This window comes from Paenibacillus oceani, assembly GCF_014705615.1.
In the GTDB taxonomy this organism is placed as follows: Bacteria; Bacillota; Bacilli; order Paenibacillales; family NBRC-103111; genus Paenibacillus_AB; species Paenibacillus_AB oceani.
Window position 1 is genome coordinate 57,672 of the sequence record NZ_JACXJA010000019.1, and the last position, 115,343, is coordinate 173,014.

Consider the following 115,343-nt stretch of genomic DNA (forward strand, 5'->3'; position numbering starts at 1 on the left):
CTGTTTTTGGCGCTCGATCTAGAGCCGGGGGAGCGGGGACGGAAGCTGTTGGCCGAGCTGACCTCGAAGCTGGAGGCGATCGGGCTGCTGCAGACGAACCGGAAGTATTCCCCTTCCACGGACGATTACATGTACGAATACGTGCTCGTACAGCCGCTGACGCCGCAGGAATTTTTCAAAAATCAGCATCTGGTTATGCTGCTGCACGATAAGGTCGGCAAATACGCCGTATTGTCGCTGCGCGAGCAGTATTATTCGCCGGAGCCCGAGGAGCTTCAGCATCCGGAGCTGGTATCGGAGGATTTGTCGGTTCCGTTCTACGATTTGTTCCGGCTCAACACCCAGGCGATTGATTACGAGCTCGAGCAGGCGCTGCAGGAGGCGGCCCCGTCGCGGGAGACCGAGCGCAAGCTTGACGTTACGACGAAGGCGTTCCATTACAGCGAGATTCTTCAGCGTTTCCCGCGCGGTACGTCCAGGAACCGCCCGTTCGTAGAAAATCTGCGCAACAAACCGGATCAGATGTTCGAGATTAACAAAGTCGCCCGCAAGTACGACTTGTCGCTTCGAGAAACGTGCAGGCTGCTGGACGAGGACGGGATGTTTACCGAGGACGGCGAGCTGCAGAACGATATGCTGCAGTACAAAGCGAATTTGTATTTCCGTCAGGACAAGGAACGCGAGCAGGAGCGGGAGCGGCTGTTCCACAAAATAGCCGGCGTAGCGAAGCCCGAATCAGTCAGCGCACTCGAGGAGAAGCCGGTGGAGATGCAATATTATTTGGAAGTGCCGCCGCTGTTCGTCGGACAGTGCAACCAGCATCAGTACAACCTGATTATGCGCAACGAGCCGCACACGAGAGTGCTAGAGCGGTTTTTCCAGAAAGGCGCCGTGCCGAAGCCCGTATCCGACATTTTTGAGAAGATCGATGTGATCTACAAAATGCCGGACGAAGTGATCAACGTGATGATTCATCATCTGCACGTATACAAGGAATCGTCTTGGACAAAAAGTTATATCGACTCCGTCGCCTCCAATATGATGGCCAAAGGGGTCAGTACTTACGAGCAAGCGGTAGCTTACATACGCGAGCAAACGATCAAGCGCACCAAGCGGTCGTCCAAGGCCGACGGCGGCTCGCTCGCCCCGTTTCCCGGGAAAGGGCGGAGAGGGCACCAGCAGAAGCCGAAAATCGCGATCATTACCGACATCCCGGCGCAAAAGCCGGTCAGCGACGAAAAGCTTGCGGAAATTCGCAAAAAAGCAATGAAGCTCGACGGCAAAATTACGTAACCGGCGCAGCAGTCTGACTTTTCAGGAGAGGAGGCGGATCGGCCGCATGGAACCTTTATCGGACATATTAGGCGACTTCCGGAATATGTCGTTCGCCAGAAAAGCGGAAGAAAAAACGAAGCTGCTGCTCAGTGATCCGCTCGTGGCGAAGCTTCGCGCCAAATATCCGGAAATCGACGACCGTACGCTCAAAATCAATATGAACCGGATCTACCAGTATGTGAAGGAATACAAGCAATGCACGAACTGTCCCGGACTCGACCGGTGCCCGAACGACTTCGAAGGGTACTACACGAAGCTGACCGTCGAGACGATCAATGAGCAAACCTATATTCATGATCAGAAGGTAGCATGCAAAAAGCTGATCGCCAAACAGTCGCAGGACGCCGTCCGCAACCGGATTCGCAGCTTTTACATCGACGACCGCGCGCTCCAGCAAGGATACTCGACCGCGGAGATCGTCGATATCGATCCGGAGCGGGTGCTGGCTGTCGAGCGTATCGTCGATTACATCCACAAGACGAACGAGGAAGGGCTGCAAAAGGAAGGGCTGTATCTGGTCGGCCCTTTCGGAACGGGCAAAACGTTTTTGATGTGCTACATGCTGAATCAGCTCGCCAAGAAGGGCCATTCCGGTGTGATTGTGTATATGCCGGATTTCGTCGAGGATTTGAAGTCGATGATCACTGAGCCGCAGCGGCTGAAAGAGACGGTTGAGCTGCTGAAGGAGACCGATCTGCTCGTCTTCGACGATATCGGGGCGGAGAATCTGAATCCGTGGGCGCGCGATCACGTGATGGGGACGATTCTGAACTACCGGATGAACCGGAAGCCGACCTTTTTCACGTCCAACCATGAGCCGGACGAGTTGGAGAAACATTTCAGCTTTACGAGCAAGGACGGGGACGAGGAGTACAAAGGGCAGCGGATTATGGACCGGATTACCCCTTTTGTCGAGGTGGTTGTCGTGAACGGTACGAATAAGCGAGGAAAAGCGGGGGCGTAAAGCCTTCGCTTAACAATAAAGCAGATCGAAAAAAGCCCGGCTCCGAAGCAGAAGGAGCGGGCTTTTCTTTGGTTGCGCGGACGCGCTTGTGTGATCCGCAAATTAGAACAGCGTAATGATGGTGGCCACGATCGCGATCAGAAAGAAAGCGCCGAATGTGACGCCGAATCCGATGGCAACATCGAGAAAGTCGTTTCTCGGCTCCTCGTTGGCATGCACTCTTGGGTCAGTCATAATTGGATTCCTCCCGAGTAAATCGTTCCCATAGCAAAATTGGCTATGTCTAGTATAACGAAACGTTCGGCGGCTTGTAAAGCGGAAGAAGTGACAATTCTTCAACAAAATTCAGCCGTTCTTTCGCTGCGGCAGCTTGTCCATGCATAGGTTAGGCAGAGCGGCGAAACAATTAGAGAAGACCGCTTGGTCCAAAGATCCGGGCCCTGCACCCGGAATGCCCGGGCTGGCCGGAGCGGCGTCGCCCCTAGTATACGCCAAAAGTGGACGGAACATGTTTTCAGTTATGAAATTGGTACGAGTTGTGGTATACTTTACATGTCGTAGGAAAATCATTAAAATGTATAGGTACACACTTTTTGTTAGTATAAGGAGGAAATCCTGTGGCTATCGTAAACGTATCCGACCAATCGTTCAAAAGCGAAGTCGAAGGAGGAGGCACGGTTCTTGTCGACTTCTGGGCTCCATGGTGCGGACCTTGCAAGATGATCGCGCCTGTGCTTGAAGACTTGGATAAAGAAATGGGCGAGCAAGTTAAAATTGCCAAAGTGAACGTGGATGACAATCCGGAGTCCGCTTCCCGTTTCGGCGTAATGAGCATTCCAACTCTGATCGTATTCAAAGACGGCCAGCCTGTCGATAAAGTGGTCGGCTTCCAGCCTAAAGACGCTCTGAAAAGCGTCGTTGGACGTCACCTGTAAGTTGCCCCAGATCCAATATGCGGCGGCGGGTTGTGCAAACGGCCCGACCGTCGTATGATATTTATAGGGAACGGCAGAAGAGTTCTTTTTCGCGTATGCGAAACGGGACTTTTTTTGGTTCCGGGCCATGGAGGCATGAGGGAAGCTGATTTCAAGGAGGAACGAAGCATGTCCGAACAGCGTGCCGGGGGAAGGCGCGATCACCTATCGGATTCGATCAAAAGCAAGCTGGCGCTGCTGCCGGACAAGCCGGGCTGTTATTTGATGAAAAACGCGGAAGGCACGATCATTTACGTCGGTAAAGCGAAAGTGCTCAAAAACCGCGTCCGTTCGTATTTCTCGGGCAGTCATGACGGCAAGACGCAGCGTCTTGTTACGGAAATAAGCGACTTCGAATATATCGTCACGGCGAGCAATATGGAAGCGCTCATTCTGGAATGCAATCTGATCAAGCAATACCATCCAAGATATAACGTTTTGCTGAAGGACGACAAGACGTTTCCCTATATCAAAATTACGCAAGAAGCGCATCCGCGGCTCGAAGTGACCCGCAAAGTGTATAAGGACAAAGCGAAATATTTCGGCCCTTATCCGAATGCGTTCGCGGCGCAGCAGACGAAGAAGCTGCTGGACCGTCTGTACCCGCTCCGCAAATGCAAGACGATCCCGGACCGGGTATGCCTGTACTACCATTTGGGACAATGCATCGCTCCTTGTGAATATGAGGTGCCGGCCGGCGAGTACGAGCGGATGGTGCAAGAGATCAGCAAGTTTCTGAACGGCGGCCATGTTGCGATTAAGGAAGAGCTGACCCGGAAAATGCACCAGGCCGCCGAGGATTTGAACTTCGAGCGGGCCAAGGAGCTGCGCGATCAGATCGTCAGCATCGATGCGGTTATGGAGAAGCAGACGATCACGATGACCGATGCGGTCGATCGCGACGTGTTCGGTTACGCCGTTGACAAAGGGTGGATGTGCGTCCAAATCCTGTATATGCGCCAAGGCAAAATGATCGAGCGGCATGTGACGCTGTTCCCGTATTACGGCGATGCGTACGAGGATTTCATTTCGTTCGTGACGCAGTATTACAGCGACAACCCGGCGCTGCCGAAAGAAATCTTTTTGCCCTCGGCGGAGGAGAAGGAAGAACACGAAGCAGAACCAGCATCGGCCTCATCCGATACGAGCGAGCAGCACAGCGAGCGCGAAGTGGCCGAATTGCTGGAGTCGTGGCTGCGGGTCAAAGTGCATCAGCCGCAGCGCGGACAGAAAAAGAAGCTGCTCGGAATGGCCGCCGACAACGCCCGTGTCGCGCTGGAGGAGAAGTTCCGGCTGATCGAACGCGACGAGGAGCGGACGGTCAAAGCGGTAGAGAGTCTGGGCGAATGGATCGGGACCGGAACGATCCGCCGGATCGAGGCGTTCGACAACTCGAACATTCAAGGGACCGACCCGGTATCGGCGATGGTCGTGTTCGTGGACGGCAAGCCGGACCGCAAAGAATACCGCAAGTATAAAATTCGGACCGTGCAAGGACCGGACGACTACGAGACGATGCGCGAAGTAATCCGCCGCCGGTACGAGCGGGTGCTGAAAGAGCAGCTGCCGATGCCGGATCTGGTCGTTGTCGACGGAGGCAAAGGACAAATATCGGCGGCTATAGACGTGCTGGAGAATGAGCTGGGCTTGTACATTCCGGTGTGCGGTCTCGTCAAGGATGCGAAGCATAAGACTGCGCAGCTGATGATGGGCGATCCGCCGGACATCGTGCCGATTCGGCGCGACAGCCAGGAGTTTTACTTGCTCCAGCGCATCCAGGAGGAAGTGCACCGGTTTGCGATCACGTTCCACCGGGAGACCCGGGCCAAGTCGATGGTCGCCTCCCAGCTGGATTCGATTCCCGGGATCGGGGAGAAGCGGCGCAAGGCGCTGCTGAAACATTTCGGCTCACTTAAGAAGATTAAAGAAGCGGCTGTCGACGATTTTCGCCCGCTCGGCATCGGCGACAAGCTGGCGCGCGACATCCTCGCCGCCCTGCACGGACCTGGGGAGACCGCCGATTCGGACGCTTAATGCGCACGGCTGAACAGCAATAGCTCTATTAACATTCTTACTTCTGCAAAACAAACCAACCTCCGAATGCCGCTGCAGTGCAGCTTCTCGAAGGTTGGTTTTTTGTTCCTAGGGCAGCAGTCTAGACGAGGTCCGGTTTCGACGTCCGGAAGCCGCCTCCGGAATCCGGCGGCGGATCGTCCGCTCGCGGCCCGGGACGCCGTGCGACCGTTTTGCCGTGCAGCCACTTGATCACGATGGCGACGAGGGCAGGCAGCGCGATATAAAACGCGCCGAGACCGACATACCCGGCTCCTCCCATGCCCATCAGCGAAAAGCTCATCAGGATGCTGTCCACGATGGCGTGGGCGAACAACGCCGTCGCAAACCCGTACTTCAGGAATGCGTAGCCGAACAAGATGCCGAGAATCGTCACTTCCACGAACCGGGTGTACACCGGGTAGATCGGATACTGCGTATGGCTGAACGCCCAGATGACGCTTGGTATAACGACGGCCAGAAACGTATTGCGAAGCAGTTTCTTAAACAGGGCGATGCCGAAAAAACGGTAAATCGCTTCCTCGGAAATCGCCGCCGTCCAGGCCATAAGCGGAAAGATCCCCGGAAGCAGCATGTTAAGCGGCGATCCGGACGGGTCGTTCACCGCCCACATATCGAACCGGTGTTCAGCGGTGAAAAACAGCAGCGACTGCACTCCTAGCAAACCGAAGGCGAGCAGGTAGCCCCGTTTCATGCTGGACAGCGTATGAGCCCCGAAGCCCGGCTCTCTCCATCGCGGCCACAGCCGTCTTCCTTGTTCCCGCCACAGCGGATCGCCGGCGGCGAACGAGAAGTAACAGATGATCGCCATGATCGTAACGACGACCGTCATCAGAATCATGGTGACGACGGCGGCTTCGGTTGAGAAGAAGGGGTCCATGCCTTCGGCTTCAAGTGTTTTGAAGGCGGGAATCATATTGATATTGTTGATCCAGTACAACACCAGAAAGGTGGCCGTTAAGCCGATCCCTCGGACGAACGAGATCTGTTTCCGGTAAGCGATCGCAATGGCGATGGCGGCCAGCCCCATGACCGATGACAGGATCAAATTCCACTGCGTCATCGCCGAGGCCGCCTGGTCCTGCCGTTTGACCCAGTCGAGATGGCTTTGCGGAATTCGGAACTCGTTATAATAGGCGGTTGCCTGCCCGCCCCGGACCTCCACTACCTTCAGCAGCTTGGCGCCGCCGATCGTACCTGCGCGATGCTCGAATACGAACCTGTGGGGCGTAGCGGCGTTCGGCCGGAGCGAGCTGTAGTCAGAGAGGGAGAGTCCGTCCTTCCGCAGCACCTCTTCGGCAATCCGGCGGCCTACTTCGACCGACGGGGCGTTCTCCCGGCTGCTCTTCCTCCACCCGATGACGGCGCCGCTTGTCATATGTACATCGACGACATATTCGGCTCCGCGCCCGTCCGTCAGATCGACGCGATAATAATCGATCGGAGCTCGTTCCTGAAACCGGGCTTTGTAATCCGCGACCCGCTTCTCCTTCTGGATATAGCCGCTCAGCAGCTTGTCGGACTGATAGACGACGAACGTGCTGGAAGCCGGATAACCGGTCAACTCTGCGATATGCGCCTTTGCGGCGTCCGCTGCCGCTTGCTTGGATACGGTCGGCATCGTCTCGGTTAGGATGTCGGGCTCTTTGTTTCCCGTAAAAAAAGACCACCAGTTGGTGATGACGAATAAGAGGATGCCGATAACAGCAAAAGTTCCCAGCATGGATGAAAACGGGCGTTTCATGGATCCCTCCCGAACTTTTTTTCTAACGTAACATACTTTTTTTCGAAATGCCACTTAAACGGAAGCAACGGAGGTAGGGACAATGAAAAGTGGCAGGCACGCTTGTTATTCGGCGGGAAGCCGCCGATTCCTCCATGTTTTTAAGCGAATGCCGGCTTTGTGCAAGCGGGTGCGGCGGGATTATAATCGAGTTCGTCAAGTGTTATTCGCTTCTGCTTCAGAGCCGCTACTGCCAGCGCACCATTATGCGAAGACCGGGCTCTAATCTGAAAAGCGGAATAAGAAACTCTACAATACGAGCCGTTTAAGGTGCGCGCATCGCAGCGGACTCTCATATCAAGCCGAATTTCTTAATGAAAACGGGGGAACCATTCAAGTAGAAGCAGCTTTGCGGTGTCCGAGAAAACCGCAAGTTTTGCTCATGGGGTGAATTTCGCAGCACCGTTCCCAGCAGCGGCAAGCGAATAGGGTGCCTTACAACCCGAATCCGTCAGCTAACCTCGTAGGCTTCAGTTTGGAAACCACACCGGACAAACGGCATTGGGATTCCAATGTCTTTTTTTGTTGTTCCTGCAAACTACGAACATGCGTAACCGGGCTGGTTGTCGTGGACACGGGAACTTATTTTTCCGTATTCGGCCAAGTCGTCATTATGCGGATCTCGCTAAGGGAACGGCTGATTCTGCAGGAAGCGATGAATCAGGTTTCGATGGAAGGGATCGTGCAGCTGACCCGCAAAGTGTTGCTGTATTCCTTAACGATTGAGCTTGCGGCCGCTGTTCGGACCGATCACGCTTGCTTATGCATTGCAGCCTAAAACGGAGAGAGAATTATATAGACATCCGGAAGGTAAAATTATTATCGGATAGGAGTAGTTTTTATAATGAAAATGAAACAATTTGGAGTGATCGGTCTGGGGAGATTCGGCTCCAGTCTCGCCCGGGAGCTGACCAACAACGGATTTGAGGTGCTCGGCGTCGACAGGGACGAAGAGGCTGTCAGCGAAATGTCTGAGGTGCTGACCCACGCGATCGTCGCGGACTCGACGGACGAAGAGACGCTGCGTTCGATCGGAATCCGCAACTTCGATTGCGTCATCGTTGCGATCGGAGACGATATTCAGGCAAGCATCATGACGGCGATTTTGCTGAAGGATCTCGGTGTCGAGATGGTCGTGGCGAAGGCGCTGTCCGTGCTGCACGGCAAAGTGCTGGAGCGGCTGGGCGTGGACCGGATCATCTATCCCGAGCGCGATATGGGCATCCGGGTTGCGCACCAGCTCGTGAACCCAAATCTGCTCGACTACATCGAGCTGTCCAAAGACTACACGATCGCCGAGATATCGGCGCCCAAATGTTTGAACGGCAAGACGCTCGAGGAGCTGAACCCGCGGGCCAAATACGGCTGCAGTGTGGTGGCGATCAACAAGAAGGACGGCGTCATTATAGCGCCGACTGCCACCGACGTTATTAATGAACGGGATGTCATGGTTATAATCGGGACGAACAAGCAGATCGAGTCGTTCGAGGAGGAGCTGGTTGGCTCATAAGGCCGGGCCGGTTCGGTTCGATTGGGACCGCCGGATCGGCCGCGGGGATGCTGCGGTTGCTGCGGGACGCTGCCTCGCGAGCGGCTTCAGCCGAGCTCGCCTTTGACTGCGGCGTAATATTCCTTCGCCTTTTCGACCCAGCGGAGCGTGGAAGCGCTCTGCATCGATTCCCGGCCGAACAGCAGCGAGGTCGTTCGGGTCGTCTCCTCCAGCTCGGGGATGCTGCGGAGTACGAGGTCGTTGTTGTTCAGCACGGTCTGGCGCAAATACGATTTCGGCAGAAGCGTAGCCGCATTGCATGTGGAGACGAGCCGCAGGATCGCTTCGAACGAATCGATCTCCATTTTAACGTCGGGATAGACGGTATACCGGTGAAATAATTCATCCATTAATATGCGGTACCACGTTCCTTTGGAAAATAAGATCATCGGCAGCTTCTGCAGCTCGTTAATATCTATGGAAGGTTTGTCCGTCCACTTATGACTCGACGGCAGGACGAGACAGAGATGGTCGTCGAACAGCGGAACGCAGGTCAGCTCCGGATTGTCGATTTTGGAGGCTACGAGCCCGAGATCGACTTTTTTCTCTTTGACGAGCGTGACGATTTCATGCGTTTTGCCGGTGATCGCTTTAATGTCCGTTTCCGGAAAATCGCGCGTGTACAGGCCGATCAGATCAGGCAGCGTGGATTGCAGTGTAGTCAGGCTTGCTCCGATCGTGATGCTTTTGCCGGACGAACGGTATTCGGCGAAGCGCTGCAGCAGCTTGCGCTCCATCTCGGCGACTTCCAGGGCGTATTCGTAACAAATCTGCCCGAGCCTCGTCAGCTCGAGCTTTTTGCCTTTCCGGTCGAACAGAAGCACGCCGAGCTCTTCCTCCAGCTGGGCGATTTTGCGCGATAGCGCGGGCTGGGAGATGTTTAGGGTCTGGGCGGCCCGGTTCAGGCTTTTATGTTCGACGACAGCGGCGAAAGCGTCCAGATTCGGCAGCATGTGGCAGTCCGCTCCTTTCATAATCAGGGGACATCGTCATTCCCGAGGAAATAGATGTGCAGAAGTGGGCAGGTACGACTCGATGTCTGGCTTCGATATAACTAAAACGCATAACGTTTAATAAAAAAACGGCACTTCCATTATAAGCTCTTTGGGAGTAACATGAAAGTTGTCAAACATTGTTCAAATTTTTAGGAGTCCCATTGTGATTTTAATCGTAGATCAGACTCTTGAAAAATCGCGGAACACGTTCGAGGCGACACGATTATTCCGCGAACCCGGGTTTAAACGGGCCTTACATTGGCAAAATAGCCATATGTAAGGTGTGCGCCCAAGCCGTTTCGGCGTACGTGACGGGGCAATGAACCGTTGTGCGGAGCGATTGGCGAAAAGGTGACATTTTGTTGACGCTTGTCGAACTCGGGAGTACAATGAGAGATGGTTTGTTTTGCACACGTTGTCATATTTCAGTAAGGGGGAACTCGTTTCCATGACCGGTAATTCGTATTACTACCGCAAGCTTCACTCGTTGCTGGGTGTCATACCCGTCGGCTTCTTTCTGGTCGAGCATCTGATAACGAACTATGAAGCGTTTAACGGCGGGCATCAGGCGTTTATCGATTCCGTGATGTGGTTGAACAACTTGCCGCTCATCTTCTTCCTGGAGCTGTTCGGCATCTGGATCCCGATCCTGTACCATGGCGTCTACGGCTTGTACGTGGCGTTCCAGTCGCGCAACAACGCATCCCGTTACGGATATTTCCGCAACCTGATGTTTACGCTGCAGCGGGTAACCGGCGTCGTGACGCTGATTTTCATCGGGTGGCACTTTTTCCAGACGCGCTTCCAGGTTACGCTCGGCAATGAAACGCACGAAGGTTTGGGCGTAGTTATGCATGAAATTTTCACGAACCCCGTTTTCTTCACGTTGTACCTGATCGGCGTTCTGGCCGCGACGTTCCACTTCAGCAACGGCATGTGGTCGTTCCTGGTCAGCTGGGGCATTACCGTCGGACCTCGTGCGCAGCGCGTATCGAGCGTCATTTGGCTGGGCGTATTCGTGATCATGTCCATCATGTTCGTTCTGACGATGGTGGCGTTCACCGACGCTTCGTTCCAGGATACTTCCGTGTTGGATTTGACGAGCAAACATTAAGGGGGAGTGAACTGACATGGCGAAATCGAAAGTTATCGTAGTGGGCGGAGGACTTGCCGGTCTCATGGCTACTGTAAAAGCCGCCGAAGCCGGTGTTCACGTCGACCTATTCTCATTAGTACCCGTTAAACGTTCCCACTCCGTATGCGCGCAAGGCGGCATTAACGGAGCGGTTAATACGAAGGGCGAAGGCGACTCCCCTTGGGAGCACTTCGACGATACGGTATACGGCGGGGACTTCCTTGCCAACCAGCCGCCGATCAAAGCGATGTGCGAAGCGGCGCCGGGTATTATTCACCTGATGGACCGGATGGGCGTTATGTTCAACCGGACGCCGGAAGGTTTGCTCGATTTCCGCCGGTTCGGCGGAACGAAGCATCACCGTACCGCGTTCGCGGGCGCCACGACCGGCCAGCAGCTGCTGTATGCGCTGGACGAGCAAGTACGTCGCTGGGAAGCGGCGGGTCTCGTTACGAAGTATGAGCATTCGGAGTTTTTGTCTGCCGTCATCGACGAGGAGGGCGTTTGCCGCGGAGTTTGCGCGCAAAACCTGCGCTCGATGGAAGTGGAGACGTTCCGTGCCGATGCCGTTATTTTGGCTACCGGCGGTCCTGGCATCATTTTCGGCAAAACGACCAACTCGGTCATCAACACCGGTACGGCTGCCAGTGCGGTTTATCAGCAAGGCGTTACTTACGCGAACGGCGAGTTCATCCAAATTCACCCGACGGCGATTCCGGGAGACGACAAGCTGCGGCTCATGTCCGAATCGGCGCGCGGAGAAGGCGGACGGATCTGGACGTACAAAGACGGGAAGCCTTGGTACTTCCTCGAAGAAAAATACCCGGCATACGGCAACCTGGTTCCGCGCGATATCGCGACCCGGGAAATTTTCCACGTCTGCGTAGACATGAAGCTCGGCGTCAACGGCGAGAACATGGTTTATCTCGATCTCTCGCATAAAGATCCGAAGGAGCTGGATGTCAAGCTCGGCGGTATTATCGAGATTTACGAGAAGTTCATGGGCGACGACCCGCGGAAAATTCCGATGAAGATTTTCCCTGCGGTTCACTATTCGATGGGCGGCATGTGGGTCGACTACAACCAGATGACGAACATTCCGGGCTTGTTTGCAGCCGGTGAGTGCGAATACCAGTATCACGGCGCGAACCGTCTGGGCGCCAACTCGCTCCTGTCCGCGATCTTCGGCGGTATGGTAGCCGGACCGAAAGCGATCGAATATATCAAAGGCCTGAGCAAGTCTTCCGAAGACGTTTCGAGCGGCGCTTTCGACCGCGAGAAGCAGAAAAACGTCGACAAGTATGAAGGTCTGCTCAAAATGGACGGAACCGAGAACGCGTATGTGCTGCACAAGGAACTCGGCGAAATCATGATCGACAACATGACGGTCGTCCGCTACAATGACAGACTTGAAGCTACGATCAGCAAAATCAAAGAGCTGAAGCAGCGTTACAAGAAAATCAACATGACGGATACGGCCCGCTGGAACAACCAGGGCGTCGCGTTTACCCGCCAGTTGTGGAATATGTTCGAGCTTGCCGAAGCGATGACGAAGGGCGCCCTGATGCGCGACGAAAGCCGCGGAGCGCACTACAAGCCGGATTTCCCGGATCGCGACGACGACAAATTCATGAAGACGACGCTGGCGAAATGGACGCCGGACGGCCCGCAAATTTCGTACGAAGACATCGACGTTTCGCTCATCGCTCCGCGTAAACGCGACTATACGACGGACAAGAAGGGTGGTCACTGATCATGGCTGAGACGAAGACGATTAGACTGCAAGTCACCCGTCAGGACGGCCCGGATTCGAAGCCGTATACGGAAGAATTCGAAATTCCATACCGTCCGAACATGAACGTCATCAGCGCGCTCATGGAAATTCAGCGGAATCCGAAAAATGCCGGCGGTTCCAAAACGACGCCGGTATGCTGGGAGTCCAACTGTCTGGAGGAAGTATGCGGCGCCTGCTCGATGGTCATTAACGGCAAGCCCCGCCAGGCTTGCTCGGCGCTGATCGACAAGCTGGAGCAGCCGGTTCGCGTCGCTCCGATGAGCACGTTCCCGGTCGTGCGCGACCTCGTCATCGACCGCCAGCGGATGTTTAATGCGCTCAAGCGCGTAAAAGCGTGGATTCCGATCGACGGCACGTACGATCTCGGACCAGGTCCGCGGATGGCGGAATCGAAGCGCCAATGGGCTTACGAGCTGTCCAAATGTATGACCTGCGGCGTCTGCCTCGAAGCGTGCCCGAACGTCAACGACCGTTCTGACTTTATCGGACCGGCGCCGTTGTCCCAGGTACGCCTGTTCAACGCTCATCCGACAGGAGAGATGAACAAGGAAGAACGTCTCGACACGCTGATGGAATCCGGCGGCATCGAAGGCTGCGGCAACTCGCAAAACTGCGTCCGCTCCTGCCCGAAAGGCATCCCGCTTACGACTTCGATCGCGGCGCTTAACGGTGACACGACGAAACAGCTGTTCAAAAAATGGCTCGGCATGTAAGACGGATGCTCCGTCTGGCCCGGCCTTCATAGATTGGCATGGCAGAGAACCTCTGATCACCGGCAGTTGCGGTGGTTGGAGGTTTTTTTGCTTATCGTGCTGGTATGTGTCGTGCGACGCAGGCCGTTTATCGCGGCATCTCAAATGTCCCCCGATTTGGGGCAGGAGGGAACCGTATAAGAGCGGTTTGTAACCTCAATTTTGCCCGAAAACTTGCTTGGGCACGAATTAAGAGCGGTTTGGAGCCGCTAATATCCTCGAAAAGGAAGGGTGCAGACGCTGCCCGTGGCTGAAATAAGCGGTACAAACCGCTTCTATTCATCTCTGTCCTCCTCATATGCCGAATATAGAGGGCGCCAGAGACTCTTATTGTACTGAAGCCCGCACGTATGAGCGGCGCGATCAACGAAGTAAAAGTGAAGGGGCTTGCAGGAGCGATGCTTTCACAGAAAACCATCCTCTTGCGGTTTTTTTCATTCAATTGACAGGTCACGCGGAGGCTGTGAAGCCTGCCGGATATCGACTCCCGCCCGATGTCCGGATGGTCTCAAAAAAGAATTGCGTTGTCATTATATATAATGTATTGTGTATATTATATGGAACATAGCCTTCGGGAGGGGTTTCCTTTGAGCGAGAAACAGTACGAGTTCCGCAGAAGACTGGAAGAGGTACATAAGCCCAACCGGCGCGATCCGGAAGCGTTGCCCGGTGAGGACGAGCTGGAGATTGACGGGAGCTGGCAGATCGTCATCCCTTCGTTCGCAAGTCCGCAGTTGCTGCATGTGGCGAAAGATTTGCAGGATTATTTTTTTACCAGCATGGGCGTATCGGTATTGCTTCGGCGCGTGGAGCGGATCGAAGAGGTTGCGTCCACCGGCAAGCAAGTGATCGTCCTGGCCGCGAAGGCGGAGCTTCCCGGAGTCGGTCATGCGCTGACGAAGACTCGGAGTTATCGTATCGTAGCGGAACGCGAGCGGATCGTCGTCTGCGGCAACGAGGACCGGGGAACCGGTCAAGGAAGCTACTTTCTGGAAGATGTGATGAATCTGCGCGAGGCGCCGTTCGTCCGTCTCCAGGATCTGACCCGCGAGCCGTTGTTTTCCCCGCGGATGATCCATTCGGGATGGGGACTCGATCATTTCCCGGATGCTCACCTGAACGCGATGGCGCATGCCGGCATCGACGCGATCCTCGTGTTCGTGAAAGGGATCGACGAGACGCCGTTCGGCTATCAGGACTTCAATCATACGATCGATCGTGCGGAACTGTTTGGACTCGACGTGTATATGTACAGCTATGTGGCCAGCCGCAAACACCCGGAGGACGAGGACGCGCTCGACTATTACGAAAGCACCTACGGCCGGATACTGGAGAAATATTCCCGGTTCAAAGGCATTATTTTCGTCGGCGAATCGTGCGAGTTTCCGAGCAAGGACCCGAACACGACCGGCATGCTCCGGCTGGAATGGCCGAAAGACAAGCCGCGGACGAAGCCGAGCCCGGGCTGGTGGCCGTGTTACGACTATCCGCAATGGCTGGAGATGATCAAGAAAGTTACCCGCAAGCACAATCCCGAGCTTGACATCGTGTTCTGGACGTACAATTGGGGCTACGTCGGCGAGGAGCAGCGGTTGAAGCTGATCGAATCGCTGCCGACGGATATTACGCTGATGGCTACGTTTGAGATGTTCGAAGTGTATGAAAAAGATGGAGTGACGTTCCGCTGTGCGGATTATACGGCTTCCTTCGAAGGGCCGGGCAAATATTTTGCCAGCGAAGCCAAAGCGGCGCATGACCGGGGAATCCGTCTGTATACGATGGCGAATACCGGAGGGCTTACCTGGGATATCGGAGTTATTCCGTATGAGCCGATCCCGTACCAATGGGCGCGCCGACATGCGGGCTTGCTGCGGTCGAGACGGGACTGGGGACTAGCGGGACTTATGGAGTCGCATCATTTCGGCTGGTGGCCTTCTTTCGTCAGCGATCTGACCAAATGGGCGTACTGGAGCCCGTCCCCTTTGCAGGAGGAGACGTTTGCGGCCGTGGCCCGGCGCGACTTCAGCGAACAGGCGGTGCCGCTTGTGCTGGAAGCCTGGAGGCACTGGAGCGAGGGAATTCGGCATATTATTCCGAGCAATTACGACCAGTACGGTCCGTTTCGGATCGGTCCGTCCTATCCGCTTGTTTTTCGCGAAAAGGTAGAAATTCCGGCGGCCTGGTACGCCCATTTCGGCAATCAGATTATCGCTCCGAATTATGGGCAGGGAAACGAGCTCGAGTCCTATAAACGGGTCGATACGGAGATCCGAAGCTTGCAGCAGATGGCCTCGCTGTGGGAGCAAGGCAACGCGAGCATCGAACGGGCGCTGGAGCAAACTCCGCCGCGGAAGCGGGAGGAAGGCATGCTGCTGCTGAACTTGAACCGGTTTATTCACCGCACCGTCTTGACCGGCATTCACACGAAGGTGTGGTGGAAGCTGCGGCATCAGCTGCTGAACAACACGGATCAGGCGCAAACGGCGGTGTTGCTGGAACAGCTGGAGCAAGTAGCGCTGCAGGAGATTGCCAACGCGGAGGCGACGATCCCGCTCGTGGAAGCCGATTCGCGTCTCGGCTGGGAGCCGAGCATGGAGTATATGACCGATCCGGAACATCTGCGCTGGAAGATCGCCCAGGTGCGGAGGGTGCTTGAGCATGAACTGCCTAATTATCGTGAGGGGTTAGGGAACAGTAGTATGTTCGCTAGTTCTTGAGTCATTGATTAATGGTTGAATGAATGCGGGCCGCTATGTCTCTTTACGGGGATTTAGCGGCTTGTTTGTGATATTGGAGGTACACATCGATTTTGGAATGGGATGTTATGATTCAGCGAATTATTAGGGATTGTCGGATTATGCCGAAAATGAGAAAATAAAATGAGTATAGAAATAAGGGAGAAGATTTAATGAAAGGATCAGAATGAGAACTACCGGAACAAGGTATAGATATAAGCGATTGTTGCTGCCTGCCCTTATTTTACTTTTTACGATTACGGCTTTAGCCGCAATCGTGTATCCGTCGACCAAACTGAAACCGTCCGGGCCAATACCGAAAATCTCGGAGGGTGTGCTGGATTTGACTGACTGGGACGAAGATCGGGACGGGACGGTGAAACTGTCGGGAGACTGGGCTTTTTATTGGAATCGATTACTTTACGATCGCGATGTGGCGGATGGCGGTTCTTCAGCGAAGCCGGACGGTTATTTTGCCGTTCCGAATGTGTGGAACAACTACAAAATAAACGAAAAATCGCTCCCCGGCTACGGATACGCCACTTATCGGCTTCAGGTCAAACTGAGAGAGGCGCCGAAAGAGATGGCACTGAATATTCCCACCTTATCGACGGCATATCGGGTCATGATCGACGGAGAAACGGTTGCCGTTGGCGGTCAAGTCGCCGAAACAAGCCTTTGGGCTGAAGCGGATTATGCGCCGCAAACCGTCGTCTTTCAACCATCTGCCGCTGAGTTTGACATCATCGTTCAAATTTCCAACTTTTTGTACGCCCGCGGCGGGATGTGGTACGAGCTGGAACTCGGTACGGATCGGCAGATCGCCATTTTGAACCGGGGAGAATACGGAATGGACATGATCGTTTTAGGCAGCGCATTTATGATCGGCATCTACCATTTCGTTATCTATCTGTTCCGGCGGACGAACCGCTCGGCTCTCTATTTCAGCATTTGCTGTCTCTTTGTTGTGCTTCGGATGCTGGTGGTAGACGAGCTTTATATCACGTTTCCGTTCCCGGATATTCCGGTCCGTCTCCTTATTTCGCTTGAGTATCTGACCTATTATGGCGGGGTCCTGTTAACAGCTCTATTTATTCGCGAGTTATACCCTCTGGAGTTTCGGTGGCGATATGTTAATGCGGTTATCGGGATTGCTGGCGCTTTTCTGCTTGGCGCCTTCGTTTTTCCGGCAGAGGTCTATACGCAATGGATCGTCTTCTTCCATTATTTCGCTTTCCTCTGCTGCTTATATTTCATTTCCGGCATCGTCCTGGCGGTCGGACGGAAGCGCGAAGGGGCCCTGCTGCAACTGGTTGGCGTGTTGTTGTTTATACTGACGATGATCCACGATATTTTGTACAACGCAAACCTGATTCAATGGATCGACAATCAGATGGTTCCGTTTGGCATGTTTTTGCTCATTTTTATTGAAGCCGCGGAATTGGCCCGGCGATTTTCAAACGCTTACCGGACCATTGAAACGATGTCGGCCAAACTCGTATCCGTGGACAAGCTCAAGGATGAATTTCTGGCTAATACTTCCCATGAGCTGAAAACGCCAATCCACGGTGTAATGAATTTATCGCAATCGGTTCTGGACAAAGCTTCGGATCGGCTAACGTTGGCGGAAGCGGAAAATTTGAAAACAGTCGTATCGGTTTCGCGGAGGTTGTCCCATCTCATTAACGATATTCTCGATTGGTCCAAACTGAAAAACAAAGAAATAGCTCTAAGGCGAAAAGCGGTCGGATTGCAGCCTCTCGTAAGCGTTGTACTGGACATGTTTCGTCACCTTGCCGGAGGGAAGCCAGTCGTATTTGTCGATCAATTACCGAAAGATCTGCCAGACGCGGATGCCGATGAAGATAGACTGACGCAGATTTTGTATAATTTGATCGGCAATGCGGTCAAGTTTACTTCGGAAGGCGAGATCGGAGTTAGCGCCCGGGAGCAGGACGGCTGGATTGAAATTTCCGTCCGCGATACCGGCATCGGAATCCCCCAGAACATGAGGGGCATTATTTTTGAATCGTTCGAGCAAACAGGCAAAGCAATTGCAGCGGAATATGGAGGTACGGGCCTAGGACTCAGTATTACCAAAAGGCTTGTCGAGCTGCATGGCGGGAAGCTTGGCGTGGAATCGGTCGAGGGCATCGGATCGGTCTTTACTTTCACCGTTCCGGCAATGGCCGGGACGCGTCCTCGCCTGAACTCCCCTCTTCCACCCCTTGCCGGTGATCGGCTAAGGGCCATGTCGGAGCTGTCCGTCAGCTCCGACATGGCTGCAGAACCCGCAAACTCTAAACGTGATTCGATACCGCTGGAAAGGGAGAGCGAATACACGATACTTGTTGCGGATGACGACCCTGTCAACCGGCAGGTGCTGATTAGCCTCCTTTCGGACGGCAATTGTTCGGTCGTCGCCGCAAGCGACGGGATCGAAGCGATTGATGCACTGCAGCGCCGACGATTTGATCTCGCGGTTATTGACTTGATGATGCCCGGCAAGTCCGGATACGAAGTTTGCCGAAGCATCCGCGAACGTTTTTCGTTATCCGAATTGCCTGTACTGCTGCTAACGGCACGAAATCAGTCGGAGGATATTTTGACCGCTTTTCAAGCCGGGGTCAACGATTTTGTAAGCAAGCCGGTGGAATCCGGCGAACTGAAAGCGCGCATCCGGACGCTGCTGGAACTCAAAACATCCGCGGCCGAAATGGTCCATTCCGAAATGGCCTTTCTGCAGGCCCAGATCAAGCCGCACTTTTTGTTCAACGCCCTTACGACGATCATGTCCGTCAGTTATACGGATGTCGATAAAGCTCAAGAACTGCTCGGCAGTCTGAGCGAATATTTGCGGAACAGCTTTGACTTTCATAATCGCGAGAAACTTGTCCCACTTCGCAAGGAGCTTCAGCTAATAGAATCCTACTTAAAAATCGAGCATGCCCGATTCGGCAACCGCCTCGAAACGGTGCTGAATATGGAAGCAGATACTGGTACTCTCGTCCCCCCGCTCGTAATTCAGCCTATCGTGGAGAATGCCGTCAGGCACGGGGCCATGGGTCAGGCGAGGGGCGGTACCGTCAAGGTTTCGATCAAGAGCTGCCCGGATCATATCGAAGTTATCGTGACCGACGATGGTCCGGGCATGCCGCAGGAAAAGTTGGCTATGCTGAAGGAGCAAAGAATCGATCTTGGCGGAGTAGGTCTCCTCAACATTGAAAGACGCTTGCTGAATATGTACGGTCAAGGCCTGGAAATCGCAAGTCGCGCGGGGCAAGGAACCTCGGTCACCTTGCGCATCCCGGAAAGGAGCAACTGACATCTATGTTGCGAGTTGTATTGGTTGACGACGAGGAACCGGCTATCCGTTTATTGGAAATACGGCTTGGGACTTATAAGGGGGTGATAGTCGCGGGAACGTTTATGGACGCCGAAGAAGCCATGGAGGCGATTCGCAAGGGAGGCATCGATGCCGTATTTCTGGATATTCATATGCCGGGAATCAATGGTATGGTTGCGTCGGAGATCATTACTGGGGCTTTCCCGGACATTGATATCATTTTTGTCACGGCTTTTGAACAGTATGCGATCGAAGCATTCGAAAGGAATGCGGTTGATTATGTGCTCAAGCCCCCCGTGCCGGGAAGGCTGGATATGACGATCGAACGATTGCTGTGGCGGCAAAAGGCCCGCCGAAACGAAGTCGCGGTTATAGGAAATGCTGTGGCCCTGCCCTTTAAGGAGCAAGCCGGCGAATCGGCATTATATTGTTTCGGGCGGTTTAGGTGGGTTGTTGACGGGCGAGAGGGAGAACCTGTCAAATGGAGAAGAACGAAAGATCGCGAGCTAATGGCCTATTTAACTCATAACCGAAACTCCTTTGTACCGAAGGAAACGTTGCTTGAAGCATTATGGCCCGGTGCCGATCCGGAGCAAAGCACAGCCTACTTATATACTTGCTTCCATCATATAAGAAAGTTGATGAAGAGGTTCGGCTGCCGCGAAACTTTGGAATCCGGCACCGACGGCTACCAGCTCTTGCCGAATCAAGCGATTTCTTGCTTGCAGCGTGCGCTGCAAGTGAATCCGTTCCCGGACGATCTTAATGAGACTTTGTTGACGGCTTATGCCCAAGCGGGCGACAGGTACGCCATGATCCGCCATTATACACAATTTGTTAACTTGCTTCATGTCGAATTGGACATTCGGCCGATGGAATCCACTGTGCGACTTTATCAGCATTACAGTGAAGGCAGTGCGTTCTTCGAAGCTTCCACATAAACCGGTTCTTCATGTGGTTAGAAATTAATTAGTTTGTCCTGTTATGATGAAACATGTCGGTTGGTCCCGAAGTATCTGTAGGAAGGAAGACTTATACTTCCATGAAATCGAGATCTCATGGTTGGCAGACGAAGTGCTAACTCGCTCGATTTGTTTAAAAAACCGTTGCTGCGATGATCCGGAGGTGATTTGCCATCCTACAATCCGTCGTTCGGATTTGGCTGATTTCGGCGGCCAAAAGGCAGATTCGCATCCGAGAGGAGGCCGGAAAAATCGCAAACGGATAAATGACTTTTGCAAACTATCATCATGTAGGAGGTTCCAAACGATAATGAAAGAAAAAGCCAAATTTAACAGTCGGATTAAGGGTTCCATGTTCAAAAAGCTGTCCGTCCTTTCACTCAGTTTTGCTATCGTAACGGGTGGCGCGGGAACTGCACAGGCCTACGGATCATTCTCCGATGTGTCGGCAGATTCATGGGCATACAAGTACATAACCAAAATTGCCGCACTCGGGATTGCGGAAGGCGACGATGCGGGGAATTTCAATGCGGAAGCCCCTATCTCCCATCAGGAGGCCGTCATTATGGCGCTCCGATTCATGGGGTATGATCAGGTTCCGGACGCGAACGGCAATGACTCGTTCCCTCATAAGGCGGATGAGTGGGCTGACGATTGGGCGGAATTTGCCGCTTCCGCCGGGCTTCTTGTGGCTTCGGAAGAGAATGAAACCGGTTATTGGGGACGCGAACAGGCTTCACGCGAATGGATTGTCAAGCTGGTTATTCGCGTCTTGGGCGAGCAGCAAACAGCCGATACGCTGGCCGCATCCCCGACCCGTTTCGCTGACGACAACGAAATCTCGGCACAGTCCAGAGGGTATATCAATGCCGCTTATCAAATGGATATCATAGGCGGATTTCCGGACGGAACGTTTCAGCCGCAGGCAATGGTAACGCGTGCGCAGATGGCGGCGATCCTCGGCAATGCGGAGAAACTAATGGCACAACCGGCCAATCGGGCAATACGCGGCAAAGTGATCGGCTATTCTCCGAAAGAGATCGAAGTGATTTCGAGCGGTGGAGCGGCCGAAGCGTATACACTGAGCCCGAATGCCGTCATCTACGGCTCCGAAGGTTTAGGAAGCGAGCCTCACATCGGCGAGAACGTGCTCGTTATTCACAATAATGGGTTAGCTTATTTCGTGGAAGCCTCCGCCGTATCCGAAGAGGCTTTGCCGCGCTTGCCAGGTCCTCAAGGCCCGAAGGGGTCTCAAGGCGACAAGGGAGATAAAGGCGAGCAAGGCGAAAAGGGGGACAAGGGCGAGCGAGGAGATAAGGGAGACACGGGGGATCAGGGATCTACAGGGCCACAGGGGATTCAGGGTGCCAAAGGTGACAAAGGCGACAAAGGCGATCCAGGCACCGGCTTGATCGGCACTGCAATTTATAATGCGGCAAATGCCAGTGGTTACGCTGTGAATCAAGTGATCACTTATCAAGGCGCCACTTATATGGTCACCAACTCTCCGCCGGCCTGGAATCCGGATGTTTCCTCCGACTACATCGTATTGGCCGCCAAGGGTGATCAGGGAGCTCAAGGAATTCAGGGGATTCAAGGAGTTCAGGGACCTCAAGGAATTCAGGGAGTTCCTGGAGTCAAGGGCGATCCAGGTGCCGGTTTGAGCGGCACTGCAATTTATAATGCGGCAAATGCCAGTAGTTATGCCGTGAATCAAGTGGTCACTTATCAAGGCGCCACTTATATGGTCACCAACTCTCCGCCGGCCGGGAATCCGGATGTTTCCTCCGACTACATCATGTTGGCCGCCAAGGGTGATCAGGGAGCTCAAGGAATTCAGGGGATTCAAGGAGTTCAGGGACCTCAAGGAATTCAGGGAGTTCCTGGAGTCAAGGGCGATCCAGGTGCCGGTTTGAGCGGCACTGCAATTTATAATTCGGCAAATGCCAGTAGTTATGCCGTAAATCAAGTGGTCACCTATCAAGGAGCCACTTATATGGTCATCAACTCTCCGCCGGCCGGGAATCCGGATGTTTCTTCCGACTACATGGTGTTGGCCGCGAAGGGCGATGCGGGCAGCGGAAGTACGGCGGCCGAAGGCTTCTCGGCCAAACTTACAAATATGAACACGTCAGCATCAGGCCAATTAACCGGATGGAGCGTAGCGACTCCCAATTATGATGCATCAGGATTTAATGAAGCGACTGGTGACTATATCGTTCCCGCAACAGGAAAATATGCGATCAAGGCCACTCTAAATTACCAAACGGTGACAGCTGTTACCACAAGTTTGGGAGCAGGCATAGATCCCCGATTCACAATCAAGCAAAACGGTACAGACTTGCTATCCGGATATTTGCCGGTCTTGAATGTCAACATTGCGTTGGTCCTAACTCTGAGGAGTGTACTTGGCAGCGGAACGGTTACGTTGGAAGGCGAAGCCTTGCTGATGGCAGGCGATATGATCAACCTGAACTATGATGCGGACGGAATGAACATTGCTCTTAATGTCGGACCTGTAAACTGGTCCATTCGCCAGCTTTCGTCGGAATAACGAGATTATCCGGATCGGAAGGGCCGATATGCTTGAGCGGGCTCATTGGTCAGGCCCGGTCCCAAAGACCGCACACTTTTTTAACATAATGTGTTATGACCTATATCCATTCGTTTAAGGGAGGCTGACAACGGTGAATCTATTGAAGCACAGAAGGAAGCTTTCCATGGTCCTGAGTGTCGGCTTGCTTGCACTATTATTCATTCCGTTTCAAGTCTCGAGGGAGATTGCGGCCATAGGGCCCGATCTGGCCGTCGTCGCTTCCACACCGGAAATGCAAGCAGGCGGTGTTTCGACCGAATCTCATATGACCCTTGTGTTTAATCAAGCGCTCCATAACGAACCTGTGCTCGAGTTTCTGACATTGGAGGAAGTGAACGGCAGCCGGGTCAGTGTCACGGCGTCGGTGTACGCGAATGTGATGGATATCTTTCCCATAACGGCACTAAAATCAGGCACGTCCTATAGGTTATCGGTCGCCCCGGGGAGTATAACAAGCCTTGCGGGCGAAACGCTGCCGCACGCTTTCGGGCTGGAGTTCGTTACGGAACCGAACCATGCGCCGATGCTGCTCCATTCGAACCCCGTTCAGGATCAGAAGAACGTTGCGCCGAACCAGACGATCGAGCTTGTCTTTAATCAAGACGTTGTTGCGGGCGGTCAATATGCGAATATCCGGCTAAGCCGTGACGATCAATCAATACCGTATGCCGCCCATTTGTCGGGGGCCGCACTTTATATCGATCCGGCAACCGACCTGGAGCCTTCGGTAACATATTCGGTCTACTTGCCCCCAGGCAGCGTCATGGGGGTGCTTGGAAGCAAACTTGAACAAGGAACCGGGTTAACCTTTACCGTCTGTTCCTGCAGGCAGAAACAGGACAAGCCGGCTAAAATCTCTGCAAATACTTTTCACAATGTGCTGCTCGATTCGGACGGAACGCTGCTGGCGTGGGGGCTGAATTCGTTTGGCCAACTCGGAAATGGGACTACCGCTTCCAGCCGCACGCCCGTCCGCGTTTTGGACAGCGTCTCGCATCAGCCGTTAAACGACATTAGCGAAGTCGGAGCCGGCTATTACTACAGTTTGGCTTTGAAAAAAGACGGGACAGTATGGAGCTGGGGGAACAACGACTACGGACAGTTGGGTGATGGAACAAAGACTTCTCGGTCAGCCCCCGTTCAAGTTAAAACGGGGCCGTATTCCGGTTTGAGCCATATCGTTGCCATATCGGCGGGAGATTATCATGCCGTCGCGCTGAAGTCGGACGGAACGGTCTGGGCTTGGGGCTACAACAGCCAGGGTCAGCTAGGAGTCGGAACAACGGAGGACGAATATTATGCCGTTCAGGTTCACGGACCGGGAAATACTGGCGGCTTGGGTCAGATCGCGGCCGTAGCGGCCGGAGCCTATCATACGGCAGCCTTAAAATCAGACGGAACGGTATGGACTTGGGGTTATAACGAGGTAGGTTCGCTGGGGAACGGGACCACGGAAAACCAAGCCAGTCCGGTTCAAGTTGTCGGGGCTGACGGACAAGGGGGATTAGGTGGTATCGCAGCCATATCGGCCGGCTATCATACAGTAGCGTTAAGCGGCGACGGAACCGTTTGGAGCTGGGGCTATAACAAAGACGGACAGCTTGGCGACGGCACGAGCCGAAATCAGGCGACGCCGGTACGCGTCCGCAGCGAAACGGGTTCGGGCGAGCTTGGCGATATTGCAATTATATCGGCTGGAGCCTTCCATACGACCGTTCAAAAAAACGACGGCACTCTCTGGAACTGGGGAAGCAACCAATACGGCCAGTTGGGTGACGGCACCGCCTCAAACCGCAATTTGCCGGCACAGGTGACCGGTATAGGGGCCGCAGAAGGCGGAAGCGAAGTTGTAGCTTTTGCAAGTGGAGGCTACCATACGATCGGGTTAGTATCGGGCGGAAGAGTGCAAGCTTTGGGAAATAACAGCTACGGGCAATGGGGGGACGGCTCCTTGTGGGACTGATCGACTTTCGCCCCAAACGCGGCTCATAATTGGTTCGATCCCTATTGGACATTTGGACAGAAAAACCCTTGGATATCAAGGGTTTTTCTGTATCATTCGACAAGCACGAAACCAGACGGGCATGAGAGGAATGGGCAGGGTCATGCATCGTGGCAAAGGCTTCGTTTAGGAGCCTTTCTTAATATATGCCATACTATACACGGGTAATCCGCACACCAGTACTTCCTTGTTTAAAGTAAATCCAAATCGCTCATACAAGGTTACATTGTCCGTGTTTTCGGTATCCAGCGCAACGCCTTGCGACCGGGAGTCGGCCTGTACCTCGGCTAAGAGATGCAGCAGCAAGGCTTTGCCGATTCCTCTGCCCCGAGCCTCCGGCTCTACCCCAATCAGGATCAGATAACGGTGGGGGAAGGAAGGGGCGATGGAACGGGTGACTCGCATATAAGAATTAAGGAATCCGAATGTTTTGCCGGGCAATCGGAAGAGCAGAGGGATTGTCCTCCAAGCCAACTGAACCATCTGTCGGATCGGAAGCTTTCCTTCCTGCGGGTTTTCGGCGATATAAAGGCCCAGCAGGCGATCACCGTCAAAATACCCCCACACGTCTTCATCGAGCAAAAAGCTTTTTTCAAAAAGAAAGGAGACAAAAACGTTCACCCGGCTTCGCGCTTTGCGATCGACGGACGTATCGCCAAATGCATGGAGGAATAAAGGATCCCGGGCGAACGCTTTGCTCACGAGGGCGACGAATAAAGGTTTGTCGGCGTACGTCAGCTTCGAGATCCGGAAAGAGGCGCTCATGCTTTTTTACCGCGGTTCGTTGCGGCTGCTCCATAATGATCGACGGCGAAGCTGAATAACACTTTGAGCATGAAGAGGCTGCAAGCAATCAGCATATACGGGGGCAATCCGGGCAATAAGGGCATACAGCCCAAGCCGACTGACAAGAGCAAGCCCGCTGCGAAAGGCTGAGACGGTTTGCCGATCATGGCGTTAACCAGAATCGTTCCAGCGATCGTATAAGCCCACACCGCCGCCGACTGCCAGATGCTGGTCTGGAGCAATAACGCGACAGCCACGATATGAAAGTGGATCGAGATGAATACGATCCGATTCGTTCGGCGGGCGGCGTAATAATTGCTGGTGGAAGCCGTAAAATTAGCCAGGCAGCCGGCAAATATATCGAACATCAGCAGTAAAGCCACAATGCAACGCCACAGCGGGAGACGATCCGTCATCTCCGGGAACATCCCATACAAGACGACCGTCAGCAAGCCGCCGAACAGCAGAATAGCGGTAATGGAGCCGAGCGGCTGTCTCTCCCCAAAAACATCATGCAAAAACGAAGGAATCCGTACGGTTTTCATGTCTTTCCACTCCCTGTTCCATAAAGTTTTATAGTTTATATACCAAATGACTACAAAGTGATTATAACTTTAAAAACCTCAAATGACAAATGTTTTATACTTATTATGTTGAAATACTCTAAAACTTCGGATACACTTCAAGAGAGGTGGAGTTGATGAACGGTTACGAACGAAGGAAACAGAAAAAAATCGATCAGATCTACAACGTCTCCCAGCAGCTTTTCTTTAAGCATGGATTTTCGAAGGTCAGTGTGAATGAAATTGCCCAGATGGCAAACGTTTCTCCGGCTACGATCTACAACTACTTTGGAACCAAAGAGCGGCTTTACGCCGATATGCTGATGGATTGGATGGACAAGCAGTTGGAATTGTATGAGGATATTCTCCAATCCGGGCTTTCCTTTCCCGACAAAACGAAAAAGCTGATGCTGCTGGAGGCCAAAAATTTAAAGATGTTATCCGAGGAGTTTCTGAACGTCCCGTCTTCCGAACTCGGCGGACTGTCGGAAATGATGGAAAGCTACAGCGGGAATCAGGTGATGCGGTTTTTTATAAAATTTGTCGCCATGGGCAAGCAGGAAGGCTTCATTCATCAGGATCAGACCGAGGAGACGACCCTCCTGTATTTTACAATGTTCAAAAAGGAACTGGGACGGCAATGGGAGGCGGGCAATCAGGAGCTCGTACACCGCAGCATGGATGTTCTTATGGAGTTGTTTTTTTTCGGGCTGGTCGGGCAGGGGCGGGGTTCATAAAATCCACTCCTGGAAGCGACATCCTCTTTCTTGACACGGCTAAGGACGATATTTATACTTTGGTTTTAAACGTTTAAACGAATCGCAAAGGGAGTGGACCGTGTGACGGAGCATCGGCAAGCTACCGTGTTTGATGTCGCCAAAGAAGCGGGCGTATCGACGGCGACCGTCTCCAATGTGCTGAACCGCCGCAACGTTCCGCTTTCGAAAGAGACGATCCGGAAAGTCGAGGAAGCAGCAGCCAGGCTCGGCTACCGGCGCAACGGGATGGCGGCCTCGCTCAGCCAGCGCAAAACGTACGAGCTCGGCCTGCTGCTGCCGAGCCTCTTCGGCTATTACGGCTTGTTTGCGGAGCAGATGGAACGGACGGCTTATGCTTACGGCTACCATCTGTCGGTATTTTCAACCGACATGGATTCGAAGATTGAGCGAAGGCTGCTGGAGAAGCTGCTGGAGCGGCGCGTGGACGGGGTGTTCAGCCATGGGCTGGCGATGTCATCGGATTCGGTACGCAAAATTGTTAACGACGGGACGCCGATCCTTTTTTTCAATTGCTGGAACGAGGCGAAGGATATGGCGATCGGCACCGTCAATCTGAACGTTTATCAGGCGACTCTCGATGCGGTCGTTCATTTGCGATCCCAAGGATGCCGGTCGATTTATTATTACGGCTACCGCAAGGCGTTTGCGACGAACGAGCAGCGGAAGATGGGGTTCTGCGATGGGCTGCGGCTAGTCGGGGAAGGGCTGCGAAGCGGGATGATCGATGCGGACGATCTGCCGCCCGAATCGCTCCCCGGCTGGCTGGCGGAACAAAGCGCCGGTGCGGAGCCTGCGGGCGTCGTCTGCTTTGACGACTGGAAGGCTTTCGTTTGTTTGAACCGGCTGATGGAGCACGGTTATGCGGTGCCCGGGCGGTTTAAGGTGGTAGGCATCAATAACGAGTTTATTGCCGAGCATTCGTACCCCGGCTTGTCTTCCTTCAGCATCCCGTACGAGTTGCATGCGGACATTTCATTCCGCTGGATGCTGACGCATCTGGGGGAACAGGCGAAGCTGGCGGCGGACGGTGAGGCGGATTTTCCGCCGCCGCAATCGGGCGGCGTGCTGAAGATTCCACTAACGCTGGTCGAGCGGCTGTCGTCGGCAAGGTCGGATTCAGGTGCAATCGTCGCCGTGCAAGGATAGTGGGGATCGGGCGTGACTCGGATGTTAGAGGAAGCCTGACTTCCTTTATTGGGGTTTTGCAGCCGCTCGTGGGGGGTTAGCGGAACGATTATTTCCTTTATTTTCATGAAAATGGGTAAATCGGCTCCCAATTGCTTCAGTAACGGAACAAAAACTTCCTCTAGTGCTCTTTGAAGGCCATATCTCCAAAAATAAAGGAAGTAAAACTTCCGCAAGTCAGCCCAAGGATGCGAGGAGCTTTCTGCGGCAGGCAACAGTGTTACTCTAACGCCAGCCGTGCTCGTTCTGCTGGCGGTAAACGCCTGCAGGCTATGGATTTGGTTCGCAGCATCGCCAGTTATTTAGCAGCCGGCTCCCCTTTTCCAAGCGTCACGACGACCAACTCCGGCCGATTCCAGATTCTTACCGGAATGATGCTGTTCCCGAGCCCACGGCTTACGATCATCGAAGTGTGGCCCTCTGTGTGAAGGCCGCTCGTATACCGGGGAAACAGCCCTTGATCGGGAGCGATCAGGCCGCCGACGTACGGAATCCGGAATTGACCGCCGTGGGCATGTCCGGCGAATACCAGATCGATGCCGGCGTTTGCGTACAGCTGGAGCTTCTCCGGCCGGTGGGACAGCAGCAGCGTGAGAGAGTCCGATTGGTTCGGGCGAAGCGCCGCCAGCTTCCGCTCCAGCTCGCGATCGCTGACGGACGGTGTGAAGGCAGGATCTTTCAGGCCGAGTAAATCGATCGTACCGCCGTCCTTCGCCAGCTCGATACGACGATCGTCCATGAGGACAACGCCGGCCCCGAGCAGTCTTTCGGACAGCTCCGCGTACATGCCGGACCATTTCTCGTGGTTGCCTGTGACGTAATACGTCGGCGCCAAAGCTGCCGCTTGCTTGATGTAATTCATGGCGGCATCGATATCCGTCCGTTTGCTGTCGATCAAGTCTCCTGTAATAACGATCAGATCCGGGCTTGCTCGCTCGGTGGCCCGTACCAGCCGTTTCTGATTGGCGCCGAACGATTTGTTATGCAGATCCGAGACGTGCACGATGGTAAAGTCATCAAAGGAATCCGGCAGCCCGGGGTGGACATAGCGGATCGCAGTCGTCACGAGGTGGTTGTTCTGCCAATAAATAAAGCCGGATAAGCAGACGGCCGCTACCGCGATCGCCAGAACGAGCCGCTTCCCGTTTCTTTTTCTTCCCGAAGTCATAACCAGCCCCGCTTTCAAGAGAAGGATCGGTAACCTTGCATGTTTCTTCCAGTATACCATGGGCTGTACTCTCTTATTGCCGCTAGAGCGGCTATTCAACAGCAACGCCCCCCCTGCTAATAACGATATAGATACGAAACAAGTTACGGAAATTACTGGTCAAATCCCGGTTGACACCGCATAATGTAGATCATTAACAGGCAATCCATTCCATGCAGCGGGGAAGGGTTAGAGTTTATGGCGGTCAAACAACGAACCACGTATTATACGTCCCGGAAAGTCGAGGCAATGCGCCGGAATGCAAACGTTTACGAATGGGCAAAGCGGGAGAAGGAACGGGCAGTGGCGCTCGGCGACGTCTATGTGCGGCTCGGCTGGGAATGGCTGTGGAACGTGCCGACGCCCCAGTCGGTGCCGCGCAGCTATGCGGTGAACCAGCAGGCGGGCTGTCCCGTGTGCGGCGAGAGGCATCATGCGTACGGCCGCTGGCCGTGGCTGGCCGATCCGCTCGTGAGCCCGTGGAAGCTGGAATGCCCGAGCTGCCGCTCGGTGTTCCCTTCCAACGATTTTGCCGCTTATTACGAGAGCGGTAAAGACGAGAATGGACTGTTCCGCCGCGAGCTTGCGGACGACCGGTATTTGCGCAATGAGCTGTACCCGGATCGGGGAGAGAAGTGGGGCGTAGACGACAGTCTCGGCTGGATCGCTGATGACGGGACCCGGTATACGTTCGTCGCTTTTTATAACCATTGGAAAGTATGGATCGGGATGATCGATCCGCTCGGCAACCGGTTTCCGAAGACGGATGCTCCGTGGGGGCACGGCGGGATCGTCGACAATGCGCTGGCCCAGCTTCGCGACGCTTATCTGTATACGGGGGAGCCGAAGTACGCCCGTGCCGGGATCGTACTGCTGGACCGGGTGGCCGACCTGTATCCGGACATGGATGCGGCCGTCTATCTGTGGGAGGATGGCTTCCTCAATTCGCACGGCTTAACCGGGCAGGGCAAAATCGTAGGCAGCATCTGGGAGACGGCGATCGTCAGGACGTTTATATCCGCCTACGATGCCTTTTACACGGAGATGACAGCCGAGGATCAGGAGCTGGCCGCTTTTTTGCTGGACAAGGCGGCACGGGGATATCCGCCTGATGGGAAAAGCAGGATGGTACAGATCCGGACCCATATAGAGGACGGCATCCTTCGGCCGGTCTACGGCGCGGTCCGCAAGGCGCAGATTAAAGGCAACAACGGCATGCACCAAAGCGCGCTGGCCCTCGCCGCCGTCGTGCTAGACGAACCGGGGACGACAGAGGAGTGGCTCGATTTCGTTTTTCAGGACGGCGGGGTCGAGCGGACGGAGCAGGGCGGGTGGAGGGTGACCGGCGGCAACATCACGCGCTCGCTTCTTCGCGATGTAGACCGTGACGGCTTCGGGGACGAGGCGGCGCCGGATTACAATTATTTGTGGGTGGAGGCGTTCCGGCAGCTTGCGGACATGCTGCACGGTTACGACCGCTACCCGCAAGGGGACTTTTACTGCAACCCGAAGTTTCTGCAAATGCTTCGGGCCAATTCCCGCCTGTACATGCTGGACCGGTTCGTACCGTCGATCGGAGACAGCGCCTCGGCAGGCAATCCCGGCCTGACCGGCAGGCTCGAGACGTTCGTGGAAGCGTTTGAGAAGACGGGCGAGCCGTTGTTCGCACAGATGGCGTATACGCTGAACGGCTGCACTTTCGAAGGGCTGCGCGGGGGCATTTATTCCCCGGACCCGGAAGGCTTGCGGTCCGGCATCGAGAACGCGGTAGCTGAACACGGTCCGCTACCGCATCGAAGCGTCAATCTGGGCGAATACGGCTTCAGCGCTTTAAGGGACGGTGCCGGCGACGCCCGGCGCGGCTTATGGATGTATTACGGCCGCAACTTCGGGCACGGTCATAAAGATACGCTCACGATCGGGTTGTTCGCCTTCGGTCTTGATCTGCTGCCCGATCTGGGGTACCCGGAGAAATGCGACAATTCGCATCAAAAAACGCATCATTGGGACCGGAATACAGTTTGTCATAACACGGTTGTGGTGGACAGCGGGAAGCAGCGAAATTCGATTGTAGGCGCGACCCGGCTGTTTGTCGGGGAAGGTCCGGTCCAGTTGATCGAGGCGGAAGCCAAGCAGGTGTATCCGCAAACGGACGTATACCGACGCTGTACGGCGCTTGTGAAGGTGGACGAGGCGAACAGTTACGCGATCGACGTGTTTCGCGTAAGAGGCGGCGGCGAGCACCATTACATGTTTCACGGCCCGGAAGGGAGCGTATCGGCCGAAGGACTGCGGCTGATCGATCAGCCGACCGGCACGTATGCGGGACCGGATATCGCCTACGCGGAGCCGTATGACGCCGATCCGTCCGAACCGCTTCCAGCCTACTGCGGCAGCGGGTTCCATTACTTGACGGACGTGGAACGGGACAGCGCGCCTCCCGGACAGTTCGCCGTGGAATGGGCCGTTCGCGATACATGGGGCGTGCTGGAGCGGCCGGATGACAATATCCGGCTCCGGCTCACGATGCTGGGGCAGGCGGACGAGGCGGCGCTCGCCGACGGCCGTCCGTCGCAAAACCGGCCGGGCAATCCGCAGCGGCTCCGCCAACTGATCGTGAAACGCCGGGCTGAGGGAGAGGCCAGCCGCTTTGTATCGCTGATCGAGCCTTACCGGAACGAGCGCCTGATCCGCTCGGTATCGGAGGTCGAGCTGGATGGGGAGGGCAGTCCCGACGCGGTCGTTTTGAAGATCGAGCGGTCGGACGACCGCACCGATTATTACATCCATTCGACGGATGCCGAGGTGAGGCTGCGCTTCGTCACCGGCTCCGGGAGCCGAATCGTGTTCCAGGGCAAGGCGGGGTTGTACGCGGAAAGCGGCGGCACCTCCGTCTATGCATTTGTAGCCGGCGGGAGCTGTATCGGTCCGGAGGAAGCGCCGTGCATCCATGAGGCGGTGGGTTCCCTGGCGGGAACTGTGACCGGATTTACGCGGGAGCCGTCCGAGAGCAACAAGATTCGCATACGGTTGAGGCCCCATCCAGGCGCTGCCGATCTGCTGGCCGGCAAGCACATCCATGTCGGAGGAAGCGGGCGCAACCCGGTATACCGGATCGAGCGGTGCGTATCCGGCGGCCCGGACGAGTATGAGCTGGATATCGGGTACACGACGCTGATCGAGGACATGGAGGAACCGGCTAGTACCGGGACAGGAACATCCGGCGAAGCCGTTTCCTACCGGTATGCGATCGCGGAGGGTGACCCGTTTACGATTCCTTTGTATACGGAATGGCACGGCTAAGTGAAGCGGAAGGTTGTCCTCAGGCACATTTGGGATGTGAGGGAGCGGGGGCGGCCTTGTAGTTTAAGTTGCCGGAACGTTTAAGTTTTTCACCGTGCTAAGTGGAGGGGATTTCCTACTTGTCGAGCCAGTAAATGCCGCAATTGTGCATGTGTCGAACGTGCAAGTCTCGCAAGTTCGAAAGTAAGTAGATGTCGAAGGTCGCTTTTCGTGGGCGGCCGTTTATAGCTGGGAGGGGCGCGGAAACTGGAAAGCGTAAACCGGAGAGCGTAAACCGGAGAGCGTAAACCGGAGAGCGTAAACCGGAGAGCGTAAACCGGAGAGCGTAAACCGGAGAGCGTAAACCATAAACCATAAACCGGATAGGAGCGGTTTATACCCTCTATTTTGTGCTAACTCCGCATGGATGGGGAAATAAGAGCGGTTTGGGACCGTTAATATTCGCGAAAAGGGTGCGGACCCTACCAGATGGCAGAAATAAGGGGTACAAATCGCCTCTATTCGTCTCTCTCATCCCTTTATGAGGAAAATAAAGGGTACCAAAGGCTCTTATTGGTGCTAGAGCCTGCACACATGGGCGGCGTGATCAACGCAGCCGAGTAGCCGAGTACAAGTTGCTCGCAAGAATGAGGTTCACGGTTTTACGGGCTCGCGGGCTTACGGTTCTACAGACTCCCGGACTTCACCTGAAGTCGAGCGGGTATCCCAAAATCGATCAACGAAACACCCCGATCGATTTCCAAACGAAAGGAACGCAACTTCCACGGTAAAGTGGAAGTTGCGTTCCTTTTCTCGAGGAAAACCGTTTCTAAGCGGGCGCGCCAAATCGCTAAATGTCCTTGGACAGCCCCTTACTTACTAACTTAGTTACTTACTTGGCCGGCGGAGGAGTACCTCCTGCCCAAGCTTGATCGAGCAGCTTTTGGCCTTCGGTCTGAATCGTGTAGATCGCTTCCTCGATCGTTTTGCGGCCGTTCACCGCTTCATCGATTTCGCGGATGTACAACAGCTGGAACGGAGTGCTGAACACCGGATAAAACGTATCCGGCACGGTGATGGTAAGATCCAGCTCCTCTTTCTTTCGCTTCAGCATATAAAAGGGCTCCAGGCTTTGCCCGTCTTTCGTCGTGGCGAAGGCGGTCCGGCTGGAGAACACGTCGTCCATTTTCATCTTGACCTTAGCCGCTTCCTCGCTGTTGAAATATTGGACGATACTCCATGCCGTATCCGGGTTATCCGCGTTAGCCGGTATGACGAAAATCGTATCAACGTCAAAGTTGTTCGTGTACTCCGGATTCGCCGGATCGACGGGAACCGTAACGACGTCCCAATTAAAATCTTGGGTGCCCCACTGTTTCATCCGAAACAGCTGTTCGACACCGCTAACCGTCATCGCCGCTTTGCCCCGGCTGAACAGATCCATCTCTTTCGTCTCGTCCGGGCCGTAACGAACCGGTTTACCGTCCTTATAGTAGTAATACAGATTTTTGCTGCGAAAGCCTTCGATAATATGCTTAAACGATTTCTTCCATATGTCGGATTCGAATGTCAAACGTTTCATGTCGGGGCTTATATAAGAGGCGTTCTCTGTAGCCGCCAACGTTTGAATGAAATCGAAAGTCGTCCAATATTTAAGATGAATGCCGTAGATCCGTTTTTCCGGATCGGGATCGACCGGAAAACGCCGGGACAACTCCATCGTCTCCTCCCACGACATCTGGTTTTTCGGATACGGGACGCCATACTTGTCGAACAGATCTTTGTTGTAATACAGCCCCGAGCTTGTAAGCTCGGGCGCCAGCCCGAACAGCTTGCCTTCGTCGTTCTCCTTCAGGCGCGCGATCGCGGCGGGGACGAACTGGCTCAGATCGAAGCCGCTATTGCGGACGAACGGTTCGAGATCGAGCAGCATTCCTTTGTTTGCCCAGCGGAAATAAAACGATGGGTGCGTAATGACCAGATCCGGCTTTTGTTCGCGTACTAATTTTTCAAATTCATCAAAGTAATTATTTCCCGTTTTGTGCAAATCTTCGGTTGAAATAATCTCTACCTCTACGTCGGGAAATTTGAAGGCGAAGTAGTCTCCATAGGTCGAATAAAACGATTCCTCGCTGCCGAACGGTATCCGGACTACTTTCCGGGTCTGCTCGTCGGCAGGTTTTGCCGTGCAGCCGGCCAGCAGCAGAGAGACGGCCAGCACCGAGGCCAGCGCTCCGCGAGCCAACTGCCGGCCCGGCGCCGGATGGCGGCTTTTCTTTCCAACGTTATTCCACTTCATCGGTTTTCTTGCCTCCATCCCCATCACGGTTTTTTCTCCACTTTCGCCTGCTCGATCGCCGTTTGTCCGCGCTGCTGTATGGCGCCGATCGCGTCGTCCAGACTTTTGGTCCCGGCTGCCGCGGATTTCATTTCCTCGTTAACGATCGCCGACAGCGAGGTGTACAAAGGCCGATCCATAATGGCCAGGCTGCTCGCCTGATCATCGGGCCTTAGCATCGTGAAAGCTTCCAGTCTGTACGTAATCGGAGTCCGCGATTCGAACTTGCGGGAGTACAACCCGAAATTGCCGGTATAGGAGGAGGAAACCTTCCTTGTCATCGCTTCGCTGTGGATCGACTTGATCAGCTCCCAGCCGTCCCTTGCATTTTCTGAATTTGCAGGAATTGCATAAATTTCGTCAATCCGAAACGTGGACGAGACATTCGGTTTCGCCGGGTCGACCGGCTCCGTCACAATATCCCAGGCGAAATCGGCGAGATTATACCGCTGCTTGGCCTGGATCAGGTCGTTTGCCGTACTGTTCGTTGAAACCATCATCGCCGCGTTGCCGGTCAGGAACGGGTTGCGTTTGTAAAAATCGGCTCCGGATATGCTGCCCGTCAAAGGCTTCGATTCATAGAGCCAGCCTTTCTTCACGCCGTCGGCGACGAACTGGAAGATGGAGCGCCAGGCGTCCGTATTCGCCGTCATCTTGCTGACGTCGGCATCGGTCAGGCCGATTCCCTTCGTACGTCCTATACTCTCGGCCGTGCCGTAAGGGGACGCCGAATACGGGATCAATCCGTATACGCGATCTTCTCCCTGCCCGTTTGCCGGAAACCTTTGGGCCAGAGCGAGTACATCCTCCCAGCTCATCTGGTCAGTCGGATACGGGACGCCGTATTTATCGAATAGCGACTTGTTGTAATAAAGAGCCTGGGTCGAGAAGTTGGGAGCCATTCCGTATAACTTGCCCCCGCCGGAATCCCGGATTGTTTCGACTACACTTTCCTGGAAAACGCCGAGATCGTATTTTTCCTTTTGGATGAACGGGTCGAGCGGCAGCAGCAGTCCTTTGTCCGCTAACTTCTTATAGACCTCCATCGGGACGTACACGACATCCGGTTTTTCTTTCTCGATCAATTCCTCGAACTGGACCGCCCGGTCCTTCTGCGGGTCGTAAGGCGGGGAGTTGATGGCGTCCACGTCCATATTCGGATATTGGATGATGAAGGCATTGCCATAACGGCTCATAAAGGACATGCCATCGACCCATTGTACTTTGATCGACCTTTCCGTCTTGACGTCGAACTGGGGCGTCTTGACCTCTTGCTTGAACAAGCCCAGTATCGGCTCCCGCTGGGTAAAAAGGATGGCAGAAGCAAGCAGCAGCGCGGCGGCGGCAACCCACACTTTACCGCGGGATCGTTTCGTTGTCGCTTCCATGGCGATTCGTTCCTCCACGCTATTCATTAATTTGGGCGGTACGCCCTTCGGATTTAAAGGGAAATGTTTAAGCTCTTTTTCCCAATCTGGGAATCGTTTCGGTCTCACTTCGTCGCCTCCTTGCTCTCCGGTTAGTATGAATCGGACAACTGTTCCTTCAGCAATAACGGCACCTTCGCCCGCGCCCGGTGAAGCCGGGACTTGACGGTGCCTTGGGAGATATTCAGCATGGAGGCGATCTCGGGTACGGTCAACTGGTGGTGGGCGTATAAGAGCAGCACTTCCCGCAGCTTCTCAGGCAGGTCCATAACCGCCTTCCAGACATCGCCGCTGACCATCCGGCTCAGCACTTCCTTTTCCGTGGAGGAAGCCGTTTCCGACCTGCGGATCGTAGCCATCAGAAGCACCCGGCGGGCCCATGCCGATTTGCGGTGATCTTTGGCGACGTTTCGCGTAATCGCGAGCAGCCATGTCTTGACGCTCGATTCCCCGCGGAACGAGAACATGCTGCGGTACACCTTGATAAAGACGTCCTGGAAGATGTCGTCCGCCTGATCGAAACGGCTCGTCAGGAAAAACGCGTAGTTCCACACATCATTGCCGTAACGTTCCATCAAGTCGCGCAGAATGACGTTTTTGTCCGTACTGTCGGACAGCGTGCTCAAATAGTCCAAACCCACTTTTCGTTCACCTCGATTATTGGACGACGCGCTGAATAAAAGGGTTCCGTTGAAGTTGAACCTATGGTAATCTTTCTCATGGATATAGTGGTAGCGCATTAAAAACCCCCTCCAACGGTTGTTGGAAGGGGTCGGTGCCTGCGAGCGTTCCGATTAGCGGCGGACAAACGTCAGTTGCCCTTGCCTTTCTCCGTTACGATGTGCTGCCGGATCTGCTCTTCTGCGTCGCGAAGCGCCGTATTGACATCCTTGACATTTTTGACGGCATTCGTATATTCGGCGGTCAGGAGGCTGTAAGCTTTCGAATAATAATTCGAGTTAGGCGGTGCGGCGGCGGATTTGCTCTTGAATACGCCTTCGATATGTTTGCCTTTCAGCTCGGGCAGGTCTTGGCCGAACGCTTGCCTGAATTTCGGATCTTTCATGACCGACAGTTTGGCCGATTTTCTGGACATGACGGTCTGCACTTCCTCGGAGAACAACACCTCGAGCACCCGCATCTGATCATCCCGGTTTTTGCTCATTGCCATCGGAATCATGCAATGCAGGTCGTACATGCCGTATGTATCCGGTTTCTCCTTGTAGCTGGGGAATTGGGCCACGTCCCAGTTCAGATCCGGGGTTTGTCTAAGCCGCAGAAACAGATTGATCGTCGGGATCATCGCAACGGTTTTATCTTTCAGGAACCGGTCGATCGGAGAGCCGCCGATAAACTCGTTGCCTGGGATGGAATAGATTTGTTTGCCGATGTCAAACGCCCTTTTGTACGGGTCGCTGTTCACCAGCACTTTATCGGTTTTCTGATCGATGATGTTGAGAGACAGGGGGAAAAGGAGGCGGTTGAGGTCGTCAACTTCGATGCCGCGGTATTGAATGTCATTGTCCTTGCGGGTTACTTTCTTGGCAAGCTCGATAGCGTCTTCCCATAGCATGCCGTCCTTCGGGTAGGGGACGCCGAATTTATCGAATATGTCTTTATTGTAGTAGAGGGCGTTTAAGTTGTTGGCGTAAGGGAGGGCGTACAGTTCGCCTTTCTCCGAGTTCGCAATGATCGTATCCAGAGCGCCCTGGTCGAACCGGCCGAGATCGAAATTGTACTGCTTGGCGAGCGGAAGCAAATCGAGATACACGCCTAAATCCTTATAAGCGGTCAGGCGGCCGTGGTAAGTAACGAGGAAGTCGATCGATTCGCCCTTGGAGAGCAGCTCCGGCAAGTCTTCCGTCGTTTTGTCCATCTCCACGGTCAGGTGGGGATACTTCTTCTTGACCGGTTCGGCAATCAGCTCGTTGAAATCCTGATCCGTAAAATATCCCCCCAGCTGATGGACCCGGATTTTGACGGGATCGAGCGGCTTTTCCGCCGGTTTGACCGAGACGTCAGTTGGTTGTTGACTGTTAGAGCACCCAGCGAAAACGATTACAAAGGCGGAAAGAAAAAATACGAACCTTTTTCTTCTCACTACATCATACCTCCGTTCGTTCGAATGGTTGTTCCGCTTTAGAACCGGACGCAGGCGCAAAAAAGCGAGCAATGCGGAGAAAGGCGGCCGGCAATAAATTACCTTATTATATAGCGGTAAAGCAAACGGAAACAAGGTTCGTTTGGTTGCGTTTTTCCTCTTTTTATGCAAAATATCTAGTGAATCGTTGTGGAATCTCTTTTTATCTTTTGTTTTGCTGTTTCTTGTGTAAAAATATGTAATTTATTCGGTCCATATGTCGGATATACCCGCACGATTGTCGAGCGATATCCGTCGGTTGCATGCTTTGCGACGTTTCCTTTTTCTCTGCAAAGGAATATTGAGATATCTCGAGATATCTCGAGATATCCTAAGGGAAAGCGATGAAAATACCGATAACCATGAAAAAAGTTTGAAATATCGCTTTTTTCTATGATAAAATGAGGATATGCTATCCGGAAAGGAGGTAAGGACAACTTGATTAAACGCGAGAAATCCCGGGTAACGATTAAGCTGCTCGTTATGTTCGCCCTTGTATGGTCGTTTCTTATGCCGACCGCCGAGCTTGTTGTTACTCCCGTATCCAAAACCATTCCCGCCGTATCGGCATCCGCAACGATTCATTCGCCTTTAAGCTCTCCTGCGCATATGCTGACCAAGCTGCGCATGTTTTTGCCGGCTCTCGTCGTGACATTGTTTGTCGGCTGCATCGTATCTCTTGAAAATCGTATCCGCAATCGGCTGGACCGTTTTGCGCCCCCCATACCGCTTCTTCGCAAGCAGTTGCTTTTGCGTCCCCTGAAATTCACATCCCATTATGTAATTTGACATTTTCGGTCATACTAATCACTCCAAGCCAATTGTTATTTTTTTACGTTCGGCACAGAGTGTTGTTTGGCATGTCCGAAAATCGTGTTCATTTCTATGTAAGTTGTCTGACGTATGGGCGGAACCCATCTTTTCCTTTTGGAAAAGGCCGTTTATGCAGGATGTTGATAGGTGGCAGCAGGCTGCCGTTCCGCAGTAGTGGGCCCCGCTTGTCAAACTTATATAGCAAGGGCATGCCGCATCCGGAAAGTGCCGATCGAATATAGAGATCGGAGGCGGATGGATGAAACCAGTAAGAGAATCAGATTTGCCGGGAATCGGCCGCAAGTATGAAATGGAGACGCGCTCCAGAGACAAATTGGTGATTGTCGTCCATGATGACGGCAGAAGAGAAATGTATCATTTCGATAACGAGGATCTGGACGACAGCGTCTCGATGGTTACGCTGGAGGACGACGAGGCGCGAGCCGCCGCAGCGATCCTGGGCGGGATGAACTATAAGCCGAAAGCGCTCGAAACGATCGAGATGGCGCTGAACGATCTGGTTATCGAGTGGTACCGGATCGAGCCGAATGCGAGCTGCATCGGGCGGACGATCGGAGAGCTCGACATACGTCAGAAGACAGGGGCGAGCATCATTGCCGCGATTGAGCGGAGTAACGCCCATCATATCAGTCCGGGACCGGAGTATGCCTTGATGGCCGACAGCACGCTGATTGTGGCGGGCGAGCGGGTTCATCTGAAGGCATTGAAACAACTTCTTCTGCACGGGAGTGATTAATTATGGATCACATCGTGCTAGAGATCGGTCTCGCTGTCGTGCTTATTGCCGTGGCCGGAATACTGTCGGCCAAACTGAAATTTTCAGTCATTCCGTTTTATATTTTGATCGGAATGGCGGTTGGCCCGCACGCTCCCAAAATCGGCGTATTCGACTTCCGTTTCATAGAAAGCGCCCCGTTCATCGAATTTTTGGGCAGACTTGGCGTCTTGTTTCTACTGTTTTATCTCGGACTGGAATTTTCGGTCGGGCGTCTGATCAAGTCGGGCAAATCGATTGCCGTCGGCGGCACGATTTATATCGCCATCAACTTTACGCTCGGCCTGCTGTTTGCTTACTTCGCCGGCCTGCCCTTTAAAGAAATCCTTGTCGTTGCGGGCATTACGACGATATCTTCAAGCGCTATCGTGGCGAAGGTGCTCGTAGATCTCAAACGAACGGCCAACTCCGAGACGGAGATGATTCTTGGCATCATCATGTTTGAGGACGTGTTTTTGGCCGTATATATATCCATTTTGTCGGGTCTTGTGCTCAGCGGTTCGACTTCGCTGGCAGGCGTAGCCCTATCGGCGCTTATCGCACTAGGTTTTATGCTCGCCGTACTTATTATCGGACGCAAAGCGGTCCCGCTGCTGAATAAGGTGCTCGACATCCGGTCCAACGAGCTGTTTCTGCTCGTCATCTTCGGCGGCCTGATGGTCGTAGCGGGTTTCTCCGAAACGATCCACGTAGCCGAGGCGATCGGCGCGCTGCTGGTCGGTCTCGTATTGGCCGAAACCGAGCATATGAAGCGGATCGAGCATCTGATCCTGCCGTTTCGCGACTTCTTCGGGGCGATGTTTTTCTTCAGCTTCGGTCTTACGATCGATCCGACTACGCTCGGAGGCGCGGTCTGGCTGTCGCTCGGCGCCGTCGTGGTGACGCTGATCGGCAACTTTGCAGCAGGGATGCTCGCAGGCAAAAGCGCGGGACTGTCCAAGAAGGCGTCGGTTAATATCGGTCTGACGATCGTTTCACGCGGTGAATTTTCGATCGTAATGGCGAATTTGGGCAAAGCGGGCTCGCTGCTGCCGCTGTTGCAGCCTTTTGCGGCGCTGTACGTACTCATCCTTGCCATTTTGGGCCCGCTGCTTACCAAGGAGTCGAAAACGATCTACAAGCTGATTTACGGACGGAAGGAGCGTTTGCAGCCCAAAGATAACGCTCAGCCGGCCGATCGTGTCCAGTCTGCCGAACGGGAGGGCTGAGACCGATGCGGGGCGCCATGAAAGGACCTCGTCCGAACCGGTTTCACCGTCAGCCGATTAGGATCGATTGGCTCGCCGTCTTGTCCTTTTGTGCCGGAGCCGTGCTGATCGCAGTCGGGCTCGAGCTGTTTCTGAAGCCGAACCGGCTTGTGACGGGCGGCGCCCAAGGCATTTCCATTATGCTGTCGCACATGACCGAGATGCAGCTGGGACTGTTTTTGTTTCTGATCAACGTCCCGTTCCTGTTTCTGGCCGTTCCCCGGCGCGGGCAAAACTCCGCCGTTGTGCGGCTGGCCGCCCTCGGCGTCACGGCGGCCGTAACGCTGCTGCTGGACCCGATCCCGCCGCTGACCGAGCATCCGCTGGCCGCTTCGGTACTGGGAGGGCTGGCGCTTGGCGGAGGAGCTGGCCTGATCCTTCGCATCGGCGGTTATACGGACGGCGTGAATGAAGCCGCCCATTGGGTGAAGCGGAAAGTTCCGCTGTCGGTGGCCGAACTGATCATGCTGTTTAATCTGCTCGTGCTCGCGGTCGCCGGTTTTCTGTTTGGCTGGGAGCAGGCGCTGTACTCGGTTATCGCTTATTACTTGGCGTACCGCTCGCTGCGGTATATGATAAGAGGCTACCACAAGTACACACTGGTGCGGATTCACAGTCTCCAATCGGCTGCTGCACTTTGTGCCGATATGAAGGAACAGCTGGGTCCGGCTGTTTCGTTCCTCCAGGCCAAGTCCGCCCCCTCGGCTTCCAGAGAGGCGAGAGGCGATCTGCTGGCGGTCATCGCCAAAAAGGACGAAGGCCGTTTCCGGGAAGCGCTGCATGCTATCGATCCTGCCGCAGTAGTGAATATGATGCCGTTCGACAGTCCGGAGCAGTCCGAATATAAATATTTGCACTAATTCTGTCCATTCCTTATTTAAAATGATTCCTCAAACCGGCCTTTGCAGTCAGCCGCCCAAAAAAGTGCAAAACATCGGACCGGAAAGACAAAGATCGCTTGCCCCGATCCCGTTATGATGGAGCTAGGAAAGAGAACAGACCTAAGGCGCGATCAAAAAAACGGCTAACCTATGTTGGCCGATCTTACGGTTCACTATGCTTTTTTGATCGCGCCTAATAGCGCCGCAAAGCGGGGGAAGGGAAGATCATCATGAGCAAAGTTCGTCTTGGAGTTATCGGCTGCGGAGGAATGGCCGGATCGCACTCGGGAGGTTTTCAGTATTTGGGAGAACGGGTCGAGATTACAGCTACGTGCGATATCGAGCTGGAGCGCGCACAGAAAGCGGCCGAGTTGACAGGAGCGAAGCATGCCGTCAGCGATTACCGCGATCTGCTGGAGCATGTCGACGCCGTACTGGTCGTACTGCCGCATGACCTTCACTATGAAGTCGGCAAAACTTGCCTGGAAGCGGGCAAGCACGTGCTGATGGAGAAGCCGATGTGCAATACCGAGGAGGAATGCCTCGATCTGATCGAGACGTCGGAGAGGGTCGGCAAAGTGCTGATGACCGCCTATCCGGTGCGCTTCTGGCCGATCATCCTGAAGCTGAAAGAGCTGATCGACTCCAAAGAATACGGCGAATGCTTCCAGATGTCAGTCTGGACCGAACAATATACGCGTTACCAGCCGGGACACTGGGCGCTGTCCGCGAAGCGGCTGGGCGGAGGGCAATTTTTCAGTCATGGCTGCCACTACGTGGATTTGCTGCTCTGGTTTCTGGGACGCCCTGTCCGCGGAACGCATCTGGGTACGAATTTCGGAACCCCGTGGATGGAGAAGGAAGGAACGAGCAACGTTACGATCGAGTTTGAAAGCGGTGCGCTAGGTTATCACTTCGGAACGTGGGGAGCCCGCGGGACGAGGCTCGGCTGGAGTCTCCACGCGCACTGTACCAACGGAATGCTGGAAATCAACCTTGCCGAGAACAAGCTGTACGCCCATACGGCGATCAAGGAAGAGAAGGCGAATCTGGATTCGGAGTCGCGGAAGAAAGTATTGTACGAAGCCGGAGCTTCGGGCAAAATGACCAACCATGAACTCGAACATTTTCTCGATTGCATACGTGACGGCACGCGTCCGATTACGGACGGGCCGACCAGCCTCCAAGGACTGCGCGTCATCTGGAAGCTGTACGAGGCGGAACGCAACCATACGGTCGCGGATCTGCGCGGATTGGGTCTTGACCAGGAATGGAGAACGTTGAAGGCGTAAATGTAAAGGGGATCGGAAAACCCGGTATTTATCCGGCGGGGAAGTTGCTCTCGTGCGGATCATGCCGGGTTTTGTCGTCCTTTAAAAGAGGATTGCAATAAAGCGGTATAATGGCGAAGCAGCACATGGATAAAGGAAAAAGAAGCGGTTCATTTCATTAATGCGATATCGGAAGAAAAACGGAGGGAAAGGGGGGAAATGGCAATACCAGGGTAAAAAATTTTGAAATTTGCGTGAATTTGTGATATTCTGCCTATAGAGAGATAGTTAGAAAGGGGGAGAAACGATGACTTTGGACAGAGGCGCGCGGATTTTTGTTAAGCTGATTTCCGCATTCCTTTTAATCTGGTCGTTTCTCATGCCCACGATCGAAACGGTCGTCACTCCTGTCTCCAGCGCGATCCCCGCCGTATCTTCGGGAGCTCCAGGCTGCACCAGCGCAGCCGTTCTCGGACAAAACTACGATAAGCCGGAATCAGACGTCCCCTATGCGGCCTTTTCCGTAACGCTGCTCGCATTAGGATTGGCCCTACCGGTCCGGATGCCCCACTTTTCCTTTATAATCCCTCTCCTGATGAAGAGTCTGCTGCTTCGTCCGATCAAATTCACATCCAATTACGTATCCGTCTAGACGTTTTTGTTAAGGCTCTTATTGAAGTGCGTTTATTTGGCCTGATTACAATTTAGGGCGGTTATTTGTTGTGACCATTTGTTCGGGACGCACGGGAACCCGGCGTTCTTGCAAGCCATGATACAGGGAGGTTCTCGATGAAAACAGACACAGTAGAGCTGCATGCAACGCAGCCCAAAACCAAATCGCATACCCATATTACGCGGATGAAGCTGCTCCAGCGAATATGCTTCCTGACGTTCGGGGCCGCGTTATTCTCGGTCGGCCTGGAGATTTTTCTTGTACCCAACAGTATAATTGACGGCGGTATCGTAGGCATCTCGATCATTACGTCCGCATTGACTCATGTTCCGCTTGGCGTCTTTTTATTGTTGTTTAATTTACCCTTCTTGTATTTGGGATATAAGCAGATCGGCAAGACGTTTGCCTTGTCCACGTTATATGCGGTATCAATCATGTCCCTCGGCACCTGGCTCCTTCACCCGGTGAGTCCGCTAACGGACGATCCGCTGCTTGCTTCGGTGTTCGGCGGCATTATTCTCGGCGTCGGCGTGGGCATGGTCATCCGCTTCGGCGGCTCGCTCGACGGAACGGAGATCGTTGCGATTTTATTTACAAAGAAGTCTCCGTTTTCGGTTGGCGAGATCGTCATGTTTTTCAATATTTTCATCTTGGCCGGAGCGGGTTTCGTATTCGGCTGGGACCGCGCGATGTATTCGCTGATCGCTTACTTTATCGCCTACAAGATGATCGATGTAACGGTGGAAGGGTTCGACGAATCGAAATCGGTCTGGATCATAAGTGAGAAGCACGAAGAGATCGGGCAGGCGATTATTCAGCGTCTGGGACGGGGGGTTACGTACCTGCACGGGGAAGGAGCCTTTACGGGCGGAGAGAAACGGGTCATTTTCTGCGTTATTACCCGGCTGGAAGAAGCGAAGATGAAGTCGATTGTGGAAGAGCTGGACAGCTCCGCATTCCTCGCGGTAGGCAACATTCACGACGTGAAGGGCGGACGGTTCAAGAAGAAGGACATCCATTAATTCGAAAATAACCGGGCGCAGATCAGCCACCATTGCTGCTGCCGCCTATCCGGACATCCTGAACCGATTAATGAGCGGTCGGGATGTTTGTTTTTTACAGGCGCTGACCGCTCCGCATCCGGCAAACCTCAGCTTTTGGAGGGAAATGAAGGATTTTGTCGAATTAGTTTTCATAACTAAGAGGTTGCGAGGAGCCGATCCATTGCTCAGAAGAATTGTACTTGTGTGCTTTGTCGCATTGTTGGCCAGTTCGTTAATACCGTTATCCATCCTAATGAATCGTGACGACCAGCCGGGGGAGCTGAGGGTTCGCAGCGGTATCATGGACCTCTCCGGTTGGGATTACCAGCGTAATGAGCGAATCAGGCTGGACGGCGAATGGGAGTTTTATTGGAATCGATTGCTGACCCCGGAGGAATTCCGGCGGGCGGGAGCGGACACACCGTCGCTTCCCGATCTAATCAAGGTGCCCTCCATATGGAACGGCAAAACGGTCAACGGAGAACAGCTACCCGCTCACGGATACGCGACGTACCGGATGGTGCTGAAAAACGTGCCGTTCGACGGGGGAGTCGCGTTGAAGAAGACGAACATCCGGTTTTCGAGCGACGTCTATGCGAACGGGCACAAGCTGTTCGAGGACGGCAATCCCTCCGACGCGGCGGCAGACTACAGAGCCGGCAACGTCCCGCAGATCGGCTTTTTCTCCGCCCGGAAAGGGAGCGATATCGAGATCGTCGTTCACGTGGCTAATTTCGATTACGCCAATTCGGGCATTCCGGCTTCCCTTTATTTCGGCGAGCAGGCCGCGATGCTGGCGACCCAGCAGAAGAGCAAGGCGCACGAGCTGGGGACGTTTGCGATCCTTGCTACGCTTGCGTTCATTTTCGCGATTTGCTTCGTAACGGCGGCCTGGTACCGGAGCCAAGACTACTCGCTGCTGCTGTACGCTTTGCTTTGCCTGTTTTATGCGATATACAACGGCTTGGTCGGGGAACGGGTTCTCCTCATGTATGCTCCGGACTTGCCGTTTGAGCTTATGTTCAAGATCAAAGACTTTTGCTCGCTGGCCTGCTTCATCGTATTGGCTGCCTTATTTTATCGGTTAAAGCGGAATATCATCTCGCTTACGTTCGCCCGGTTGTTCATCCTTGTGCTTGGCGTTTATACGGCGCTGGTGGTCGTACTGCCGATCCCTGTTTATTCGAAGGTCGAACCGTTTATTATTTTAGTATATGAATCGTTGACGATCTGGCTCGTACTGAGGACGGCCGTCCTGTATGTCCGAAGCGGCAAGGGCGACCGCTTGAAGTCTTTGCTGCTCTTTTCGGCCATCCTGTGCGCGCTGCTGTATTCGGTCGACATGATCCTGTTTTCGTTTTCCTTGAAGGAGCATGCATGGCTGGGGCAGTTTTATATCGTCTGGTTCAATCTGATGATGCTCGTTCTGGTTGTGCTCCGCTTCTTCGAAGCGTACCATACGATCGACGGGATGAGAAGCCGGCTTCTCGAGCTGGACAAGATCAAGGACGACTTCCTGTCCAATACGTCCCACGAGCTGAAAACGCCGCTAAGCGCCATCGTGAGCATAACCGATACGCTTCTCCGGGGGGTGGAAGGACCGGTAACCGCCAAGCAGGCGCGCCATCTGGCCATCGTATACGAAAGCGGCAAACGTTTGTCTCATCTGGTCAACGAATTGCTCGATTATTCAAAAATGAAACATGGAGACATCTCGCTTCATCGGAGCGGTGTCGATCTGAAGGCGGTCGTCGATTCGGTCGTTCAGATTCATGCGTTCCTGCTGGAAGGAAAAGAAATCGAGATCGTGAACGACGTATCCGGGGATTTGCCCGTCGTTTATGCGGACAGCAACCGTTTGATTCAGATTCTGCATAACCTGATCGGCAACGCAGTCAAATTCACCGACACGGGCCGGGTGCGAATCAGCGCCAAAGCGGGCGGAGATCAGGTCGAGGTACTCGTGGAGGATACGGGGATCGGCATCGAGGCGTCCATGCGCGAGCGCATCTTTCAACCGTTCGAGCAGGCGGACAGCTCGGAGACGAAAGCTTACGGCGGTACGGGACTCGGACTGAGCATTACGAAAAAGTTGGTGGAGCTGCAAGGGGGAGCGATCCGGGTTGAATCGAGCCCGGGACAAGGGTCGGCGTTTTCGTTTACGATTCCGGTGTCGCCGGAGCCGGCTTCGGGCGACAGCCGGGAATGGGAAGGGAACCGGCCGTACGCGCAGACGTCTCTAATGCCGGGAGAGTACCCGGTCTACATCGCGGGGGAACAAGAAGAGCGCATTCTCGTCGTGGACGACGATCACGCCAATCTGCAGTCGATGATCAATTTGCTGCGGCTGGAGGGGTATTCCGTCATCGCGGTTCATCGCGGCCGGCTGGCGCTGGACGAGCTGTCCCGTGCCGCGGACATTGCGCTCGTCGTACTCGATATGATGATGCCCGATATGTCCGGGTACGAGGTGCTGAACCAAATCCGGGAACGGTACTCCGCATTCGAGATGCCGGTTCTGATGCTAACGGCCAAAAACCGGGCGGCCGAGACGAAACGGTCGATGGACAGCGGAGCGAATGATTTTGTCGGGAAGCCGTATGAACCGGAGGAGCTTATGGCGCGCGTCCGGAGCTTGACCCGGCTGAAGGCATCCGTGAAGACAGCCAAGGAGGCGGAGATTGCGTTTTTGCGTTCCCAGATCAAGCCTCATTTTTTGTACAACGCGCTGAATTCCATCGCTACGCTGTGTATGGTCGATCCCCGGAAGGCGGAGGAGCTGACGCTGCAGCTTTCGCAATATTTAAGGGGCAGCTTCGATTTTAAACAATTGGAGTCGGTTACGACGCTGGACCGGGAAATGGAGCTGGTGAAGGCGTATATCCATATCGAGCGGGCGCGCTTCGGCGCCAGACTGCAAGTGGAATACGACGTGGACGAGTTCCCGGCGGCTATGCGGATGCCGCCTCTGCTCCTGCAGCCGCTTGTGGAGAACGCGATCCGGCACGGTGTCATGTCGAGATCGTCGGGAGGGACCGTGCGCCTCTCCGTCAAGAAGGAAGGGAATGCAGCAGTCCGCTGCACCGTGGAGGACAACGGACGCGGAATGAGCGAACAAACGCTGGAGGCCGTGCAAAGCATGGATACGGACAAGAGGGGAGTTGGGCTGTGGAATATCGACCGCCGCCTCAGGCTGATGTATGGAGAGGGCATACGGATCGAAAGCGCGGAGGAGAGCGGGACGAAGGTTTCCTTCGTTATTCCGGTGCAGCCGAACGGACGAAAGGAGGAGATCAGATATGCTGCGGGCGATGATCGTGGATGACGAGGAGCTGTCGGTGCAGCGGCTGGGCATTTTGCTGTCGGAGAGCGGAGAGCTCGGATTGTGCGCGGCTTTCTTGAACCCGGCCGAGGCGTATGAATTCGCCAAGACGAATCCGGTAGACGTAGCGTTTCTCGATATTTCCATGCCGGATATTGACGGTATGCTCCTTTCCACCCTGCTGCACGACTTGGACGACTCGATCGATATCGTATTCGTAACCGGCCATGACGAATATGCGGTTCAGGCGTTCGATCGAAACGCGCTGGATTATTTGCTGAAGCCCGTAACCGCCGAGCGGCTGTCCCGGACACTGGATAAAATCCGGAAGCGGCATCGGTTCGCGGCTGCAGCCGGCTCCTCCGCTCAGGTCCTTCTGTTTAACGGGTTGAAACTATACCGGCGAGAGCGGGACCAGGTGCAGGTGAAGCTGAGAAGTCCCAAAACCGAGGAGCTGTTCGCTTTTCTCGTATGCAAAGGAACGGTCAGCCGGGAAGAAATCGTCGATACGTTATGGAGCGGTCTGGACAAGAACAAAGCGCTGAAAAATTTGAACTCGACCTTGTATTACATTCGCAAAGCGTTCGACAACGGCGAGTCCGATTCGTTCCTCGCGGCCGGCAAACACGAAATCAGCATCAGGGAGGGCGCCCTTCGCTGCGATCTGTACGAGTTCGAGCGATTGCTCAAGCAAGTCCGGCAGGCTCCGGAGAAACAGGCCGATCTGTTCAGACGGGCGGAGGCGCTGTATACGGGACGATTGCTGCAGGGAAAGGACTACGAATGGGCGGCGGAGCTGGCGCGTTCGCTCGAACGGCAGTATATCGAGCTGCTGGAAGCGGGCGCGAGATTCCATATCGGGATCAACAAACCGCAGCAGGCGCTGCATTACTTTAGCGAAATATTAAAGCTGGACGCGATGAGGGAAGATATCCATCATGAGGCGATCCGCCTTTACGCGGAGCTGGGAAGAAAAAACGAGGCGTTCCGGCAATACCGGATGATGGAGGAGATGCTGGAGAAGGAGCTTGGGGCGAAGCCTGATCTGCGGATGAAACATTTTATAACGAAAATGGGGCCATAAGCAAGGACTGTCGAGAGCCGTTGGAGTCGATCCGATTCCAATGGCTTTTTGTTGTTTATTTTCCGTTTATCGCAGGCTTGTATAATGAACCCGAATGCCGTCGAATGAGTTCGAAATCCGGCGAATATCGCCGGTAGGCTACTATTCATGCGGGAGGATGCCAACGATGTGGTCAAGAAAGGCAAAATATGAGATGGGGAAGATGTGCGCGGCTAGTCTGGTCTTGTTTATCGTATGGACAATCGCGCTTGGCATTCCGGCGCATGCGGCGGAGACGTGGAGTCAATACGGCCGGATCGGGCCGAAGGCAGGCTCCGATGCGGGGGCGTTTAATTCCCCGATCGGGATGACGACGGACAGCCACGGGAATATATATGTGGCCGATAGCGGCAACCAGCGTGTTCAAAAGCTGGATAAGGCGACCGGCAACTGGCAGACGGTCAGCAGCAATCTGGGCTTTAACGGACCTGTCGGGGTGACGGTGGACGTTGCGGGGAACCTGTATGTGTCGGAATTTTACGGCAATCGCGTTCAGAAGCTGGACGCCTCGACGAATACATGGAGTTCGTGGACCGGTTTCAATAAACCGTACGGGATCGCGGTAGACAGCGTCGGTACGGTTTATGTGGCCGATAGCGGGAACAATCGGATCCAAGTGCTGGCGGCCGGGGGCAACGTCTGGAACGAGCTGGCCGGATCGGGGAGCACCTCCGGTAAAGTCAAGGAACCGCGAGGGCTGGCGGTAGACAGCCACGACAATCTGTATGTGGCCGACAGCGGCAACAACCGGATCCAGAAAATGTCGGGCGGCACATGGAGCCAGTGGGGGAACGGCACTTCGGTGGGAGACCTGATCGGTCATTTCAGCGCTCCGTTCGGGGTGATGGTGGATCAGTATGGGAACGTCTACGTCGCGGATACCGGCAACAATCGCATCCAGAAACTGGCGGCCGGGGGCGGATGGAGCGAGTGGAAAAAAACCGGCGGAGCAGTAGGGACCGGCCTCGGCGAGTTTAACTCGCCGATGGGCGTTACGGTGGACCAGGAAGGCACGATGTATGTCGCCGATTCGAACAGCCACCGCGTGCAGAAGCTCGCTGGTACGACATGGAGCGAATGGGTTGCGACAGGTTCGTCAGCGGGCACCGGGTTGGGCGAATTCAATAAACCGTACAGCTTGGCGGTCAACGGCGGCGGAGATCTGTTCGTGGCCGATCTTCTGAACAAACGTATCCAGAAGCTGACGGCTTCCGGCACATGGAGCAGCTTTGGAACGGGCGTCACATTTACTAACCCGGCCGGAGTGGCTATAGACAAAAACGGGAATCTGTATGTCGCCGATATGGGCAACAATTACGGCGGTCATAAAGTGTACAAGCTGTCGGCAGCAGGAGCTCTGCTCACCTCGTGGGGAAAAAGCGATACCCAATCCGGAACCGCGCCGGGCCAGTTTAAAGGCGCGGAAGGCGTGGCGGTCGACAAGGACGGGAATGTGTATGTGGCCGATACGGGTAACCACCGGATTCAGAAATTGCAGGTGTCCAACAACACATGGAGCGCTTGGGGAAAAAGCGGCAATGTATCCGGCACCGGCCTTGGCGAATTTAATCAGCCGACCGGAGTAGCGGTAGACAGCGAAGGAAACGTGTACGTCGGGGATACGAATAACAACCGGATTCAGAAGTTTACGGTATCTACAGGCGAATGGAGCGAATGGAAAAATGGCGGCAGCGCCCTGGGAACCTTCAGCTTTCCGCGCCAAGTAACGGTAGACGGCAGCGGCAACTTGTACGTAGCCGATGTCGGCAAAAGTCGGATTTTAAAGCTGACGGCGGCCACGAACACGTGGAAGGCGTGGGGCAAGAGCGGCGGCGGGCAGGGAAGCGGCTTGGGCGAGTTTTTTAATCCGTATGGCGTGGCGGTGGCGGACACAAGCGGCGTGCTTTATGTGGCGGATATGAACAATCATCGCGTGCAGAAGCTTGTCATTACCATAGAGAAGCCGGGAGCGCCGACCGGGGCGGCAGCAGCTGCCGGCAACGGAAAAGCGACGATCAGCTTCACTCCGCCGGCGGATGACGGCGGAAGTCCGATTACCGGCTACACGGTAACGTCCAGTCCGGGCGGGCTGGTGGAGACGGGAAGTGCCAGTCCGATCACGGTAACGGGGTTAACGAATTTGACGGAATATACGTTCACGGTCGTAGCTACGAACGCGAAAGGGGATTCGGTGCCATCCGCGCCAACGGCAAGCGTAACGCCCGCCGCCGAGCCTGACGCCCCGACAGGGGGGACGGCCACGGCGGGCAACGCCCAGGCGGCAGTGACCTTCACGCCGCCGGCGAGCGACGGAGGAAGCCCGATCACGGGGTATAAGGTAATATCCAGTCCGGGCGGCAAGATTGGAACCGGATTGACCAGTACGATCTCGGTATACGGGCTGACGAACGGCACGGCGTACACGTTCACGGTGGTCGCGATGAACGCTATCGGCTCTTCGGAGGCATCCGCGCCATCGGAGAGCGTGACGCCGATCGGGGAGCCGGGTGCGCCGACCGGTGTAACAGCAGTGGTTCTATACGGCACCGCTCTTGTCAGCTTCACGCCGCCGGTGAACGACGGGGGCAGTCCGATCACGGAGTATACGGTAACGTCCAGTCCGGACGGGAAGACGGGAACCGGAGCGACAAGCCCGATCGCCGTAACCGGCTTGACGGTCGGCACAGTGTACACGTTCACGGTGGTGGCGACGAATGCGGAAGGCGACTCCTTACCGTCGGCTCCGTCAGGGAGCGTAACGCCGACGATCCCGCCGGCGCCGGCACCGCTATTGCAGTCGGCGGCGTCCGGCGACGGGCAAGTCACGCTGGCCTGGATTCCTGCTCCGGGTGCGACCGGGTACAAAATATTCCAAAGCTTGGCGTTCGGAACGGAAGGCAATGAAGTAACGACTGTCGGCGCGGCCGTGTACGGTTATACGGCAACCGGATTGACCAACGGCGTAACGTACTATTACGTCGTGAAGTCTGTTAATGCCGGCGGAGACAGCCTGGCTTCCAATCAAGTTAGCGCCGTGCCGCAGGTCCCCGCACCGGGGGCGCCGGTGCTGCAAGCGACCGAAGCCGGTAACGGACAAGTCACGCTGGCTTGGAGTCCCGTGCCGGGCTCGACCGGGTACAAAGTATTCCAAAGCGTCACTTCCGGCACGTATGGAAGCGAAGTCGCAACCGTAAGCGGTGCGGTGTACGGTTACACGGCTACGGGCTTGACCAACGGCACCGCGTATTATTTTGTCGTGAAGGCCGCAGGTCCGGGCGGAGATAGTCCGGCGTCCAATCAGGTCAGCGCGATCCCGGTGACGGTGCCTGCAGCGCCGACGGACGTCATAGCTACGGAAGGTGACGGAGAAGCGACAGTGGCGTTCACACCGCCCGCAGATAACGGCGGCAGCTCGGTAACCGGCTACGAAGTGACGGCCTCGCCGGGGAACATGACGGCGACAGGGGCCGCCAGTCCGATCCGGGTAACGGGCTTGCAGAACGGGACGACATATACGTTTACCGTAAAGGCGATTAACTCGGTAGGCGGCAGCCTGCCGTCCGCGCCTTCCAATGCGGTCCAGCCGACCCCGTCACCGTCTGATGACGATGGAGGCGCCGGAAACGGCAGCGGAACGCCTTCGGTGCCGACCGTTCCGGGTTCTCCGGATAAGTCAGGCACGGGAGTCGATGTCTGGATTAACGGCAAGGCAGAGCATATAGGCGCGGCGACAACCGCTATCGTAAATGAACGGACGGTTACGACGGTTACGGTCGATCCGGGCAAGCTGGAGGAGAAGCTCGCGGCGCAAGGTGAGCATGCGGTCATTGTTATTCCGGTCTTGGCGGATACGGATGTGGCGATCGGCGAATTGAACGGCCAAATGGTACAAAGCATGGAGCGGAAGCAAGCGGTTGTGGAGATCAAAACCGACCATGCGGTCTATACGCTGCCCGCCCGGCAAATCAACATCCGGTCGATCTCGGAGCAGCTAGGGAAAAATGTGGCGCTATCGGATATCAAAGTGCGCATCGAAATCGGCGCACCGCCGGCAGACGCCGTGAAGGCGATGCAGAACGCTGCGGGAGAAGAATCGTATACGATTGTCGTTCCGCCGCTCGACTTTGCGGTTAAGGCGATCTATGGCAATGCGACAGTCGAGGTAACCCGATTTGACGCATATGTGGAAAGAATGATCGCGATCCCGGATGGAGTCGACCCGGGCAAAATCACTACAGGCGTCGTAGCGGATGCGGATGGAACGGTCCGCCACGTGCCGACCAAGATTGTGAAGGTGGACGGCAAATACTATGCCAAAATCAACAGCCTGACGAACAGCGCTTACTCCGTCATCTGGAATCCGCTGGAGTTCAGGGATGTCGCCGGACATTGGGCCAAGGACACGGTGAACGACATGGGCTCGCGTCTGATTGTCGGCGGGATCGGCGATAGCCTGTTCAACCCGGACATGGATATTACCCGCGCGGAATTTGCCGCGATCCTGGTCAAAGGGCTCGGGTTGAAGCCCGAGAAAGGAACTGTGCCGTTCCCGGACGTGCACGCTGCGGATTGGTACAGCGAAGCGATCCTGACGGCGTACGCGAATAAACTGATCAGCGGGTTCGATGACGGAACCTTCCGTCCGACAGACAAGATTACACGCGAACAAGCTATGGTGATCATCGCAAATGCGATGAAGATAACCGGTCTGAAGGCGAAGCAGACGTCTCAAGCAGACGGAGTGCTGCCGGGTTCGTTTGCGGATGCCCATCGTGTGGCGGAATGGGCGGCAAGCGGCGTAACCGATAGTCTGCAGGCGGGCATCGTCACCGGACGGAACGATTCTCTGCTTGCACCGGAAGCCTTCATTACGAGGGCCGAGGTTGTCGTTATGATTCGGAAGCTGTTGCAGCGCTCGGATCTGATTTAACCGACAGGAACGTCTAAAGGTCCCTCCCGATTCGTTGAAGTAACGATTCGGGGGGACCTTTTTTTGTGGAGTTTGCGGGCCTTGGGCCTGCTCTTTATTTTTGCGGATTGACGATCCGGTCTCTCCGGTACTCGCCGGGCGTCAGTCCGGTCAGGCGCCGGAACATCCGGGTAAACGAATTGGCGTTCTGATAGCCGACTCTGGCGGCGATATCCTGAATTTTCTCCTCGGTTTCCTCGAGCATTTCCTTTGCTTTTCCGATCCGGATCTCGTTTAAGTAGTCGCTTAAGTTTTGACCGGTCTTCTCCTTGAAATAGTTGCGCAAATAACCGGTCGAGATGTTCAGCTTGCCTGCGATCAGATCCTGGTAGATGTCGTCCCCGTAATGCTTCTCGATAAACCCGACGACGAAGTCGACGATCGGGTCGCGGGCGTCCCGCTTCTGGCGGATCAGCAGCGCCGCCTGCCCGAGCAGCCGCTCGAACAGCTCGATGTACTGCGCCTCCGAGACGAACCGCTCCATCTCGTCATAGGGCGAATATTCCGCATACAGCGAATTCGTATCGATCTGGTGCGCCATCAGCGTCATCAGCAGCTTGGAGAGCAGATCGCCGGCATACTGGCGGTAATGCCAGGCGGTCGCCTGACGCCGCGTCAGCCGCTGCATCGAGCTATGGACGAGCGCGGTCAGCTGCGGCTCGTTGCCCGCCTCCAGATGGGCGGCGAAGCTTCGCTCTTCCTCGGGCGTCCAGAATATGACCGGTTCGAGCGGACCGGGAGTATCGATGATTTGCGTTTCGCCGCTCAGCATGCGCCGCCGCAGCATCTCGCCGGCCGTCTCATAGGCGGATGTGAACCCGGAAGGCTCCCACAGCTTCGGACAGCAGGCGATGGTGAGCTGGTAGTAGGCGCTGTCGCGGTCGAAAATCTGCTTCAGGTAGCGCAGCATTTCCGTAAGCGCTTCGGACTCGTCGCGGTCGGTGAACACGATGGACAAGATCCGGTCCTTTTCGACCTGCATCGTAACGGAATCGGCGAACGTCTGGGTCATGTTCAGGTTGATGAATTCGAGAAAATAAGTCGCTTTTAGCGGACGGTCACGGCCCAGCAGCTCGTATTCCCGCGTGTAATGAATGTGAAACATGATGAAGTGGAACGTCCGCTTCGTATCGGCCAGCGCCTGCACCTCGGTATCGAGCGCCTGGATGCTTTTGATTTTGTCCAGGTAGCCGTATTTTTGCAGCAGCGAGTTTTTCCGGTGAACCGATTGGATCATATGCTGCAAGCTTTCGCTGATCACGTTGAACTCGTGGATCGTGCTCGTCTGCCGGATGACCGGATTCATCTGGCGAAGCGCCTCCAGGATGCGCTGGACCGGGTTTTTGAAGCGGACGCTCAGCAGAACGGAGATCGCGATGCTGATCAGCACCGACAGGGCGAACAATGTAAGCAGCAGCACATTCATCTTGGTCATCTGGCTCGCGATCGTCTCGTACGGAATGACGCTGACGTAAGTTTGTCCGGACAGCTCGCCGGTTTTGTAGAAGTAATAGTCGCTTCCGTGCAGCACGAACGATTTGCCGGCATCCGCAGGAGCGGCCGGCATCGCAGCCGGAACGGCTCCGGCGCTGTAGAACAGCTGTCCCGCGCTTCCCGTCATATAGAACGGATTGTCTTCACGCTGCACTTGAGCGGAGAACATCCGGTCCGCATCGATCAGCGCGCCTACATAAAATTGGCTGCCGATCTGGCTTTTGACGATGACGGGGACGAAGCGGGACGACCCTGGATTCATCAGCTCAATCCGGTGGCGGTCAAACTCGGCGGACGGAAACGTGCGGAAGTGAAAATCTTCGGCAAATTGTTCGGCCCAAAACTCCGGCCCGTAATCGCGGCTGACGTAATATTTGCCGAACATTTCTTCGACCCGCGTATACCCGTTTTTGTCAATGACGAAACCTTGCTCCTTAAAATAGATGAACACGTTCTCCAGATCGAGATTGTAATTGCTGACAATCGTACGGAACTCGTCGGCCAGCTCGTTGACGATCGGGAAGTCGGAGCCGATATTCCCTTTCTTGAGTGCCGCGACCGAATTGTCGAAATAGTACCGGGTAAGCAAATCGTCCAGCTGGAGCAGCTGCGTCTCGTAACCATCGACCGTATTGGCGAGGGCGGTCGTATTGGAGCGGATCAGTTCGTCGCGCATCTGATTGTAAAAAAAGTTATAGGCGAATAAATTGAATGCAAACGAAATGAGAATGACGACCATAAATCCGAGAAGCAGTTTGGCGAATAGCGAGTTTCCGTTGAATCGGATGCGTCGTCGTTCCACAGGTTCTCCCTCCGAATCGTCTTGGCGATCGTTTCCGGTACAACCGGATCACACCTTTCAGTATAATCGATGTAATCGGTTTCAACTATAGATGCGGATTATTCATTTCCGCCACTCTTATTCCGCACGGTATAAATCGGCCATTTTCGGAGGGAAAGCTTCGATTCGGAATAGGAAATTCGAAACGGTTTCTTGTTCCAGGCAGCGGCGCCGGGATAAGATGGGCATACGAAAGGCGAACGGTGCGAACGGCCGGCCGTTTGCGATTCGCCATATTCATCGATCACGAGATGACGAAAGGGGCCAAAGTTCAGTATGACAAAAAACAAAATGGTAAAGATGCTGGTCAGCCTAAGTTTGGTAGCGGTTCCACTGCTAGCTGCCTGCGGCAAAACGGAGCCGGCGGGGGATGCGTCCGGGAAAACGCCTGCAGAGACGGGGCAGCAGACGAGCGGGCCGAAGACGGTGCCGGAGAAGTACGATCCTCCGATCGAGCTGACGACGGTGAATTACAGCTTCCCGACGACCAAGTTTTTTAACGGCGAAGATATTAACAATAATATATGGACGCGGACGCTGGAGGAGAAATACGGCATTAAAGTGAAAACCCAGTGGTACGTCCCCTCGACCGAATACGATAAAAAGTCGAACCTGATGATCGCGTCCGGCGAGATTCCCGATTTTTTCGCGGCGACGCCACAGCAGTTCAAGCAGCTGCAGGAAGCCGGCATGCTTGAGGATTTGACGAAGGTATATAACGATCACGCCCCGGAATCGCTCAAGAAAGTGATGCAGGGCGCCGGGGATACGGTGCTGAAGTCGGCGACGTTCGACGGCAAGCTGATGGCGATTCCGTGGTCAGGTGTTGCCAAGGAAGGACCTGCGATATTGTGGATTCGCAAAGACTGGAAAGAGAAGCTGAGCCTGCCCGATCCGAAAACGATCGACGATCTGTTCGCGATTGCGGATGCGTTCACCAAAAAAGATCCGGACGGCAACGGGAAGGACGATACGTTCGGGCTGGCGATGGAGAAGGAGCTCAGCATGGCCGCCGGTCTGATGAACGGCTATGGGGCTTATACCGACGCGAGCACCGGATTTTGGGTGAAGGACAGTTCGGGAAGCCTGGTGAACGGCGATATTCAGCCGCAGATGAAGCAGGCGCTGACGAAGCTGAGCGAGATGTACAAGGCCGGACACTTCGATCCGGAGTTTATCGTCAAGGACGCCAATAAAGTATACGAGACGATCGGCGCGAACAAAATCGGGATGATGATCGGCGGCCGGGGCTCGGCCAACTTCCCGCTCGTCACGCTGACGCCGAATCAGGAATGGCAGGCATATCCGATGCCGACGGTGGACGGTAAGCCGTTTCAGGCGCAGCTTCCGCTCAACATTTTCAGCTATTACTGGGTCGTAAAGAAAGGGACGAAACACCCGGAAGCGATATTCAAGTTGATGGACTTCTGGCTGCAGACGTATTATTACAACAAATCCGAAGAAGTGTACTACAAGTACATCGTTCCGAGCAAGGAGGACCCTTCGGCGGTATGGACGTATTCGCCGGTCAAAATTTATTTGCCGGACAACAATATCGAGAACTACCGCCAGGCTACCGCTGTGCTGGACGGGAAAATAAAACCGGAGGAACTCTCGCCGGAGCGCAAGAAAGTGTATGACCGGATCATGCTGTACAAGGGCGGACAGAAAAACTTGTGGGGCGAATTCGCCCAGAATGGCCCCGGCGGCTCGGCAGGCATCATCGATCAGATTATTAAGGAAGACCGGTTCGTCTCGAACGAATATTATACGACCCCGACGGCGACGATGGCGGAGCGGAACGAGCAGCTCAAGAAGCTGAAAAACGAAACGTTCGTCAAAATCGTCACAGGCAACCTGCCGATCGACGCGTTCGACAAGTTCGTAGCCGATTGGAAGAAGCAAGGCGGAGACCTGATCACCAAAGAAGTGAACGACTGGTACGCCAAGCAGAAGAAGTAACGGGAGAGGGGCGGCTTACCGCCCCTTTGCTTCCGCCGCAGGGCGGGGCCCGTCAAGACGTAAGCGGATAGGAAGGAGGAGCTGCGGTGTTTAATAAACTGCTGACAGGAAAAAGGCTTAGGGAGCTGCCGCTCCACTTGATGTTACTGCCGGGCGCCATTATTGTGTTTATTTATCATTACATCCCGATGGGCGGCCTGACGATGGCGTTTCAGAAGTTCATCCCGATCAAAGGCATCTGGGGTTCGGAATGGGTCGGCTTGCGCAATTTTACGTACGTATTCAGCCTTCCGAGCACGATGGAGGTATTCTGGAACACCATCTACATCGCCTTGATGAAAATCGTCGCAGGACTCATCGTCCCGATCGTAACCGCACTGTTGCTGAACGAAATACGCAAGGCGGTGTTCAAGCGGACGGTGCAGACGCTGATATACTTGCCGCACTTTTTATCGTGGACGATTCTCGCCGGCATTCTGATCGATATTTTGTCGCCAGGGCAGGGGATCGTTAATAAAGTTCTCGCTTCGATCGGGATCGATCCGATCTTTTTCCTCGGTGACAATACCTGGTTCCCTTATACGGTTGTCGTCTCCAACGAATGGAAGGAGTTCGGCTTCAGCACGATCGTGTACTTGGCCGCGCTCTCCAGCGTCGACCCGGCGCTTTACGAATCGGCCGTCATCGACGGGGCGAACCGGTGGCGCCAGACGTGGCATATTACGCTGCCCGGCATCCGGCCGGTGATCATACTGCTTATGACGCTTAGCCTCGGACAAGTGTTAAATGCCGGATTCGAGCAAATTTTTAACCTGTACAGCCCTTACGTGTACGAAAGCGGCGATATTATCGACACGATGGTATACCGGATGGGTCTGGAGGATGCGCAGTACAGCCTCGCCACCGCAGTCGGCCTGCTGAAGTCGATCGTGTCGCTCGTATTGATCTCGGTGTCGTACCTGCTCGCCTACCGGCTGGCGAATTACCGGATTTTCTAATGCCAACTTAGACAGGAGGAGGGATCAACGTGGTTGAGAATCCATCGTTCGGCCGTAAATTATTCGTTGCCGGGAACTATACGTTTATGATTTTTCTAGCGTTCGTGTGCCTGTTTCCGCTCATCCACGTGCTGGCGGTATCGTTCAGCTCGAGCGGCGCCGCGGCGGCGGGCAAGGTGGGGCTGTGGCCGGTCGAATTTACGACGAAAGCGTACCAATACGTCATGAACAAAGAGGAGTTCGTCCGCTCGTTCGGCATCTCGCTGCAGCGGCTCGGGCTGGGCACCGTGATCAACATGGTCATGTGCGTGCTGATCGCATATCCGCTGTCCAAGGAGACGCGCGATTTCAAGCTTCGCACCGTGTATGTCTGGTATTTCTTCGTCACGATCCTGTTCGGCGGCGGACTCATTCCGACCTATATGACGGTCAAAAATACCGGGCTGATGGACACGATCTGGGCACTCGTGCTGCCGAATGCGGTGCCAGTGTTTAACGTGATATTGCTGCTCAACTTTTTCCGGGCGTTGCCGAAAGAGCTGGAGGAGGCCGCCTTTATCGACGGAGCGGGGCATATGCGGACGCTGTGGAGCGTATTTATTCCGCTGTCCAAGCCGGTGCTGGCGACGGTGCTGCTGTTTACGATGGTTGGGCACTGGAACGCCTGGTTCGACGGGCTAATCTACATGAACGACCCGGCACATTATCCGCTGCAAAGCTATTTGCAGACCGTCATCATCCAGCAGGACATGAGCGCGATGTCCGACAACGAAGTCGAGATGATGAAGGAGCTGTCCAACCAGACCGTCAAGGCGGCGCAAATTTTCCTCGGCGCTCTGCCGATCATCGCGGTATATCCGTTTCTGCAAAAGTTTTTTGTCAAAGGGATCGTGCTGGGTAGTGTGAAGGGCTGAGTGGGTCTGCGTTTAGCGGCGAGTTCTGGAGCTGGGCGCATCTTCTGATGCGGAGAGGGGTGGCAGCGGGCGGCCGCCAGCTGCAGGCAGCCCGATGGGGCGCTAACAAAACATAGCACATCGTATCCCGTACCGCGCGGCTTCACACCTTACCGCACTATACCGCACTATACCGTACTATACCGTACCTATCGCATCGAACCGCACCTCTTCGCACCATGCCGCTCGGACGGTTTGGTTTCTCTATGTGCCGTTCGGTGTGCGTGTGGGGCGGCGGAGTTCCCACTCCGTATGGGAGCCGAGGCGATAAGGGTGGTATGTACCTCTTGTTTTGTCCAAATCCGGGTTTGAAGCGAAAATAGGAGCGGTTTGTAGCTGCTATTTCGCTTGGAAGGTACGTTTTCCCGGCCGATTGGCTGAAATAAGAGGTTCAAACCGCTTCTATATCCCAACAAGTGGGCGAAGATTGTTTTTTAAGAGCTGCAAATCGCTCTTATTTGGTCGGGATAACGCCACGACGATTCTACTCTGTTCCTGTTATTTTAACAGGTCCTGATAGTTTGGAGGGAAATCCTTTTTGTCCGGTCCTTTTAAATGTTCAAATTTTATAAGCTTTACACCGGACGCGTTTATTTCAAAAGTAAAGAGGTCTTTACCAGCAGGAATGTGCGGGCCGACTGTCGGAGTAGCCTCAAGTTTGATCAGAAAATGGAATCCTCGAAATCCGTTCAAAAGTTCCGCTTGAACAACATCAACGAAGTAAGGGTATAGATCCGGTGTGCCATGCAGGACATTGGAATAAGCCTCAGCAAGTTTGTCATCCATATATGGCAATAAAAATAGAACCAACATATCTTGAAATTGCAGTTCTCTGGAATCTACTTGAGGCTTATTATTTGCATTTGTAACACAATAACATGGCCATGTAACAAGTAAAATAAGGACTAACACAGAAATAATAAGTTTAACTCGCATCGTATCCCCTCCGGTATATAGATAAGGTTTCCAAAGGTAGGAGATTCATGCATTAATCCATTCAATGATACGGAAATACAGAGAGGTAACCGGATCTATACCAATCATACAGCGCCTAAGAAAGCTTAAAGCTGGTTCATATGGCCTTTATCATGAAAAACTAATAGTGGCCAGCCGAGAAAAGATTGCCGGCCCCGTCGACATGTTTGTTTAGATATTCGACTTCGGGAATCAGATTCAGGTGACGGAGCAGTTCGCTATGCAAGCTTTCCATAACCCTAAGAAAGGAGCCGCCCGAAAGCAAGCTCCTCATCGTTCTCCGTCTGGTTTCATGTAGGCCGGAACTTTCAGGCTCAACGCACAGCGAGCCCCAACCCCCTCAAATCAGCGATCGTACCGGCGCGTTCCGCTTCGTACAGTTTCCAGATGACGCGAAGCCCTTGCAGGCTGTCGTAGCCGTCGGTATCGGGTTGCTGACCCGCATCGATGCAGTCGAGGAAATGCTCCAGCTCATATTGCGTCTTTTTGCCAGGAGCGTTGTCTTCCATCAATACTCTCGTTCTCGACGCCGTATCCAGATTGGCCCGTTCCTCGACGATATGCGAATGAAGGTACAGCTTGCCTTCGGCGCGATTGAATTCCAGCATCCCTTCCGTGCAATGGATATGGATGGCGTAGCCGATCCGCGTCCCGCGCGCTCCCCAAGTACCGAAATGGTAACCGACCGCGCCGCTCTCGAACTCGATCGCCAGATCGCTTGTGCCCTCCCGCTCCATCCAAGGCGTACCCAGCCGCGTGCCGAGATGAAATCCTTTGACCGGACGGCCCAAAAACCAGAGCAGCAGGTCGATGTAATGACAGCCGTGGCTGAACAGCTGCCCGCCCCCGAGCTTGTCCGCCGATTCGGTCCAGTGCCCCGCCGGGAAGCGGGTGAACTGTTCGGTATAGATCGACATATGGAACGGTTCGCCGTAGGTTCGGTTGTCGATCAGTTCTTTCATTTTCCGGACGATCGGCCAGAACCGGACCGGATAGGCGGTCATCAGCACGTTGCCGTTCCGCTCTGCGGCCTCGATCAGTCCGATGCATTGCTCCTCCGTATTGCACATCGGTTTCTCCATCAGCACATGCTTGCCGGCTTCCAGACAGGCAAGGCCCACTTCGTAGTGAAGATGATGGGGAAGAGCGATCAGCACCGCGTCGACATCGTCCAGCAGATCGCGGTAATCGGTCACCGCAGAGGCGGCCCCCATCGATTGCGCAGCCCGGTCGGCACGCTCCGGCTCGATATCGCATACCGCCGTCACCTTCAGCCGCCCGGAAAGCGACGCTGCGCCAAGCACGTGTCCGCCCCCCATGCCGCCGCAGCCTATTAATCCCATTCGGATTGGATTCATGGTATCCCCGTCCCTCTTCTAAAGGTAAGTTGTGGTCTTGTACTCCATAATAGGGGGCGACGGGGACGAAGTCTTTGCGGGATCGGGCCGGAAATGTGCGAATTTGGCCGGGGCTTGGTAAGGAACGTTTCCATCGGTTACGGTTCGGTTCATATACTCAGGCAAGAGGCCGATCGGCCCTCGCCTCTTCGTCTTGGCCGGACCCCGGACGCAACCGGCGAAGCTCGGACAGAAGCGTCTGCCGGTCAATCATCTCCGACCAGTACAGCTTGAGCGGATGGTGCAAAGCGCCGAGCAGGCGGATCGGTACGCCGAGATCCGTATGCCACCGGTAGGACGGCATAATCTCGCGAAAAATCTGGTCATGTTGCGGGCGATTCAGCCCCGTATCCTCCTGCGGCGGCGCTTCGGCGACTGGCTTGCATGCGGGAACCGTCAGCGTACGGCTGCGTATCCACTGCTGGGCTTGGACGGAAGCGGTGTAGTCGACGAACAGCTTGACCGCCTCTTTGGCTTTGGAGCGCCGGCTCGCCATCAGTCCGATCGCGATAAGAAGCGTCGCCGGCACGTCCATATAGGGAACAGGGGCAATGTCGTACCGGACGGCGGAATGCTTCAAATCGTTCAAACTGTTATACGTGGCGAGCTGCATCGAGATTTTGCCGGAAATAAACAGCTGGCTCGCCTCGGGTTCGCTTTCGGACAAATAGGGCGGGAAGGCATGGCGGTTCTGAATGATCGACCCGCACAAATCGATGCCGTCCATCATCCGCTCCCAGTCCGGCTCGTCCGGGCGCGCTCTGCGTTTTCCGCCCTGCAGCAGGAATAGCGGCCAGCGGTTTTCCGATACTTGGTAAAAGTGAAAGCCGTGACGGCTTCCCGGAACCGTCAGTTTCTCGGCGGCGTCAATCAGGCGCTCCCACGTCCAGCCGGAATCCGGCTCGGGCAATCCCGCCTCGGCGAAATGGTCTTTGTTGTAGCAAAGCACGACGGGGGAGAAGACGACCGGTTGGGCATACAGGTTCCCGTCTGCGGAGAAAGCGTCGGTCAGAAACCGATACGTGCCCTCCGCGTAATCAAGCGGTTCCAACAAATCGGCGCAGCCGTTCTCGATTAATTGGATGAAATGGTTGTGATTGATCGTAATCAGATCGGCCGTTCCGTCCTCGAGGTAAGTGCGAATCGTATCGAGCGGTGAAGAACGCAGCGAAGAATCCAGCATGCTCCAGGCTACGGGCTTGACGTGAATGGACGGATGCAGCTTGTGGAAGTCTTCCAGCAGCCGGGAAAATTCGAGATCCCGTTCGATGGAAGGCATGCAGATGATCGTAATCGTCGTTTTCGGCCTGACGGCCGGGGCGGTTACTCTGCTTCCCACTTTGTCCAGCTTGACGATCAGCCCTTCCGCGGCCAGAGTGTCCAGCCCTTTGCGCACCGAATTGTTGCTCAGCTCAAACTGCTTGGCAAGCGAGCTTTCCGAGGGCAGAAAGTCGCCTTCGGCGTAAGTGCCGTCCATAATCCGTCTGCGCAGCTCGTCCGTAAGGCGTTCCAGCCGGGCCGCAAACGATTTACGGCTTATTCGTTTCGTCATAACCAATCTCTCCCGTTAGATGTCCTAATGGATATCTTAGTTGATTTGGTTGATGTTATCAACTACAACTTTAAACAAACAACTTCTATTTATCGTCATGCATTAGATTGGGCAAAATTAATAATAGTTATGAACTAATAAACCCGAAAAATACGTTGACTTTGCCGTATTATGAACTATAAAATGAATTAAGGTTAAAAGTTAAAATATGAAACTACAGGCGTGTCGCAGCAAGGCGAGACACCGCCATAGCGGAGGAGAGCGACCATGAGAGCGGCAAGAAGCGTTGGAGGGTTATTGGAGATTACCGACATACCGGTGCCGGCTGTTACAGATACGTCGGTGCTGGTGGAAACATCCTATTCTGCGGTGAGCACAGGTACCGAGCTGATGGTGCTGCGCAACGGGGGCACCGCTTTTCTCGGATACAGCGCGACAGGGATCGTCAGGGAAGCGGGCAAGGACGTCGATCATGTGAAGGCGGGAGACCGGATCGTATGTTACGGAGCGCATACGCATGCCGATTATTTTCTGGCCGGCCGCAACCACGTCGCTCCGATTCCGGACCATGTAGATCCGCAGGAGGCGGCCTTTGCAGGAATCGCCACGATCGCGCTGCAAGGTCTCCGGCAAGCCGATCTGCGTTTCGGAGAAACGGTCGTCGTGCTCGGGCTCGGCATCGTCGGCCAACTTGCTGCGCAAATCGCTCATGCGGCGGCATACCGCGTCATTGCGATGGATTTGATGGAGACGCGTTGTCAGATGCTGGAGCAAGCCGGTCTGCAAAACGTATGCCGTTCGCCGGAGCAGGTGCAGGAGCGGGTCCGTGAAGCAACCCGCGGACACGGGGCCGATTGCGTGCTCATTTGCGCCAATACGAAGGAGCACCGGCTGATCGACCAGGCTTTGGATTGGATTCGCGACAAAGGCAAAATCGTAATCGTCGGCGATACGAATACGGAATTTACCCGCAACAAGCTGTTCGCGAAGGAAGCGCAAATTACGATTTCCCGCGCCGGCGGGCCGGGACGTTACGATAAAGAGTACGAGCAGGAAGGCCGCGACTATCCGTACGGCTATATCCGCTGGTCGCTGCAGCGCAACCTGGATGAGTTTGCCCGGTTGCTCGCGTCGGGCCGGATGAACTTGAAGCCGCTCGTAACCGGCGTCTACAAGCTCGAACAGCTGGAGGCGGCTTACGAGCGCGCCAAGCAAGCCCCGTCGGAAACGATGGGAACGCTGATCCGCTTCGGCGAATGAGCGGACGACGCCGGATCGTTTGATCCGGGAGCGGTACTTCCAGCTCCAGCAGTGCCGGCAGACCGTTTCCAATCGATTATGAGACGCCGCTTTACCCGTTTAAGATGCGGGAACGGCGTCTTTTTGCGTGCAAGCGCAAGTGGCGTAGTTCCGGACGATTTCCGGATCGGGATAACGTTGGGGGAGAAGGCAAGCGACTCGGTCTGAACGGTTTTCTTGCACCGTCATACTCGCATACTGTGTAAAACCCGATGGGATAAAATATCATTTTTTCCCAGACAAGTCATATCCGCGCCCATGGAAAGTTGGTATAATGAGGACATGTTGGAATTTATCCCAGGGGGAACTTATATATGAAGCAAAGTACAAAGCGGGAGGCGGCGGCCGGGAGAGGAGCAGCCGATATCGCAAGATCCGGTCAGACGGGGACGGCGGCGATGAACCCGTTTCACCGCTCCGGGACTGCTGAGCTGCATAATGCCCATCGGACGGTCGGCAATCGCGCCGTGCAGCGGATGGTGGCGAAGACGATGAGCCCGGATACGGATACGGAGGCTCGAAGCGGGACCGGCAGGGCCGTCGTACAGCGGATGCCGGATGTAAGCAGCTTTAAAAAAAGCACGGCTGTCACGTTCATGAGACGGAGCAAAATTAAACAAGTCGACCAGGCGCTTGCCGCCTATAACGCGCTCGGCGAGCGGGAATTTGCGAATCGGAGCGCCGGACTGGGCGCGATTATTCAAGAGTGCGATACGTATCTCGCTCATCCGAAAGCCCATCCGGGGCGGGTTTCCGGCGTAACCGACTTGAAGGAGCACGCCTGTAAAGAGCTTGTCATTATGGACATCTTGACCGAGGCGGATACTCTGGAAGGGGCCGACAAGTTTTTGAAACTGTATGAAGCCCACGACGCCTGGCTCCTCGTCAAAGATGCCGTGCCCAGATTGGATAAATACGATATCAATCAAATTTTATTCAGTAGTTTGCAGGAGCTGCGGAGTGCGCCCGGCGAAACCGAGAAAGTGCTGGAGCATGAGCTCGCTCAGCTCCAAGAAATTATGAACGACGGCGACACCCCGGAAATTACAAGGAAGGCGCTCCAGGAAATACTCGACAATGTGAACAAGATTCATATGAACGCGATGCTGCCGGGGGCCCGGTTCACGAACGAGAAAGAGAAGCAATCGGGCATTGCGGAGAAGTATGTCGTCAATCATAACTTGAATGCGCCGGGAGGATCGGCGGAAAGGCTCGGATCGCTTGCGCACGAATTGACGCATGTCTCGATATCCGAGCAATTCGGCAATACCGCGCTTTTCTTTGCTTTTGACCCCGGGACGAGCGACGACGACGTTATGGCCTTGGTGGAGAAGCGCCACCGGGCCTTGGACGCATTGATTGCCGCTATGGATGTGGGCGGATTTAGCAAGGAGCAGGCCGACTTGCTGCGGATGAAGCTCGAATATCCGCGCAAAGGCGGCAGCGGCGGCGTGTTGAAGTACGTTTCTTCGTTTTTCCAAAGCAATAAAATTACGCGGGAAGAGAAGGAGAAGGCCGAGGCGCTTGTAGCCAAAGGAATGGATAATACGGTCATCGAATTCGACACGGTTATCAACCAGATGCTGATTTATATGCATCAATGGAAAATTCCGCAGGACAACCCGTTTTATGTGCTCCTGCAAACGGTCGCTCAAGACGCCTACGATCATCGTATGGGGTAGAGGCGGGACAGTTGTTCATCTCCGTCTTACAGCCCGTTCCTATCAAGCGAGAGCAGCCTCCCTTCATTTGCCGGGAGGCTTTACTTTTGATTTTGCAGGGGATTCCGAATGTCCGGTCATGCATAAATTAACATAAAAACATATATTTACATCCCGGAGGATCATTGCTACTATTTGGATAACCGCATCAGGATCGTGTGTGGAAGGCGCGACGAAAACCAATATTTCAGGGAATTTGAAATCAGGGAGGGGAGTACAATGAGCCGCACAATAGGAAAAGTAATATTGGCAGCGCTTGCAATCGCTTTGCCGGCCGCCGCTTGCAGCAAAGCAGCCGAACCTGCGGAGACGAAGCCTCAGACCGCCGCTCCGGCTGCCGCGGAGCCCTTGGTGCTCGGAATGCTGGGCAAGCCGGATGCCGGCATCGTCAAAATGCTGGAAACGAAATTTCCGGACGCTCCGATCAAAGCCGTCTCGATCGATCCGAAGGCGATAGAGCAATGGGTGAGCGGTGGCGGCATGCCCGATCTGCTGCTTGATGTGGAGCGTATATCCATCCCCCCGTATCTCCTGGACCGGATTCAGCTGGACTTAAGCCCGTATATCAAAAAATCGAACCTTCCGCTCGACCGGTTCGAGCCGGGGCTGATCGACCATATCCGGGCGTACGGGGACAAAAATCAAATGTACGCGCTGCCTGTAACCCGGTATTTATACGCCTTATACTATAACAAAGACGTGTTCGATAAGCTGAACGTCCCGTATCCGACGGACGGCATGAGCTGGGAACAAATATTGAAATTGGCGGAATCGGCGACACGTTCGGTCGACGGGATCGCTTACCGGGGACTCGACCCGATGATGAGCGAATTCGGCCTGGTCAGTCTGATCGACCAGTTTTCCCTGAATGCGGTTGATCCGGCTACGAATCAAGCTTCCGTCTCGACGGACCGATGGCAGGGCATGGTGAGCTTGCTCCGCAGCATTTACGATATTCCCGGCAACCGGCCGGAGACGAAGTCGCTGCGCAAGCCGGACGATTTTCTGGTCACCGGGAAAGTGGCGATGGCGCTCGGCATCGATCCGTCCGCCTTGTCCGGCATGAAGGGCAGTATCGATATCGTCACCTACCCGACCTTGCCGGACAAACCGGGCGTCGGTCCCGGCACCCGTACGTTAAACGCGATGATTACCGCCGGGTCCAAGCAGAAGGATAAAGCGTTCGAGCTGATCACGTATCTCGTCTCTCCGGAGGCGCAGTTGATGATGTCCGCCAGAGGGTTCGGAACGGTTTTAACCGATCCCACAATCATGAAAGCTTACGCTTCGGACGTATCGGCGCTAAAAGGTAAAAACGTTCAAGCTTTCTTTAAAAACAAACTGCCGCAAATTGGAGCGATCAGCCCGTACGAAGTACTGGCGCTGCCTGTCCTGTACAGCGCCGTTCCGGAGCTGGTGACGGCTCCCGATCCGAAGCCGGTGCTGCAGCAGATCGACACGGCCATGAACGGGCTGATCCGGGCGGAGGCGGCCAAGCAGGTCAAAAAATAGACGATAGCGAACAGGAAGTGATCAAGATGATCGTACGTTGCACAGAACACCAGCTCGTATTGACCACGCAGCACGATCATGCCCGGTTGTCGGGGGACATCGCCAGAGCATTCAGCCCTTTTTTGGAAGGCGACCCTTATCTCGAGGATGCGCTGGTTGCCGTGTATCAGCACGATATCGGCTGGGTGCGGCTGGATGAGACGCCCGTATGGAACGATCGCTTCTCGCTTCCGTTTTCCTTTACGGATTATCCGCTGCTGCCGAAGCTCACTCACTATACGTTCGGACTGGACCAGGTAGAGAGCATGAATCCGTATGCCGCTCTGCTGTGCAGCATGCACTATTGTTCCTTCAGCGTATTCCAGGACAGCGTGGTAGAGGCTTGTATCGACTTCACGCGGCACGAACTCGAAAGGCAGCGGCGGATTAGTGCCGGGCTTGGACTAACGAATCGGGAGGAGCTCTTGAAGCAGCTCCAACTGCTTCAATTATGCGACCGCATCTCCTTGTACGTATGCATGAACGAGCCGGGGGCGGCCAAAGAAAAGGAACATCCGTGGTATAAAGCGGGCTTTAGCGATTCCGAGCGGTTTAGTCCCAAGGGGGACACCCGTCTGACGGCCGGGTGGATGAGCGATACGGAAATTGAGCTGACTCCCAATCCGTTCGAGCACACGTTCCGCACCGAAATCATCCAGAGAACCATCGATAGACGTCACATCGAACAGGTCGGGATCGCGGAAGCGTACGCTCATTCGGAGTCGGTCGTCCGGGAGATTGTATTTGCGGGGAGGAACGGATAAAAAAGAAATTGAAGCCTGTCTGGACCGCTCCCTCCCGCCAATCGTTGCGGATCTGTGAAAATGGACGGTGCAAAAAGAACGGGAATGGCGGGTGCTGGAAAACATCGCCTTGAAGCGGGCGGGCCGACGCGCACGAGAATATAAAACCGAACAAGATCACCCTTTTCCGGTGCATATGGGGCCTTCGCGGAATTCCGATGCGGGAAAAGGGTGTTTTTGGCGCTACCAGAGATCGGCTGCAGTTCGAAGTCAGCCTCTAGGCGCCCACAGCATGATGGATACCCCGGCGACACAAACCGCAGTCCCGATCCAGTCGTACATATCGGGCGTTTTTTTATCGACAAACCATCCCCACAAGACAGCGAGAACGACAAACACACCGCCATATGCCGCGTATACCCTCCCGAACGACGGAAAGCTTTGCAGCGTCGGAATGATGCCGTACAGGATAAGGATCAGGCTTCCGGCCACGCCATACCAGTACGACTTGGACTCCCGCAGCCAAAGCCAAACCAAATAACCCCCGCCAATCTCGGCAAGCCCCGCGATCACGAAAATCAATATTGCAGTCAACACGATTGTGTCCCCTCTTCCGTTATGGAATCTCCTTGAATGAGCCGAACTTATTTTCAAAAAAGTATAGAAGAAATGAGGGGACAGGGCAAGCGAAGCATCGGTCTCCGTTGCTGCAACGGGTGTGCACGGATGATCGATGGGCTGTCGGGCTCGTTTGCCGGCTTTTGGATCATCCCCTGTTTTGGATCATTTGTTTCGATTCGTTGAACATGGCCTGTACGGGGACGCCTTCAGCGGCTGGTGACGGGAATCACAATCTCGGGCTAAAGTGAGATAGGATTCCAAGTCGACAGGAGTTGAAAACATTGAAACTACCCAAAGCGATTCGTAGCGCCGGCGCCTTCATGATGTTCGCGCTGCTGTTGCTCGCGGCCACCGGCTGCACCGAAAACATCATCGTGCTCGATCCGAAAGGACCGATAGCCGCTCAGCAGCGGGATCTGATGGTTTTCTCGACGATCTTGTGCAGCATCGTGATCGTTCCCGTTCTGATCATGACGGCGGTTATTATTTGGCGGTACCGCGACAAGAAGGGACGAGCGGCGAAATATACGCCGAACTGGGAGCACAGCACCAAGCTTGAGGTCACGTGGTGGAGCATTCCGATCGCGATCATTCTAACGCTGGGAATTGTGACAGCGAAGGCTACGTATGCCCTGGAGCCGTCCAAGCCGCTGGCGTCGGATCGGGAAACGCTGGTCGTCCAAGTGACCTCGCTCGACTGGAAATGGCTGTTCCAATATCCGGAGCAGGGCATCGCGACGATCAATGAGTTGAAAATTCCCGAGGACGTGCCGATCCGCTTCGAGATTACGGCCGACTCCCCGATGAATTCCTTCTGGATTCCGCAGCTTGGCGGACAAATGTATGCAATGTCCGGGATGGCGATGAAGCTCCACCTGCAAGCCGACGAGCGGGGGACCTACTGGGGATCGGGCGCCAATTTCACCGGCAAGGATTTTGCCAAAATGGTTTTTGACGTAGAAGCGACCACACAGGAGGAGTTTGACGAATGGGTGCGCCACGTGAAGGCAGCCTCGCCCGCCCTTACGATGGACGGCTATGAGCAGCTCGTGAAGCCGGCCGCATCGGAGGCCAAGACGTTTTCTTCATTTCCGGAAGGATTGTTCGAGATGACGGTCACCAAGTACGCCTCGTCGCACCATCACGGCTTGTCCGCGAAAGAGCAGCAGCCGGCGGAAGGGAATCGATCGAAAGGCCATCATCATTAGAAAAGACTCGGTCACGGGGAACGACAACACTCGTGCGGAGTCTATCGTAAGGAGTGAGAGCTGAATATGTGGGAGAAAGTGAAAGGCTTTACCGCGGATTTCTTCGTTACCGGGGATCCGTTAATATACGGTGCGGATGTCAGCATCGTACTAACGGTAGCAGCCATCGTATTCGTCTTAACGTATTTCAAAAAATGGGGCTGGCTGTGGCGCGAATGGCTCACAACGGTCGATCATAAAAAAATCGGCATTATGTACATTTTGTCCGCATTCCTGATGCTGTTCCGCGGAGGGGTGGATGCGCTCCTGATGCGGGCGCAGCTGGCCGCTCCGGAGATGAGCTTCCTGACGCCGGAGCATTACAACCAGATCTTTACGACGCATGGCGTCATTATGATTTTGTTTATGGCCATGCCGTTTATGTTCGGATTGTTTAACGTCATCGTGCCGCTGCAGATCGGGGCGAGAGACGTCGCCTATCCATTTCTGAACGCGCTGAGCTTCTGGCTTTTTTTCTGGGGGGCGATGCTGTTTAATCTGTCCTTCGTCATCGGCGGGCCGCCGGATGCGGGCTGGCTTGCCTATCCGCCTTATTCGGAGAAGATGTTTAATCCGGGCGTCGGGCAAGACTTCTATATTTGGGGCATCCAGATTTCCGGGATCGGCAGCCTGATCACCGGGATCAACTTTATCGTGACGATCCTGAAAATGCGCGCTCCCGGCATGAAGCTGATGAAGATGCCGATGTTCTCCTGGTCGGTATTGTCGAGCTGTATCGCGATCATTTTTTCTTTCCCGATCTTGACAGGGACGCTGGCGCTGCTGTTCCTCGACCGGTATGCCGGGGCGCACTTCTTCACGCTGGACGGCGGCGGCAATCCGATGATGTATATCAATCTCATCTGGATGTGGGGACATCCGGAAGTGTATATTATCGTCCTGCCGGCTTTCGGGATTTTCTCGGAAATCGTAGCCACGTTTTCGAAAAAAAAGCTGTTCGGCTACAAATCGATGGTGTATGCGATGATGATCATCAGCGTCTTGTCGTTTCTCGTATGGGCGCATCACTTCTTCACGATGGGTTCGGGAGCGGACGTTAACGCCTTCTTCGCTCTAACTACGATGCTGATTGCGATTCCGACGGGCGTCAAAGTGTTCAACTGGCTGTTCACGATGTTCCGCGGCAAAATTACGTTCCAAACGCCGATGCTTTGGACCGTCGGCTTCATTCCCTGCTTCGTAATCGGCGGGATGACGGGCGTGCTCTTATCGGTAGTGCCGGCGGATTTTCAGTTCCACAACAGCTATTTCCTGATCGCTCACTTCCATCAGGTCATTATCGGCGGAGTCGTATTCGGCTATTTTGCCGGCTTGTATTACTGGTGGCCGAAGATGTTCGGCTTTAAGCTGAACGAGCGAATCGGCAAATGGGCGTTCTGGTTTTGGAATATCGGCTTCTACCTATGCTTTATGCCGCAATATGTCGTCGGGCTGATGGGCATGACGCGCCGGGTCGCCTCCTACGGATGGGACAAGGGCTGGTGGGAGATGAACCTTGTCTCCACGATCGGCGCAGGCTTGATGGGGATCGCTTTCCTGTTTCAGGTGTGGCAGATTATGCATAGCGCCAAAAGGTACAAAGCAAATCTGGATACGACGGGAGATCCGTGGAACGGACGGACGTTGGAATGGTCGATCCCGTCGCCGGCACCCCATTATAATTTCGCCGTGCTCCCGCAAGTGTCCGAGCAGGACGACTGGTGGGAGCGGAAGCAACGCCGCGAACGGGGAGAAACGGTCCGGAGCGATTCGCACGATTCGCCGAAGCAGGAGCCGATCCATATGCCGCGCAACTCGGGGACCCCCTTTGTAATGTCGCTCTGCTGGTTCGTCGCCGGATTCGGGTTCGTATTCGACTGGACCTGGTTTGTCGTTGCAGGTTTGGCCGGCGTTGCGCTGTGTATGATCGCTCATTCGTTTAACTACAATACCGATTATTATATCCAGGTCGATGAAATCGAGCGCACGGAAGCTAGCGCAAGGAGGGGACAAGCAGATGGCTAAAGGGTTGGATACCTTCCAATCTGCCGGATTGCCGGAGAAGGTTCACGAGCAGCATCCGGATCTGGAAGGAATGCGCACGTTCGGATTTTGGATTTACCTGATGACGGACGTCATCTTGTTCGGAACGTTTTTCGCCACGTATATCGTCCTACAGGGCAATACGAACGGCGGTCCGGGTCCCGCCGATTTATTCCGGATTGGAGACGTCATCGTCAGCACGTTCATCCTGCTGACCAGCAGCTATACGTGCGGTCTGGCGCTGCTCGCGATGAACAAAGGAAACAAGCGGGCGCTGCTCGGCTGGCTCGGCGTCACGGCTTTGCTCGGCATCGCGTTTCTGGGGCTCGAGATCGGCGAATTCGCTCATATGGTGTGTGAAGGCGCGACGATGGGGACGAGCGCCTTCTTATCGGCTTTTTATACGCTGGTCGGGACGCACGGCATTCACGTAACGATCGGAATCGTCTGGATGGCCGGTGTTATGCTCCAAATCTCGAGGCGCGGCATTACGCCGGTGACGAAGCGCAAAGTGAATATCATCAGCTTATTTTGGCACTTTCTGGATGTCATCTGGATCTTCGTATTTACGGTCGTGTATTTAATGGGGGTGAGCTAAGATGGCGCAGACGAATCAGGCCGCACATGCGGATCATACGGAAACGCACGGTACGTTCCGGTCGTACACGCTCGGCTTCCTGTTCTCGCTCCTCTTGACCGTTATTCCGATTGCCATCGTGCTGAACGGCTGGCTGGACGGGACGGCAAACGCGCTCGCGCTGATGGCGGCCGCGATTCTGCAATTTATCGTGCAGCTGTTGTTTTTTATGCATTTGGGGGAAGAGAGGAAGCCGCGTTACAATCTGATCACGCTGCTTCTCGGTCTGGTCATTCTGCTCGTGATCGTGGCCGGGTCGATGTGGATTATGATGTATAATACGGTCGCCGTGTAAAAAGTTAAAAGGTTAGCGTCGGGAAACCGGCGCTAACCTTTTTCGATCGCTTGGAGGGAGGAACCGATTAAGAGTGGATAAGACGGATAAGAGCGGTTTGTACCCTCTATTTTGTCCGAAAACCGGCTTGGACACGGAATAAGAGCGATCTGAAGCCGCTAAACTCCGCGAAATGGGTGCACCCCCCATCAGTTGGCTGAAATAAGAGGTGTTAACCGCCCCTATCCGTCTTAGATTGGCCAAAAGGCCAAAAATAGAGGGTGCAAAAGACTCCTATTTGTCATACCAGGTCTGTCAAGCGGGCGAAACGGGCCGCAGCCCAGTCCTTATCCGAGAACCGCCCGAAGCGCTGCGGCAAACTTCATAATCCCCGGTCTTATTTGCTGTTCTCCCGCTCTCGCATACGTAAACCGCACATAACCGGAATCCGAGCCGTAGACGCTGCCCGGCACGAAGATGACGCCCCGGCGTATCGCTTCCTCCAGCAGCTTGCCGTCATTGACCTCCGGCTTCACTTTGCACCATAGATGCAAGCCTCCCTGCGGAACCGTAAACTTCACCAGATCTCCCAGTTCCGCGCGAATCGCTTCGATCAGCAAATCCCGCTTATACAAAAGCCGCAAACGCAGCCGCTCCAGATGAGGCGCAAAATAGTCCGAGTTTAAAAACTGCGAAGCGAGCTTCTGCGGGACGACGCTGAGCCCGAAATCCATCTGCTGTCTGGCGTCGGCCAGCCGCTCGACAACGGAATGAGGCGCGACCAGCCAGCCGACGCGCAAGCCGGACGCCGCCATTTTCGAGAACGATCCGATATACAGCACAGAGCCAAGGGTATCGATCGACTTGATCGGCGGGGGAGGCGTCTCCTCGTAGGCGGTCAGGCTGAACGGATCATCTTCGACGATCGGAAGGCCTAGCTCGCTTACGAGATCCAGCAGCCGCGCACGGCGTTCGGGGTCGAGAACCGCGCCGGTCGGGTTTTGAAAATTCGGGTTAAGAAACACCATTTTGATCCGGTGTTTTTTGTACAGCGCGCGAATGTCCTCCGGCTTGATTCCTTTGGAATCGACAGGCAGCCGGAACAACCGGAGGCCGGCCGACTGGAACATCGGGAGCGAATAACAGTAGGAAGGGTCTTCGATCGCAACGGCATCGCCGGGAGACAGCAGGCACTGGGTGATCAGGTACAAGGACTGCTGGGAGCCCGACGTGACGAGGATCGAAGATTCCGTCGTCTGGATCTGTCTGTATTTGTGCAGATACGATACTAACGATTGCCTCAGCGGGGTATAGCCATGCGGGTTGTCGTAACCCAGGTAAGAATTAAAGTGATTTCCGCTCAACAGCGAATTGATCTCCTCTACAGGCGACAAGTCCCCTTCAAGCTCGCCGCTGGCGAAGTCGATCAGGGACGGGTTATGTCCGAGCGCTTCCCGGATCCGGCGCAGAAAAGGCACATTGGGCAAAAAGCTCCCGCCTACGGCATACCGGCTCCAGTTCGGCGTATGTTTGGGAGTCGCTCCCCATTTATATTTGCTTACTCTCGTTCCGCTTCCAGACCGGCTCTCGATAATGCCAAGCGACCGGAGCTCGGCATAGGCCAATATGACGGTGCTGCGGTTCACTCCCAATTGCTCCGCCAATTTCCGTTCCGAAGGAAGAAGGCTGCCAGGCGGGAATTCCCCGTAAGAGATTCTCCGTTCGAGATCGTCGGCAATTTGCTGGTAGATCGGCTGGCCGTTCGAACGATCCGGTGTCCACATGCTCTGCACCTCCTGGGCTTATGATTAGAATGAAACTATATGGTGATTTTTATCATACCATTTGCGCCCCGTTTTTTTATAATAAACCTGACAAAATCTCTATCAATCTGTTGAACATGGAGGGTCTGTTTCGGATGAAGCGGATGGTACGATTCCCGCCGGTTTGGATGGTTCGTTTTTAGGCTCTGTCATATATCATAGTAAATAGATAGGAATTTAAAACGAAACCGGAAGCCTATCCGGAGCTCAAGGGGATGATCGAATGAAGGAACGTACCGCCCGTGTTGCTGTAGTCCAAGCCGCTCCTGTCCTTTTTGACAAGAAATCCGCCATGGACCAAATCGTAAGCAGATCGAAGGAAGCGGCGGCGCAAGGAGCGAATCTCATCGTATTTCCCGAAGTATTTCTGTCGGGGTATCCGAGAGGATTATATTTCGGGACGCGGGTCGGCAGCCGGGAGGCGAGCGGCAGGCAGGACTGGCAGCGGTACTGGAGCAGCGCGATCGAAGTGCCGGGGGAGGAGACGGATCTTCTCGGCGAACTGGCCGAAGAGCTGGGCGTTTATCTGATAATCGGCGTCGTGGAGCGGGATCGGGAGTATAGCGGAGGAACGTTGTACAACTCGATCCTCTACATCGGGCCGGACGGCAACGTTCAGGGCAAACACCGCAAGCTGGTGCCGACAGGCTCCGAGCGTCTGTTATGGGGACAGGGGGACGGCAGTACGCTGACGGTGATCGACACCCCTTACGGCCGGATCGGAGGGCTGATCTGCTGGGAAAATTATATGCCGCTCGCCCGGACGGCGTTGTACGCCCAAGGCATCGATATTTATATCACCCCGACGGCGGACGCCCGGGATACGTGGCAAGCGACCTTGCGCCACATCGCGTGCGAAGGCCGGTGCTTCGTCGTTTCCAGCAATCAATATGCGACCAAAGCTTCATATCCCGCCGATCTGGCCTGCTATGACGACATCCGGGACGCCCCCGACGTGTTGAGCAGAGGCGGCAGTGCGATCGTCGGCCCGCTCGGGGACTATATCGTGGAGCCTTTATACAACGAGGAAGGCCTATTGTATGCAACGCTTGATCTTTCCCTGGTTACGCAGAGCCGGTATGACTTCGATGTCGTCGGCCATTACAGCCGCCCCGACGTCTTTCAATTAACCGTGAACACGAAAAAACAGCGTATCGTCCGTCAGGAGGAAAAGTCCCCTTCGTGCAGCGACTCGTAACCGGTTCGGCCCCTTGCTCTGGAGCAGGGGGCTTTTTGCCGGCTGCATGCAGGGAGGAAGCAGGCTGAAAAGTGGTGAGGATTTATATGTCCGAATCGATTATAATGGATATAATTTTAGTGGGAATATATACCAGACCTAAGTTGATGAAGATCGCTCCTATCGGCCTTTGTATCAAAAGGGAGGACGTTATGAAACGTATGATCATTTGCATCGTATTGGCGGCCGTCGTACTGTCGGGCTGCACAGGCGATCCGGGGTTTCCGTCGCCGGAGGAAGCTATGGCCGGAGCGGGGATTCAAAGCAAAGGAATATTAAAACAAATTGAACTTCAGGACGCCGTGCTGATCTTTTACCGGAAGAAGGAACCCGTTAAGGATGTTCAGGTCGGAGCAGGTTTGGTGCGTAAAAAGAACGGCAGCTGGACCTGGATGAACGGTTCGGACGTACAGCGACTGACAGAGGCTCCGGTCACTTACAGATGGACCAATCTGGACAAAATGAATCAAGCGGGCAGCGGCTACCATATGTACTGGGGAATCGTCAATCAGGACAATATCGCCAAGCTGCATATCAAGCAGAGACAAGGCTGGGGGACGGATGCCGATGCCGAGCTGCTGGACACAGGGCTTGGCTACCGGATCTGGTATCTGGTCCTGGATGAGTATTACGGTACCGTGCCGGGTGTGGAGATGATCGGTTATTCGGCTGGCGGAGAGGTTGTATACAAGTACGAATAAGGCAAAACGAACGAAGCTTCTTACGGGGCGGGACCGAATGGGCGCGAATATACGATAGCCGGAGGGAAATAACATACGACAAAAAAAGAAAGAAGCCGGCTCGGGGACCGAGAGGCTTCCGGTAGATTTTTTATCATGAAACGCGCGTTAGGCTGGAGGCGCCAGAGGAGCCAATTCGTCGCTGTAGATCGTAATGATCCGGTTCAGATTGTCCCAATACGTCTTGTAGCCGAACAGATCGCTGATCTCCCGCAAGTTGACGAGAATGCGGTTGTTCAAAATATGAATCGGCGCGGCGATCGTCCTCAGCCGTTCCGGGTCGGTTGCCAGCTTGTATTGAATCTCGTTTTTGTCGAGATCGATCCGGATCTGCCGGGCGCCGAAGGCGTGCATCAGTTCTTCGACGGGCGTCCATGTCTTGCCGTCAACGATGACGGGCTTGTGGGCGGTAAATTTAATCTCGTTGTTGTTGAAATAAACGGTGATGAACGGCAGCGTACGGGCCTGGTTATTGCCTAGCAGCGTAATATGGCCTTTGTTCAGCTCGGCGATGTCCGATTCGGACAACCCGGTAATTTTGCTGTTGCCGCGGCCGGGCTGGAGCTCGATCCCGTAGGTGTCCTTCATCTCCTGCTGGAACGAGGCCATGAGGTTCTGCGTTACTGCCTTCAGGCCGATGTCCGTCCCTTCAAGCCGGGCGAGCAGGATGCCGATGCTTTCCGCAGCCAGCGCGCCGTTCGGCTGAATCCGGGCGCTTCCGTAAGCGACGGGAGTCGCTCCGACCAGCTTGCCGGTCAGGATGACGTTGTCCGCCTCCTTCAGCAAATAGCTGCGAAGCGGGATGCCATACTTGTCCGGCCGTCCGATCGCGAATCCTTCCCGGTTGGAACGCGACCCTTGGATATCGATGAAATAACCTCCGACGCTGACATTGTCCCAGTACATCTCGCCGCTCAGCAGATCGGAAGCCTCAAGTGTATATTCAGTCGGATAATGGTTGTATTCGCGAATATACAAATAACCGGGCTCGCCGTTCAGCTCGATATTTTGAAAGCCGGTGATATACTGCTTCAGATGGTCGCGGATACGCGGCATCTCTTCCTTAGCATAGTCCATCGCCCGCTTGACCGTTTGCGGATCGCTGGGGTCGACATCGTATACTTGAAGCGCGTTAATGATAATATCTCCGTCTTTTTGGTTGAGGATATTCAATCCGCGCAAGTTCACCTTGTCCGGATTTTTCGGTTCGTATCGGGCTACGATCGGCGGGAAGCCGTAGGCGATATTGGCGTCTACGTACGTCTCCGGTCCGTACATCGTCATCCGCTCCGCCTTGTTCATTTTCCAAAACTGGCTGTAAAACTTCTCCCAGTCGACGCCCTTGAACTTCATCATGTACGTGGCGCTCATATATTCCTTCTGAGGGCTCTGGTACAAAGCTTCCAGCCCCGGCAGCCGCTGCGTGCCGAGCAGGTCGACGAGCGCTCCGTTGTCCGTATTATCGACGAAATAATCAGCCTCTACCGTCTTCTCGCGGCCGCCGGACGTAACGTACTTAAGCGCCTTCACTGTTCCGTTCTCGGTGCGGACTTCGCGCAACATGGCGTCCTTGGTAAGCGGAATTCCGCGGATCAGCCCGTTGAAGTACGTCTCGAAGTCGGCCTTTTTCCGGATATTCCCGGCGTAATAATCTTGAAACAGCTGCTTGATCGAGCCTTGCACGATCGAATTGCCTTTATCGTCAAACGTTTCGTCCAAGTATAACATTTCCCCTTGGAGCAATTGTCCTCCGACTCCTGCGGTCGGTTCCAGGATCGTGACGCGCAGCCCAAGCTCATGAGCCCGCTTGGCCATATACATGCCTTCCAGCTCGGTTCCGATAATGACGAGATCTGCTTTGCCGCCCGTCTTGTACCGGTATCCCAGATAGGAGAGTGCCGCCACCAGCACAACCAGCGTTCCAATCCAAATCGTTTTTTTCACTCCATGCACTCCTTGCCGACGTTAGCGACGATTGCTGGTTTACAGCCTTATTGTACGAAAAAAAGCCTTCCCCGGCAACGGGTCCGCAAAATGGCGGATATGCTGCGGGGAAAGCTTCCAGCCAACGCTTGCCGGACGAAGGGACCGGTCAGGGAGCTGTCGGCATCGCAGGCTGCGGCACGCCCGGGGAGTCGCTCGGAGACGAGCCGGGAACGGCGCCTTCATAGTAAGGGTATAAGGCATGGCGCAAACCGTATTCGAACAAGTCGAGATCGGGCATCGAGAGCTCTTTGGCGATGGAGACGGCCCTGTCGATGTCATACGAAACCCTCCGTAGTTGAACGGCAATATCGTTTCCCGACAGGTCGATTACGGCGTAGCTTGCTCTGTTGTCGCGGTCGAACGGGATTCCGACGCTGCCGCCGTTTACGACCGTGCGCCCCATCGCCTGTCTTACGAAGGCATGATGTGTATGGGCGGTCAATACGAGCTTCGTCTCTTCGTATTGATGCAGACTGTCCAATTGCTCCAAGGTCGCCCATGGGTAGGTGATCTGAACGAAAGAGGACGCAGAAGCGTGATACAGCTCCGTCTGAATGCCGCCGAAGCTCAGAGCTTGTCCCATCGGCCAATTGGCGATCCAGTGCTGTTGCTCGGCCGTTAACCGGGCACGGTCGTATTGAAAGGCGCGGTACTGCATATTTTCTTTAAAGGTCTCGGGTTTCCAGTCCGGGCTTTTGGGATACCGGGTAAACATATGATCGTAATTGCCGCGTACGGTTGCAAGCGGTTCAAGGGAACGCAGCAGTTCCACGCATTCGGAAGGTTGGGGACCGCGCATGACGATATCGCCGAGAAATACGACTGTATCCGGGGCCATCCGTTTCATATCGTCGATAACCGCCTGAAAAGCAACCGCATTGCCATGGACGTCGGATAAGACGGCTAATCTCATGGTTTCACTCATTTCTTATGTAGGGTAGGGGAGACTCTTATTTTGGGATAAAGCCTATTTTCAGAAATTAATTATATCATCCAAATCAGATCTTGCGAGCAATGGCCGAATCGCAAAAAAAGGACCCCTTGTCAACGGGACAGGGGCCTTACCAAAAGGTTTATATTAAAAAGGGGGTCTTGCTACTTATTATAACCCGTCTACATGATGAGAACGTGACAGAAATATTTCATTTGTGTAACAAAAACATAAAACAAGAGAACCCGGATTGCAGCGTCGTGTGCCCGGACCATGTGCGTCCAGACCACGTACGCCCGGACCACTCTCGCCGGGAGTTTAACCAGGGCCGATAAATTATCGGTTACAGCTTGACGGCAACCGGGGCTTTTTGCCGGAAGTACACCCATTCCTTGAAGCCGATCTCTTTCAGGCGCTGCTTCACTAGCTCGAATTCGTCACCGACCCGGCTAGGTATATGGGCGTCGGAACCAAATGTGACGGATACGCCGTTGAAGAGGGCGCGCTCCAGAATTTCGTCGGACGGGTACCAGCCGCCGCAATGTTTCGTCTTGCCGGACGTATTGATCTCGATGGCAAGGCCGTTCTCGCCGATGATGCGCAGCGTATTCTCGACGGCTTCGGTTTGGATCGCGGAAAACTCCGGATAATATCCTTTCATCGCGTCGATATGGCCGAGAATTTGAAACATTCCGCTTTCGGCGGATTGGCGGATCAGATCGTAATACAGCTCCTTTTGCCGGACTTTCTCGGCTTTGGCGAGACCTTCCCACCGTTTCTTGTTGAAGATGCTGACCCCGTCGGAGCGGTGCACGGAGCCGATGATGTAGTCGAACGGATACCGCTCGTAGATTTGCCGGTAGATGTCCGTATGCTCGGGGAAAAAGTCCGATTCCACGCCAAGCAGCACCTCGATCCGATCCCTGTATTCTTCCTTTAGTGTCAGCACTTCAGTTACATATCGGGCGAATTCGCTCTTCGCCATTGCGATGCCGGGCCACGGCTGCTCCTCTTCTTCGGCGAAGTAGGGGGAGTGATCGGATATACCGATGACTTGCAGCCCTTCGGCGATCGCTGCCTCGATATAGCTGCGGATGACGCCTTCCGCATGTCCGCATCGGTCGTGGTGGGTATGCAGGTCGAATTTCATGATAGCGTCCTCCTAAGAGTTTTGCGTGAGCAAAACTGCATCGTAAGCATAAGCTAAGCTTTGCGTAAGCAAAACTGCATCGTAAGCATAAGCTAAGCTTTGCGTAAGCAAAGCTGGCATCGTAAACATTAGCTGAAACGTTCCGTCTCATTGTGTCCAAACTAGCTGCCGTTCACTCCGGTGCGACCCGTCTATTCCGAGCCGACGAAGTTCGTCTCCGGCATTCCTTTCAAATCCAGCAAAAACTGGTGCATCGCGGAGTTTTTATATTTGCCCGCCTTCGTCATGACGGCGATCGGATGGGTCAGCTCAAGCTCGTTCACCTGGATCATCTTGAGCGTACCGAGCCGCAGCTCGTTGGCGATCGACAGCTTCGAGATGATAGCGGCGCCGAGGTTCAGCTCCACCATCCGTTTCACTTCCTCGCTGCTTGACAGTTCCATCACGATAGGGGGCTCGATCTTATACATCTGGAATACGTGATCGACAAACCGCCTGCCCGCCGTCTCCGGCGAAAGCATAATAAACGGAATGTCTTTCAGCGCATCCACTGTCGTATGGGAGAGCTTCGACAAAGGATGGCTCGGGGATACGACAAGTTCGAACGTATCGTAATAAAGCACCGACGTTTCCAGAGAGGACGGTTTGTCGAACAAATACCCGATACCGATATCGATCGTTCCGTTCTCGACGCTGGTCATAATTTGCGAGGAGGTCATCGAGTGGATCGTCGTTTTAATAAGCGGATACTGGTTCTGAAAGTACGAAAGCACCCGGGGCAATATTTGCATAGCTAACGATGTGGTCGTACCCAGATGTATATGGCCTTGCGGCGTATGGTTCAAATCTTCAAGCCGCTGCTTCAGATCGCCGACCGTCTGCAGGATGCGCTCCGCATGTTCGAGAAAGATGAGGCCGCTGTCCGTGAGCGTCACCGGCTGATTGCGATCGACCAGAACCGTCCGGAATTCCTCTTCCAGACTTTTGATCTGCGCCGATACGGCCGGCTGCGTCAAATTCAGCAGCTCGCCCGCTTTCCGGAAGCTCATCGTCTTGGATATGGCGACCAGCGTCTCCAACTGGTTAATGTTCACGACTCACCTTCCTTTCCCGTTATCGTGATCCGTTAGGTCGCCGGCTGAAACAGCTCAAGCCACTCGCCGTCCGGACCGTAGAAAAACCGGTAGCGCGCTCCGTTCGGGAGCGTCGTAATGTCCGGGTCGATAAAGGTGACGCCGAGCTTCTCGATCCGGCTGATCTCCGCCTCCAGATCGTCGACGGTAAAGGCGATATGGTGCACCTTGCCTTCGGCCGGCAAGTTCCCGTTGTAACCTTCGACCAGCTCCAGCTCCGTTTCCTTGGCGCCCGGGGTTGCCAGAAAAGCCAGCTTCACCGTGCCGTTGCCGTGATCCAGCGTGCCCAGCAGCTCGAAGCCGACAATGTCTCTGTAAAATGCGATCGATTTCTCCATACTGGATACCATAATCCCGACATGCTCGATTTTCCTTACTGCCATCTTTTATTTCCTCCTGTCCGACGGGGACCGATAATGATAAATGCCGTAATTTTCGTCCTTTCCATTGTACCTTTTACATGGCGGCAGGAAAAGTCCCGCTTGAAAACATTTCCGCGGCGGCGCCCGCAATAAGCAGGAAACAAACAGCGGCTTCCCGCAGGAGAGCCGCCGCTTTGAAACTTCCGTCCTAACCGGACGATATAACATTGCTGCATTTTCTTCCGAAGTCCGGCGTTAACCCGCCAGCTTCAGCTTGACCCAGAAACGGATCTCGTCGCCTTCGCTCTCCGCCCAGATATCGCCGCCGTGATAATCGATAATGCTTTTGGCGATAGCCAGTCCGAGTCCGGAGCCGCCCGTCTCCGACGAGCGCGAAGCGTCGACGCGGTAGAACCGGTCGAACAGCCGGTCCAGATCTTCCTGAGCGAGCGGTGTTCCGTTGTTGCTGATCCGTACCAGAACGTGATCCGCCTCGCGGAACAGCAGCACTTTGACGGTGCCGGGCTTGCGGCTGTACTTGACCGCGTTCGTGAGCAAATTATCGAACACCCGGATCATTTTATCGGCGTCTACGTTCACTTTCAGCTTCTCCGGAGGGAAGGCGCGCACCAGATTGAGCTCGTTGTCCTCGGCGTAGCTGACCATCTCCTCCAGCAGCTGCTCCAGCAGCTCGTTCATGTAGACGGCATCCAGCTTCAGCGTATCGCCCTTGCTGGACAGCTTCGTATATTCGAACAGGTCGTCGATCAGGCTTTTGAGCTTTTCTGATTTGCTGTAAGCGATGTTAAGGTACGTGTCCGCTTGCGCTTCGGATTCGTAATTTTTGTCCTTTAACAGCCGCAGATACCCCATAATGAGCGTTAAAGGCGTTCGCAGGTCATGCGAGACGTTCGTGATCAGCTCGGTTTTGGTTTGCTCCGCTCTCCGTTCCTCCTCGAGAGTCAGCTGAAGTTCGGCCGTCATCAGGTTGATGCTCGTCGCCAGCGATCCGAGCTCGTCCCTGCTTCGCGCTGCGACCCGGTAATTCAGGTTGCCTTTCGAGATTTCGCGCAATCCCCTTGCCAGCTCCTCGATATATTTCATTTTATGCTTCGTGATCCAGAAAAACAGGAAGATAAACACGACAACCGCCAGCAAGTTCGGCATCGGGCTGCTTCCGCCCTTCATATAGACGATATTGGGGGAGGGCATCCCGGAGACGACCAGATACGCTTTTCTTTCATTCAGATCGATCGGATAAAAGCTGGAATATTCCTGATTCTGGTACCGCCGGTCATTGATTCGGACATCCATCGCATTGCGGATAATACCGTGCAGATCGACCCGGTTTTCGGTAGCGCTCGGCGATTTGAACAGGACGAGGCCGTCCAGGTCGAGTACGAGTATTTTCAGGTTCGGGTAGGACTGGCTGTAATCGTTAATGATGGTGGTAACCTTCTTCTCGGGAGCAGCCGCCGTGGGGACGGCAGAAGAACCGGCACTGCGGCTGGCTGCTTGCCGGGCCTCCTCGTATTCGTGGCCGATCTGGTCCAGAATCGACCGCGCCCGGTTGTCGATCTCATGAACGCCGTTCGTATAGTCGATTACCGGGTACTGGTTGGCGTTGGCAAACAGCGGCACGGTCAGGCTGCGTACGAGCAGGGCGGCCAGCAGGCAGAAAACGAAGGTTAGAATAAGCTGCAGCCGGATGCTGGATTCAAAGTGCCGCCGGACGAACAGGTAGATGTCGCGGACAAAGCCGAGCAGTACCGAAAACCAGTGTATGGGATTAAACAGCGACCTATTTTTCAATTTTGTAGCCGACCCCCCATACCGTCTTGATATACTTCGGCTGGCGCGGCGTCGCCTCCAGCTTCTCCCGTATTTTACGGATATGCACCATGACGGTATTGTCGGATTCGTAGAACATCTCGTTCCAGACCGACTCGTAAATTTTCTGGATGCTGAACACGATGCCGCGATTGCGGGCGAGCAGCTCGAGGATGGCGAATTCGCGGGGAGTCAGCTTCACCTCGCGGCCTTCCACCTTCACTTCGTGCGTAGCCGTATTAATGATCAGATCGTCGATCTCGATCTCCTCCTCCAGCCTCGGGACGGCGACATTAAGCCGTTTGTAGCGGCGGAGCTGGGATTTGACCCGGGCTACGAGCTCCAGCGGGTTGAACGGCTTCGTCATATAATCGTCGGCCCCGGTGCTCAGACCCATGATTTTGTCCATGTCCTGGCTTTTGGCGGACAGCATGATGATCGGCATATGTTTCTCTTCGCGGATCTTCATGCAGGCTTGAATGCCGTCCATCCGAGGCATCATGATATCCAGGATGATCAGATCGACTTCCTTCTGCTTCAGCACCTCCAGCGCTTCTTCCCCGTTGGATGCCCTTACCAGCACGAAGCCTTCGTTTTTCAAATAAATTTCGAGCAGGTCCAATATCTCTTGCTCGTCGTCCACGAGCAGTATCGTCTCTTGCGCCATAACCAATCGACTCCCATTCCATATCGTCGCGCGCGGCGCGCTTGTATACGGCCTCAGACGGGCTTGTTCCTTAAGCAGTCCGAAATCCGGCCCGGTCCTTGCGATACAAGAATACCACAACTGGCGGAAAACGCTGAATTCCGTCATGAAGCTCATTATAAATCCCATTTCTTAAGAAAGATCGCCCCCAGTTCTTAATTAATTCTTAACCCCATACATTAGAGGAGGACAGGATGTTCAGGATGTAGGAAGGAGGAACACGCGTGCAGCCGCTGCTTAGAATCGCCGCCGTTCTGATTGGCAGCGCCACTTTGGCGTTTGGAGTGAATGCCTTTTTGGCACCGTATCGGCTCATCGACGGGGGGATGATCGGGATCGGGCTTCTTTTGAACTACCATTTTGGCCTGCTTCCCGGCATGACCGTTCTTCTTGTTAGCGCGCCTGTATTTGTCGGCGTGTTTTTTTATGATCGTGCTTTATTTATGAGCAGTGTGCACGGGCTGCTGGTGTCCTCGTTTTTTATCGATTTGTTCTCGCCAGCCAGCAACTGGTTTCGGCTGGGCATGCCGGTGCATGCCGTTCTCGGAGGGTGGCTGATCGGAGCGGGGGTCGGGACGATGCTGGCGTACCGGACGAATTCGGGAGGAACCGACCTGCTGGGGCAAATCGCATCGGACCGTACCGAAATACCTGCGGCTTTATTCATTTTCATCCTCGACGCGGTTATTTTACTGGCGGGAATAGGCGTTATCGGGTTAACCCGTACGCTGTTTTCGTTTGCGACTATCGTCATAGTGTTCGCAGCGACCCACCGGTACTCCGGACGTAAGCCTTTAGGACGAAGTATCCATTTGTTTTACAAATGAGCGGCTGCGGAATAGTAGGGTTTGCCGGCGGAAACGGCGGACGCCACTTTTCGAGCTTTTTCTACAAAAACCTTTGCCGGACAAGGGATTTGAGCGATCTGTCTCCAGCTATATACAGGCCCGAAAAACTGGAGTATAATGGGGAAAAAGTCCTTTTAAGTTGTTTCCGGGACGAGCCGCCGTTCGTTGGGACGGTTTTGTAAGCGCAGCCGGCGGATGAGAAAATCCGAGAATTTTGTCGAAAAGGGGACTCCGTGTAATGAAGGCCGAGTATATTAATCCGTTTTTGGAATCAGCGAGAATCGTGTTGGAGCAACTGATTAACGTGCGTCCGACGACCGGACAACTCGGGATTAAGGATGTCAAATTCGTTGAGAACCATATTTGGATCCAAATCGGCATGAGCGGGCAGATGGAAGGCGATATCGTATTCGGCCTGCACGAGGAAGTTGCCTTGAAGCTCGTATCGGCGATGATGGGCGGTTATCTGGTCACGCAGATGGACGAGATGTCGCAAAGCGCGATTTCCGAACTCGGCAATATGATCAGCGGCAACGCAAGCACGATTTTGTACAACCAGGGAGTGCGCGTCGATATTACTCCGCCAAAGCTGATTACCGAGGCCGGGCTTGATTTTACGCCGACCAAGGCGTTGACGATTCCGCTGATGATGGATCAGATCGGACAGCTGGATATCAAGGTGTTTATTTCTTAACGGACTTATAGGTATACATAAGTAATGGAGGGTGCCGCGAGCTGGCATCCTTTTTTTTATCGTTATAGAGCAGCTTTTCTAAATCTGCGAGAAAGTTTAAATTCTTTACTGTGCTAAAGTGAAGGGGGTTCCTTACTTGGCGTCAGATGAGAGAACGTATATTCAGGTTCAATGACTAACGAATCGTATCGTACTTATGGCTGAAAAACGACGTTATTCCAGTCGTAACGAATCCGGGGATCGTTATCGAACCGAAAGTGGTAAAAAAACGATCCGATTTGCGGGAATAACCATACATGAGTTCGCTACACATTCAAACGTCCGCATTCGGCTCTGATAACGAGTGCTGGGTTCGTTAGCCATACCATCGCATGACAACACGACTATGGGCGAGCGGCTGGAGCGAGCGAAGGTACCTATTCCCTTCCGACGTACAAACGTTTTGGGTTTGCACGTCAAAGGACCGTCCGGAACGCCTGAACCGGACGGTTTTCTTATTCATTTTTTTTCATCGGCAGGTCACATTCTCGTCTCTTCGATTGTTTAGATAGATTGTAAGTCGGGCAAGCCGCTCCGACATCGGATGACGGGTTGCCTGAAAGTGAGGGAGAGTGGCAGCACCATGAGGAAACTGGTCGTTATACCGGCTCATAACGAAGAACAGAACATCCGGACCGTCATCCATTCGGTTAAAAGCTTGCATCCCGACATCAAGATCGTCGTCGTTAATGACGGTTCTACGGATGGTACAAGCATGGCAGCCAAGCAGACAGGGCAAGCGCTGGTGATCGATCTGCCTTTTAATCTCGGAATCGGAGGGGCGGTCCAGACGGGTTATTTGTTTGCCTACCGCAGTGGCTACGATATCGCCATTCAAGTGGATGCGGACGGGCAGCACGACCCGGCCGAGCTGTACAAGCTTATCGCGTGCATGGAGAAGGGAGAGGCTGATTGCTGCATTGGATCTCGCTTCGCCCGGAATACGGATTATCGGCAGACACGGTTCCGAATGCTGGGCATCCGAATCCTATCGTCGATCATTCGCTGGACCTCGGGCAAACGGTTTACGGATCCGACATCGGGCTTCCGGGCAGTAAACCGGAGCGTCATCGGGGTGTTCGCAGACGATTATCCGGACGATTATCCGGAAGCCGAAGCGATTGTAATCCTGGAACGGATGGGCTATAGAGTGCGGGAGACGGCGGTCCGTATGAACTACCGGATGAGCGGACGATCGTCCATTACGCCGTTCAAATCGGTTTACTATATGATCAAAGTTCCTCTGGCCGTCCTTATGACCCGAATACGGAATGTAGGTTGAGCCTATGTACTTTTATGTATGTTCAGTAATTTTCTGCACCGCGTTCATCGGGGTAACGATCGAATTAATCCGAAGGCGGCTCGTATTGGAACGATATGCGATTTTATGGCTCTGCCTTGGGGCGGTTATGCTCGCGTTCGGCACATTCCCGAAGCTACTCGACATCGTTTCGGAAGCCGCCGGCATCTTTTATGCCCCGTCCTTCATGTTTTTGGCAGGCATGCTGTTTTCTCTGCTGTTTATCATGCATACGAGTGTTGTGTTGACCAAGCTTCGTCGGCATGTAACCCGGTTAAGCCAGGAAATCGCGCTGCTGAAAGTGGAGACGGCCAAGAAGGAGGAGGGACGAAATAGGTATTCTGCTGATCGTTCTGGTTAACGTGCTTCTGCTGGTGTCGGGCCAGCTATTCTGGAAAGTCGCGCTTAACCGGCATCCGTTTCGCTCGGCTCCGGATATTGTGCCTGTGCTTGTGCAGCCACCCATGCTGCTTGGATGCGTTCTGTTCGCCGTTGCAACGATCGTCTGGTTTTACGCTTTAAGCAGATACGATCTGAGCCGGGTGTATCCGCTTCAATCGCTCGCTTATGTGATGGGAGCTATCGCCGGTATGATCTTTTTCAAAGAAACGATCTCGACTTGGCAGTGGCTCGGCATGCTGTTCATTATCGGCGGCGCCGTTCTCGTCGCCAAACCGTAGTAACCGGAGGAGGTAAGCAGATGCTGGCCCGCTGCAAATGGCATACGTACGCCATAATGGCCGTTCTGGCGCTCGCTCTGATCCTTCGGTTGGATTATGTGCTTAAGTTCGAGCATGTGCCGATCGAATACGATCAGCTTAATTACACGAAGACGGCGATTCAACTGCTGGAGAAGGGCGTCTACGCTTATCTGGATACGGAGCCCAATTCGCTCGTGACACCGGGATTCCCGGTCTTGCTGACGGCGTTTTACTGGATGTTCGGCTATTCCCCACTGGAGCCAACCCTCCAGATTTATCGGGTGTTCCAATGTGTTCTGGCGCTTGTCGCCATCTGGTTCATTTACAAAATCGGGGTCCGGTTGTTTCGACCCGTTATCGGCGTAATCGCTGCCATGTTCGCCGCCGTCCATCCGATGTTTGTCTGGTCGACGTCGCTTATTTTGACGGAAGTGCCGTTTCTGTCCGTGTTTATGGCGCTCATATACACACAAGTCCGTATCATGCAGGATAACCGTCTACGGGATCACATCGCAATGGGGGTGCTGCTCGGGATCGCCACGCTGATTCGGCCGAATGTGCTGCCGGTTGCGGTTGTGCCTTACGTTTTTCTCTGGATGACAAACCGGAAAGCTTACATTCCATTTATTGCGGCTAGCTTCGGGGCGTTTGTTCTCGTAATGATGCCCTGGTGGATTCGCAATCTGATCACGTTTCACCAGTTTATTCCAATAGCGAAAGGAGAGGCGGGCAATCCGTTTCTCGGCGGTACGGACCCTTATATGCGCGGTACGATCGAATGGACAACGATCGACAAGAATGACCAGTTCGGCGAGGGGGTGAGCCGGATCCGGCAAGGGTTGAAGGAGGAGCCGGGGTTATGGATTCACTGGTTTACGTTAGGCAAATGGAAATATTTCTTTTTCCGCCACTGGGTCGGACCCTATCCGTTTCATGTAGCGAACTGGTACTATGTTTTATTGGACAAGCTTCACTTCGCGATCATTTATATCGGCTGGGTGATGCTGCCAGTGATGAGCTTGTTTAAAAACCGGGCTGCCCTGTATTTATTCGTATGTCTCGCGGTGTTTTACTCGGTTCATGCGCTGTTCATACCCGAACCCCGCTATATATACTCGATGCTGCCTTTTCTCATGTTAGGCACCGCTCAGCTTGTTGTCGGCGTCTTTCGGACTAAACATATCGCTAATGCTTCTCTAGATAAAATCAAGAACATCAAGAACAGGAATGTGCAGGAAGGAGGGAGAGACAGTGGAAATCAATAAGCTTCTGGAAGATGTTCGCAGGGGAAATGTCGATTCGTTCGAACCAGTCATTCGGATGTACGAGAAAAACATATACCGGTTTTGTTTCTTCATGCTGGGGAATCGGCAGGAGGCGGAGGATGCGGCCCAAGACGTCTTCTTCAAAGCGTACCGGCACCTGGGGGGGTACGACGAACGTCAGACATTTAAGGCTTGGCTCTATAAAATTGCGGAAAATCATTGCCGCAACGTGCTGAAGCGGCGATGGAAGTGGCTTCGGCTGCTGCCGCTGTTCCGCTCGGACAGCCGGACCGAAAGCGCGGAGCAAGCATACTCGGAACAGATGGGGACCGAGATGGCCTTTTGGTTCAAAGACTTGTCGCTTCCAGAGAAAAAGCTGCTTTTTTTGCGGGCCGTCGAAGAATGTTCGTTTGACGAAATCGCGCAAATGATGGGGGAAAGCGCGCCGACGCTGCGCAAACGGTTCGAACGGCTGAAACGGAAGCTTCGGGCAAAAAAAATGCAGGAGGAGGAGATGTGCGATGAACGACGACTCGAATTACGATAAGCTGGTCCGGACGATGAAGGAGATTCCGGTACGGGAAACGGAAACGGCGGCTCCCCAAGTTATGGAAAGGATACGCGCCTATGAGTGCGCGAAAAGGACGCCGGTCCGGAAATCGCTCCGCATCCGGGTATGGGCGGCTGCGATGCTGCTGTTGGTAATTACCGCAATTTCGGCTCAAGGGACGCCCCGTTATCTGTTTCATTGGAACGGCATGGATATTACGACCTACAAGCCTGAGCCGCAAACGAATCCGTCACCGGATGTGTATCCGCCCTATATGGAAAGAATCGAGAACCAGTTGGCAGCCCGCCGGGCGGAGTACCGGACGCTGACATTGGAGGAGGCGCAGAAGGAATCGCCGTTCCCTCTTATGCGGCCGGCGAACCTCGATATGAAGCCTTCCCGGACGTTCGGAGTAGCCGCGACTCCGCTCAAGAAGCCGGCGACCAAGGACGAGCTGTACATCGAGGGTTTTTACGATTTCTACGAGCAGGGGGAGACTTGGCTTGTCGTCCGGCAAATCTTCGATCCGAAAAGGGAGACCGATGGCGGTGTGCTGATGCATTACCCTGATGATTGGGAAGTGGTGAGAGTAAGCGACCGGATCATGAGCGTATACCACAGCGACAATAACTTCGCCATTTACAGCCTGTATATCGTGACCGACGAGAAGGATACGATATGGCTAAGTTTAACGGGAAACGTATCCAAGAAAAAGTTGGAAGCCGTTGCGGAAGCCTATATCAGCCGAAAGCAGATGGGCAATCACTAGGAGCAGATTGGAGTGCAGGTGGATTATGAAGCGTTTGTTGGCAGTGTCATTATCGGCTTTCTTGCTCATACCCGGCATGATCGGATGCGAAGCGGGCGGAGGAACCGAAGATCACAAGCAAGCTTCGATCAAAATTTTATATTACGACGAAGCCTCCTACTATTCGAATTACGGTGCTTTATTCGCCGCGTTGTACCCAGATATCGAAGTGAAGGTCGTACCTACTGGAGGAATCCGGATGGAAGATATGGAGAAGTGGATCGAGGAGCAAAAACCCGATGTGCTAATCTTGGATGATGGCCGTTATGAAACCTATGCAAGAGACGGACGTCTCTACGACCTCGAGCCGTTGATCAAGAAGGATAAGTTCGATCTGCAAAACATGGCGCCGTCCATCACCGATGCGGTCCGGACGATTGGCGGAGGGAAGCTGTACGGGCTTGCTCCGAGTTTCTCCAGTCAGGCGCTCTATTACAATAAAAGCTTGTTTGATCAAATGGGCATTCCTTATCCGACTGACAAGATGAGTTGGGAAGAAGTGCTGCAGCTCGCTCGCCGATTCCCTTCCGGAAGCGGGGGGCCGGGGCAGCGGGTCGCCGGATTGATGCTGAATCCGTATGAGGTGCACCCGTATAATTCGGGCCTGACGATCGGATATGGACAAGGGTTGTCCTACCTCGATCCCGATACGATGAAGATGACCCTCGATACGAGCGAATGGAAGCGGACGTTCCAGTTGGCCTTTGACGCGATCCGATCAGGGGCCATCTATCAGCCTGCCGGAACGCAGTCGTTTACGCCGGGGACGGGGAGTCAGCAAGTTCTGGAGCAAAACCCTTTCCTGGGAGGGAAAGCCGCGATGACGATTGGCGGCAGCGATTTTGTCCAGGAACTGAAAAGGGCCGCCGCCGTTCTGAAAGACCGGATGCCGCTCTGGGATCTCGTTACGGTGCCTGTCGATGCGAAGCGTCCCGATACCGGAAACGCGTTATGGCTGCAAGACATTACCGCAATAAACTCCGGATCCGCCCAAGTCGAAGCCGCTTGGACGTTCGTCCGTTATATGAATGGCGATTCGTTCGCCCGTGCCATGGCGAAAGCTGCGGCAGGCGGCAAGCTGACGAGCCGTACGGCGTATTTGATAGATGAAGAGGGCCGGAATTTGAATGTGTTCCACGCGTTGAAGCTTGATCCGAACGTTTCCAGAGGATCGGGGAAAGTGCCGCAAACTTTTTATTTTTCATTCGAGGCGCTTGCCAAGCAGGAGATTGCGGCCGCTTATGAAGGGCGCAAGACGATTGACGAGGCGCTGAAGGTTTTGCAGGAAAAAGGGCAGGAGCTGCTGGGAATTCAATAAAAGCTGTGCAGGCGAGTTCCGGGAATTAGTAAGGAAAACATGCAGGGCCTCCGCTTATTATGCCTTTGATTTAGTGTATAATATTAGGAAAAAGGCACGGAGGTATAGAATCGAATGTATGATTGGAAAGGGAAAGTGGTCGCCATAACGGGCGCCTCAAGCGGGATCGGGGCGTTAACGGGCGAACTCGTCGCAAGTCGCGGCGCAGTGCCGCTCCTTATGGCGCGAAGCCGTACGAAGCTGGACGAGCTGGCGGCGAGAATCGGGGAGAGCTGTGAGACGTACGAGCTGGATGTGTCTTCGCCCGACTCGGTGCAAACTGTATTCCGTACTGTATTCGAAAAGCACGGCCGCGTAGACGTACTGATCAATAATGCCGGCTTCGGGCGGTTCGAACGGTTCGAGCAGGCTCCGCTCGCCGATTTCGAACATATGATGAACGTTAATTATATGGGCATTGTCCGCTGTACGAAGGCTGTGCTTCCTTATATGCTCTCCTCGGGCTCCGGCCATATTGTTAATGTCGCTTCGATTGCCGGCAAGATCGGAACGGCCAAATCGACCGGCTATGCCGCGTCGAAACATGCCGTGCTCGGGCTAACGAACAGCTTGCGGCAGGAGTTGGCCGGCACGGGCGTTACGGTGACGGCGATCAACCCGGGACCGGTCGACACCCCGTTTTTCGATTTGGCCGACCCGTCCGGCGGTTATGTGGCTAACGTGAAGAAGCTAATGCTGCCGCCGCGCCGCGTAGCGGAAGCGATCGCCAAAGCGGTGGAACGCAGCCGAGCGGAGGTCGATTTGCCGGGAATCGCGGGCTTTGGCGCCAAGCTGTTTCATTTGTTCCCCCGTACGTTCGAGCGGGTCAGCCGCCGCTTTCTTAATCTGAAGTAAGAAACTGGACCCACCCGATCAGCGACAGCCACAGCGGAATACTGAACAGCGTCCCCCATAACAAGCCTAGCAGCAGATTGCCTTCTTTCTCGCGCATGATTCGTCACTCTCCTCGTCCGAAGGTTGAATACTTCTCAGTATGCTCGGATGAAGGAGAGTTCAACCCTGGGGCGGCGCTGAGCGGGGAATGTCCGTTTCTTTCTGCTCATTAGCTGCTGTATGGGAGTACGCCAAAGAAAAGAAGGGACAGGGAGTTGGCTGAGAGTCATTATGCGATTTTTATAGTCCCGCTTCGGACCGGTTGCCCTTGAGAAAAAGGACCTCGCCTCCACTTCTACCGTGGAATTGGAGGTCCTTTCGTTTGGGATTTGAGGTGTTCCCATGTCATGCGGACTTCTGGGACAGCCTATGGGTAACCCCCGCTCATGGGAAGGATGGGGGCGCATAAGAGCGGTTTGTACCCCTTAATCTGCCCGAAACCAGCTTGCATGAGGAAATAGGAGCGGTTTGAAGCTGTTATAATCCGCGAAAATGGTGCTGACCCGTTTATTTGGTTGAATTAAGAGATACAAACCGCCTCTATTCGCCACTGTCTTTCGAATAGGCTGGAAATATAGGGTGCAAAAGACCCTTATGCTTTTACAGCCAGCACGCATACGGTTCCCAGTGATACCGAGCACTCTCGGCTCGCCGAAAAACTGCTGCACACACAAAAGGCATACATTGCGGAGCAGGTTTTGAGCCGTGTTTAGATCCTATTCATCGGCGGCGCGTCATGGCTTCAAATAAATGCTTTTCTTAACCGGATTATTCTCCGGCGGGAGGAGGAGTGGCGGTGTCGGCACTGCGCTGGGCTCTCCATGCTTCGTTTAAGCTGCGGATCTCCTCGAACAGCAGGCGCACTTCCCGCTTCGCTTCGGGATGGTTCTGGTTCCAATGGTTGGTCAGTGCAGGCATCGATTTATGGATATGATTGTAAACCGCCCATTTTCTAACCTTCTCTACAGTTTCCGGATTGGAACAGCCGGTCAGCAGCTCGGCAAATTTCTCGACAAGCGCTTCAAATTCTTGATCAAATACGGGATTCATAAGAGGAACAGCCCTTCCTTCGGCTCGTTTTACTTCAGTCTACCGAAACCTCCAAAAGCTGTCAAAGCCGAACTTGGCTTTGCGCATACGGGCTGCGAATTTGAAATGGTCGGTTTGTTTCGGTATGATGGGGAGCATCATACACACCGGAAGAGGTTGCGGCGATGGAGTCGAGAGAGGTGCCGGATGGGACCGTGCTGGAGTGGGAAAGGCTGGCCGACCCCGAACCGGGCGTTCATTTGTGGAAGATTACATACGTAAGTCAAGGTTTGAAAGTAAAAGGATACTGGGCCGTACCGGAGTCCCGTGAGGCCCTGCCCCCGCTTGTCTACTGCAGGGGAGGCATCCGCAGCGTGGGGATGGTGCGGATTGCCCGGATCGTGACGCTGGCCCGGCGTGGATATTCCGTATTTGCTCCTTTCTATAGAGGAAACGACGGGGGGGAGGGGCGTGAAGACTTCGCGGGAGAAGACCGGTTCGATTTGTATAACGCCATACGTCTCTTAAAAGGTTTGCCGCAAACGCGGAACGACTTGCCTGCTTTGCTGATTGGTTTCTCCCGGGGGGCGATGATGGCGCTGCTGGCGGCCAAAGAGTGTGAAGGCGTCGGCCCCGTCGTCGTCTGGGGAGGCGTCAGCGATCTGCTGCTTACGTATGAGGAGCGGGTGGATCTGAGGCGTATGCTGAAAAGGGTCGTGGGGCACCCCCGCAAAGACGAAGAGGCGTACAGGCAGCGGTCGCCGGTATGCTGGGCGGAATGCATCAAGTCGCCGGTCTTGATCGTTCACGGTTCGGAGGACGAGCATGTCGGCGTGGAGCACGCTCACCGGTTGGCGGCGGCCTTGGAAGCGGCAGGCAAGCCGCATGCGCTGCACGTCTACCAGGGGCGGGGGCACGTATTCCCACGGGAAGAGGACGAGCAGGTGCTGGATTCGATTTTTGAATGGGCGGGTCGGGTGTGGCAGTCGCCGGTTGAGTAGTACAACGGCACGAACGCGGGCCTGGAATGGACACGTTTTGAGGCAGATGAAACAGCGGTGTGTGATCCCAAAAAACGTAGCTTGTCCCGGCTCGCGATGATCCTTCCGAACCCGTTTGCGCCCACAGACGGACCCATGAACCGAATAGCAAATTAGGGTTGATAGGAATTGATAATTTTGGTATGATAGGAGCAGGAAGAAAGCTTTTCACGATAACGGCAAACTTGTCGAAAGGCAAGGACGCAAAGCTACAGGGCCTTCCTGACCCCGCGGTCAGATGGCAGCCAGTTACCGAACGATTACGCTTTTTTTTGTGCTTTTTTTGCCGGACAACCTCCCGTTCCCATTCTATCAAACTCAAATACGATAATAGCAAACTTGCCGAAAGGCAAGGACGCAAAGCTATAGGGCCTTATTGACACCGTCAAATGGCAGCCTGGCCGCCGAAAGGAGTTTGCAACATGCGTAACCTGTTGCTTGCCATCACGATGTTGATCGCGTTTTTGATCCCTGCGCCGGCCGCGTTTGCCGCGACTGCCGAGGATTGGCTAAACCTGGACCATGTGGACAGAGGGACGATCGGGGTTCGATACGATGTCAGAGATGACGTCAAGACGAAAGTTATGGTAACGAAAGGCCCGGACAAGTACACCTACCTGCTCACTCCGGGCAAGTGGGAAGAGACGTTCCCGCTGCAAATGGGCAACGGCGACTATACGGTCACCCTGCTGGAGCAAGTGAGCGGCAGCAAATATAAAGTGGTGCGGGAAGCCGCAGTCACGCTGGATTTGGACAATGACGCGAACGTCTACTTGAATCCGGTGCAAAACGTCAACTGGAGCGAGGCAAGCCAGGCGGCAGCCATTGCGAAGGAATTGACAAAAATGGCAGCAACCGATATGGAGAAAGTTCAAGCGATTTACGAATATGTGACCGGTACGATCCGTTACGACGAAACGCTGGCCGCCAATGTGCCTGCAGATTATATACCGGATATCGACCGTACGGTCGCGCTGGAAAAGGATATATGTTACGGCTATGCGGCGCTGTTTGCCGCCATGCTGCGGAGCGTCGATATTCCCGCCAAACTGGTGATGGGGACGACGGAATACGTTGATGTGTATCATGCTTGGAATGAAGTTTATTACGACGGGGCATGGACAACCATAGACACGACCGTCGACGCGGGCTGGAAAGAGAATGGCAAAACGTTCGAGATGACCAAGGACGCTACCCGGTATGCGGCAGCCAAATATTATTAAAAAATAAAATCAATCGGAAACCGGCTTTGGACGACATGTCCAAGGCTTTTTCCAGTTTGTTCAGAAATTGTATAGCCGGCAGCGGTATAATGCAGGAAACCTAGGCCGGATCGTGCGCCAATCGAGACAAGCGGAGGTGGTTGGGCCGAAGGCTCCTTGTCGGCACGTATTATCACGTGCCGTCCTGCGCGCGAGAGACAGGTTCAGAACAGTCAAAATTCATAATCAGGGTGTAGGGAGACCGAAGGAATTTATGAAAAAGAAAAGAATGAGTGGACTCGTACTTGTATGGTTACTGCTGTTTCAAACGATGTTTGGAGGCACGGTCGCCTGGATGAGCGCCGGTACTTCAGGGAACGTTCAAAATTCCGTGTACGGGCAAGTGACGAACGCGGTGTATGCGCCTCCGGTCGTTAATGCCGGGAGTATCTTGACGAAGGTCGTTATGACCGACCAGAACGGTACGGTGATCGACACCGTCTACAATCCGGGCAGCAGTCTGGACGTAGGGGCAGCCGTAAATCTGGCTTACGAGTGGGAGCTTCCGAACGGCCACGGCTATACGAAGGACAGTACCTTTACGTTCGACCTGCCGTCACAGTTTGAAATTTTCACGGATATCAACGAACCGCTCGTCTCCGGACAAGGGACTGTGGGGCATTTTACAGTGAGCCGGGACGGAAAAGTTGTGATGACGTTTAACGATTATGTGGAGTCTCACTCCAATGTGAGCGGCAAGCTGGAGATCCGCACCGAATTTAAGAAAGAAGTCATTAATGGAAGCACGGAAGTTATTATTGCGATTCCGGTAAAAGGCGGCGTGCAAACGGTCATCGTTCATCTGAAGCCGAAAGGCGGCAAGCTGATCGATAAGCAGGGGCAAGCGGCCGGCAAAAACCAGATCGACTGGAAAATTCAAATTAACAAGTCGCTGGATACAGTGAAGAAGGCGGTCGTAAGCGATACGCTTCCTGGCGGACTCGAGTTAATCGCCGATTCGGTTAAGGTGTACCACCTTCAAGTGAACGGCGACGGCTCGGCCGTGACCGGCGCTCTGGTGGACAGCAGCGAATATACGGTGGAGACGAACGGAACCGGCGCGTTTAAGGTGCTGTTCCGCGACGAGACGATCAGCAAAGCTTATGAAGTGCATGCCTCGACGCGAATTACGGGAGACCAGACGAAATTCCCCAACACCGCCGTGTTGTCCGGCGAAGGGATCGCTGATGTGAAGGCTACGGCGGAAGTTACCGTACAGAGGGGCAAGTTTTTGGAGAAGTCGTATAAGGTGGAAGCCGCTACCGGAATCGTAACCTGGACCGTCAAGTACAATTTCAGCGAGAGCAAGATTACCCAGGATAAAGCAATCATCGAGGATCAGTTCTCCGCTAATCATGTATGGGTCTCCGATTCGTTGAAGGTATACAAAGAAGCGACGACGGAGCCGATACCCGCTTCCGCTTACGAGGTAACTCCGACTGCGAACGGGTTCAAGCTGCAGTTCAAGTCCGATATTGATTCGGCGTATACGATCGTGTATCAGACGAAACCGGTCGATCGTCTCACTTCCGAAACGGAAAAGGTGACGAACAAGGTTGTCTCGAACGGAATCGACGTTGGAGTAACCGTTCCGGTCCAAAAAAGTCGCGTTTTGATCAAAGATAACAGAGGTACGGATTACACGGACTACAAAAACAAAACGACGACATGGCTCGTCAGGATCAACGCCGACAAAAAGCCGGAGGGCGGCTACTACAGCATGGATAACGTCGTCCTGACGGATACGTTTCCGAACGCGGGGCTTGAGTTTCTTCCGGATTCGCTGAGCGTGAAAGCGGGCGGGATCGAGTTGCCGAAGAGCGACTACACGGTCGAATCTCCGGATCCACGCAGCGGATTTGTGATCAAGTTCAACAAGACGATCGACAAAACGGTAGCCGTGGAATACAAAACGAAATTTAACCTCGGCTGGAAAATCGATAAATCCAAAAACTTGATTAATAAAGCGTCCGTAAGCTGGACCGAAAACGGCAAAACGCTAGGGCCGATCAGCAGGGAAGCGACCTTCTACCCCGACGACTATACGAACAATAACGGCAGCAAAGACGGCGCATACGATCCCGTTAACAAGGAGATTACGTGGAACGTCAAGCTGAACTACAATCTGGACCCGATCGCAGAGGCTAAAGTGACCGACGTACTGGGGCAAAGCCAAACGTATGTGCCGGATTCGGTGCGGGTTTACGAGATGACGCTGACCGGTAAGAAAAACGGAGTCGAGAAAGGCGCCGAGCTGCCCGAGGATCGGTACGAAGTGACCGTTCCGTCTGAAACCAACGGCCATATGCTGACGGTTCGTTTCAAGGACGATCCGCTCGAGAAGCCGTATTGGATTACGTTCAAAACGACGCTGAAGGGCGCGCTGATCGAGCCGGAAATTCACAACACCGCCAAGTTGATGAGCGGAACGGCAGAGGTTGCCAAATGGAACGCTTATGTCAAAGTTCCGAACGGCGGTACGTATGTATCGAAAACCGGTACGCAAAACAATAACAAAATCGATTGGACGATTCGGATCAACGAAGGACAGTCGCACATATCCAACGCCAAGATCATCGATAATCCGAGCCCTAACCAAATTTTGATCGAGGACTCGTTCCGCCTGTACGCAACGAAGGTTAACGCGAGCGGCTATGCGGAGAAGGCCGGATTGCTGATGAGAGACACGGATTACACCTTGGCGATCTCGACGATTTCGGGAAATCGGGAAACGTTCGTGCTGAGCTTTACAACCGATATTTCCACGGCGTATATTTTGGAATACCAATCGTTCATTAACGCTGCGGACAAAGACAAGGTGGAAAACACCGTTTCGCTTGAAGGGGATCGGTTGACGGTAGAAGTCCGCGAAACGAGCAAGGAAATTATCGTTCGCACGTCTTCCGGCTCGGGTTCGGGCGGCGGAGTGACCGGCAGTCTGGAAGTGACGAAGGTCGACAAGGACGATCCGGTCAAACCGCTGGCGGGAGCGAAGTTCGCGCTGTACGACAAGGCGGAGAAACGTGCGCCGCTCGTCCAGACTACCAATGCGTCAGGGAAGCTGCTGTTCACCGGCTTGTTGTATGACGATTATATTTTGGAAGAGCTGGCCGCTCCGGAAGGCTATACGATCGACGAGAAGAAACGGAACGTAACGATCGACTCGAGCATAACCGGCCAGGGAAATACGAAGAAAATCACGGTCACGAACAGCAAGAAAGCTCCACCGGTCGAGCCGACAGGCAGCCTGGAAGTGACGAAGGTGGACCAAGACGATCCGGCCAAGCCGCTGGCGGGAGCGAAGTTCTCGTTGTCCGACAAAGAGGGCAAGCGTGCATCGCTCGTGCAGACGACGGATGCGGACGGCAAGCTGCTGTTCACCAAGCTGCCATACGGCGACTATGTCCTGGAGGAGCTGGAAGCTCCGGCGGGTTATGTGACAGACGATACGAAACGCACGATTACGATCGATGCCGAGACAGTGAAAGTCGATAATACGCATAAAGTTGTCGTAACGAACCAGAAAAAACCGGATACAGGGAATCCCGAAAATCCGGGTAATGGCGGAAATCCGGGCGGTGGTGGAGATCCGGGGGATAATGGCGAAGAGCCGGAGAAACCGGTGACTCCGCCGACTCCGGTTAATCCGCCGACTACCGGAGAACCGAAAACGCCGGTAACGCCGACGAATCCTCCGCTCACGGAAGTTCCGGACGAAGAGGTGCCAAGAGGCGGACCTACGCCAAGTCAGCCGCCGAAGGAGGAATCGACGGTGGAAGTGGAGGAGGAAGACGTTCCGCGAGGCGGACCGGTTCCGGCGCCTACGCCGAATCCGTCCCCGACTCCGGAAGTTCCGGTCTCGACGCTTCCGAAAACGGGCGAGGCGAGCCGTAATCCGTTTTACTTGACGGGTCTTGCCCTGGTAGCGCTCGGTATATGGCTGGGACGCCGGCAGTTGAAATCGAAATAATAGCCGTTGGCTCTCGCGGTTCCCCTTGTCCTGAAGCTCCGTCGGGGGAAGGGGGCCGTTTTGTTGGCCGGCCGGCGGGAAGGAGCCGTCTCATGCGGTTGCTATCGTACGGAATTATTCTGCTTGGAATTGTAGTGATGGCCGCTCCCAAACTGATGGAATGGAAGGCGGACCGGGAGGTAAACCGGTTGCTGAAGGAGGCGGAACAGATGGAAGCGTCAATTGCTCCTGACGCCGATCCGCAGCTTAGGGATGGATATAGGCGGCTGTCCAGCTTGTTTGAGATGGAGACTCACCGGCTGGAGGAAGAAGGCGGGGGAGCTTCTCCTGCAGAGGCACACGATGCTTCCGCGCCAAGGGTTGCGACCGAATCCGCAGATGCACCCCCAGTGCCCGCCGCAGCCGACAAACCGAAGCCGCAGCCAATCGCTACGATCGAAATCGCCTCGATCGGGGTGAAGCTGCCGGTGCTGGCCGGCGCGACAGAGTCGAATATGGCGCATGCGGCCGCACATATGACGGAGACGACGCAGCTCGGCCAAGCCGGCAATGCGGCGATAGCCGCACACCGGGCACGGACGAAAGGCCGGTTGTTCAACCGTCTCGACGAAGTGGCGGAAGGCGATGAGATCGTGGTTCGGAAGGCCGGGCAGGAATATGTCTATACCGTCTTCCGGCACGTCATCGTCGAGCCCAGCGATGTGTCGGTGCTGAGTACGAACGGTGACGATAAAATGATTACATTGATCACCTGCGACCCGGTAGATACCGGAACGCACCGGCTGATCGTCCAAGCGAGGATGGAATAACCGGCTTCAACGCAACTATGTTGAGGCGAGGCCCATCCTCGCTTTTCCTTTGGTCCCAGCCCCCTTACACAATTGGGGTTCATCAAGATGGAGCAGTCTCGACCGCAGCCAAATCGTCCAAAGTATTCCGCTCATCCGTACCGTATTAAGCTCCCCCGTTATTTCGCTTTCCCTCATTCGTCGAAACTTCTACATTTGCTAGCAGAGTTTGGCTCCATAAGTGAATTTACAATTGTGGTTTCCCTTTTATTAATAATGGGAACCAGATATTCTTCCTTAATAGTTCGAATCAGGGCCATTTTGATGCGTCGATCAGCCCGATTACGAAATATTATTTCGTAAAAATAGGTCGAATTAGTCGGAGTAATGCGATCGTTTTTAGTGCGGGCTGAGATTTGGTTGTTTGATCGGAAAAGTACTGATGTACATAGGTTTTTCGCGTTTTCTTGTTTGTGATGTACATATTAAATTGGAGATTGACTGACGATTTTTTTTGAAGTATAGTCATTTTAAGCGGACTGGAAAACGCTTTCAGTAAGAGGTGTTTTTTCTGATAGACATGTATCAAGCAGGGATATAAATTAGTCCGTAGATGGGAACCAGAATACGCTAAAATAGCAGCGTGAACGGGCACGTTTTCCTAAAAAACGTGGGAGCGCTCCCGTATGTTGGAAGATAAACACCAGAACTGTGAAAAACTTTTTATTAGGCAGGAAGAAACCAAGTAAGAGCGGTTTGTAGCCCTTATGTTGTCCAAAACCAGCTTGTATGGGGAAATAAGAGCGGTTTGAAGCTTCTAATATCCGGGAAAAGGGTGCAGAGTCCGCCAGTTGGTTGAAATAAGGGGTGCAAACGGCTTCTATTCACCTCGATTTTTCGAAAAAGCCGAAAATAGAGGGTGCGAAAGACTCCTAATGTGTTTTCTAGCCGATACGTGTTTTGTTTCAGCCAAGCTGTCGCCAAGCTGACTTCTTTCCGCTCGCAAGAATAGCTTCCGTTTACGCGTTCAGGAGCCACTCCACGTGGCTTAGCCTTCGTTCAAAAGCTTCTTATATACCTTAGCTGGAGGTGATCAGGGTTCGGCAATAATCGTGACAGAGGCGGCTTCAGCGAAGCTGCGGCTGGATATCGCAACAGGCAAGTGCAAGGATGCAAATTAAAGAGGGAGGCCGGGATATGAGAGCAACTTCGTTCAAAATGAAAGGAACTGCTTTATTTCTGTGTTCGGCATTATTGGCTGCAGGCTGCGGCGGTCAGCAGGGCGGCAATCAGGGGGGCGATCCGGCTGCGCCGGCTCCGGTGAAGAAGAAAGACCCTTATGAGATGTCGATCTACGCGCCGGGAGTGAGCGCCAAAGAATTCGACGACAGATGGAGAAAAACGCTTGAAGCGAAGTTTCCGCACATCACGTTTAAATATACGACCAGCGGAAAAGGGAACAGTATCGCGGAGCTGGTGTCGCGCGGGGAAATCCCCGATCTGTACAGGCTGGATATTCCGACGATCCGGACCAATTATCTGGATATGGGACTCGCCTACGACTTGCGCGATTTGATCAAGCAGTACAAATACGACATGAACCGTTTCAATAAAGTGTTTACGCAAGAAATTATCGACGTAATCGGATCGGGTGAAGTGTATGGCCTCCCGGTACCGCCGTATTTTCCGCAAGTGCTGTATTATAACAAAGATCTGTTCGACAAGTTCGGAGTTCCGTATCCGAAGGACGGCATGACGCTGGACGAAGTTTACGAGCTCGCCAAGAAAATGAGCCGATCGGACGGCGGTACGATATATCGCGGATTAAGCGCCAATACGATGGCCTTTATGCGCGACAATCCGATGTCGCTCCCGATTCTGGACCCGAAGGTGGACGGATTGTCCGGTATGGACAAATGGAAAGGGCTGTTCGAGACATTAAAACGGTTCTACGATATTCCGAACAACCAGATCGCCAAGACGGTCGCGGACGAGAACAACGCGTTCAGCAAAGGGAATGTGGCGATGCAGATCAATCAGCACAACATCTACCTCATCATACCGCCGGAAGTAAACTGGGATATCGTCTCAGCTCCGCTGATCAATGGCGCTCCGAAAATGATGGGGCAGCGCGGGCCGGCTTACTGGGCGATTACGAATCAGAGCAAGCATAAGGAAGATGCGTTCGAGGTGATGATGGAGATGCTGTCCGACGAAATCCAGATGCAGGATTCCAAAAATGGCATTCCAACGACTCTCGTGAAAAAGGAAATTATCGACGCGCTCGGCAAGGATCATCCGGTTTATGGCAAGAAAAACATGAAAGCGCTCACGACGCTTCCGCCGATTCCGGCAACGCCGAAACGGGACCCGGGGCTGGTGGACATTGCCCTCGGAACCCAGCAAAATACGATGTCTGGCCAGTTCCAGAAAGTGGCGACCAATCAGATGGACATTAATTCCGCTTTGCGGGAAGCCGACGAACTGCTGAAGAAGGCAATTGCGGCAGAGAAGGAAAAGCAGGGGAAAAAGTAGGGTTAGACGATACTCGCCTGATCCGGGATGGAATGGGGGACGGCCCGGCTGACAATCCGGCGGCCCCTGAATGGCTGTTCGCCCAACAACATCAAAAGGCGCGCTCTCACGAGCCTGCGCCTTTTTCCTTTTTGGGCCAGATCAAATAGCTGAAGGCGAAGGCAAGATCGATCACAAGCACGATCGACCAGACGCGGATCGTACCGGATAACGCTGCCGTGCGGCTATCGTCGCCGGTAAACAAAACGATGGCGAATAACAGAACTACACCGATGATCCATGCGACGCCATGACGGAGCGACTGGCCGATCTGGTGGCGGGCGTGAGCCGAGCCGTACTTCGGCGCCTTCACCGGCTCCGGTCCTCCGGCAAACCGGTGTGCAAACCGGACGTCCGCCCATCTTACCATCTGATGGCCGAAGGCGATGGAGACGCCGATATAGATGGCGGCCGCGCCGTGAGCGACACCCGCTGTGGCGCCGTTCCGCAGGTCGATCACAGTGGCGATCAGCAGGGCGAGGTCGACGAGCGGTGTGCACAACAGCAGAAGGCCGCCCAGACGTTTGCGATTCCATACGTACCGGCACAACAAGCCGGCGAGGACGAATATCCAAAATCCGATTTCACAAGCGACAATAAAGGCTGCAATCATAGAAAATGACTCCTAACAACGTGTGAATTTATTTAATACAACTGTATTATAACGTTATTTTAGCACGGTTGTATCATAAAAACAACGGTGATATAATCAACTCATGCCTAAAATAGTCGATCATGAGAAACGTCGTGTTTTGCTCGCGGAAGCGGCTTGGCGCGTCATACGCCGCGTCGGAATAGACGGGGTGTCCGTCCGCAACGTAGCGGAAGAGGCGGGGATGTCGCTTGGTTCCCTGCGGCACTATTTTACGACCCAGTCGGAGCTGCTCGCCTTCTCGATGCGGCTTGTTTCCGATCGGGTCTATGAGCGTATAACGAAAACGTCATGGTCCGGGGACCCCCGTCAAGATATGGAGAACATCATTGCGGAGCTCGTGCCGCTGGACGATGAAAGGCTGGCGGAATGCGAGGTGTGGATGGCTTTCGCGGGCAAAGCGGTGGCCGACCCGTCATTGAAATCGTTGAACCGGGAAATCTACGATTCCCTGCGCAATCTGTTCCGGATGTTTATCGCCACCTTGGCGGAGAAGGGGATGATGAAGCCCGGCGTGAACGAGGAGCTGGAGGCGGAGAAGCTGTTCGCTTTGGTAGACGGTCTCGTCGTACACGGCGTCATCTGCCCGGACGAGGTTACGAGAGAGCGTATTGCTGCGGTCGTATCTGATTACTTTGACCATTTGCTGCAGCCCGGGCCGAGCTGATAAAAAAACAACAAACGAACGCCTTGAAGTCCGGGCGGCTTCGTTTGTTGCGGAAAGGCGTCTTGCGATTCCCATAAAAGCCGGCTAACGGCAGCTACGCGGGGACATGAGAGCCCTTGATTTCGACCAAAGCGGACCGATTGCTGCTTGGCTTGGGCCGGGGGCCTTGGAGCGGGATTTACCAAGAGGACCGTCCGGAAGCAACGTCCGGACGTCCTCTTGGTATGCAATTCAAGGCGTGTCCAATCCAGAGCCGGGCATAATTGCCTGCTATCGGTGCAGACTTTCCCCTGGCTTCACCAGCGTCATCTGAAGCGACGTCCGGTAATCCGTAAAGTGGATGTAATCGCCGCTCATCCACAACAGAAGTGCCTCGTCGTCGCTGTAGTTACGGGCGAGGAACGGCCGGACCTGATTCGAGGACGAGCCCGACGTAACGGGGGCAGACGTCCATGTCCGCCCGTGATCGGCCGTATGCCGCCGCTCAATCTCGAACACGCCGTTCACCGGGCGGGACAAATAGACGGTGTCCGGGCTCCGGGAATCGAGGACAATGCCTCCGGAGTAATACGTTTCCGTTTCCTTTTTGCCTTCCGGTGTTTGCGGAAACCACGCTCCGGCGGAGGCGATTTCATTCGTTTCCCATCGTCCGCCGTTCCATATGCTGTAATAGTAACGATGATCCGTCTCAGAGACGAATACGGCGTATACGATGACCGGATGGCCTTCCCGGTCGAACGAGACGTCCCAGATCCAGGCGTTGCGGCCTTCGGCCTTGCCGTCGTAGACGACGTCAAGCTCGGACAGCTTCAAGGGCAGCCCGGAGGCGGGCTTCACCTTCGTGCCGTCCGCTTTGTAATAAGCGCCGTCGCGGTAACGGGCATAGTAGATGCTGTTGTGCGGCTCCACATTCGGATGACCGTCGGTAGAGGCGAAATGAATCGTATTCTCGCCGTTCGAGGCATAACGGATGTACGGGCGCTGCCCTTCGTCCATAATCAGCGTTTGCGCTTCGGACCAGTCGTGCTCGTATAACGAGGAGCTTACGCTAAAGTTCGGCTTGAAGTTGCCGCCGCGCCAAAATAAATAAAACAATCGCTCTTGGCGCAAATAAATCGGGGTCGGATACGTATACCCTTTCTTTCCTTCCGTATTGGCGGGCAGCAGATGCTCCGCTCCGAGCGAGGACAACTCCTCGCTTGTTTCCGTCGTCCGGTAATACATAGCCGATCCGTTGTGCGCCGAATAAAAGATCGTGATCCTGCCCCGGTCGTCGACATACAGCGAAGGATTGGCATGATCGTCCTTCTGCAGCCCGGGCTTTACAACGACCGATTCGGCCGCGCCCGTGCGATGGTCGTAAACCCCCGCCATCACGTCCCCTTGCGCGGTAAGCCAGCCTACGTACGTTCTCCGGTGCTTTCCTTCATAATAAACGGCCCGGGGATCAGCGAAAAAGCACCAGGCGCCGTCGGCCGCAAATTGCGCGGAATAACGCTCCTCCATCATGACTTCCTCCTTGGATTCGATAGATCGTGTCCTTGGGCTGCGGAAACCGGAACGCCATGAAGGTAGGCAACGGTGCTCCCTTCATGGCGTCCTTTCCTCATTATTATAAGCGCTGGGCGACGATTAGCGAAGCCTATCGTACGCTTTCTGCGTAATTTTCATCAGCTCGTCCAGCCCCAGCTTATTCGCCTCCGCGACATACTGGTCCCACTGATCGAGGCTGCGTTCGCCCAGAATGAACCGGGTCAACTGCTCGTTGCGGTGCTTGTCGATGGCGGCCTGCAGCAACGACACGTTAGCCAGCTCGTCCTCCGCATATTGCGGCTTCACGCGGTAGATGCTGTCGTGCTTGCGCGCCTGCGTGTAAGCGTCTCTCTGCTCCTGCGTCGCCGGAACGAGGTGGGCGTCGTAATCGAACCACATGTAGGTGGCGTTGGTCGCCAGACCGGTCTTTTTGCGAACGTCGGTAACGTCGAGATATTCCGCACGCAGCTTCTTGTTTCCGTTCTCGTATACTTCTCCTTCTTTTCCCCAACTGAGCAGCTGTTTCGCTTCTTCGCTGTAGAACCAGTCGTAGGTTGCGAGCGCCTGCTTGATTTTCGGGGAACGGGAGGAGATCGCCAAGCCCGATTCGAGAACGTGCGTATACGGATTCACCTTGAAGCCCGGAACGCCTTCCGGAGGCGTCATGTAAGCGAGATTGAAGCTTGGGTTCGTCTGGCGCATCGGAATGTTGAACAGGTCGAGACGGCCGATAAAATCGAGAATGAGGAACGTCTGGTTGTTGGACACCATGTTCTGCCACTGCTGGACGTTAACCGTCAGCCAATCCGGCGGCATTAACCCTTCCTTATGCATCCGGTGGAAAAATTCGATCATCTTCTTAAAGCTGTCTTCGGTAGGGCCGTAACGGGCCTTGCCGGTTTTCTCGTCGAGGAAAAACGTGTTATGGGTGCCGAACTGGGCGGCGGTGAAGCCGAGAATCCCAAGGTTGCTGCCGCTGCGGAACGAGAACGGATAGCTGCCCGGATACAGCTCCTTCAGTTTTTTGGCGACCGTAATCAGCTCGTCGTAGTTGGTCGGAGCGGCCAGGCCGTGCTTCTTGAACACATCTTCGCGGTACATCCAGATCGAACGGTTCGTCTCGCCGAACCCTTCGTTAGGCAGCATATACATCGCGCCGTTGGCGGCGAGCGACGACTGGGTAATCTCCGGGTATTTCTTCATCCATGCTTGCAGGTTCGGCATGCTGTCCTTGTACTCGAGAATGTTGACGAGCGCTCCCTGCTGGCCGAATTTATTGGCGTCCAACCGGCTGGAGAAGTAGGTGACATCCGGCATATTGCCCGAAGCGATATTCAGATTGATCGTATCGTTCAGAGCGCCCGATGGAAGCTGGACCTGGAAGCTGGCTCCGGTTTTCTCCTCGATCCATTTCCAGACCGGCCAGTCTTTGTTGTAAGGCCAGTTCGGGTGGTCGGCCATCAGCAGGGTGAACGTGTTTTTCGATTTCTCTGCAGGAGTCCCGCTGCCCTCCGTCGCTGGAGGCGTTTCCGCTGCCTTTCCTCCGCATGCGGCCAGAAGTGAAGCGCATAAAGCGATGATTCCGGCGGACGTATACCCTTTTTTCATGAAGTAACCTCTCCTTTTTTTAGGTCGATCTGTTTGTTTCCCCATGCCATGCCAGTGTGGAAAGCTAAGTCTGGATGTATCGTTACCCCTTGACCGCCCCGATCATTACGCCTTTGACGAAATATTTCTGCAGGAACGGGTAGATCAGGAGAATGGGAACGGTGGATACCATAATTGTCGCGTACTTGAGCGATTCCTCCAGCACGACATTGTCGCCGATCGCCGCGGCGTCGGCCTGATTCACCTGGCCGGCCAGCACGATATTGCGCAGAATGACTTGAAGCGGGAACAGATCCGGATCGCGCAAATACAGCAGCGGCAGCATAAAGTTGTTCCATAGCCCGACGGCGTAAAACAGCCCGATCGTAGCGAAGACGGCTTGAGACAAAGGAACGACGATGCGGAAAAACACGCCGATATCGTTCAGGCCGTCGATCCGCCCCGACTCCTCGAGCTCAACCGGAATGCCGGAGAAAAACGTGCGCATAATGAGCAGGTTCCAGGTGCTGACCGCTCCGGGCAGGACGATGCCCCACACCGTATCCATCACTCCGAGCTCCTTCACGACGAGAAACGTCGGAATCATCCCGCCGCTGAAAAACATCGTAAAAATGATGACCAGCGTAAAGCCGCGATGAAACAGCATCGTTTTTTTGGCGAGCGCGTAAGCGCCGAGCGAAGTGATCACCAGCGAGATCACGGTGCCGAGCGTCACGTATACGATCGTATTCCAGTACGCCTTGCCGATGCGGGGATCGCTCAGCACCAACTTGTACGTTTCGAGCTGGAAGCCTTTCGGAAACCAGCTGACTTCCCCCTTGAGCACGTGAATGCTGCTGCTAAGCGATACGGCGCCCATATGCACGAACGGATACAGCGTGACGACAACGAGGCCGAGCAGAATGATCGTATTCACTACGGAAAATAACGTAATTTTGCGTTTCAAGCAAATTCCTCCTTACCACAAGCTCGTCTCCGACATCCGGCGGCTCAAAGCGTTGGCACTGTAAATGAAGATCAGGCAAATCACTCCGGTGAACATATCGATGGCGGCCGCATAGCTGAAGTTGCCGTTGATGAGTCCGGTCCGGTACACGTAGGTGCTTAAGATGTCCGCAGTGGAATAGGTGGCCGGATTGTACAGCAGGAACACCTTCTCGAAGCCGATCTCCAGAACGCGCCCTACGTTCAGAATGAACAGGATAATAATCGCAGGGGCGATTCCCGGAAGCGTCACGTTCCACAGCTTGTTCCAGCGGCTGGCGCCGTCGATATCGGCGGCCTCGTACAGAGCCGGGTCGATGGAGGTGAGGGCGGCCAAATAAATGATCGTCTCCCAGCCCACATGCTGCCAAATTTCCGAGGTGACGTAAATCGAGCGGAACAATTCCGGATTGACCATAAAATGAATCGGCGTAAACCCGAGTGATTCGATAATTTTGTTCACCATTCCGCCCGAGGGGGAAAGGAACATGATGACCATACCGGCCACGACCACATTGGAAATGAAGTGCGGCAAGTAGCTGACCGTCTGGACGAACCGTTTGAACAACGCCTGCTTCACTTCGTTCAGCAGCAGGGCGAGTAGGATCGGCGCGGGAAATCCGAACACCAGCTTGTACAAGCCGAGCAAAAACGTATTGCGCAGCAAAATCCAGAAGTCCGGGCTTTTGAAAAACATTTCGTAATATTTGAAACCGACCCACTTGCTCTCCAAAATGCCTTTGTACAGGTTGTAATCTTTAAACGAAATAACGATGCCGCCCATCGGCAAATATTTGAAGATCAAATAATAGAGGAAGCATGGCAAAAACATCAGCAGCAAATATTTGCTTTGCACCGCTTTCTTCCATATCGTACGGCCCCGTTTCGGCTTGAGGGGCGTGTGCGCTTCCGGCCATTGGGCGGCGGCCGAGCCGGCATTGTTCATCTGGCAGGTCCTCCCGTCTTTCTATTGGTGTATGTTGCCCGGCAGGTGCAAACGCTTGCACCGTTTCTGACGCCCTTATCTTAGCATCGGCGGCCACCGGAAGGAAACGATAGCTATTCCGTATCTTCCACTATTTTGCGAAATCCGTAAATAAGATCAGTTTTCGAAAAATTGCATATTCCGTTTTAACGCGCCGCCCTTTCAGTACGGGGCTTTGTCATGTATGATGGTACATACAAGTAGAGAAAGAATAGATCGATAACATCCTGTTTTTTGCCCGGGGGTCGAACAAGTGTGATGAAGTTTTTCAGTTTTCGCTCCAGAAGGTCTTCGCTGCTGTTTAGGCTGCTGCTCGGATTTTTGACAGTCATTGTACTTCTGGCTTCGCTGTATTTTTTCTCCTATACGATGTATCAAAACCATATCCGCAGCGAAATTATCCGGTACAACGAGCAAAACATCCGGTTCGCCTCGGAACGGTACGAGGAGCATTTCCAACTGATTCAGAAGCAAATGTATGCGCTTTATTTCAGCGAAAACGTAACGCGGCTGCGCAACAGCTCGGGGAACTCGCGGTTTGAGCTGTACGATCTGGTCAAGCAGGAGATTACGAAGGTCGTGGGCAATCCGCTGATGCATATCGACAACGTCTTCCTTGTCTTTAAGGACAACCGACTGATGGTGAGCAAAGCGGGAACGGCGGAGCGCAGCGTCTATTTCGAGAAAATTTATACGAGCAAAGAGTATCCCGGCTCGTTTTGGCAGAAGCAGTTCAGTCAGGCGTATACATCGCGGCTGTATGCGGCGTCCACCTTTTACGAGAATCCCTTTTTTGAAACGGGGGAAGCTATTTCCAAAGGCGAGTTTTATCCGTATGTAATCAAGCATTGGCAGTACGACGATTTCTACATCGTGGCGATGCTCGATGCGGACAGGCTGTATAACGCGTTCCACCGGTCGGTCAACCCGAATTTTATTATCTACGATCAGCAGGGAACCGCCGTTTACGCCAAAGGGGATATCCCGGCCGGCATGCCGCAGCCGGAGCTGAAGCCGGACAGGGACGAGGCGAGTGTGCTGGTCGATCATACGTACTATTTTACGAAGTCGGGCGAGCACAGCGGATTTACTTATATGAACATCGTTCCGGTCTCGAGAATGTTCGAGCAAATCTCGCAGCTCAATCTGATCCTGCTGTCCCTGCTTGCGGCCGCGCTGCTTGTAAGCGTCTTCTTCTCGATTATGTTCAGCGTGCGCTTCAACCGTCCGGTCAGGCAAATCGTCAATTCGATCCAGCAGGCGGACGGGAAGGACGTCTCGATTCCGACAGGAATCCCCGAGTTCGAGCTGATCGGCCGGAAGCTGGACGATATGCAGAAGACGAACGCCCGGATCGAGCAGGATCTTGTGCTCAAAACTACGAAGCTGGAATCGTACGGATACATCAACAAGCTCAAAAAAATATACGACGGCCAGCACGGAGCGGGGATGGACGCGTTGTCCGCCGATTCGTTCCGGTTTCTTGTGTTCGAGATCTCGTACAAACCGCTGTTCTGGGAAAACATGCAGGACGACCCGGACCGGCTCACCTACTTCATCCGGGAATGCATCAACCAGGGAATCTCCTCCGAATTCCCGCGTTCGCTGACGCTGCAGATGGAGAACCGCCAGATCGTATCCGTTCTGAGCGAACCGGACGATGCCAAGCTGGAGATGTGTCTGGAAAGCTTGCAGGGCATGTTCGGCAACGATGCGGACTATTATTTCTTTACGATCGCCGTATCGCCGGTGTATCCGCAATCGTCGGATTTTACCGGGGCTTACGAGCAGACGGTCCGCCTGCTTCAGGAGCGGATGCTGACCGAAGAGACGCAAGTCGTCCGGGAGGCGTCAGGACGGCAGACGTCCTCGCTGTTCACCCAGGCGCAGGAGCGGCAGTTCGACGAGAATCTTCAGGTAGGCAACGCCCAGGAGCTGCTGCATTTGCTCGATCGCCATCTGTCGCTGATGGAGCGCAAGGAGGCGTCGGTCCGTCAATACCGCGAGTTTGCCGCCGATATCGTGCAGAAGGTGCGGAAGACGATGTACGCGCTCGGGCTGAAAGAACGGGCGGCCGAGCAGGCGATCGCGGAGACGAATCCGATCGACGGCTTGTATTCGGGCCGTCAATACCGGATGTTTTTCAGCCGGCTGATCGTCGCCTCCTGCGAGGAGATCCGGAGCATCCGCAAAAGCGGGGACCCGATCATCGAATTCGTCACCGAATATGTGCAGACGAACTTTGCCCAGGATATTACGCTGGACATCGTCGCAGAGCAGCTCCATATTACGGGTGGGTACTTGTCGACGTATTTTAAGGAGAAAACCGGAGAATACTTTGTGGATTACATTAACGGCGTACGGATCGGGGAGGCGAAGCGTGCGCTTCTCGAAACTGATCTGAAAATCCAGGACGTCGCTTTGCGCTCCGGCTACCAAAACATCAATTCGTTCAACCGGATGTTCAAAAAGTTCAGCGGGTTGTCGCCGCGGGAATACCGCAAGCTGCACCTGTCTCCGGACACGCAGGTTTAGGGCGCGGAGGCGAATCCGGCTGTTTCGCCGGCCGGGGAAGGCAAGGATCGCATGGGGCGAATGGAATCGCTTTCGGGACGGGGGGCGGCTGGTGTTTAATAGACATTTAATAGACTTGTCTTTTAATCTGCGGATGCCTTACTCTTAGAGTAAGCACTTTATCCATTCCGAAAAGCGAAGGGAGTCCTGTATGAAAACAATTGCTGAATTAGA

Annotated in this window: 86 protein-coding genes, 1 pseudogene and 3 riboswitches (2 of these 90 cut by a window edge); of the genes and pseudogenes, 58 read left to right on the plus strand and 29 right to left on the minus strand. The window is 54.4% G+C overall.

Annotation, left to right across the window (positions count from 1 at the left end):
- Nucleotides 1-1,293 carry the 3' portion of a DnaD domain protein gene (locus IDH45_RS15175; protein ID WP_190928967.1) on the plus strand. The gene continues 207 nt to the left of window position 1, outside the view, so only the last 1,293 of its 1,500 coding nucleotides appear in the window; its start codon lies beyond the left edge, outside the window; the stop codon is at nt 1,291-1,293.
- Between the two features lie 46 nt (nt 1,294-1,339).
- Nucleotides 1,340-2,299 carry a primosomal protein DnaI gene (dnaI, locus tag IDH45_RS15180; protein ID WP_190928968.1) on the plus strand — a complete coding sequence of 320 codons (960 nt, stop codon included), beginning with the start codon at nt 1,340-1,342 and terminating at the stop codon, nt 2,297-2,299.
- 102 nt (nt 2,300-2,401) lie between these two features.
- On the opposite strand, the gene IDH45_RS15185 is transcribed toward dnaI, so the two are convergent.
- Nucleotides 2,402-2,533 (minus strand): YqzM family protein, encoded by a 132-nt coding sequence (locus IDH45_RS15185; protein ID WP_190928969.1) that lies wholly within the window; start codon nt 2,531-2,533, stop codon nt 2,402-2,404.
- 383 nt (nt 2,534-2,916) lie between these two features.
- Here IDH45_RS15185 and trxA point away from each other — a divergent pair, with 383 nt between their 5' ends.
- Both trxA and uvrC read left to right on the plus strand, forming a co-directional pair.
- Nucleotides 2,917-3,234, plus strand: a complete 318-nt coding sequence (gene trxA / locus IDH45_RS15190) for a thioredoxin (protein ID WP_190928970.1) — start codon at nt 2,917-2,919, stop codon at nt 3,232-3,234.
- A gap of 168 nt (nt 3,235-3,402) precedes the next feature.
- Nucleotides 3,403-5,307: an excinuclease ABC subunit UvrC gene (uvrC, locus tag IDH45_RS15195; protein WP_190928971.1), complete on the plus strand. Its 1,905-nt coding sequence runs from the start codon at nt 3,403-3,405 to the stop codon at nt 5,305-5,307.
- Nucleotides 5,308-5,428: 121 nt separating this feature from the next.
- Here the strand turns inward: uvrC and IDH45_RS15200 are convergent, their stop codons facing one another.
- On the minus strand, nt 5,429-7,090 hold the full coding sequence (locus IDH45_RS15200) for a CPBP family intramembrane glutamic endopeptidase (RefSeq protein WP_190928972.1): 1,662 nt from the start codon (nt 7,088-7,090) through the stop codon (nt 5,429-5,431).
- A 329-nt stretch (nt 7,091-7,419) separates the two neighbouring features.
- A riboswitch (cyclic di-AMP (ydaO/yuaA leader) is annotated at nt 7,420-7,614 on the plus strand.
- Between the two features lie 59 nt (nt 7,615-7,673).
- Between IDH45_RS15200 and IDH45_RS15205 the strand changes: the two are divergent.
- A pseudogene (locus tag IDH45_RS15205) lies at nt 7,674-7,871 on the plus strand (Trk family potassium uptake protein); the annotation flags it as partial.
- A 102-nt stretch (nt 7,872-7,973) separates the two neighbouring features.
- Complete coding sequence (locus IDH45_RS15210; protein WP_190928973.1) at nt 7,974-8,639, plus strand: potassium channel family protein; 666 nt, start codon at nt 7,974-7,976, stop codon at nt 8,637-8,639.
- An 86-nt stretch (nt 8,640-8,725) separates the two neighbouring features.
- Here IDH45_RS15210 and IDH45_RS15215 read toward each other — a convergent pair whose 3' ends face one another.
- A complete protein-coding gene (locus IDH45_RS15215; protein WP_190929057.1) occupies nt 8,726-9,628 on the minus strand; it encodes a LysR family transcriptional regulator in 903 nt (300 codons plus the stop codon).
- A gap of 493 nt (nt 9,629-10,121) precedes the next feature.
- On the opposite strand from IDH45_RS15215, the gene IDH45_RS15220 reads away from it, so the two are divergent.
- The 8 genes from IDH45_RS15220 to IDH45_RS15255 all read left to right on the plus strand — a co-directional run bounded on the left by IDH45_RS15220 (nt 10,122) and on the right by IDH45_RS15255 (nt 24,957).
- Nucleotides 10,122-10,787, plus strand: a complete 666-nt coding sequence (locus IDH45_RS15220) for a succinate dehydrogenase cytochrome b558 subunit (RefSeq protein ID WP_190928974.1) — start codon at nt 10,122-10,124, stop codon at nt 10,785-10,787.
- 16 nt (nt 10,788-10,803) lie between these two features.
- Nucleotides 10,804-12,561, plus strand: a complete 1,758-nt coding sequence (gene sdhA / locus IDH45_RS15225; RefSeq protein ID WP_190928975.1) for a succinate dehydrogenase flavoprotein subunit — start codon at nt 10,804-10,806, stop codon at nt 12,559-12,561.
- A 2-nt stretch (nt 12,562-12,563) separates the two neighbouring features.
- Nucleotides 12,564-13,316, plus strand: a complete 753-nt coding sequence (gene sdhB, locus IDH45_RS15230; RefSeq protein ID WP_190928976.1) for a succinate dehydrogenase iron-sulfur subunit — start codon at nt 12,564-12,566, stop codon at nt 13,314-13,316.
- A gap of 626 nt (nt 13,317-13,942) precedes the next feature.
- The gene (locus IDH45_RS15235) at nt 13,943-16,072 is read left to right on the plus strand and encodes a hypothetical protein (RefSeq protein WP_190928977.1); all 2,130 of its coding nucleotides are present in this window, start codon (nt 13,943-13,945) and stop codon (nt 16,070-16,072) included.
- Nucleotides 16,073-16,424: 352 nt separating this feature from the next.
- The gene (locus IDH45_RS15240; RefSeq protein ID WP_190928978.1) at nt 16,425-19,415 is read left to right on the plus strand and encodes a hybrid sensor histidine kinase/response regulator; all 2,991 of its coding nucleotides are present in this window, start codon (nt 16,425-16,427) and stop codon (nt 19,413-19,415) included.
- A 5-nt stretch (nt 19,416-19,420) separates the two neighbouring features.
- Nucleotides 19,421-20,377, plus strand: coding sequence for a response regulator (locus tag IDH45_RS15245; RefSeq protein ID WP_223836681.1), 957 nt, complete (start codon nt 19,421-19,423; stop codon nt 20,375-20,377).
- Between the two features lie 331 nt (nt 20,378-20,708).
- A complete protein-coding gene (locus IDH45_RS15250) occupies nt 20,709-22,952 on the plus strand; it encodes an S-layer homology domain-containing protein (protein WP_190928980.1) in 2,244 nt (747 codons plus the stop codon).
- 133 nt (nt 22,953-23,085) lie between these two features.
- Entirely contained in the window at nt 23,086-24,957 is a 1,872-nt protein-coding gene (locus IDH45_RS15255) for an RCC1 domain-containing protein (protein WP_190928981.1), read from the plus strand.
- 165 nt (nt 24,958-25,122) lie between these two features.
- Here IDH45_RS15255 and IDH45_RS34070 read toward each other — a convergent pair whose 3' ends face one another.
- Complete coding sequence (locus IDH45_RS34070) at nt 25,123-25,617, minus strand: GNAT family N-acetyltransferase (protein WP_317891214.1); 495 nt, start codon at nt 25,615-25,617, stop codon at nt 25,123-25,125.
- Between the two features lie 140 nt (nt 25,618-25,757).
- Nucleotides 25,758-26,327: a hypothetical protein gene (locus IDH45_RS15265; RefSeq protein ID WP_190928983.1), complete on the minus strand. Its 570-nt coding sequence runs from the start codon at nt 26,325-26,327 to the stop codon at nt 25,758-25,760.
- A gap of 155 nt (nt 26,328-26,482) precedes the next feature.
- Here IDH45_RS15265 and IDH45_RS15270 point away from each other — a divergent pair, with 155 nt between their 5' ends.
- Together IDH45_RS15270 and IDH45_RS15275 are read left to right on the plus strand one after the other, a co-directional pair.
- On the plus strand, nt 26,483-27,082 hold the full coding sequence (locus tag IDH45_RS15270; RefSeq protein ID WP_190928984.1) for a TetR/AcrR family transcriptional regulator: 600 nt from the start codon (nt 26,483-26,485) through the stop codon (nt 27,080-27,082).
- Between the two features lie 102 nt (nt 27,083-27,184).
- Nucleotides 27,185-28,270: a LacI family DNA-binding transcriptional regulator gene (locus IDH45_RS15275; RefSeq protein ID WP_190928985.1), complete on the plus strand. Its 1,086-nt coding sequence runs from the start codon at nt 27,185-27,187 to the stop codon at nt 28,268-28,270.
- Nucleotides 28,271-28,607: 337 nt separating this feature from the next.
- Here IDH45_RS15275 and IDH45_RS15280 read toward each other — a convergent pair whose 3' ends face one another.
- Nucleotides 28,608-29,477 (minus strand): metallophosphoesterase, encoded by an 870-nt coding sequence (locus tag IDH45_RS15280; RefSeq protein ID WP_190928986.1) that lies wholly within the window; start codon nt 29,475-29,477, stop codon nt 28,608-28,610.
- Nucleotides 29,478-29,714: 237 nt separating this feature from the next.
- On the opposite strand from IDH45_RS15280, the gene IDH45_RS15285 reads away from it, so the two are divergent.
- Entirely contained in the window at nt 29,715-32,819 is a 3,105-nt protein-coding gene (locus IDH45_RS15285; protein ID WP_190928987.1) for a heparinase II/III domain-containing protein, read from the plus strand.
- Between the two features lie 871 nt (nt 32,820-33,690).
- Here IDH45_RS15285 and IDH45_RS15290 read toward each other — a convergent pair.
- From IDH45_RS15290 to IDH45_RS15305, 4 genes are all read right to left on the minus strand, one after another.
- A complete protein-coding gene (locus IDH45_RS15290) occupies nt 33,691-35,097 on the minus strand; it encodes an ABC transporter substrate-binding protein (protein ID WP_190928988.1) in 1,407 nt (468 codons plus the stop codon).
- A 23-nt stretch (nt 35,098-35,120) separates the two neighbouring features.
- The gene (locus IDH45_RS15295) at nt 35,121-36,632 is read right to left on the minus strand and encodes an ABC transporter substrate-binding protein (protein WP_190928989.1); all 1,512 of its coding nucleotides are present in this window, start codon (nt 36,630-36,632) and stop codon (nt 35,121-35,123) included.
- Between the two features lie 23 nt (nt 36,633-36,655).
- Nucleotides 36,656-37,204, minus strand: coding sequence for an RNA polymerase sigma factor (locus tag IDH45_RS15300; RefSeq protein ID WP_317891215.1), 549 nt, complete (start codon nt 37,202-37,204; stop codon nt 36,656-36,658).
- A 170-nt stretch (nt 37,205-37,374) separates the two neighbouring features.
- Nucleotides 37,375-38,664, minus strand: a complete 1,290-nt coding sequence (locus tag IDH45_RS15305) for an ABC transporter substrate-binding protein (protein WP_190928991.1) — start codon at nt 38,662-38,664, stop codon at nt 37,375-37,377.
- A 477-nt stretch (nt 38,665-39,141) separates the two neighbouring features.
- Here IDH45_RS15305 and IDH45_RS15310 point away from each other — a divergent pair, with 477 nt between their 5' ends.
- The 10 genes from IDH45_RS15310 to IDH45_RS15355 all read left to right on the plus strand — a co-directional run bounded on the left by IDH45_RS15310 (nt 39,142) and on the right by IDH45_RS15355 (nt 54,802).
- Nucleotides 39,142-39,492, plus strand: a complete 351-nt coding sequence (locus IDH45_RS15310) for a hypothetical protein (RefSeq protein WP_190928992.1) — start codon at nt 39,142-39,144, stop codon at nt 39,490-39,492.
- A 283-nt stretch (nt 39,493-39,775) separates the two neighbouring features.
- Complete coding sequence (locus IDH45_RS15315) at nt 39,776-40,273, plus strand: cation:proton antiporter regulatory subunit (protein ID WP_190928993.1); 498 nt, start codon at nt 39,776-39,778, stop codon at nt 40,271-40,273.
- Between the two features lie 2 nt (nt 40,274-40,275).
- A complete protein-coding gene (locus IDH45_RS15320; RefSeq protein ID WP_190928994.1) occupies nt 40,276-41,520 on the plus strand; it encodes a cation:proton antiporter in 1,245 nt (414 codons plus the stop codon).
- A gap of 5 nt (nt 41,521-41,525) precedes the next feature.
- A complete protein-coding gene (locus tag IDH45_RS15325) occupies nt 41,526-42,419 on the plus strand; it encodes a YitT family protein (protein ID WP_190928995.1) in 894 nt (297 codons plus the stop codon).
- 251 nt (nt 42,420-42,670) lie between these two features.
- Entirely contained in the window at nt 42,671-43,732 is a 1,062-nt protein-coding gene (locus IDH45_RS15330) for a Gfo/Idh/MocA family protein (protein WP_190928996.1), read from the plus strand.
- A 286-nt stretch (nt 43,733-44,018) separates the two neighbouring features.
- Nucleotides 44,019-44,363: a hypothetical protein gene (locus IDH45_RS15335; RefSeq protein ID WP_190928997.1), complete on the plus strand. Its 345-nt coding sequence runs from the start codon at nt 44,019-44,021 to the stop codon at nt 44,361-44,363.
- A gap of 206 nt (nt 44,364-44,569) precedes the next feature.
- A complete protein-coding gene (locus tag IDH45_RS15340) occupies nt 44,570-45,406 on the plus strand; it encodes a YitT family protein (RefSeq protein WP_223836696.1) in 837 nt (278 codons plus the stop codon).
- Between the two features lie 202 nt (nt 45,407-45,608).
- Complete coding sequence (locus tag IDH45_RS15345; RefSeq protein ID WP_190928999.1) at nt 45,609-48,752, plus strand: ATP-binding protein; 3,144 nt, start codon at nt 45,609-45,611, stop codon at nt 48,750-48,752.
- Nucleotides 48,727-49,833: a response regulator gene (locus IDH45_RS15350; protein ID WP_190929000.1), complete on the plus strand. Its 1,107-nt coding sequence runs from the start codon at nt 48,727-48,729 to the stop codon at nt 49,831-49,833. Before IDH45_RS15345 ends, IDH45_RS15350 begins: the two co-directional genes overlap by 26 nt.
- Before the next feature lie 166 nt (nt 49,834-49,999).
- A complete protein-coding gene (locus IDH45_RS15355; RefSeq protein ID WP_190929001.1) occupies nt 50,000-54,802 on the plus strand; it encodes a fibronectin type III domain-containing protein in 4,803 nt (1,600 codons plus the stop codon).
- Between the two features lie 94 nt (nt 54,803-54,896).
- Here IDH45_RS15355 and IDH45_RS34980 read toward each other — a convergent pair whose 3' ends face one another.
- The gene (locus tag IDH45_RS34980; RefSeq protein ID WP_190929002.1) at nt 54,897-57,137 is read right to left on the minus strand and encodes a helix-turn-helix domain-containing protein; all 2,241 of its coding nucleotides are present in this window, start codon (nt 57,135-57,137) and stop codon (nt 54,897-54,899) included.
- 315 nt (nt 57,138-57,452) lie between these two features.
- On the opposite strand from IDH45_RS34980, the gene IDH45_RS15365 reads away from it, so the two are divergent.
- The 3 genes from IDH45_RS15365 (at nt 57,453) to IDH45_RS15375 (ending at nt 61,050) form a co-directional block, all read left to right on the plus strand.
- The gene (locus IDH45_RS15365; RefSeq protein ID WP_190929003.1) at nt 57,453-59,138 is read left to right on the plus strand and encodes an extracellular solute-binding protein; all 1,686 of its coding nucleotides are present in this window, start codon (nt 57,453-57,455) and stop codon (nt 59,136-59,138) included.
- A gap of 140 nt (nt 59,139-59,278) precedes the next feature.
- On the plus strand, nt 59,279-60,136 hold the full coding sequence (locus IDH45_RS15370) for an ABC transporter permease (RefSeq protein ID WP_190929058.1): 858 nt from the start codon (nt 59,279-59,281) through the stop codon (nt 60,134-60,136).
- Between the two features lie 29 nt (nt 60,137-60,165).
- A complete protein-coding gene (locus IDH45_RS15375; protein WP_190929004.1) occupies nt 60,166-61,050 on the plus strand; it encodes a carbohydrate ABC transporter permease in 885 nt (294 codons plus the stop codon).
- Nucleotides 61,051-61,587: 537 nt separating this feature from the next.
- Here the strand turns inward: IDH45_RS15375 and IDH45_RS15380 are convergent.
- The 3 genes from IDH45_RS15380 to IDH45_RS15390 all read right to left on the minus strand — a co-directional run bounded on the left by IDH45_RS15380 (nt 61,588) and on the right by IDH45_RS15390 (nt 65,013).
- Nucleotides 61,588-62,025: a DUF3888 domain-containing protein gene (locus tag IDH45_RS15380; RefSeq protein WP_190929005.1), complete on the minus strand. Its 438-nt coding sequence runs from the start codon at nt 62,023-62,025 to the stop codon at nt 61,588-61,590.
- Between the two features lie 353 nt (nt 62,026-62,378).
- Nucleotides 62,379-63,422: a Gfo/Idh/MocA family protein gene (locus IDH45_RS15385; RefSeq protein ID WP_190929006.1), complete on the minus strand. Its 1,044-nt coding sequence runs from the start codon at nt 63,420-63,422 to the stop codon at nt 62,379-62,381.
- A gap of 157 nt (nt 63,423-63,579) precedes the next feature.
- Nucleotides 63,580-65,013: an extracellular solute-binding protein gene (locus tag IDH45_RS15390; protein WP_190929007.1), complete on the minus strand. Its 1,434-nt coding sequence runs from the start codon at nt 65,011-65,013 to the stop codon at nt 63,580-63,582.
- A 267-nt stretch (nt 65,014-65,280) separates the two neighbouring features.
- On the opposite strand from IDH45_RS15390, the gene IDH45_RS15395 reads away from it, so the two are divergent.
- From IDH45_RS15395 to IDH45_RS15410, 4 genes are all read left to right on the plus strand, one after another.
- Nucleotides 65,281-66,273, plus strand: a complete 993-nt coding sequence (locus tag IDH45_RS15395) for a zinc-dependent alcohol dehydrogenase (RefSeq protein WP_190929008.1) — start codon at nt 65,281-65,283, stop codon at nt 66,271-66,273.
- Nucleotides 66,274-66,626: 353 nt separating this feature from the next.
- Nucleotides 66,627-67,994 (plus strand): hypothetical protein, encoded by a 1,368-nt coding sequence (locus IDH45_RS15400; protein WP_190929009.1) that lies wholly within the window; start codon nt 66,627-66,629, stop codon nt 67,992-67,994.
- A gap of 258 nt (nt 67,995-68,252) precedes the next feature.
- Nucleotides 68,253-69,545, plus strand: a complete 1,293-nt coding sequence (locus IDH45_RS15405; protein ID WP_190929010.1) for an ABC transporter substrate-binding protein — start codon at nt 68,253-68,255, stop codon at nt 69,543-69,545.
- A gap of 26 nt (nt 69,546-69,571) precedes the next feature.
- Nucleotides 69,572-70,348, plus strand: a complete 777-nt coding sequence (locus tag IDH45_RS15410; protein WP_190929011.1) for a DUF3891 family protein — start codon at nt 69,572-69,574, stop codon at nt 70,346-70,348.
- A 249-nt stretch (nt 70,349-70,597) separates the two neighbouring features.
- Here the strand turns inward: IDH45_RS15410 and IDH45_RS15415 are convergent, their stop codons facing one another.
- A complete protein-coding gene (locus IDH45_RS15415; protein ID WP_190929012.1) occupies nt 70,598-70,924 on the minus strand; it encodes a YnfA family protein in 327 nt (108 codons plus the stop codon).
- Nucleotides 70,925-71,229: 305 nt separating this feature from the next.
- Here IDH45_RS15415 and cyoA point away from each other — a divergent pair, with 305 nt between their 5' ends.
- The 4 genes from cyoA to cyoD all read left to right on the plus strand — a co-directional run bounded on the left by cyoA (nt 71,230) and on the right by cyoD (nt 75,170).
- Entirely contained in the window at nt 71,230-72,156 is a 927-nt protein-coding gene (cyoA, locus tag IDH45_RS15420) for a ubiquinol oxidase subunit II (RefSeq protein ID WP_397327070.1), read from the plus strand.
- Nucleotides 72,157-72,222: 66 nt separating this feature from the next.
- Nucleotides 72,223-74,220: a cbb3-type cytochrome c oxidase subunit I gene (locus IDH45_RS15425; RefSeq protein WP_190929013.1), complete on the plus strand. Its 1,998-nt coding sequence runs from the start codon at nt 72,223-72,225 to the stop codon at nt 74,218-74,220.
- Nucleotides 74,213-74,836, plus strand: coding sequence for a cytochrome o ubiquinol oxidase subunit III (gene cyoC / locus IDH45_RS15430; protein ID WP_190929014.1), 624 nt, complete (start codon nt 74,213-74,215; stop codon nt 74,834-74,836). The genes IDH45_RS15425 and cyoC overlap by 8 nt, the downstream gene beginning before the upstream one ends.
- A gap of 1 nt (nt 74,837) precedes the next feature.
- Nucleotides 74,838-75,170, plus strand: coding sequence for a cytochrome o ubiquinol oxidase subunit IV (cyoD, locus tag IDH45_RS15435; protein ID WP_190929015.1), 333 nt, complete (start codon nt 74,838-74,840; stop codon nt 75,168-75,170).
- A gap of 326 nt (nt 75,171-75,496) precedes the next feature.
- Here cyoD and pdxR read toward each other — a convergent pair whose 3' ends face one another.
- Nucleotides 75,497-76,933: a MocR-like pyridoxine biosynthesis transcription factor PdxR gene (gene pdxR / locus IDH45_RS15440; protein WP_190929016.1), complete on the minus strand. Its 1,437-nt coding sequence runs from the start codon at nt 76,931-76,933 to the stop codon at nt 75,497-75,499.
- Nucleotides 76,934-77,195: 262 nt separating this feature from the next.
- On the opposite strand from pdxR, the gene IDH45_RS15445 reads away from it, so the two are divergent.
- Nucleotides 77,196-78,170, plus strand: coding sequence for a carbon-nitrogen hydrolase family protein (locus IDH45_RS15445; RefSeq protein WP_190929017.1), 975 nt, complete (start codon nt 77,196-77,198; stop codon nt 78,168-78,170).
- 191 nt (nt 78,171-78,361) lie between these two features.
- Nucleotides 78,362-78,910 carry a hypothetical protein gene (locus tag IDH45_RS15450; RefSeq protein ID WP_190929018.1) on the plus strand — a complete coding sequence of 183 codons (549 nt, stop codon included), beginning with the start codon at nt 78,362-78,364 and terminating at the stop codon, nt 78,908-78,910.
- 147 nt (nt 78,911-79,057) lie between these two features.
- Here the strand turns inward: IDH45_RS15450 and IDH45_RS15455 are convergent, their stop codons facing one another.
- The 7 genes from IDH45_RS15455 to IDH45_RS15485 form a co-directional block, all read right to left on the minus strand.
- Nucleotides 79,058-80,893, minus strand: coding sequence for an FAD-dependent oxidoreductase (locus IDH45_RS15455; protein WP_190929019.1), 1,836 nt, complete (start codon nt 80,891-80,893; stop codon nt 79,058-79,060).
- A gap of 148 nt (nt 80,894-81,041) precedes the next feature.
- Nucleotides 81,042-81,848: a metallophosphoesterase family protein gene (locus tag IDH45_RS15460; protein WP_190929020.1), complete on the minus strand. Its 807-nt coding sequence runs from the start codon at nt 81,846-81,848 to the stop codon at nt 81,042-81,044.
- Between the two features lie 361 nt (nt 81,849-82,209).
- A complete protein-coding gene (locus IDH45_RS15465; RefSeq protein ID WP_190929021.1) occupies nt 82,210-83,016 on the minus strand; it encodes a histidinol-phosphatase in 807 nt (268 codons plus the stop codon).
- Between the two features lie 191 nt (nt 83,017-83,207).
- Nucleotides 83,208-84,110: a LysR family transcriptional regulator gene (locus IDH45_RS15470; RefSeq protein WP_190929022.1), complete on the minus strand. Its 903-nt coding sequence runs from the start codon at nt 84,108-84,110 to the stop codon at nt 83,208-83,210.
- 32 nt (nt 84,111-84,142) lie between these two features.
- Entirely contained in the window at nt 84,143-84,532 is a 390-nt protein-coding gene (locus tag IDH45_RS15475) for a VOC family protein (protein WP_190929023.1), read from the minus strand.
- A 234-nt stretch (nt 84,533-84,766) separates the two neighbouring features.
- On the minus strand, nt 84,767-86,323 hold the full coding sequence (locus IDH45_RS15480; RefSeq protein ID WP_190929024.1) for a sensor histidine kinase: 1,557 nt from the start codon (nt 86,321-86,323) through the stop codon (nt 84,767-84,769).
- Entirely contained in the window at nt 86,313-87,008 is a 696-nt protein-coding gene (locus tag IDH45_RS15485; protein ID WP_190929025.1) for a response regulator transcription factor, read from the minus strand. Before IDH45_RS15485 ends, IDH45_RS15480 begins: the two co-directional genes overlap by 11 nt.
- A gap of 263 nt (nt 87,009-87,271) precedes the next feature.
- Here IDH45_RS15485 and IDH45_RS15490 point away from each other — a divergent pair, with 263 nt between their 5' ends.
- The 10 genes from IDH45_RS15490 (at nt 87,272) to IDH45_RS15535 (ending at nt 95,464) form a co-directional block, all read left to right on the plus strand.
- Nucleotides 87,272-87,874: a YitT family protein gene (locus IDH45_RS15490; protein WP_190929026.1), complete on the plus strand. Its 603-nt coding sequence runs from the start codon at nt 87,272-87,274 to the stop codon at nt 87,872-87,874.
- 259 nt (nt 87,875-88,133) lie between these two features.
- The gene (locus IDH45_RS15495) at nt 88,134-88,589 is read left to right on the plus strand and encodes a chemotaxis protein CheX (RefSeq protein WP_190929027.1); all 456 of its coding nucleotides are present in this window, start codon (nt 88,134-88,136) and stop codon (nt 88,587-88,589) included.
- Nucleotides 88,590-89,211: 622 nt separating this feature from the next.
- Nucleotides 89,212-89,910 carry a glycosyltransferase family 2 protein gene (locus IDH45_RS15500; protein ID WP_190929028.1) on the plus strand — a complete coding sequence of 233 codons (699 nt, stop codon included), beginning with the start codon at nt 89,212-89,214 and terminating at the stop codon, nt 89,908-89,910.
- 4 nt (nt 89,911-89,914) lie between these two features.
- Complete coding sequence (locus IDH45_RS15505; protein WP_190929029.1) at nt 89,915-90,289, plus strand: DUF2304 domain-containing protein; 375 nt, start codon at nt 89,915-89,917, stop codon at nt 90,287-90,289.
- Between the two features lie 13 nt (nt 90,290-90,302).
- Nucleotides 90,303-90,608 (plus strand): EamA family transporter, encoded by a 306-nt coding sequence (locus IDH45_RS15510; RefSeq protein WP_190929030.1) that lies wholly within the window; start codon nt 90,303-90,305, stop codon nt 90,606-90,608.
- 20 nt (nt 90,609-90,628) lie between these two features.
- Nucleotides 90,629-91,894, plus strand: a complete 1,266-nt coding sequence (locus tag IDH45_RS15515) for an ArnT family glycosyltransferase (RefSeq protein WP_190929031.1) — start codon at nt 90,629-90,631, stop codon at nt 91,892-91,894.
- Nucleotides 91,881-92,441: an RNA polymerase sigma factor gene (locus IDH45_RS15520; protein WP_190929032.1), complete on the plus strand. Its 561-nt coding sequence runs from the start codon at nt 91,881-91,883 to the stop codon at nt 92,439-92,441. The genes IDH45_RS15515 and IDH45_RS15520 overlap by 14 nt, the downstream gene beginning before the upstream one ends.
- Nucleotides 92,416-93,213 carry a hypothetical protein gene (locus tag IDH45_RS15525; protein WP_190929033.1) on the plus strand — a complete coding sequence of 266 codons (798 nt, stop codon included), beginning with the start codon at nt 92,416-92,418 and terminating at the stop codon, nt 93,211-93,213. Before IDH45_RS15520 ends, IDH45_RS15525 begins: the two co-directional genes overlap by 26 nt.
- A gap of 25 nt (nt 93,214-93,238) precedes the next feature.
- The gene (locus tag IDH45_RS15530; RefSeq protein WP_190929034.1) at nt 93,239-94,570 is read left to right on the plus strand and encodes an ABC transporter substrate-binding protein; all 1,332 of its coding nucleotides are present in this window, start codon (nt 93,239-93,241) and stop codon (nt 94,568-94,570) included.
- Nucleotides 94,571-94,684: 114 nt separating this feature from the next.
- Entirely contained in the window at nt 94,685-95,464 is a 780-nt protein-coding gene (locus IDH45_RS15535; protein WP_190929035.1) for an SDR family NAD(P)-dependent oxidoreductase, read from the plus strand.
- A gap of 807 nt (nt 95,465-96,271) precedes the next feature.
- Here IDH45_RS15535 and IDH45_RS15540 read toward each other — a convergent pair.
- Entirely contained in the window at nt 96,272-96,553 is a 282-nt protein-coding gene (locus IDH45_RS15540) for a YusU family protein (protein ID WP_190929036.1), read from the minus strand.
- Between the two features lie 164 nt (nt 96,554-96,717).
- Here IDH45_RS15540 and IDH45_RS15545 point away from each other — a divergent pair, with 164 nt between their 5' ends.
- The 5 genes from IDH45_RS15545 (at nt 96,718) to IDH45_RS15565 (ending at nt 106,127) form a co-directional block, all read left to right on the plus strand.
- Complete coding sequence (locus IDH45_RS15545) at nt 96,718-97,533, plus strand: alpha/beta hydrolase family protein (RefSeq protein ID WP_190929037.1); 816 nt, start codon at nt 96,718-96,720, stop codon at nt 97,531-97,533.
- A gap of 207 nt (nt 97,534-97,740) precedes the next feature.
- Nucleotides 97,741-97,829: riboswitch (cyclic di-GMP riboswitch) on the plus strand.
- A gap of 65 nt (nt 97,830-97,894) precedes the next feature.
- A riboswitch (cyclic di-GMP riboswitch) is annotated at nt 97,895-97,981 on the plus strand.
- Nucleotides 97,982-97,994: 13 nt separating this feature from the next.
- A complete protein-coding gene (locus tag IDH45_RS15550; RefSeq protein ID WP_190929038.1) occupies nt 97,995-98,795 on the plus strand; it encodes a transglutaminase-like domain-containing protein in 801 nt (266 codons plus the stop codon).
- A 253-nt stretch (nt 98,796-99,048) separates the two neighbouring features.
- Nucleotides 99,049-102,804 carry a collagen binding domain-containing protein gene (locus IDH45_RS15555; RefSeq protein WP_190929039.1) on the plus strand — a complete coding sequence of 1,252 codons (3,756 nt, stop codon included), beginning with the start codon at nt 99,049-99,051 and terminating at the stop codon, nt 102,802-102,804.
- A gap of 92 nt (nt 102,805-102,896) precedes the next feature.
- Entirely contained in the window at nt 102,897-103,613 is a 717-nt protein-coding gene (locus IDH45_RS15560; protein ID WP_190929040.1) for a class D sortase, read from the plus strand.
- Between the two features lie 1,176 nt (nt 103,614-104,789).
- Complete coding sequence (locus IDH45_RS15565; RefSeq protein ID WP_190929041.1) at nt 104,790-106,127, plus strand: ABC transporter substrate-binding protein; 1,338 nt, start codon at nt 104,790-104,792, stop codon at nt 106,125-106,127.
- Nucleotides 106,128-106,233: 106 nt separating this feature from the next.
- Here IDH45_RS15565 and IDH45_RS15570 read toward each other — a convergent pair whose 3' ends face one another.
- On the minus strand, nt 106,234-106,779 hold the full coding sequence (locus tag IDH45_RS15570) for a hypothetical protein (protein WP_190929042.1): 546 nt from the start codon (nt 106,777-106,779) through the stop codon (nt 106,234-106,236).
- A gap of 103 nt (nt 106,780-106,882) precedes the next feature.
- Here IDH45_RS15570 and IDH45_RS15575 point away from each other — a divergent pair, with 103 nt between their 5' ends.
- Nucleotides 106,883-107,485 (plus strand): TetR/AcrR family transcriptional regulator, encoded by a 603-nt coding sequence (locus IDH45_RS15575; RefSeq protein ID WP_190929043.1) that lies wholly within the window; start codon nt 106,883-106,885, stop codon nt 107,483-107,485.
- 270 nt (nt 107,486-107,755) lie between these two features.
- On the opposite strand, the gene IDH45_RS15580 is transcribed toward IDH45_RS15575, so the two are convergent.
- From IDH45_RS15580 to IDH45_RS15595, 4 genes are all read right to left on the minus strand, one after another.
- Entirely contained in the window at nt 107,756-108,991 is a 1,236-nt protein-coding gene (locus IDH45_RS15580) for a BNR-4 repeat-containing protein (RefSeq protein ID WP_190929044.1), read from the minus strand.
- Between the two features lie 126 nt (nt 108,992-109,117).
- Nucleotides 109,118-110,626, minus strand: a complete 1,509-nt coding sequence (locus IDH45_RS15585) for an extracellular solute-binding protein (RefSeq protein WP_190929045.1) — start codon at nt 110,624-110,626, stop codon at nt 109,118-109,120.
- A gap of 82 nt (nt 110,627-110,708) precedes the next feature.
- On the minus strand, nt 110,709-111,572 hold the full coding sequence (locus IDH45_RS15590) for a carbohydrate ABC transporter permease (protein ID WP_190929046.1): 864 nt from the start codon (nt 111,570-111,572) through the stop codon (nt 110,709-110,711).
- Nucleotides 111,573-111,584: 12 nt separating this feature from the next.
- Entirely contained in the window at nt 111,585-112,442 is an 858-nt protein-coding gene (locus IDH45_RS15595) for an ABC transporter permease (RefSeq protein WP_223836704.1), read from the minus strand.
- A gap of 411 nt (nt 112,443-112,853) precedes the next feature.
- Between IDH45_RS15595 and IDH45_RS15600 the strand changes: the two genes are divergently transcribed.
- Nucleotides 112,854-115,130: a helix-turn-helix domain-containing protein gene (locus tag IDH45_RS15600; RefSeq protein ID WP_190929048.1), complete on the plus strand. Its 2,277-nt coding sequence runs from the start codon at nt 112,854-112,856 to the stop codon at nt 115,128-115,130.
- 190 nt (nt 115,131-115,320) lie between these two features.
- Nucleotides 115,321-115,343 carry the 5' end (the start) of an NAD-dependent epimerase/dehydratase family protein gene (locus IDH45_RS15605; protein WP_190929049.1) on the plus strand. The gene runs 994 nt beyond the window's last position, so only the first 23 of its 1,017 coding nucleotides appear in the window; its start codon is at nt 115,321-115,323; its stop codon lies beyond the right edge, outside the window.

Excerpts from the sequence above, each read along its gene's own strand:
- IDH45_RS15575 (WP_190929043.1), top strand. The coding sequence starts at position 106,883 with ATGCCTAAAATAGTCGATCATGAGAAACGTCGTGTTTTGCTCGCGGAA.
- IDH45_RS15525 (WP_190929033.1), top strand. The coding sequence starts at position 92,416 with ATGAACGACGACTCGAATTACGATAAGCTGGTCCGGACGATGAAGGAG.
- IDH45_RS15330 (WP_190928996.1), top strand. The coding sequence starts at position 42,671 with ATGAGCAAAGTTCGTCTTGGAGTTATCGGCTGCGGAGGAATGGCCGGA.
- IDH45_RS15280 (WP_190928986.1), bottom strand. The coding sequence starts at position 29,477 with ATGACTTCGGGAAGAAAAAGAAACGGGAAGCGGCTCGTTCTGGCGATC.
- IDH45_RS15355 (WP_190929001.1), top strand. The coding sequence starts at position 50,000 with ATGTGGTCAAGAAAGGCAAAATATGAGATGGGGAAGATGTGCGCGGCT.
- IDH45_RS15405 (WP_190929010.1), top strand. The coding sequence starts at position 68,253 with ATGAGCCGCACAATAGGAAAAGTAATATTGGCAGCGCTTGCAATCGCT.
- sdhB (WP_190928976.1), top strand. The coding sequence starts at position 12,564 with ATGGCTGAGACGAAGACGATTAGACTGCAAGTCACCCGTCAGGACGGC.
- IDH45_RS15270 (WP_190928984.1), top strand. The coding sequence starts at position 26,483 with ATGAACGGTTACGAACGAAGGAAACAGAAAAAAATCGATCAGATCTAC.
- IDH45_RS15370 (WP_190929058.1), top strand. The coding sequence starts at position 59,279 with ATGTTACTGCCGGGCGCCATTATTGTGTTTATTTATCATTACATCCCG.
- cyoD (WP_190929015.1), top strand. The coding sequence starts at position 74,838 with ATGGCGCAGACGAATCAGGCCGCACATGCGGATCATACGGAAACGCAC.
- IDH45_RS15425 (WP_190929013.1), top strand. The coding sequence starts at position 72,223 with ATGTGGGAGAAAGTGAAAGGCTTTACCGCGGATTTCTTCGTTACCGGG.
- IDH45_RS15550 (WP_190929038.1), top strand. The coding sequence starts at position 97,995 with ATGCGTAACCTGTTGCTTGCCATCACGATGTTGATCGCGTTTTTGATC.
- IDH45_RS15350 (WP_190929000.1), top strand. The coding sequence starts at position 48,727 with ATGCTGCGGGCGATGATCGTGGATGACGAGGAGCTGTCGGTGCAGCGG.
- IDH45_RS15600 (WP_190929048.1), top strand. The coding sequence starts at position 112,854 with ATGAAGTTTTTCAGTTTTCGCTCCAGAAGGTCTTCGCTGCTGTTTAGG.
- IDH45_RS15580 (WP_190929044.1), bottom strand. The coding sequence starts at position 108,991 with ATGGAGGAGCGTTATTCCGCGCAATTTGCGGCCGACGGCGCCTGGTGC.
- IDH45_RS15385 (WP_190929006.1), bottom strand. The coding sequence starts at position 63,422 with ATGAATCCAATCCGAATGGGATTAATAGGCTGCGGCGGCATGGGGGGC.
- IDH45_RS15505 (WP_190929029.1), top strand. The coding sequence starts at position 89,915 with ATGTACTTTTATGTATGTTCAGTAATTTTCTGCACCGCGTTCATCGGG.
- uvrC (WP_190928971.1), top strand. The coding sequence starts at position 3,403 with ATGTCCGAACAGCGTGCCGGGGGAAGGCGCGATCACCTATCGGATTCG.
- IDH45_RS15185 (WP_190928969.1), bottom strand. The coding sequence starts at position 2,533 with ATGACTGACCCAAGAGTGCATGCCAACGAGGAGCCGAGAAACGACTTT.
- IDH45_RS15485 (WP_190929025.1), bottom strand. The coding sequence starts at position 87,008 with ATGGCGCAAGAGACGATACTGCTCGTGGACGACGAGCAAGAGATATTG.
- IDH45_RS15265 (WP_190928983.1), bottom strand. The coding sequence starts at position 26,327 with ATGAAAACCGTACGGATTCCTTCGTTTTTGCATGATGTTTTTGGGGAG.
- IDH45_RS15285 (WP_190928987.1), top strand. The coding sequence starts at position 29,715 with ATGGCGGTCAAACAACGAACCACGTATTATACGTCCCGGAAAGTCGAG.
- IDH45_RS15400 (WP_190929009.1), top strand. The coding sequence starts at position 66,627 with ATGAAGCAAAGTACAAAGCGGGAGGCGGCGGCCGGGAGAGGAGCAGCC.
- IDH45_RS15340 (WP_223836696.1), top strand. The coding sequence starts at position 44,570 with ATGAAGCTGCTCCAGCGAATATGCTTCCTGACGTTCGGGGCCGCGTTA.
- IDH45_RS15210 (WP_190928973.1), top strand. The coding sequence starts at position 7,974 with ATGAAAATGAAACAATTTGGAGTGATCGGTCTGGGGAGATTCGGCTCC.
- sdhA (WP_190928975.1), top strand. The coding sequence starts at position 10,804 with ATGGCGAAATCGAAAGTTATCGTAGTGGGCGGAGGACTTGCCGGTCTC.
- IDH45_RS15410 (WP_190929011.1), top strand. The coding sequence starts at position 69,572 with ATGATCGTACGTTGCACAGAACACCAGCTCGTATTGACCACGCAGCAC.
- IDH45_RS15570 (WP_190929042.1), bottom strand. The coding sequence starts at position 106,779 with ATGATTGCAGCCTTTATTGTCGCTTGTGAAATCGGATTTTGGATATTC.
- IDH45_RS15560 (WP_190929040.1), top strand. The coding sequence starts at position 102,897 with ATGCGGTTGCTATCGTACGGAATTATTCTGCTTGGAATTGTAGTGATG.
- IDH45_RS15515 (WP_190929031.1), top strand. The coding sequence starts at position 90,629 with ATGCTGGCCCGCTGCAAATGGCATACGTACGCCATAATGGCCGTTCTG.
- IDH45_RS15565 (WP_190929041.1), top strand. The coding sequence starts at position 104,790 with ATGAGAGCAACTTCGTTCAAAATGAAAGGAACTGCTTTATTTCTGTGT.
- cyoC (WP_190929014.1), top strand. The coding sequence starts at position 74,213 with ATGGCTAAAGGGTTGGATACCTTCCAATCTGCCGGATTGCCGGAGAAG.
- IDH45_RS15365 (WP_190929003.1), top strand. The coding sequence starts at position 57,453 with ATGACAAAAAACAAAATGGTAAAGATGCTGGTCAGCCTAAGTTTGGTA.
- IDH45_RS15315 (WP_190928993.1), top strand. The coding sequence starts at position 39,776 with ATGAAACCAGTAAGAGAATCAGATTTGCCGGGAATCGGCCGCAAGTAT.
- IDH45_RS15245 (WP_223836681.1), top strand. The coding sequence starts at position 19,421 with ATGTTGCGAGTTGTATTGGTTGACGACGAGGAACCGGCTATCCGTTTA.
- IDH45_RS15555 (WP_190929039.1), top strand. The coding sequence starts at position 99,049 with ATGAAAAAGAAAAGAATGAGTGGACTCGTACTTGTATGGTTACTGCTG.
- IDH45_RS15450 (WP_190929018.1), top strand. The coding sequence starts at position 78,362 with ATGAAACGTATGATCATTTGCATCGTATTGGCGGCCGTCGTACTGTCG.
- IDH45_RS15395 (WP_190929008.1), top strand. The coding sequence starts at position 65,281 with ATGAGAGCGGCAAGAAGCGTTGGAGGGTTATTGGAGATTACCGACATA.
- IDH45_RS15595 (WP_223836704.1), bottom strand. The coding sequence starts at position 112,442 with ATGTTTTTGCCATGCTTCCTCTATTATTTGATCTTCAAATATTTGCCG.
- IDH45_RS15250 (WP_190928980.1), top strand. The coding sequence starts at position 20,709 with ATGAAAGAAAAAGCCAAATTTAACAGTCGGATTAAGGGTTCCATGTTC.
- IDH45_RS15535 (WP_190929035.1), top strand. The coding sequence starts at position 94,685 with ATGTATGATTGGAAAGGGAAAGTGGTCGCCATAACGGGCGCCTCAAGC.
- dnaI (WP_190928968.1), top strand. The coding sequence starts at position 1,340 with ATGGAACCTTTATCGGACATATTAGGCGACTTCCGGAATATGTCGTTC.
- IDH45_RS15465 (WP_190929021.1), bottom strand. The coding sequence starts at position 83,016 with ATGAAATTCGACCTGCATACCCACCACGACCGATGCGGACATGCGGAA.
- IDH45_RS15460 (WP_190929020.1), bottom strand. The coding sequence starts at position 81,848 with ATGAGATTAGCCGTCTTATCCGACGTCCATGGCAATGCGGTTGCTTTT.
- IDH45_RS15290 (WP_190928988.1), bottom strand. The coding sequence starts at position 35,097 with ATGAAGTGGAATAACGTTGGAAAGAAAAGCCGCCATCCGGCGCCGGGC.
- IDH45_RS15335 (WP_190928997.1), top strand. The coding sequence starts at position 44,019 with ATGACTTTGGACAGAGGCGCGCGGATTTTTGTTAAGCTGATTTCCGCA.
- IDH45_RS15320 (WP_190928994.1), top strand. The coding sequence starts at position 40,276 with ATGGATCACATCGTGCTAGAGATCGGTCTCGCTGTCGTGCTTATTGCC.
- IDH45_RS15495 (WP_190929027.1), top strand. The coding sequence starts at position 88,134 with ATGAAGGCCGAGTATATTAATCCGTTTTTGGAATCAGCGAGAATCGTG.
- IDH45_RS15380 (WP_190929005.1), bottom strand. The coding sequence starts at position 62,025 with ATGCGAGTTAAACTTATTATTTCTGTGTTAGTCCTTATTTTACTTGTT.
- pdxR (WP_190929016.1), bottom strand. The coding sequence starts at position 76,933 with ATGTGGACACCGGATCGTTCGAACGGCCAGCCGATCTACCAGCAAATT.
- IDH45_RS15545 (WP_190929037.1), top strand. The coding sequence starts at position 96,718 with ATGGAGTCGAGAGAGGTGCCGGATGGGACCGTGCTGGAGTGGGAAAGG.
- IDH45_RS15540 (WP_190929036.1), bottom strand. The coding sequence starts at position 96,553 with ATGAATCCCGTATTTGATCAAGAATTTGAAGCGCTTGTCGAGAAATTT.
- IDH45_RS15585 (WP_190929045.1), bottom strand. The coding sequence starts at position 110,626 with ATGAAAAAAGGGTATACGTCCGCCGGAATCATCGCTTTATGCGCTTCA.
- IDH45_RS15445 (WP_190929017.1), top strand. The coding sequence starts at position 77,196 with ATGAAGGAACGTACCGCCCGTGTTGCTGTAGTCCAAGCCGCTCCTGTC.
- IDH45_RS15325 (WP_190928995.1), top strand. The coding sequence starts at position 41,526 with ATGCGGGGCGCCATGAAAGGACCTCGTCCGAACCGGTTTCACCGTCAG.
- IDH45_RS15200 (WP_190928972.1), bottom strand. The coding sequence starts at position 7,090 with ATGAAACGCCCGTTTTCATCCATGCTGGGAACTTTTGCTGTTATCGGC.
- IDH45_RS15530 (WP_190929034.1), top strand. The coding sequence starts at position 93,239 with ATGAAGCGTTTGTTGGCAGTGTCATTATCGGCTTTCTTGCTCATACCC.
- IDH45_RS15475 (WP_190929023.1), bottom strand. The coding sequence starts at position 84,532 with ATGGCAGTAAGGAAAATCGAGCATGTCGGGATTATGGTATCCAGTATG.
- IDH45_RS15390 (WP_190929007.1), bottom strand. The coding sequence starts at position 65,013 with ATGACGAAACGAATAAGCCGTAAATCGTTTGCGGCCCGGCTGGAACGC.
- IDH45_RS15500 (WP_190929028.1), top strand. The coding sequence starts at position 89,212 with ATGAGGAAACTGGTCGTTATACCGGCTCATAACGAAGAACAGAACATC.
- IDH45_RS15220 (WP_190928974.1), top strand. The coding sequence starts at position 10,122 with ATGACCGGTAATTCGTATTACTACCGCAAGCTTCACTCGTTGCTGGGT.